This window comes from Clostridioides sp. ES-S-0006-03, assembly GCF_020662275.1.
Lineage (GTDB): Bacteria > Bacillota > Clostridia > Peptostreptococcales > Peptostreptococcaceae > Clostridioides.
The window spans coordinates 1-115,343 of record NZ_JADGMM010000010.1 but is presented as its reverse complement, the minus strand read 5'-3'; the positions used below and the strand labels follow the sequence as shown (position 1 = coordinate 115,343).

107 protein-coding genes, 2 pseudogenes and 2 riboswitches (1 of these 111 running past the window's edge) are annotated in these 115,343 nt (G+C 28.7%); of the genes and pseudogenes, 74 read left to right on the top strand and 35 right to left on the bottom strand.

Features of this window, described 5'->3' with window-relative positions; translation table 11 throughout:
• Positions 1 to 650, bottom strand: the 5' portion of a protein-coding gene (locus tag IR151_RS14205) for an ABC transporter ATP-binding protein (RefSeq protein ID WP_227435499.1). Its footprint begins 13 nt before the window's first position; the window shows 650 of its 663 coding nt (coding positions 1–650); its start codon is at positions 648 to 650; its stop codon lies beyond the left edge, outside the window.
• Between the two features lie 11 nt (positions 651 to 661).
• The gene (locus IR151_RS14200; protein ID WP_227435496.1) at positions 662 to 3,238 is read right to left on the bottom strand and encodes an ABC transporter permease; all 2,577 of its coding nucleotides are present in this window, start codon (positions 3,236 to 3,238) and stop codon (positions 662 to 664) included.
• A gap of 207 nt (positions 3,239 to 3,445) precedes the next feature.
• Here IR151_RS14200 and IR151_RS14195 point away from each other — a divergent pair, with 207 nt between their 5' ends.
• Entirely contained in the window at positions 3,446 to 4,381 is a 936-nt protein-coding gene (locus IR151_RS14195; RefSeq protein ID WP_227435495.1) for a sensor histidine kinase, read from the top strand.
• Positions 4,382 to 4,399: 18 nt separating this feature from the next.
• A complete protein-coding gene (locus IR151_RS14190) occupies positions 4,400 to 5,137 on the top strand; it encodes a LytR/AlgR family response regulator transcription factor (RefSeq protein ID WP_169468229.1) in 738 nt (245 codons plus the stop codon).
• 160 nt (positions 5,138 to 5,297) lie between these two features.
• Here the strand turns inward: IR151_RS14190 and IR151_RS14185 are convergent, their stop codons facing one another.
• The 3 genes from IR151_RS14185 to IR151_RS14175 form a co-directional block, all read right to left on the bottom strand.
• Complete coding sequence (locus tag IR151_RS14185) at positions 5,298 to 10,364, bottom strand: DUF4132 domain-containing protein (RefSeq protein WP_227435493.1); 5,067 nt, start codon at positions 10,362 to 10,364, stop codon at positions 5,298 to 5,300.
• 24 nt (positions 10,365 to 10,388) lie between these two features.
• Positions 10,389 to 10,808, bottom strand: a complete 420-nt coding sequence (locus IR151_RS14180) for a hypothetical protein (protein ID WP_227435491.1) — start codon at positions 10,806 to 10,808, stop codon at positions 10,389 to 10,391.
• A 230-nt stretch (positions 10,809 to 11,038) separates the two neighbouring features.
• On the bottom strand, positions 11,039 to 11,290 hold the full coding sequence (locus tag IR151_RS14175; protein ID WP_227435489.1) for a hypothetical protein: 252 nt from the start codon (positions 11,288 to 11,290) through the stop codon (positions 11,039 to 11,041).
• A gap of 88 nt (positions 11,291 to 11,378) precedes the next feature.
• Between IR151_RS14175 and IR151_RS14170 the strand changes: the two genes are divergently transcribed.
• The 11 genes from IR151_RS14170 to IR151_RS14120 all read left to right on the top strand — a co-directional run bounded on the left by IR151_RS14170 (position 11,379) and on the right by IR151_RS14120 (position 20,930).
• A complete protein-coding gene (locus tag IR151_RS14170) occupies positions 11,379 to 12,125 on the top strand; it encodes a YkgJ family cysteine cluster protein (RefSeq protein ID WP_227435487.1) in 747 nt (248 codons plus the stop codon).
• Positions 12,126 to 12,169: 44 nt separating this feature from the next.
• On the top strand, positions 12,170 to 13,081 hold the full coding sequence (locus tag IR151_RS14165) for an MBL fold metallo-hydrolase (protein ID WP_413926648.1): 912 nt from the start codon (positions 12,170 to 12,172) through the stop codon (positions 13,079 to 13,081).
• Positions 13,082 to 13,131: 50 nt separating this feature from the next.
• A complete protein-coding gene (locus IR151_RS14160) occupies positions 13,132 to 13,944 on the top strand; it encodes a GTP pyrophosphokinase family protein (RefSeq protein WP_227435483.1) in 813 nt (270 codons plus the stop codon).
• A 109-nt stretch (positions 13,945 to 14,053) separates the two neighbouring features.
• Positions 14,054 to 14,746: a metallophosphoesterase gene (locus IR151_RS14155; protein WP_227435481.1), complete on the top strand. Its 693-nt coding sequence runs from the start codon at positions 14,054 to 14,056 to the stop codon at positions 14,744 to 14,746.
• 86 nt (positions 14,747 to 14,832) lie between these two features.
• The gene (locus IR151_RS14150) at positions 14,833 to 15,768 is read left to right on the top strand and encodes an MSCRAMM family adhesin SdrC (protein ID WP_227435479.1); all 936 of its coding nucleotides are present in this window, start codon (positions 14,833 to 14,835) and stop codon (positions 15,766 to 15,768) included.
• A 33-nt stretch (positions 15,769 to 15,801) separates the two neighbouring features.
• A complete protein-coding gene (locus IR151_RS14145) occupies positions 15,802 to 16,959 on the top strand; it encodes a class I SAM-dependent methyltransferase (protein WP_227435477.1) in 1,158 nt (385 codons plus the stop codon).
• A gap of 151 nt (positions 16,960 to 17,110) precedes the next feature.
• Positions 17,111 to 17,671, top strand: a complete 561-nt coding sequence (locus tag IR151_RS14140) for a 5' nucleotidase, NT5C type (protein ID WP_227435474.1) — start codon at positions 17,111 to 17,113, stop codon at positions 17,669 to 17,671.
• A 28-nt stretch (positions 17,672 to 17,699) separates the two neighbouring features.
• Positions 17,700 to 18,191 (top strand): hypothetical protein, encoded by a 492-nt coding sequence (locus tag IR151_RS14135; protein WP_054272357.1) that lies wholly within the window; start codon positions 17,700 to 17,702, stop codon positions 18,189 to 18,191.
• 234 nt (positions 18,192 to 18,425) lie between these two features.
• On the top strand, positions 18,426 to 18,977 hold the full coding sequence (locus IR151_RS14130; RefSeq protein ID WP_227435472.1) for a helix-turn-helix domain-containing protein: 552 nt from the start codon (positions 18,426 to 18,428) through the stop codon (positions 18,975 to 18,977).
• Positions 18,978 to 19,062: 85 nt separating this feature from the next.
• On the top strand, positions 19,063 to 19,995 hold the full coding sequence (locus tag IR151_RS14125) for a D-aminoacyl-tRNA deacylase (RefSeq protein ID WP_227435470.1): 933 nt from the start codon (positions 19,063 to 19,065) through the stop codon (positions 19,993 to 19,995).
• Between the two features lie 71 nt (positions 19,996 to 20,066).
• Positions 20,067 to 20,930, top strand: a complete 864-nt coding sequence (locus tag IR151_RS14120) for an EamA family transporter (protein ID WP_227435468.1) — start codon at positions 20,067 to 20,069, stop codon at positions 20,928 to 20,930.
• 484 nt (positions 20,931 to 21,414) lie between these two features.
• Here IR151_RS14120 and IR151_RS14115 read toward each other — a convergent pair whose 3' ends face one another.
• The 3 genes from IR151_RS14115 to IR151_RS14105 all read right to left on the bottom strand — a co-directional run bounded on the left by IR151_RS14115 (position 21,415) and on the right by IR151_RS14105 (position 23,935).
• A complete protein-coding gene (locus IR151_RS14115; RefSeq protein WP_227435467.1) occupies positions 21,415 to 22,011 on the bottom strand; it encodes a TIGR04100 family radical SAM protein in 597 nt (198 codons plus the stop codon).
• Positions 22,012 to 22,037: 26 nt separating this feature from the next.
• The gene (locus IR151_RS14110; protein WP_227435465.1) at positions 22,038 to 22,565 is read right to left on the bottom strand and encodes a TIGR04002 family protein; all 528 of its coding nucleotides are present in this window, start codon (positions 22,563 to 22,565) and stop codon (positions 22,038 to 22,040) included.
• A 371-nt stretch (positions 22,566 to 22,936) separates the two neighbouring features.
• A complete protein-coding gene (locus tag IR151_RS14105) occupies positions 22,937 to 23,935 on the bottom strand; it encodes a D-2-hydroxyacid dehydrogenase (protein WP_227435461.1) in 999 nt (332 codons plus the stop codon).
• A 688-nt stretch (positions 23,936 to 24,623) separates the two neighbouring features.
• Between IR151_RS14105 and hadA the strand changes: the two genes are divergently transcribed.
• From hadA to IR151_RS14065, 8 genes are all read left to right on the top strand, one after another.
• Positions 24,624 to 25,823, top strand: coding sequence for an isocaprenoyl-CoA:2-hydroxyisocaproate CoA-transferase HadA (gene hadA, locus IR151_RS14100; protein WP_227435459.1), 1,200 nt, complete (start codon positions 24,624 to 24,626; stop codon positions 25,821 to 25,823).
• Between the two features lie 38 nt (positions 25,824 to 25,861).
• Positions 25,862 to 26,662 carry a 2-hydroxyisocaproyl-CoA dehydratase activator HadI gene (gene hadI / locus IR151_RS14095; RefSeq protein ID WP_227435457.1) on the top strand — a complete coding sequence of 267 codons (801 nt, stop codon included), beginning with the start codon at positions 25,862 to 25,864 and terminating at the stop codon, positions 26,660 to 26,662.
• A gap of 14 nt (positions 26,663 to 26,676) precedes the next feature.
• The gene (gene hadB, locus IR151_RS14090; RefSeq protein ID WP_169468259.1) at positions 26,677 to 27,903 is read left to right on the top strand and encodes a (R)-2-hydroxyisocaproyl-CoA dehydratase subunit HadB; all 1,227 of its coding nucleotides are present in this window, start codon (positions 26,677 to 26,679) and stop codon (positions 27,901 to 27,903) included.
• The gene (hadC, locus tag IR151_RS14085) at positions 27,903 to 29,030 is read left to right on the top strand and encodes a (R)-2-hydroxyisocaproyl-CoA dehydratase subunit beta (protein WP_227435455.1); all 1,128 of its coding nucleotides are present in this window, start codon (positions 27,903 to 27,905) and stop codon (positions 29,028 to 29,030) included. Before hadB ends, hadC begins: the two co-directional genes overlap by 1 nt.
• Before the next feature lie 47 nt (positions 29,031 to 29,077).
• Positions 29,078 to 30,211, top strand: coding sequence for a putative isocaproyl-CoA dehydrogenase AcdB (gene acdB, locus IR151_RS14080; protein WP_227435447.1), 1,134 nt, complete (start codon positions 29,078 to 29,080; stop codon positions 30,209 to 30,211).
• Positions 30,212 to 30,243: 32 nt separating this feature from the next.
• The gene (etfB, locus tag IR151_RS14075; RefSeq protein ID WP_227435445.1) at positions 30,244 to 31,029 is read left to right on the top strand and encodes an electron transfer flavoprotein subunit beta; all 786 of its coding nucleotides are present in this window, start codon (positions 30,244 to 30,246) and stop codon (positions 31,027 to 31,029) included.
• 18 nt (positions 31,030 to 31,047) lie between these two features.
• Positions 31,048 to 32,085, top strand: coding sequence for an electron transfer flavoprotein subunit alpha/FixB family protein (locus tag IR151_RS14070; RefSeq protein ID WP_227435443.1), 1,038 nt, complete (start codon positions 31,048 to 31,050; stop codon positions 32,083 to 32,085).
• 477 nt (positions 32,086 to 32,562) lie between these two features.
• Complete coding sequence (locus IR151_RS14065; RefSeq protein WP_227435441.1) at positions 32,563 to 34,194, top strand: sigma-54 interaction domain-containing protein; 1,632 nt, start codon at positions 32,563 to 32,565, stop codon at positions 34,192 to 34,194.
• A 147-nt stretch (positions 34,195 to 34,341) separates the two neighbouring features.
• On the opposite strand, the gene fba is transcribed toward IR151_RS14065, so the two are convergent.
• A complete protein-coding gene (gene fba, locus IR151_RS14060; RefSeq protein ID WP_227435439.1) occupies positions 34,342 to 35,268 on the bottom strand; it encodes a class II fructose-1,6-bisphosphate aldolase in 927 nt (308 codons plus the stop codon).
• A 203-nt stretch (positions 35,269 to 35,471) separates the two neighbouring features.
• On the opposite strand from fba, the gene IR151_RS14055 reads away from it, so the two are divergent.
• The 3 genes from IR151_RS14055 to rlmD are packed head-to-tail and all read left to right on the top strand — an operon-like array spanning position 35,472 to position 37,911.
• Positions 35,472 to 35,801 (top strand): DUF1904 domain-containing protein, encoded by a 330-nt coding sequence (locus IR151_RS14055; protein WP_227435437.1) that lies wholly within the window; start codon positions 35,472 to 35,474, stop codon positions 35,799 to 35,801.
• Complete coding sequence (locus IR151_RS14050) at positions 35,801 to 36,523, top strand: pseudouridine synthase (RefSeq protein ID WP_227435435.1); 723 nt, start codon at positions 35,801 to 35,803, stop codon at positions 36,521 to 36,523. The genes IR151_RS14055 and IR151_RS14050 overlap by 1 nt, the downstream gene beginning before the upstream one ends.
• A 32-nt stretch (positions 36,524 to 36,555) precedes the next feature.
• On the top strand, positions 36,556 to 37,911 hold the full coding sequence (gene rlmD / locus IR151_RS14045; protein WP_227435434.1) for a 23S rRNA (uracil(1939)-C(5))-methyltransferase RlmD: 1,356 nt from the start codon (positions 36,556 to 36,558) through the stop codon (positions 37,909 to 37,911).
• 81 nt (positions 37,912 to 37,992) lie between these two features.
• Here the strand turns inward: rlmD and IR151_RS14040 are convergent, their stop codons facing one another.
• Positions 37,993 to 38,694 (bottom strand): tyrosine-type recombinase/integrase, encoded by a 702-nt coding sequence (locus IR151_RS14040; RefSeq protein ID WP_413927308.1) that lies wholly within the window; start codon positions 38,692 to 38,694, stop codon positions 37,993 to 37,995.
• Complete coding sequence (locus IR151_RS20510) at positions 38,691 to 38,876, bottom strand: Arm DNA-binding domain-containing protein (protein WP_413926646.1); 186 nt, start codon at positions 38,874 to 38,876, stop codon at positions 38,691 to 38,693. Before IR151_RS20510 ends, IR151_RS14040 begins: the two co-directional genes overlap by 4 nt.
• Before the next feature lie 307 nt (positions 38,877 to 39,183).
• Between IR151_RS20510 and IR151_RS14035 the strand changes: the two genes are divergently transcribed.
• The 6 genes and pseudogenes from IR151_RS14035 (at position 39,184) to IR151_RS14005 (ending at position 43,049) form a co-directional block, all read left to right on the top strand.
• Positions 39,184 to 39,426 (top strand): hemolysin XhlA family protein, encoded by a 243-nt coding sequence (locus tag IR151_RS14035; protein ID WP_227435432.1) that lies wholly within the window; start codon positions 39,184 to 39,186, stop codon positions 39,424 to 39,426.
• Positions 39,427 to 39,429: 3 nt separating this feature from the next.
• Positions 39,430 to 40,244 (top strand): annotated as a pseudogene (locus IR151_RS14025) (N-acetylmuramoyl-L-alanine amidase).
• Positions 40,245 to 40,494: 250 nt separating this feature from the next.
• Positions 40,495 to 41,595 (top strand): annotated as a pseudogene (locus IR151_RS20505) (DUF6765 family protein); the annotation flags it as partial.
• 45 nt (positions 41,596 to 41,640) lie between these two features.
• Positions 41,641 to 42,123 (top strand): jacalin-like lectin, encoded by a 483-nt coding sequence (locus tag IR151_RS20500; protein WP_413926650.1) that lies wholly within the window; start codon positions 41,641 to 41,643, stop codon positions 42,121 to 42,123.
• 294 nt (positions 42,124 to 42,417) lie between these two features.
• Positions 42,418 to 42,717: a hypothetical protein gene (locus tag IR151_RS14010; protein WP_219674377.1), complete on the top strand. Its 300-nt coding sequence runs from the start codon at positions 42,418 to 42,420 to the stop codon at positions 42,715 to 42,717.
• Between the two features lie 32 nt (positions 42,718 to 42,749).
• Positions 42,750 to 43,049: a hypothetical protein gene (locus IR151_RS14005; RefSeq protein WP_227435422.1), complete on the top strand. Its 300-nt coding sequence runs from the start codon at positions 42,750 to 42,752 to the stop codon at positions 43,047 to 43,049.
• 245 nt (positions 43,050 to 43,294) lie between these two features.
• Here IR151_RS14005 and IR151_RS14000 read toward each other — a convergent pair whose 3' ends face one another.
• Both IR151_RS14000 and IR151_RS13995 read right to left on the bottom strand, forming a co-directional pair.
• Complete coding sequence (locus IR151_RS14000) at positions 43,295 to 43,495, bottom strand: cold-shock protein (RefSeq protein WP_021384215.1); 201 nt, start codon at positions 43,493 to 43,495, stop codon at positions 43,295 to 43,297.
• A 226-nt stretch (positions 43,496 to 43,721) separates the two neighbouring features.
• Entirely contained in the window at positions 43,722 to 43,898 is a 177-nt protein-coding gene (locus IR151_RS13995) for a hypothetical protein (RefSeq protein WP_227435413.1), read from the bottom strand.
• A 52-nt stretch (positions 43,899 to 43,950) separates the two neighbouring features.
• A riboswitch (cyclic di-GMP riboswitch) is annotated at positions 43,951 to 44,047 on the bottom strand.
• Between the two features lie 208 nt (positions 44,048 to 44,255).
• Here IR151_RS13995 and IR151_RS13990 point away from each other — a divergent pair.
• The 11 genes from IR151_RS13990 to IR151_RS13940 all read left to right on the top strand — a co-directional run bounded on the left by IR151_RS13990 (position 44,256) and on the right by IR151_RS13940 (position 52,316).
• Positions 44,256 to 44,633 (top strand): BlaI/MecI/CopY family transcriptional regulator, encoded by a 378-nt coding sequence (locus IR151_RS13990; RefSeq protein ID WP_227435410.1) that lies wholly within the window; start codon positions 44,256 to 44,258, stop codon positions 44,631 to 44,633.
• A 106-nt stretch (positions 44,634 to 44,739) separates the two neighbouring features.
• Positions 44,740 to 44,907: a BlaI/MecI/CopY family transcriptional regulator gene (locus IR151_RS13985; protein WP_227435400.1), complete on the top strand. Its 168-nt coding sequence runs from the start codon at positions 44,740 to 44,742 to the stop codon at positions 44,905 to 44,907.
• Between the two features lie 661 nt (positions 44,908 to 45,568).
• A complete protein-coding gene (gene vanR / locus IR151_RS13980) occupies positions 45,569 to 46,264 on the top strand; it encodes a VanR-ABDEGLN family response regulator transcription factor (protein WP_227435395.1) in 696 nt (231 codons plus the stop codon).
• Between the two features lie 35 nt (positions 46,265 to 46,299).
• Positions 46,300 to 46,815 (top strand): VanZ family protein, encoded by a 516-nt coding sequence (locus IR151_RS13975; RefSeq protein ID WP_227435392.1) that lies wholly within the window; start codon positions 46,300 to 46,302, stop codon positions 46,813 to 46,815.
• A gap of 28 nt (positions 46,816 to 46,843) precedes the next feature.
• Entirely contained in the window at positions 46,844 to 47,902 is a 1,059-nt protein-coding gene (locus tag IR151_RS13970) for a sensor histidine kinase (RefSeq protein ID WP_227435390.1), read from the top strand.
• A gap of 133 nt (positions 47,903 to 48,035) precedes the next feature.
• Positions 48,036 to 48,923, top strand: a complete 888-nt coding sequence (locus IR151_RS13965) for an ABC transporter ATP-binding protein (protein WP_227435388.1) — start codon at positions 48,036 to 48,038, stop codon at positions 48,921 to 48,923.
• Positions 48,924 to 50,171 carry an ABC transporter permease gene (locus IR151_RS13960; RefSeq protein ID WP_255619087.1) on the top strand — a complete coding sequence of 416 codons (1,248 nt, stop codon included), beginning with the start codon at positions 48,924 to 48,926 and terminating at the stop codon, positions 50,169 to 50,171.
• A gap of 339 nt (positions 50,172 to 50,510) precedes the next feature.
• Positions 50,511 to 50,882, top strand: coding sequence for a DUF2089 domain-containing protein (locus tag IR151_RS13955; protein ID WP_227435386.1), 372 nt, complete (start codon positions 50,511 to 50,513; stop codon positions 50,880 to 50,882).
• A gap of 61 nt (positions 50,883 to 50,943) precedes the next feature.
• Positions 50,944 to 51,405, top strand: coding sequence for an SHOCT-like domain-containing protein (locus IR151_RS13950; protein ID WP_227435384.1), 462 nt, complete (start codon positions 50,944 to 50,946; stop codon positions 51,403 to 51,405).
• Between the two features lie 19 nt (positions 51,406 to 51,424).
• A complete protein-coding gene (locus IR151_RS13945) occupies positions 51,425 to 51,688 on the top strand; it encodes a hypothetical protein (protein WP_227435382.1) in 264 nt (87 codons plus the stop codon).
• Between the two features lie 163 nt (positions 51,689 to 51,851).
• Entirely contained in the window at positions 51,852 to 52,316 is a 465-nt protein-coding gene (locus tag IR151_RS13940; RefSeq protein WP_227435380.1) for a VOC family protein, read from the top strand.
• 416 nt (positions 52,317 to 52,732) lie between these two features.
• On the opposite strand, the gene IR151_RS13935 is transcribed toward IR151_RS13940, so the two are convergent.
• A complete protein-coding gene (locus tag IR151_RS13935; RefSeq protein ID WP_227435378.1) occupies positions 52,733 to 53,425 on the bottom strand; it encodes a FadR/GntR family transcriptional regulator in 693 nt (230 codons plus the stop codon).
• 24 nt (positions 53,426 to 53,449) lie between these two features.
• Positions 53,450 to 54,637, bottom strand: coding sequence for an MFS transporter (locus tag IR151_RS13930; protein WP_227435376.1), 1,188 nt, complete (start codon positions 54,635 to 54,637; stop codon positions 53,450 to 53,452).
• Between the two features lie 341 nt (positions 54,638 to 54,978).
• Here IR151_RS13930 and IR151_RS13925 point away from each other — a divergent pair, with 341 nt between their 5' ends.
• The 5 genes from IR151_RS13925 (at position 54,979) to IR151_RS13905 (ending at position 60,790) form a co-directional block, all read left to right on the top strand.
• Positions 54,979 to 56,850 (top strand): beta-glucoside-specific PTS transporter subunit IIABC, encoded by a 1,872-nt coding sequence (locus IR151_RS13925; protein ID WP_227435373.1) that lies wholly within the window; start codon positions 54,979 to 54,981, stop codon positions 56,848 to 56,850.
• 85 nt (positions 56,851 to 56,935) lie between these two features.
• Entirely contained in the window at positions 56,936 to 58,342 is a 1,407-nt protein-coding gene (locus IR151_RS13920; RefSeq protein ID WP_227435369.1) for a glycoside hydrolase family 1 protein, read from the top strand.
• A 24-nt stretch (positions 58,343 to 58,366) separates the two neighbouring features.
• Positions 58,367 to 59,215: a PRD domain-containing protein gene (locus IR151_RS13915; RefSeq protein WP_227435366.1), complete on the top strand. Its 849-nt coding sequence runs from the start codon at positions 58,367 to 58,369 to the stop codon at positions 59,213 to 59,215.
• A 426-nt stretch (positions 59,216 to 59,641) separates the two neighbouring features.
• On the top strand, positions 59,642 to 60,121 hold the full coding sequence (locus IR151_RS13910; RefSeq protein ID WP_227435363.1) for a GyrI-like domain-containing protein: 480 nt from the start codon (positions 59,642 to 59,644) through the stop codon (positions 60,119 to 60,121).
• A 312-nt stretch (positions 60,122 to 60,433) separates the two neighbouring features.
• Positions 60,434 to 60,790 (top strand): VOC family protein, encoded by a 357-nt coding sequence (locus IR151_RS13905; protein ID WP_227435351.1) that lies wholly within the window; start codon positions 60,434 to 60,436, stop codon positions 60,788 to 60,790.
• A gap of 196 nt (positions 60,791 to 60,986) precedes the next feature.
• Here IR151_RS13905 and IR151_RS13900 read toward each other — a convergent pair whose 3' ends face one another.
• Positions 60,987 to 62,318, bottom strand: coding sequence for an MATE family efflux transporter (locus IR151_RS13900; RefSeq protein WP_227435349.1), 1,332 nt, complete (start codon positions 62,316 to 62,318; stop codon positions 60,987 to 60,989).
• 120 nt (positions 62,319 to 62,438) lie between these two features.
• Between IR151_RS13900 and IR151_RS13895 the strand changes: the two genes are divergently transcribed.
• The 4 genes from IR151_RS13895 (at position 62,439) to IR151_RS20495 (ending at position 67,285) form a co-directional block, all read left to right on the top strand.
• Positions 62,439 to 63,332 carry a LysR family transcriptional regulator gene (locus IR151_RS13895; protein ID WP_227435347.1) on the top strand — a complete coding sequence of 298 codons (894 nt, stop codon included), beginning with the start codon at positions 62,439 to 62,441 and terminating at the stop codon, positions 63,330 to 63,332.
• Positions 63,333 to 63,668: 336 nt separating this feature from the next.
• Positions 63,669 to 64,523, top strand: a complete 855-nt coding sequence (locus IR151_RS13890; RefSeq protein WP_227435346.1) for a helix-turn-helix transcriptional regulator — start codon at positions 63,669 to 63,671, stop codon at positions 64,521 to 64,523.
• Between the two features lie 251 nt (positions 64,524 to 64,774).
• Complete coding sequence (locus IR151_RS13885) at positions 64,775 to 66,892, top strand: UvrD-helicase domain-containing protein (RefSeq protein ID WP_227435344.1); 2,118 nt, start codon at positions 64,775 to 64,777, stop codon at positions 66,890 to 66,892.
• A gap of 114 nt (positions 66,893 to 67,006) precedes the next feature.
• Positions 67,007 to 67,285, top strand: a complete 279-nt coding sequence (locus IR151_RS20495; protein WP_413927197.1) for a DUF4368 domain-containing protein — start codon at positions 67,007 to 67,009, stop codon at positions 67,283 to 67,285.
• Here the strand turns inward: IR151_RS20495 and IR151_RS13875 are convergent.
• The 4 genes from IR151_RS13875 to IR151_RS13860 form a co-directional block, all read right to left on the bottom strand.
• The gene (locus tag IR151_RS13875; protein WP_227435342.1) at positions 67,269 to 67,622 is read right to left on the bottom strand and encodes a hypothetical protein; all 354 of its coding nucleotides are present in this window, start codon (positions 67,620 to 67,622) and stop codon (positions 67,269 to 67,271) included. The genes IR151_RS20495 and IR151_RS13875 overlap by 17 nt on opposite strands.
• 59 nt (positions 67,623 to 67,681) lie before the next feature.
• The gene (locus tag IR151_RS13870; protein WP_227435340.1) at positions 67,682 to 68,467 is read right to left on the bottom strand and encodes a type II CAAX endopeptidase family protein; all 786 of its coding nucleotides are present in this window, start codon (positions 68,465 to 68,467) and stop codon (positions 67,682 to 67,684) included.
• A gap of 56 nt (positions 68,468 to 68,523) precedes the next feature.
• A complete protein-coding gene (locus tag IR151_RS13865; RefSeq protein WP_227435338.1) occupies positions 68,524 to 69,189 on the bottom strand; it encodes a TetR/AcrR family transcriptional regulator in 666 nt (221 codons plus the stop codon).
• Positions 69,190 to 69,808: 619 nt separating this feature from the next.
• Positions 69,809 to 71,992: an excinuclease ABC subunit UvrA gene (locus IR151_RS13860; protein WP_227435336.1), complete on the bottom strand. Its 2,184-nt coding sequence runs from the start codon at positions 71,990 to 71,992 to the stop codon at positions 69,809 to 69,811.
• Positions 71,993 to 72,327: 335 nt separating this feature from the next.
• Between IR151_RS13860 and IR151_RS13855 the strand changes: the two genes are divergently transcribed.
• The 4 genes from IR151_RS13855 to IR151_RS13840 all read left to right on the top strand — a co-directional run bounded on the left by IR151_RS13855 (position 72,328) and on the right by IR151_RS13840 (position 77,643).
• On the top strand, positions 72,328 to 73,044 hold the full coding sequence (locus IR151_RS13855) for a hypothetical protein (RefSeq protein WP_227435334.1): 717 nt from the start codon (positions 72,328 to 72,330) through the stop codon (positions 73,042 to 73,044).
• Between the two features lie 28 nt (positions 73,045 to 73,072).
• A complete protein-coding gene (locus IR151_RS13850; protein ID WP_227435332.1) occupies positions 73,073 to 74,008 on the top strand; it encodes a penicillin-binding transpeptidase domain-containing protein in 936 nt (311 codons plus the stop codon).
• 294 nt (positions 74,009 to 74,302) lie between these two features.
• Entirely contained in the window at positions 74,303 to 74,986 is a 684-nt protein-coding gene (locus IR151_RS13845) for an ABC transporter ATP-binding protein (protein ID WP_227435330.1), read from the top strand.
• Positions 74,983 to 77,643 (top strand): ABC transporter permease, encoded by a 2,661-nt coding sequence (locus tag IR151_RS13840; protein WP_227435328.1) that lies wholly within the window; start codon positions 74,983 to 74,985, stop codon positions 77,641 to 77,643. The genes IR151_RS13845 and IR151_RS13840 overlap by 4 nt, the downstream gene beginning before the upstream one ends.
• A gap of 129 nt (positions 77,644 to 77,772) precedes the next feature.
• On the opposite strand, the gene IR151_RS13835 is transcribed toward IR151_RS13840, so the two are convergent.
• The 4 genes from IR151_RS13835 to IR151_RS13820 all read right to left on the bottom strand — a co-directional run bounded on the left by IR151_RS13835 (position 77,773) and on the right by IR151_RS13820 (position 80,728).
• Positions 77,773 to 78,954: a sensor histidine kinase gene (locus IR151_RS13835; RefSeq protein WP_227435326.1), complete on the bottom strand. Its 1,182-nt coding sequence runs from the start codon at positions 78,952 to 78,954 to the stop codon at positions 77,773 to 77,775.
• On the bottom strand, positions 78,954 to 79,616 hold the full coding sequence (locus IR151_RS13830; RefSeq protein WP_227435324.1) for a response regulator transcription factor: 663 nt from the start codon (positions 79,614 to 79,616) through the stop codon (positions 78,954 to 78,956). Before IR151_RS13830 ends, IR151_RS13835 begins: the two co-directional genes overlap by 1 nt.
• A 114-nt stretch (positions 79,617 to 79,730) precedes the next feature.
• Complete coding sequence (locus IR151_RS13825; RefSeq protein ID WP_227435321.1) at positions 79,731 to 79,928, bottom strand: hypothetical protein; 198 nt, start codon at positions 79,926 to 79,928, stop codon at positions 79,731 to 79,733.
• A gap of 161 nt (positions 79,929 to 80,089) precedes the next feature.
• Positions 80,090 to 80,728 (bottom strand): TetR/AcrR family transcriptional regulator, encoded by a 639-nt coding sequence (locus tag IR151_RS13820; RefSeq protein WP_227435320.1) that lies wholly within the window; start codon positions 80,726 to 80,728, stop codon positions 80,090 to 80,092.
• Positions 80,729 to 80,894: 166 nt separating this feature from the next.
• Here IR151_RS13820 and IR151_RS13815 point away from each other — a divergent pair, with 166 nt between their 5' ends.
• The 5 genes from IR151_RS13815 (at position 80,895) to IR151_RS13795 (ending at position 84,988) form a co-directional block, all read left to right on the top strand.
• Positions 80,895 to 81,503, top strand: coding sequence for an MBL fold metallo-hydrolase (locus IR151_RS13815; RefSeq protein ID WP_227435317.1), 609 nt, complete (start codon positions 80,895 to 80,897; stop codon positions 81,501 to 81,503).
• Between the two features lie 97 nt (positions 81,504 to 81,600).
• Positions 81,601 to 82,332 (top strand): helix-turn-helix transcriptional regulator, encoded by a 732-nt coding sequence (locus IR151_RS13810; protein WP_413927366.1) that lies wholly within the window; start codon positions 81,601 to 81,603, stop codon positions 82,330 to 82,332.
• Positions 82,333 to 82,433: 101 nt separating this feature from the next.
• Complete coding sequence (locus IR151_RS13805; RefSeq protein ID WP_227435315.1) at positions 82,434 to 83,192, top strand: ABC transporter ATP-binding protein; 759 nt, start codon at positions 82,434 to 82,436, stop codon at positions 83,190 to 83,192.
• A gap of 3 nt (positions 83,193 to 83,195) precedes the next feature.
• On the top strand, positions 83,196 to 83,936 hold the full coding sequence (locus IR151_RS13800; RefSeq protein ID WP_227435306.1) for an ABC transporter permease: 741 nt from the start codon (positions 83,196 to 83,198) through the stop codon (positions 83,934 to 83,936).
• Positions 83,936 to 84,988 (top strand): ABC transporter permease, encoded by a 1,053-nt coding sequence (locus IR151_RS13795; RefSeq protein WP_227435304.1) that lies wholly within the window; start codon positions 83,936 to 83,938, stop codon positions 84,986 to 84,988. The genes IR151_RS13800 and IR151_RS13795 overlap by 1 nt, the downstream gene beginning before the upstream one ends.
• Before the next feature lie 129 nt (positions 84,989 to 85,117).
• Here the strand turns inward: IR151_RS13795 and IR151_RS13790 are convergent, their stop codons facing one another.
• Complete coding sequence (locus IR151_RS13790) at positions 85,118 to 85,777, bottom strand: CatA-like O-acetyltransferase (protein WP_227435303.1); 660 nt, start codon at positions 85,775 to 85,777, stop codon at positions 85,118 to 85,120.
• Complete coding sequence (locus IR151_RS13785; RefSeq protein WP_227435300.1) at positions 85,770 to 86,348, bottom strand: TetR/AcrR family transcriptional regulator; 579 nt, start codon at positions 86,346 to 86,348, stop codon at positions 85,770 to 85,772. Before IR151_RS13785 ends, IR151_RS13790 begins: the two co-directional genes overlap by 8 nt.
• Before the next feature lie 344 nt (positions 86,349 to 86,692).
• On the opposite strand from IR151_RS13785, the gene IR151_RS13780 reads away from it, so the two are divergent.
• On the top strand, positions 86,693 to 88,771 hold the full coding sequence (locus tag IR151_RS13780; RefSeq protein ID WP_227435298.1) for a penicillin-binding transpeptidase domain-containing protein: 2,079 nt from the start codon (positions 86,693 to 86,695) through the stop codon (positions 88,769 to 88,771).
• Positions 88,772 to 89,199: 428 nt separating this feature from the next.
• Here the strand turns inward: IR151_RS13780 and IR151_RS13775 are convergent, their stop codons facing one another.
• Positions 89,200 to 91,002, bottom strand: a complete 1,803-nt coding sequence (locus IR151_RS13775) for a BlaR1 family beta-lactam sensor/signal transducer (RefSeq protein WP_227435296.1) — start codon at positions 91,000 to 91,002, stop codon at positions 89,200 to 89,202.
• 2 nt (positions 91,003 to 91,004) lie between these two features.
• Complete coding sequence (locus IR151_RS13770; RefSeq protein WP_227435294.1) at positions 91,005 to 91,391, bottom strand: BlaI/MecI/CopY family transcriptional regulator; 387 nt, start codon at positions 91,389 to 91,391, stop codon at positions 91,005 to 91,007.
• A 261-nt stretch (positions 91,392 to 91,652) separates the two neighbouring features.
• Between IR151_RS13770 and IR151_RS13765 the strand changes: the two genes are divergently transcribed.
• The 3 genes from IR151_RS13765 to IR151_RS13755 all read left to right on the top strand — a co-directional run bounded on the left by IR151_RS13765 (position 91,653) and on the right by IR151_RS13755 (position 93,616).
• Positions 91,653 to 92,330 carry a flavodoxin family protein gene (locus IR151_RS13765; protein WP_227435291.1) on the top strand — a complete coding sequence of 226 codons (678 nt, stop codon included), beginning with the start codon at positions 91,653 to 91,655 and terminating at the stop codon, positions 92,328 to 92,330.
• Positions 92,331 to 92,341: 11 nt separating this feature from the next.
• Complete coding sequence (locus tag IR151_RS13760; protein WP_227435289.1) at positions 92,342 to 92,767, top strand: MarR family transcriptional regulator; 426 nt, start codon at positions 92,342 to 92,344, stop codon at positions 92,765 to 92,767.
• A 69-nt stretch (positions 92,768 to 92,836) separates the two neighbouring features.
• Positions 92,837 to 93,616, top strand: coding sequence for an EFR1 family ferrodoxin (locus tag IR151_RS13755; protein ID WP_227435288.1), 780 nt, complete (start codon positions 92,837 to 92,839; stop codon positions 93,614 to 93,616).
• A gap of 155 nt (positions 93,617 to 93,771) precedes the next feature.
• Here IR151_RS13755 and IR151_RS13750 read toward each other — a convergent pair whose 3' ends face one another.
• The 3 genes from IR151_RS13750 to IR151_RS13740 form a co-directional block, all read right to left on the bottom strand.
• Positions 93,772 to 94,395, bottom strand: a complete 624-nt coding sequence (locus tag IR151_RS13750) for a uracil-DNA glycosylase family protein (protein ID WP_227435286.1) — start codon at positions 94,393 to 94,395, stop codon at positions 93,772 to 93,774.
• Positions 94,396 to 94,697: 302 nt separating this feature from the next.
• Positions 94,698 to 97,172, bottom strand: a complete 2,475-nt coding sequence (locus tag IR151_RS13745; protein WP_227435283.1) for an FtsX-like permease family protein — start codon at positions 97,170 to 97,172, stop codon at positions 94,698 to 94,700.
• A 2-nt stretch (positions 97,173 to 97,174) separates the two neighbouring features.
• Positions 97,175 to 97,843 (bottom strand): ABC transporter ATP-binding protein, encoded by a 669-nt coding sequence (locus IR151_RS13740; RefSeq protein WP_227435280.1) that lies wholly within the window; start codon positions 97,841 to 97,843, stop codon positions 97,175 to 97,177.
• A 590-nt stretch (positions 97,844 to 98,433) separates the two neighbouring features.
• On the opposite strand from IR151_RS13740, the gene IR151_RS13735 reads away from it, so the two are divergent.
• The gene (locus IR151_RS13735) at positions 98,434 to 100,422 is read left to right on the top strand and encodes a sensor domain-containing diguanylate cyclase (protein WP_227435278.1); all 1,989 of its coding nucleotides are present in this window, start codon (positions 98,434 to 98,436) and stop codon (positions 100,420 to 100,422) included.
• A gap of 342 nt (positions 100,423 to 100,764) precedes the next feature.
• Here IR151_RS13735 and IR151_RS13730 read toward each other — a convergent pair whose 3' ends face one another.
• Both IR151_RS13730 and IR151_RS13725 read right to left on the bottom strand, forming a co-directional pair.
• On the bottom strand, positions 100,765 to 101,925 hold the full coding sequence (locus IR151_RS13730) for a sensor histidine kinase (RefSeq protein WP_227435276.1): 1,161 nt from the start codon (positions 101,923 to 101,925) through the stop codon (positions 100,765 to 100,767).
• Positions 101,913 to 102,587: a response regulator transcription factor gene (locus IR151_RS13725; protein WP_227435274.1), complete on the bottom strand. Its 675-nt coding sequence runs from the start codon at positions 102,585 to 102,587 to the stop codon at positions 101,913 to 101,915. The genes IR151_RS13730 and IR151_RS13725 overlap by 13 nt, the downstream gene beginning before the upstream one ends.
• 263 nt (positions 102,588 to 102,850) lie before the next feature.
• Between IR151_RS13725 and IR151_RS13720 the strand changes: the two genes are divergently transcribed.
• Positions 102,851 to 103,633 carry an EFR1 family ferrodoxin gene (locus tag IR151_RS13720; protein ID WP_227435272.1) on the top strand — a complete coding sequence of 261 codons (783 nt, stop codon included), beginning with the start codon at positions 102,851 to 102,853 and terminating at the stop codon, positions 103,631 to 103,633.
• Between the two features lie 111 nt (positions 103,634 to 103,744).
• On the opposite strand, the gene IR151_RS13715 is transcribed toward IR151_RS13720, so the two are convergent.
• Positions 103,745 to 104,572: a carbon-nitrogen hydrolase family protein gene (locus tag IR151_RS13715; protein ID WP_227435271.1), complete on the bottom strand. Its 828-nt coding sequence runs from the start codon at positions 104,570 to 104,572 to the stop codon at positions 103,745 to 103,747.
• A 217-nt stretch (positions 104,573 to 104,789) separates the two neighbouring features.
• Positions 104,790 to 104,895: riboswitch (guanidine-I (ykkC/yxkD leader) on the top strand.
• Positions 104,896 to 104,967: 72 nt separating this feature from the next.
• Between IR151_RS13715 and sugE the strand changes: the two genes are divergently transcribed.
• The gene (gene sugE, locus IR151_RS13710; RefSeq protein ID WP_227435269.1) at positions 104,968 to 105,288 is read left to right on the top strand and encodes a quaternary ammonium compound efflux SMR transporter SugE; all 321 of its coding nucleotides are present in this window, start codon (positions 104,968 to 104,970) and stop codon (positions 105,286 to 105,288) included.
• A 270-nt stretch (positions 105,289 to 105,558) separates the two neighbouring features.
• Here sugE and IR151_RS13705 read toward each other — a convergent pair whose 3' ends face one another.
• Positions 105,559 to 106,239, bottom strand: coding sequence for a phosphoribosylaminoimidazolesuccinocarboxamide synthase (locus IR151_RS13705; RefSeq protein ID WP_227435267.1), 681 nt, complete (start codon positions 106,237 to 106,239; stop codon positions 105,559 to 105,561).
• A gap of 397 nt (positions 106,240 to 106,636) precedes the next feature.
• On the opposite strand from IR151_RS13705, the gene IR151_RS13700 reads away from it, so the two are divergent.
• The 8 genes from IR151_RS13700 to IR151_RS13665 all read left to right on the top strand — a co-directional run.
• Positions 106,637 to 107,689 carry a galactitol-1-phosphate 5-dehydrogenase gene (locus IR151_RS13700; RefSeq protein WP_227435264.1) on the top strand — a complete coding sequence of 351 codons (1,053 nt, stop codon included), beginning with the start codon at positions 106,637 to 106,639 and terminating at the stop codon, positions 107,687 to 107,689.
• Positions 107,690 to 107,743: 54 nt separating this feature from the next.
• The gene (locus IR151_RS13695) at positions 107,744 to 108,160 is read left to right on the top strand and encodes a PTS sugar transporter subunit IIA (RefSeq protein ID WP_413927365.1); all 417 of its coding nucleotides are present in this window, start codon (positions 107,744 to 107,746) and stop codon (positions 108,158 to 108,160) included.
• Between the two features lie 28 nt (positions 108,161 to 108,188).
• Positions 108,189 to 108,662 carry a PTS sugar transporter subunit IIB gene (locus IR151_RS13690; RefSeq protein WP_227435260.1) on the top strand — a complete coding sequence of 158 codons (474 nt, stop codon included), beginning with the start codon at positions 108,189 to 108,191 and terminating at the stop codon, positions 108,660 to 108,662.
• A gap of 43 nt (positions 108,663 to 108,705) precedes the next feature.
• A complete protein-coding gene (locus IR151_RS13685; RefSeq protein ID WP_227435258.1) occupies positions 108,706 to 109,464 on the top strand; it encodes a PTS mannose/fructose/sorbose/N-acetylgalactosamine transporter subunit IIC in 759 nt (252 codons plus the stop codon).
• 24 nt (positions 109,465 to 109,488) lie between these two features.
• Positions 109,489 to 110,328 carry a PTS system mannose/fructose/sorbose family transporter subunit IID gene (locus IR151_RS13680; protein ID WP_227435256.1) on the top strand — a complete coding sequence of 280 codons (840 nt, stop codon included), beginning with the start codon at positions 109,489 to 109,491 and terminating at the stop codon, positions 110,326 to 110,328.
• Between the two features lie 481 nt (positions 110,329 to 110,809).
• Positions 110,810 to 111,457 (top strand): response regulator transcription factor, encoded by a 648-nt coding sequence (locus IR151_RS13675; RefSeq protein WP_227435254.1) that lies wholly within the window; start codon positions 110,810 to 110,812, stop codon positions 111,455 to 111,457.
• A complete protein-coding gene (locus tag IR151_RS13670) occupies positions 111,450 to 112,835 on the top strand; it encodes a sensor histidine kinase (protein ID WP_227435252.1) in 1,386 nt (461 codons plus the stop codon). Before IR151_RS13675 ends, IR151_RS13670 begins: the two co-directional genes overlap by 8 nt.
• A gap of 472 nt (positions 112,836 to 113,307) precedes the next feature.
• Positions 113,308 to 115,343 (top strand): cell wall-binding repeat-containing protein (locus tag IR151_RS13665; protein ID WP_227435249.1); only part of this gene is annotated, 2,036 nt, incomplete at its 3' end.

Below are 115,343 nucleotides of genomic sequence, written 5' to 3'. Positions count from 1 at the left end.
CCATCTATTATAGATATAATTCTATCTGCTTTTCTAGCAATATTTTCATTATGTGTTATTATTATAAGAGTTTGGTTATATTTTTTTATAGAACTTTTTAGTAAATCCATGACTTCTTCCGTAGTTTTACTATCCAAATTTCCTGTTGGTTCATCTGCTAGGATTATACTTGGTTTTGCAGATAAAGCGCGTGCAATAGCAACCCTTTGTTGTTGACCACCAGATAATTGATTTGGAAGATGATTTTTCCTCTCACTAAGACCCAATAAATTTATAATGTCTTCGATATATTCTTCATCGACTTTTTTATTGTCTAACTTTAGTGGTAATTCTATATTTTCTTTTACATTTAATACTGGAATTAGGTTATACTGTTGAAAGACAAATCCTACTTTTTGTCTTCTATATTTTGCTAATCTTTTATCTGAAAGGCAACATATATCTTTACCATCGACTTTTATAGTTCCACTACTTGGTCTCTCAAGACCGCCTACTAAATGTAGAAATGTGCTTTTTCCACTTCCACTTGGACCAATTATCGCAACAAATTCACCCTTATTTATTTTTAAATTTGCATCCTTTAGTGCATGTACAGCTGTTTCCTTTTTTCCATAAATCTTACCTAAGTTAAGAATCTCTAATATAGGCATAATTACTCCTCCTATTCTGTAATGTTTATAGCTTCAACTATACTAATTTTATTTATCTTCCTTGATGGAATATATGTAGCTAGGATACCTACAATTATGTTTGCTAAAACAACTAGGGTATATATTTTGTAATCTATTGAAAATCCCAATCCATATGATACAAATCCCTGCAGGTAATACATTTTAAATTGTATTATAAGACCAGCCACAATGGTAATTATACTTGAGAGTGCTCCATATAATATTCCCTCATAGAGTATCATATTTTTAAATCCTTTCTCAGAGATACCAATAGCTCTTAACATTCCAAATTCGTTAGTTCTTGAGGTTAAGTTATAACTTATGTTATTTATTATATTAAATACACTAATTATGAACATCACTGCTACTATACCATAATTATAAATCATGGACCTAGATGTCATCTTATCAGAGTTTTCTTTTTCTACCATCATATCTACCGTTGTAGTTCCAGGAACTTCACTTCCAATTTTACCCAAAAGTTTATTTATTTTTTTCTTGTTTGCATTTTTATTAAGGTCTAGATAAACTAAGTTATACTTATCTACATCAGTTAATTTTTTTAGATATTCGCTACTCGTTATTACATCTACACCCTCATCTCCAGAGTACATACCATTATCTGCAAAAGGATAACTTACAATAGCTCCAACTTTAAAGTCATATTCTAGATATTCATAATTATCTTTTTGACTTTCATAAAGTCCTGTATCTATTCCAACTTTTGGATATTTGACCTTTATAGTATCGCCTACTTTTATATCTACAGCTGGTGTGCCTGTGCCAGGAGTAAAAGTCTTTGAATATTTCTGTGTTTTAGAAATTTCTGGTACATATACTATAGACAAGTTTTCTTTTTTCATTTTTTTCAAATTTATACTTCCACTTACCAAGTATTTTTCTAATGATTTTATCATCTCATCATCATAACCTCTTAACTTTTGTTTTAGTGTATATTTTCCGGTAGTCTTATTTTTTGTGAATAGAGGAAATTTCTTATAATAAGGAGCTGAATTTATAGCTTCGTAGTAATCTAATCTATTTATTGTATCTACCTCTATTCTCGTGTTCAATATGCTAGCAGTTTTGATTTTGTCAATTCCATCTATATTTTTTATTTTGTCTATCTGATTATCATTAAAACCCTTTATATCCTTGAAAGAAGTGCTGTTGCCAGTTTCATTTAGAAAAACATTTGATAGAATAAAATCTGCATTCATATATGTTTGCTCTTGACTACTTTTGTTTTGGACATCTAAAAAAGAAGATTTATAATTGTCTTTTATGATGATTATACCTCCTATGCTCATAGATAATATAATTACAATGAAGCCCTTTTTATTTCTAAAGATGTTTTTCGCAGATATAGATTTTGTTACTGATATATTTAAAGTTAATTTGGATATTAAAGAATTAACTTTGGTTACATTTTTATCAGTTCCAAAAGTTTTTCTGATAGCATCAATAGGGGAAATTCTTCTTATTTTTAAGTATGTAAAGAAACTTATAATCAGTATTGTTAGTATTGTACATGCAATTGATAAGAGGATTATTTTATCTGGAATAACAAAAGGTGTAACATTTATATTTCCTTCAAATTTAATATTTCCTGCAGACCTATTAAATATTTGTGCTCCCCCCATACCTGTACATATACCTATAGGCATTGCTATCAAAGCAAGTATGAAAAGTTCATAAAACATAAGTTTGAAAATCCTAAAATTAGTGGCTCCAATTGCTCTTAAGACACCATATTCCTGTACTCTTTGGTATATTGATATAACATAGATACTATATATTACAATACCAGCAAATAGACTCATAGCAATTGCAACGAATTTACTTGAATCATCTAAAATACCATTTTTCATAGTAGAGTCTATAAGCATTGAGTTTTTTCCTATACTATTCTCATCCAACATAGCATTTTTTGCTATATTGTCTATGTTTGTATTTATATCACTGCCCTCATTAAATTCAACATAAGCTGTAAACTTATCCAATTTTGATTGATTGAGATTCAAAAAAATTTCACATTTTCCCTTGCTTTTTTCTATATATCTATCTTCAAGTATTCCTACGACTTTAAAAGTCTCTGGATTTTCTTTTTGATATAATTTAAAAGTAAGGTCTTGATTTATCTCTGGTTTTAAACCCATACTATTTAAGACCCATTTCTCTACTACCACCTCATTGCTAGCTTTTGGAAAGCTACCTTTTATAAGTTTAGAATGGCTAGTCAAGTAATTTTTATTTGCATATTCTATGTTTATAGGTAATTTTTCATTAACATCTGTGGATGCATAGTAAGATGTTATACCCAAATTTTTAATATCTTTACTAGATTTTATGGATTCTAATTGATTTATCTTTATATCTTTAAAGTATGCATGGTCAGTTCCAAGTTCTCTTTTCAATCTATCTACATCTGCTTGCTGAGCACTTCTTGAGAGAGTACCAATACCAACAATGAGTGATGTAGCAAGAATTATACTCAGAGCAATTGCTAAAGACCTTGCTTTATAACTTTTTATGTATCTTAGTGCTATTTTCAAATTATCTTTCATATTTACCACTTCCTTTCTTAGCTAACTTAATTATATGTTTATTTAAAATATATATCAAAGTAAGTATCTTCAAGTTTTGAGTACTTAATTGTACAAATTTATGTATGTTTTTGCAAGTTTAATTAATGTACATGTAAATTTTGACTTTTTACATAATTTTTTTAAAATGATATAATTTTCATATAAATTGTAGATGGGAGGGAAATTATGGAGAATAACTTTATATTTCCTATAGTAATACTAACCTTATTTATATTTAGTAACCTTATAATGAATAAGTACAGGTTTTATAAAGAATTAGACATATTAAAAAGAGGACTACTAACATTTTTTTTATCATGTTTTGTATGGATTTTATTCATGGAGGGTATTCAATATATACAATTAAGTTTAGGATATAATTTTTTACTTGAAGGAGTATTAAATATTATACTTTTTTTAAGTTTAATTATTTTAAGTCTTTATATAGGATTTAAATTTATAAGATTGCTAGACAATAACAATAAACAAGAGTACAAGTTACAAAAACTAGATAGTAAAATAAATCATAAGGACAATATAATCGTGAAATTAAGAAGTCAAAAACATGACTATTTAAAACATTTACAAGTAGTATATTCTTTATTAAATACTGGCTTAGCTGAAGATGCTAAAGGATATATAATGAATATATCAAATAACTTTAAATCAAAAAACTCAAGGTATGGAAAAGTATCTTATTTAGATGCTATAGCTTCATTAAAATATGAGGAATGCCTTGAAAAGAATATATCTTTTGATGTCTATATTCAAGATTTTATGGATAATTTAGAGATTGAACCTAACGACATGAGTTCAGTACTATTAAATATAATAGACAATGCAATAGAGTCTTTGTCTGCTATAAAAAAGGAAAAGAAGTATATAAGATTGCATGCATATGAAGATGAATTTCAGTATATTGTAGCCATAAAAAATAATGGTCCTAAAATACATAATGTTGAAAGTATATTTTTGGATGGGTTTAGCACTAAAGAAGGACAAGATAGAGGTTTTGGGTTATATCTAGTTAAAAATATATTAGATAAGTATGATTATAGTATACTTGTAAATAGTGACGATTTTTTAACTGAATTTGTAATTTTAATACCAAAATATTATTAGTTAGGAGGAGAGAAGTCTGTGATAAAAGTTTTGATTTGTGATGATGATAAAATTGTAAGAGATGATATAGCAAATATAGTTAAAGAGTCTGGATATGTAGATTATGTTAAGAAAGTCAAGGATGGTATAGAAGCAATTGAATTTATAAAAAGTGAGAAAATAGACTTATTGATTATTGACATTGATATGCCATATAAAAATGGGATTGATTCTGCCAAAGAAATTCTTTCTATAGATAAAGATATACATATAGTTTTTGTAACAGGTTTTGCTGACTATAGTCTTGAGAGCTTTAAAGTACATCCTATAGATTTTATAGTTAAGCCGTTTAAAAAAGAAAAAATAATTGATTCAATTAATATAGCAATAGACCACATTAACTCTCATAAAATTGCAAAAAATAATTTTATAGAAGATACTCTTTTTGTATATAAAATAAGGAAACAGATACATATGATTAATTTTGATGATATAGTCATGTTTGAGAAAAATTCAAGAGCTATTAATTTATATACTAGAGATGAAGATACGATAAAATTTTATGAGAACTTTGATGATTTAAAAAAACGCCTACCTCCTAATTTCTTTATGACTCATAGACAATACATAGTAAATTTAAGACTTATACATAAGGTTATACCTATAAATAAGTCTTCTTTAGAGATAAAATTTATAAATTTTCAAGAAAGTGCTACTTTAAATAAATCTTTAGAAAAAGATTTTCTATACAGATTTTATAGGGTTAAAAGGTTCTAATGAAGAAAAAAATTTTCAGTGATATACAATATGTACGATGAAGATATCATATAAATTTGCTATAGTTATAAATTAATTCATATAAAATATAATATAAAAACATATTGGACTTTCATGGAAAATTAGAAAGCCCAATATGTTTTAGAGATAAATCTTATATTTATAAGTTGCTTAAAATACTAGGGTCTTTAATCTTATTATCTTCAGCAAGTAATAAGATTTTAGACATAATCTCAGCAGTCTTAGGGTCTTCATCAGCAAAAGGAAGGAATATCTTTCCTCTACTTTGAGAATGTACAGGAAGTATATTTAAAGCACTCATTCCTTTTTTATGTACAATACCAGAACCCATATGTACAGAATACTCACCTAAATTGCCTGCTATAAGAGCATGAGACCCTTCAAAATTGACATTTTTAATCTTTAACAATAATAGCAATTCTTTAGCAATTGCTATACGCATCTCTACAGTAGAATGGCTTGTTTCAGGGTCAACACCACCAGCATGAGCGACACTTACAACGAGGTCTATATCACGCATAACTTCTGAAAATAAAATTGGAGGTATTGAAGCCAATTCTAAGCTTTTATAAGTTTTTCTATCAAAGAATTCTACTGTTTCAATAGTAGGTGGCTCAATGTCTGCTGGCGAAAACCAATCAGCAAGTGCAAACATTTTTGCTACTATATTTTCTTTATAAAACACTTTTTGTAAACCTTCTTCATAATCAACAGTCCAAAGCTGATTTCTAAGAAGTGCTACAGTTTTCTTTGGCTGGATTTGGTGTCCAGCATATCTACGAGATATAGTTTTTTCAGATAATTCATCACTATTTATTCTATAATACTCGCGAAATACTTGCTTAAATGGCTGAACAATTTGCTTATTAAATAAGTCATGTTGGAATTCACTCCATTTACCAGATTCAAAAAGATGAACCGGATGTGCAAGTTTTAATTTATTTTTTGCTGTTAATTTAGAAGTCTCGCCCTCTATATTGCAAATAAAGAACTTAGACTTATCATTATAAACATATCCAATATTATCATCGCACACCCACACTAGATTCTTAATCAAAGGACAAATAACTGGGTTTTTATAAATATTGGAGATTTCCTTAACTGTAAATACTGTTTCATTTTTCATAGCTTGCTCTAAACTTTGTTTTGCACGAGAATACTGACTTTTTAAATCTCTTTGTACTGATTTAAGTTCAAGTACATATGGATGTTTTGCAAGAGCTTTTGGTACACTTTTTAAAGTCTTATCACCTTTTTGGACTTTTATAGATGTTTTTCCTTTTTCATCAACATCTATCCAAAGTGAAGTTCCATCAATATTCTTTGGTTTAAATATATGAGCAACCTCATTTAGTTTTTCCGTTTCAAGAGCCCACATCATACGATTGATATCTTCAAAACCAGCACTTCTAGCTAAGTTTTCCATTGCTATTGCACAAGCCTTTGATTCACTTTCACGACGTTGTGCACCAAATTGTTTACTTTCTTTAGCAAACTTTTGAATAAATTCATAACGGAAAGTTGCTTCTTTAAGGTCTCCTTTTTTCATAGGAAGTAAAGAGAAACTTCTCAATTTATCTTGATTTCTATTTGTTTCAATTTCTTTCATCAGCATATCTTTATCAAGTTTTCCAAGTGTAGCATCAGCATAAAGTTGTGCACGTCTGTGAGAGTTTCCACCACTAGTTATGTATTTAGCTGATTTGTAAAGGAGATTGAATCTTTCTTCTCCAATAGTTTTATATGAATCTAAAAACCAATCCACATCAAATGCTCCATCCATGAAACTCTGTGGTGATATAGGAGAGAATAGAGCAACTTCTGATTCTTTTTGAGCAGAGAAGCCTTCATTTATATGTGCATGGAAATACCAAATTGTACTCTTTAAACCTTTCCAGTTTAAATATTTTTCAATTATATTTACCCATTGAGGAGCATACATAGCAGCTTCTATTAATCTTAATTCAGTAATATCAGTAGTTTTAAGTAATTTTTTTAATTCTTTAGAATTATCTTCTTTAGTAGGATAACAATTTTTAAGTAGAGAACTCAAAACATCTTTTTTTGAATAATTACTACCATATGAATATCCTCTTTGGAAAGTTTCTTTACCAAGAGCAACTAAGATATTTACGAAATAATTCATACCCTCAAAATGTTGTATATTATCAGCTAGATGAGAAACTTCTGTTGGCATATCACCCCTACGTGATTCGATTTCTATAATTCTATTTGTAACTGTTTTTATATTGTTTTCAAGCCATGGATGTTTTTCTAATGTATCACCACCCCATCTAGGGTTTGTCAAAATTCGTATTATATTTGTTGCATTGTATCCAGTTACAATTTCTCGATTGATTTGTTCCTCAGTCATTAATCCCAATTCATATGCACGAGCAAATATATCTATATTAGTATAAAATGGGAATTTATATTCTAAAAGTTGATAATTTGCAAATGTAGTATAGAAGAACTTAGTAAAAGAAATATCATCATAAATAAATGAATGTGCCTTTCCAAGCCAATAGTTTAAAATTGGTGCATCTAAAGCAGGGCAGTATTCATTTTGTCTATAGTAGTTTTTAGTAAACTCAACTCTTTGCTTTTTACATTGTTCAGTAGTTAATAGGTTTCTAAGTTTGTAGTATGTATCTAAACAGTATTCAAACATTTCTTTCTGGTCAAATTCATTTAGTAATACTGCAAGTATTTTTCTTGTAAGAACATCAAATTTTAATTTATCTAATTTTGTATATAATTTTTTTTGTTTTTTTTCATCAAGGACATTTGAGTATATAGATGAAAACCAACTTTTTTCTATTTCATGATAAGAGCATGAGCGTATGCTATAAAATAAAATATCAAGGATTATTTTATAATCTAAATTAAGTTTCTTACTAGTTTCTCTCCAAAGTTCAGCTAATGGATAATTATCAATAGTATCCTTATTATTTCCAGTTATATGTTTAATAGGAGTTAGATTATATGTAGAGTAACCTAAAAGTATTTTATCCATATTACCTGACCATCTCTCAACCTCATACTCATAATCTGCATTTTCAATAATAAGTTCATCAAATTTTTCATATACTTTTAATATTTTATTTATATCTACATCGAGAATCTTCTTAGCTTCTTTTTTAGTTGATATAGAAACAGAATCCTCATTAGAAGATAAGCTTAAATTGGAAATAATCTTATTAAGTTTTGATGGAGTAGAGGAATCGTATTTAAAATCAAATTGTTCAGGAATTTGAACCTTATTTTCAGGATTGTATATCCCAAATCCATTTTCTTTACAATAATCATTTTTTGCTTTACCTAATAAATTATCAATTAATATCTGAACTTGAGATGTATTCTTTTTAGACTTATCAACACTTTCCACTAATGAAATAAGTTTATTGTATAGTTCTTGTCTATCAGTATTGTCTTTTAATAAGTTTACAATTTCAAGTCCTCCAAGACATTTTTGCGAATTTGAAGATTTTATTAGAGAAGAAGCAATATTTTCTAGTTTTGAATCATCTTGTTCAAGTAAAATCTTTATTACTGTTTGTCTGATAGAGCTTGTTTTTAAAGTAAGTAAGTTGTTTATTCTGTCTAACTCTACATCTGATAAGTCAAGTTCTTTAAGTAGACTTAATACAATTTCTCTATTAGAAACACTCTTATCGCTCAAACATTCTAATAAGAAACTACGTTGTTTATCTGTTTTTGGCTCATTTATAAAATTAGCTATAAATGAAGCTCTTAAATCAGAACTCATAAGAAGATAGTTGTCCATTAGAACATCCATAAATTGAGTATTCATATCATATGCTGTTAATGTCATCATGCATCTAAGGATACTGTAAGAAGAAATTTCGACCCAAGACCATGGAAATACACTGCCAGAAAATTCCTTAGTTTTTGAATTTAAAAGTTCTAAAGTATGTTTTAGATTTTCAAATTGTTCCTTTCTAGCATCAAAGTCTTTATTAATAGGAGAATTTGATAAGTCAAAATCAACTTTTTGGTTTTGCCAATTATAGTAGTAACCAACAGAACTTTCTACATAGAAATTTCTAACTACCCATGCAAGTATCTCTAAATCGTCGCCTTTAATATTTTTAGATGCAACAGAGTGTTTAAAATATGTACTTTCTGTATTTGATAAGAAGTAAAGAGCTACAAGTTTTTTGTACTTTTCATCATATGAAAGCAATTTTTCAATAAGAGTGTATGAATCATAGATATTGTAAGTTGCAGCTGCCCATAAACTAAAATAAATTTCAAGGTTATCCTTACTGTTAATTGACTCTATACAAAACTCTTTATCAGTCAATGATTTATATGAAAGTTCTAAGCACTTACGAATTATTCCAGGTTTTTGGTCTGAAAAACCAAGCCCTGTCCATGTATCTAAAGCTCTTATAACAGAACTAAATCTTTCTAAATTGTTATCTAGGATAGTTTTTAACATATAGACAGATGCAGGAATTGTACCTTCGTCTAGGCTTTCTACAATTTGTTGTCTAAGACCTTCTTGTTGCTTAGCAGCCAAAAGAAGTTTAGAAAGCATTTCATAGCATTTTTCACTATGACTTTTCATAATACCAATTATCATTTGTCTAGTAAGTAGGGCAGTTTGATTTTCTCCAAAAATTACTTCTTCTAAAGCATTGATTACATCATCATTTCCATTATCTATTTCTAATGCGATTTTATCACTCATTATATAATCATATTGAAGAACTTTATCTGGAAGTGTAAGATAATCTAATACAGAAAAATCGTAATATATCAAACTCACATAATGTGAAATAAGCCTAATTATACTTCTAAAATAATCTTTAAGTTTATTTGAGCGATACCCTTTACGATAGTATCCTCCTGAATATGTATAATTCATTTTTCTTTTAATTAATTGACAAAGTTCTTCTACTTGCTCAGAAGTAAACATTAATTCTAAAGCATTTTTTAAAGGGCCAGAAAGTAATGTGTCTACACTTTCAATTTCATAGTAATAACAATTATAGTATTTTTTTATCATATCTAAGAATTTATTTTCATCTTTTACATCATAATAGTATGATTCGTCTTTTACACAATCCCAAAGAGCTTCAGTTAAATCGTAATATGGTTTTGAAGAAGATTTAGTAAGATTGTTTTTAAAATCTTCAATTATTTTAGGATTTTTTTCTAATCTAGTACGTTCTGACATTTATGTACCTCCAATTTATTTATTTTAAAACATCCTTCCAGCAAGTAGAGTGAGTCTTATAAAAGTGAATATATCACTATCTTTTAAATTTATAGGAGAATTGAGTTCTTCAATAACATCTTCGTTTATAAGAACTTTATAGATTCCATCTTCAAATGCTTGTAGTGCAACTTCTATAGCTTTTTCTATAGATTGTTTGTTTTCATTGTAGATAGAGCCGAATCCAACTTTTCCAATGGTAGCTTGAGACTCAATATCTTCACTAGTTAAAAAGCTTATTATTGATTTTTCTGGGGTCTTTTCATTATATTCAAGAACATTTTTAGATACAATTTCAGAGATAGCCTCTTTTAGGCAATTGATGTTGTCAGATAAATCAAAGGGGGTAAGTTCTAGCATAGGTCTACGTTTGCCAACAGCTTTAACTCTAAAATAAATTTGCATAAAATCACCTCGCAAAATATTAAGTATTAAGAAACTTAAAAAATTTATCTATTTGTTATATTATATCATTTTGTGAAATATTAGTGTGTATTATGGAATTATTTTACAAAAAATAGAAAAAAAGCTATCTTAAAGTCTAAAAAAGAGATAAAAGATAACTTTTAATTATGAAAGTATATAATAATAACTTGTAGTTATTAAAATTTAATTTAGATGTTTAGTTTTAATAACTATCTTTTTTTATTTATAAATTTTACTCCTAAGTATTTTTTGATATCTTCTTCAGGAGAAAAATCGTCAATAAGGATTTCTTTTCCAGTATCTTCAAATACTACTAGAACTTCACAGTCACCTTGTAAGAAAAATTTTCTGACAGTATCCTCTTTAACTTCTCTAACTTTTATTACATTCTTTTTTTCTTTTTCAAAGTCTTTTGTATAGTAACTTCCCATCATATTAATGATTTTTGTATATCTATTCATAAAATGCCTCCTCATGCGATTAAATTTAAAAAATATGTTATAATAATTGTTTGTATTAACTTAATAATTATAACAAGGAGTAATAATAATGACTAGTATAAAAAATAAAGATATTTTAAATTGTATAGATTATTCCACTAAAAATAAGCTCTTTAATAAATTAAATGATGTATATGAATCTTTACCAACTGGAAATTGTTCTGGTTGTGGTAATTGTTGTATGGAATCGGTAGGTATAAATTTAATTGAGTTTTTGAATATATTTTGTTATCTTGAAGATAGAGCGGATTTAAGAAGAAGATGTATAATTAAAATAGTAGACTATTATTTTGAAGAGTATTCTAAAAAAAATTCATGTCCATTCAAAGATGATAATAATAGGTGTTTAATATATGAAGTCAGACCACTAAATTGTAGATTATTTGGACATTGGAAAAAAGAGGACTATAACAAAAATCTAGATAATGTGACTAAGAAAAATAATGCTTATAAAGACTTGATGAAGAGACAACATGGATTTGAAATAAATGATGAAGTGGTAAATTATAGAATAGATTATTGTGAAAGCTTTATTCCAAGTAAAGATTATTTGAGTAAATCTGAGAGATTAAGCTTTTTTGATGAACTTATGATACTAGATTCAAAACTATATTCTAATAGCATTATAGATATAGATTTTAAGGATAGAGGCATAGTTGAATATCTTATAGAATCGCTATTTTACAGAGATTTAGCATATAATGTAAAAATAAGGATATCTAAAGAACCTAAAATAAAAAAAAGAACTATTAATAGAATAAAAAGACTTATTCTACTAGAGTCTTATATTAAATAAATAATAACTTGTAGTATAAATATTGTCAAAATGAGGTGAAGATGGTGAATCTAACAAAAGTAAAAGGAAATACTTTTTTTATAAAAGGTGGTACAAATACAGGAATATATGTGTTTGAGGATAATACAGCACTTATGATAGACCCAGGATTATGTGGTTCGAGGCCCAGAAGAGTAACCAAAGTATTAGATGAAAATAAAATACAAGTTAGATATATTATAAACACTCATGGTCATGATGACCACTATGGGGCATGTAATCAATTTAAAGAACACTATAAAGATGTGTGTGTAATGTCATCAAAATACGATAAGTTATATATAGAAAACCCAGAATTATTTTCAAAGTATATTGTTGGGGGGAAAAGCAATATATTTATGGATAGTATTTTAAAAAGTAAAATGTTAGATGATATAGAAATAGATAAAACTATAGATGCAGGTAGGCTGGAACTAAATAATGAAATGTTTGATATAATTGAATTTCAGGGACATACACCTGGAAGTATAGCTGTTTTAACTAAAGATAAGGTGATTTTTGTGGGAGACCTTTTGATAGGAGATGAAATTCTATCAAAATTCGATTTCTTATTTTTATATGATATACAAGAGCAAATGAACTCGTTAGAAAAGTTAAAAGGTATAGATTTTGAGTATTTGGTTTTGGGACATGGAAAACAAGTGATATCAAAAGAAGATGCTTATAAATTAATAGAAAAGCATTTGAATGCTTTAGAGAAATATTTATACCAAATAAGACAATTACTTGAAAAACCAAAATCTTTAGAAATTTTACTAAAAAATATTATAAATAACAATAATTTAAGCAATAATTATAAAGAGTATCATTTTTTTAAATCTTCATTGATATCTGTTATAAGTTACCTAATTGATTTAGACGAAATAGGGTATATCTTAGAAGATGGAGAATTGCTTTACTATACAAAAACAAAATAAATTATGATAAAATAAAGAAGGTCATAAAAAACAAATAAAGGGTGAGCAATATGGAATACGAAAAATGGAATGAAATACTAGCACCTTATGAACATGCAGTAGAAGAATTGAAAATAAAATTTAAAAATATAAGAAAAGAATATTTAGCAAAAGGCGAGTATTCTCCCATAGAATTTGTCACAGGAAGGACAAAAAAAATATCTTCCATAATATCTAAGTTAAAAAGGCTAAATGCGAAAGATATAGAAACTGAAATTGATGATATTGCTGGTATAAGAATAATGTGCCAGTTTGTTGAAGATATATATTATATAGTTGATTTGATAAAAGTAAGAAATGATATGACTATAATAGGAGAAAAAGATTATATTACAAACTACAAAGATAGTGGTTATAGAAGCTATCATGTTATAATAAAATATCCTATAAACTCAATTGCGGGCTCAAAAGAAATTATATGTGAAATACAAATAAGAACTCTTGCAATGAATTTCTGGGCTACAATAGAACATTCATTAAAATATAAATATGACCATTACATACCTGAGACTCTAGCAGAAAGACTTAGAAGAGCATCTGATGCTGCGTTTCTCTTAGACCAAGAAATGAGTGAAATAAGAGAGGATATAATGAAAGCTCAGGCTATGTATCAAATGAAGTCTATAGCAATTAGAGACACTCTAAATAGAATACAAGAGTTATATGACTTAGGTGATACACATAAAGCTATGCAGTATCAAAGAAAGTTGGATAGAACTGAAACAGACAAAAACATAACCGAAATTTTAGAATTAAAACAAGAAATAGATATGTTATTAGAGCAATATAAGGATAACAAGGTAGATGATAGAGTGGTTCAATAAAGCTACTTATAGAGAAAATTTACTAAATATTAATGGGGCTGCCTCTTAATGGAAAATAATTTCTAAGAAGAGACAGCCTATTTAGTTTAATCAAGGAAGGAATGATGTTATGAGTTTATATGCAATAGGTGATTTACATTTTTCAACATCAGTAAATAAACCAATGAATATCTTTGGTAGTAATTGGGATGGTCATGAAAAAAAGATTATAGATAATTGGAAAGAGGTTGTTACAGAAGAAGATGTAGTATTAGTATTAGGAGATACATCTTGGGGAATTAATTTATCAGAAGCTAAAAAAGACTTAGATATAATAAATGAACTTCCAGGTAAAAAAATACTTATAAAGGGAAATCATGACTATTGGTGGACAACAGTTACAAGTTTGAATAAGCTATATGAAAATATGCGTTTTATTCAAACAAATTTCTATGAATATAGAGAGTATGCAATTTGTGGAGGTAGAGGTTGGATATGTCCCAATGATGTTAAATTTGATGAGACTGATGAAAAAGTTTATAGAAGAGAAGAAAATAGATTAAGGCTGTCATTAGAGTCTGCCCGTAAAAAAGGTTATTCCAAAATAATAGTAATCACTCATTATCCTCCTACAAATGATAGATTAGAGGAGTCTTTATTTACAAAATTATTTGAAGAATATAATGTTGAAAAGGTGATTTATGGTCACTTGCATGGTAAAGAGTCTTTTAAAATGGGTCTAAAAGGAATTCGAAATGGAGTTGAATATATATTAGCATCTTGTGATTATACAGAATTTAATTTAATAAAAGTTCACGATTAAAAAACATAAATTGGTAAATACTATAAGATACATGATTAAAAATAAATATTTGAGGGATTTCGGTTTTGAGAAAGGAGACACGATTTATGAGGTGGATATTAGTTTTTATATTTTTATATCTTATTCCTTTGATAGTGATATTCAGAAATTACAAGAATTTTAAGAGGTCTTGTATCTACAGTAGTATTTATGTAGTATTAGCTACAACAATAATGATAAGTAACATCTATATGAGTGGACTTAATAAGATAAAAGAATCTATGTATTATCATAATTATATTTCTGATGAGACATATGATGAGAAATATGTATCAAATTTTAATGAAAAAGAAGAAGAAGATTTAAAACAAGATAAAAAAAATAGCAAAGAATCAAACAACAAAAAAGTAGATAATAAGCAAGAGAAAAATACACAAAGTACAGAAAATAATAAAGAAGAAAATCAAAAAGATGTAACAAAGAATAATGATTTAGAAAGAAATACTTCAACAAATAGTGAATCAGAAAAACAAGTAAATACTGGAGAAAACAAAGATACTTATACAAGTAAAGAAAATGATAGTGAAGATATAAAAAAAATAGACCTAGAAAGTATAGGAATTTTCAAGAAAGAAATTTATAATATAGAAAGAGTAGCTTTAGTACCAATGAGAGAATGTATACCTTATACTAAGGATATTGCAAAAAATATAACTAAATTATCTAGTATAAAAAAAGATGTTACAAATGCTAGAAATAAGTGTAAAGAAGTTATAGAAGAATATGAGAATATGCAAATCCCAGAACTTTCTAAGGATGAATATACAAAGGTATTAAGTAGTGCTAGAGATGATGTAAAAAAGGCGTATGAACTTAGACAAAAGTCCATGGATAGTGCCTTAAAATTAATAGATACTAAAAGTCCTAAATATATAGGCAAGATAACTGAGTATCTTGATTTATCAGATAAGCAGATAGAAAGTTTTAAAAATAGATTGAATGATTTAAATGAAGAAATAGATGGGTCAAATACTATTGATTAAGAGTTAAAGAGATAAGTTAAAAGGGAGATTAGTATGAATAAGCAGAGTATAGGAAAACTAAATATGTTTTTTATGGGGATTACTCAGAGAAACCTTGAAAATGAAGATTTTTTTATTGAATTAGAAGTAGTTTTTAAATCAGGAAGAAAAGAATTTAAAGGAATTGCAATAGAAGAAGAAGGTAAGTACAAATTTAATTTTAAAGGCAAGTCAGAGTTACATACATTTAGTGAATTGTTAAAAAATATATCTAAAGAAGCGGAAAATTATGATGGGCTAGTATTTAGATATATTGAAAGAGGTACTATTGTCGTAATAGAAGGAGACAATAAAAAAGTAAATGTAAAGTATCTAGATAATAAAGAAGAAGTACCGAAAATAGATGAATTTACAGCATCTCAAATAAAAAACAGAGAGTACTATGTAAAAGTAGGACAAGCAAATGCACTTTTAAAAGAAATTGGAGTACTTACAAAAGATGGTAAAATAAAAAATGATAAAATAAGAAAGTATAATCAAATAGACCACTTTGTGGAGCTTATAGACAATATTTTAAAAGAAATAAAAGACAAAGACTGTATAACAATATTAGATTGTGCTTGTGGTAAATCATATCTAAGTTTTGTACTAAATTTCTATATAAAAGAAGTATTAAAGAAAAACTGTTATTTTATAGGAATAGATTATTCAGATGTAGTTATAGAAGCGTCAAAGAAGATGGCTAAAAACTTAGGCTATAAAAATATGTCATTTATAAAAGAGGATTTAACTAATTATACACCTAATAGAGATGTTGACCTTGTAATAAGCTTACATGCTTGTGATACAGCAACAGATATGGCTATAGGATTAGGAATTAGAGCAAAATCAGAAGCTATAGTAGTAGTACCATGCTGTCATAAGGAGTTATTAGGACAGTATAAATATGAAGCTATGGAACCAATATTAAAACATGGAGTATTTAAAGCTAGATTTGCAGACTTAATAACTGATGGTTTAAGAACGTTATTGCTAGAAGGAAATGGATACGATACTTCTGTGGTAGAATACATATCCCCATTAGATACACCAAAAAATTTAATGATAAGAGCAATAAAAACTAAAACAAATAATGAAAAAGCATTAAATGAATATAGAGAACTAAAAACACAATTTGGAGTAGAACCAACTTTAGAAAAACTTATATATTAGTTGAAAATGTAAAATTTACAAAAAGCTTGCTTAAATATGCAAGCTTTTTGGTATTATATAGGTATAGTCATATATATGATTTTGATTTATAATTAAAGCTGTGCTATAATATTTGATTAATAAAATCAATAAATGTTACATGGAGGTAAAAATGAACAAATTAAATATATGTATTGATATAGATGGAACAATAACTAGCCCTTATCATTTTCTTCCATACCTAAATGATATATTCAATAAAAACATTACAGAGTCAGAGTGTATAACTCACAATTGGGAAGAATTATATGGTTCAGGAATAAGGGATGTATATGCAGAATTTAATGATAAGTATGTACATTCATATGATGAAGCAGAAATTGTAGAAGGAGCTATTGAAGTAATAGAGGAATTATCTAAGGGGCATAATTTATCTTTTGTAACAGCTAGACATGAGTGTTTAACTGATGTAACTAAAAACTGGTTAATTAGACAAGGAATTTTAGATATAGATGTTTACTTATTAGGAAGTGATTATAAAGTTGAAAAGGCAAGAGAACTGAGTTGTGATATATTTATAGAAGATAACCCTTTAAACTCAGTCCAATTGGCTGATGCAGGTGTTAAAGTAATACTTTTAGATACTAACTATAATAAAGATATTGAACATCAAAACATAATTAGAGTTAATAACTGGATAGATATTAAAAAGATTATAGAAGAAAGTAATTAAAAGACTTATAATTTGAAAGGGGGAGCATATGATAGATTTAAAACTAGAAAACAGAAAAGGAAAAATTCATGTAAAGAGTAGTGAGATAAAAGACATTTTAGAATTACGTCCAGACTTTGAATATGTACAAGATATATCAAATACTATAAATCAGGAGAATATATTGGTGTTTGATTGTCAATTGACAGGAAATTCTTTTGATATGGATGATTTAGATATAGAAGAAATATTAGAAGAATTGGGTGAGGAAATAGATGAGTCTTATTTCAATGTCTTATTTGAAGATGTAAGAGCATATTTAAAAGATGCTACTGATGAAATAGAAGCAGATTTGCAAGAAAATTACCTATTTGATAATTTGAGATGCTATTTTGATATATATAATATAAATCAAGAATTCACTGATTTTAAGTTTGTATTTTTAGTTTCTTTTAAGGATATAAAAATATCTTCATTAGCTAATCTAGCTAAGATTGTTTCCAAAAGACAACTGATAGGAGCATCTAAGTTTTATAGTTAAAATACAATTTTATGATAGCAAAAGCTAGTAGTCTTGTAAAAACATAGACTTCTAGCTTTTTTATTTGCTTATTTTTAAAGAAAACTTTAGAATAGTATTTACATTCTTAAAAAAGTATTATATATTAAACATAATGTACAGTATATTGTCTAGAATGTTTTAAAATAAGTTACTGTCTTTAGATAAAATAATTAAATATGCTTATGATTGTATAAGTATAGTCGAGGTGAATTTATGCAGAATTTAAATGAAATAATTGCTGAAAACTTAAAAAAAATAAGGAAAGAAAAACATCTTAGCTTAGATAAAATTTCTCAACTTAGTGGAGTAAGTAAGAGTATGTTGTCTCAAATTGAAAAATGTGAAGTGAATCCAACTATATCTACTATCAAGAAAATAACGAATGGATTAAAAATATCATTTACATCATTGATGGAAAGACAAGAAAGTGAGATAGAATTGGTTGATAAAAAGGATGTAGACCATTTTATTGAAGATGATGGAAAATATGTAAGTTATCCTATATTTCCATTTGATTCCAAGAGAAGATTTGAAATATTTATGATTGAGATAGAAGAGGGTGGAACGTTGGATTCAAATGCGGAACTTCCAGGAACTCAAGAGTTTATTACAGTTTTTAGTGGTGAAATAACTATTAAAATAAATGGAGAGGATTATATTGTATCTAGTGGGAATTCTATAAGATTTAAAGCTGATGTATCACATGTATATAGAAACTCAGGGAGAGGTGTAGCTAAAATAAGTATGGTAGTATATTATGTATAATAATTGAATGGAGTATATAGTAATATTTAGATGATTTTAAGTAGGAGAGTATATAATATTTAAATAATAGGAGTGTGATTTATAGATGAATAACAAAAAAGCAGTTTTCTTCTTTTGTAATAATTTAGATAAAGACCCAGTGGCTAAAAATGTAATTAACTGTTGTGAGGAAGTAATGGATTTAAAGCAGACTGATATTATTGTTGATGATAACTTTGTATTAGAATTTATAGATGAAAACAATAACTTATTCCAGTTTGTAAAAACGGAAAATGTAATAAGTCATGATTATAAATATTATCTGCCAATTTTAAATAAGTATTTCAAAGATTTTGATTTTGCAGGAGTTGTGAATTGGCATGAAGGAGAGAATGCTCCAGAAAATATTCTAACAGCTCATACTATTGGAGATGTACCAACAGGCGAGTTTGGAAATTCAAATCCAAAATATTTTAGAAACTTAATTAATGCAATTGAAGATATAAAAAATGAAAACTCCCTTGATGAATTCACTACATTAACAGAAGCAACTCACTGGTCTGGAACTACATATGGTGAAGTAGCTAAATTAATTACAGAATATTCTGTACCTATGTTAGATATTGAGATAGGAAGTAATAGTAATAGTTTTAATAATAAGACAGCAATACAAGTATTATCGAAGTCTCTAATTAGAGTATTTGATAGTGATGAGCCTATAAAAACTTTACTGTGTGTAGGAGGAGTTCACTTTGAAAATTCTTTTTCAGACATTATAAAAAATGGAGAATACAATATATCAATTGGGCATGTATTACCAAATCAATGGATTGTAAGTGGAATGTATGATAATGAAGATGGATTTGAAAAATTAGAAAAGTGTGTAGACAGTATTGATGGTGGAATTGATGGTATAGTTTTTCATGATAAATTAAAGGGGACTTATAAAGAACAATGTCGTAAGTTAGGGGAAAAGCTTAAGGTACCTGTATTTAAACATAAGATATTGAAAAACCCAAAAGATTTGCCTATATGGTAGATTTGATTTATAATAATGAGATTTAGTAAGTATATTCAGTAATTCAGATTAATTTTTAAGTGAGGTCAAAAATGATAATATCTTATTTTGCACTATTAATTAGAGTAGTGCTGTTAGCCTTTGAAAGAGTAGTTGTAAGATTATTAGGTGATGAGGAAGGCGATATTTATAAAAATATAGCTTCATCATTTTTATTTTTCTTTATAGGTGGAGTATGTTTACTACCATTTAGTATAATGAGTAAGGTTGGAGATTGGTCTTTTTTAATACCATGCTATATAAGTAGCTTAGTTTATTCGATTGGGTCAGTAGCATATGTAACATCTCTAGCAACTGGTGAAGTTTCACTTGTAACTCCAATAAACAGTTTAAACTCACTATTTCTATTGCTTTTATCAGTTGTATTTTTAGGCGAAAGTTTTAGTTTAGCAAAAGTTGCAGGAATTATAATTATGATAGGTGGAGTATTTATATTAAAAAATGTAAGTTCTTTATTAAAAAATGCATCTGCCATTCTAAATAATCTACCATGTAGATTGATGTTTTTGTACATATTTTTTCAATCAGTAGGAAGGGTATTAGATAAGGCATTTTATGTTCAAGTATCTCCTATACTATATTCAACGATACTTTACTTTTTTGTTGGATTAAATCTATTTGTCTTTTTAGCATTTAAAAAGAAACAAAGAGTAATCTATGAAATATTTAGTAATAAGAAGGGACTTTCAATTTTAAGTGGTGCTATTAATGGATATTCTTATCTAGCATTATTAATTGCTTTAAATAATTTAGAACTCAGTATAGCAGAACCATTTTCTCAAGTTTCTATGATAATAACCTTAATACTTGCTCACTTTATATTTAAAGAAAATATCAAGGAGAAAATACCAGGTTCAATTCTTATATTAATTGGTGGATGGTTGTTATTGCTTTAATTGATAAATCAGAGAGATGATGGAAGTCTATAAAGGGCTAGATAAACAAAAATGTGATGGGGTAAAACATGTTGTAGCTGGTGCAGAGAATTTGCACCAGCTCAGACTTTAGACAAACTATATATTAATATTTTCTGACTTTTCATTGTGCTTATTATTCAATGCTTCAGACTATAATTTCCATACCATCATAGGGAAAGGAAATATTATCAAGTTTTTTCTCTAATTCACTACTTTATATTTTTTCTATTTTTTATGTATTTTCTTAAAAAGTTTTCTGGCCTTGTTAGACATAGTCATATTTCTTCTGACTTACATGTGGGTTATAGCAAAGAATGATTCTGTTATCAAGAAAGGTATTAAAAGTAATAAAACATTAACTAAATAGATAATATTTTATTATGTTATTTTAAAGACCCACCTATAGTTAACTATTTTCATATGTCAACTTTGTATTAAGGTTTTAAATACTAATTTATAATTGTTAGTTTTTATGTCTAACTCTAAGTGGTATATCAAGTTCTTTTGCTAATTGTTTAGATTCTTCTATTTCCTCTGGAGATATTTCATCTACTACTGAAAAGGCAACTTCTTTTATATATTCTTTGCAATCTTTTGCAAAATCTAACATGTAGTCAAATGATTTTTCTCCAAACTTTGGTTGAGTAACTCTATTATAAGCTTCTTTATTTGGAGCATTAAGACTTATTGATACTGCATCTATCACATCTTTTAACATAATAGCAGTTTTTTTATTGTGTATTAAATCACTTAGACCATTTGTATTTATTCTTGTTTTGATATTACTTTTCCCTTTTACAAATTTAGCAACTTCTATTAATTCATTTATTCTCATTAGTGGTTCACCATATCCACAAAATACAATTTCATCATATTCATCTAAATTATATTTGTCAAAGGCTTCTTTTACTTCATTAATACTTGGTTCGTGTTCTAACCATAAGCTACCACTATTTGCTACTTCATCTTTTTCATTTCTTATGCAAAACACACAGCTACATGGACATGTATTAGTTATATTTACATAGATACTGTTTTCAATTGTATATAAGATATTCATAATTTTCCCTCCATAAATTTAAGTTTTTAGTTAAAATAACGTCTTTTAAAATCAAGTTTATCAAGTGCTATCCCTAGAAGTACAAACACAATAAAGCTTCCTATTGGCTGTAACAAACCAAGTAAACTCATTACAAAAGCACTTGTAAAGCTTCCAATAATTATTCCCTCAGCAAACATATATAAAACTAGACCTACTATGCCTGCTACAAATGAAGCAATTATATTTCGTTTATTTATTATCTTGTCACTTTTAGAAGTGAAAAATAATACGAGTATTGGCTTTATAATTATAGTTGGTATTACCCATATTGCAGCTCCTGTAGATAAATCAGCTAGACCAGCGCCTATTGCAGAGGCTGCTATAGCATAGTTTGTTGGTAAAATAGTTGCAGCTAGATAAATAAAGGCATCTCCTATATGAACATATCCATTGTTTCCACCAACTGGAATATGTAATATATAAGCTATTGTCAAACATATTATAGACGCAAATAGCGCTGAAGTGACGATACAGGTCGTCTTTTTAGAAGTAGCTTTATTCATTTTTTCCAATATAATCCCTCCTCAAAAATCCCAAACTAGTATTCTTGTAATGTTTTCTTATAAATATATTAATATTAATCATACAATTTTCATAGTTTGTTTGGTATTTTTCTGGTAAAAAGTGAATTGTACCCATTCAAAGTCTTTTGATGGAAAAGTAGATTGTAATTAGGATAATTTAATAGGATAATTAGAAAGGTTGTTGTAAATTTGATATAAAATATAACAAATAGTAGGTGTATACAAATAATATAAAATAAGAAAAATAATATAAGAGAGTCATACTCAATGTATATTGAATAGACTCTCTTATATTTGGGAAATTAAAGGCTATTTTGTTAGATAATAGCTAATTAATGAAAAAATATATTTATAAAATACTAATTTACTCTATTAGCAGCAGTTCCTGTGCTTATAACATCTACAGCACTACTTAAACTAGAATAAACTATATTTTCTATCGCTGTACTAGTGAAGAATCCAAGGTGATGAGTAAATATAACTTGCTCCATAGAAAGAAGTTTGTTGATTTCTGGGTCAGTTAATTCACCTGGGTTCATTTTTTTATTTAAGAATAATCCTTCAGTTTCAAATGTATCAAGGGCAGCAGCTCTTATTTTTCCAGCTTCTAGTGCTTCTATTAAGTCCCCTGTCTTAATTAAACCACCACGACCAGTATTTACTATGTAAGCGCCATCCTTCATTATAGCTAAAGTATCTTTATTTATCATATGTTTTGTTCCTTCAAGTAAAGGAGTATGTAATGTTATAAGGTCAGCTTCTTTAAGAAGGTCTTCTAAAGAATCTTTATAAGTTAATATATCATTTAAATCTTTATTTGGATATTGGTCAAATGCAATTACATTAGCTCCTAAGCCTTTGAATAATTTGGCAGAAGTAGCACCTATTTTTCCTGTACCTATAACACCAACTGTGATAGATCTAACTTCTGTTCCAAGAAGTTCAGCTATCCAACGATAGTCACCTTCACAGACTTTTTTCTTTACTAAAGGAGTCTTTCTTAAAAGGTTCATAGCTTGAGTAACAGCTAATTCAGCTATTGCATTAGGTGAATAAGAAGGAACATTTGTAACAATAAGTCCATTTTCATTAACTAAACCAAAATGTATCATGTCCATCCCTGCAGTTCTTGAAGCTATAACCTTAACCCCAGCATCTTTTAAAGTTTCATAAATATAAGGGTTATCTATATAGTTAGTTTGTTGTATAGATATACCATCATATCCTTTAGCTTTTACTACATTTTCTTCAGTCATGTTTTCAGGATAAATATCCACTTGAACATCCTTATGTTCTTCAGACCATTGTTTTATTACTGGTTCTTCATAATCGCGTGCTCCAAATACTAGTATTTTCATATCAATACCCTCCTGTAATTATTAAATTATATGGTAATTTTTCATTTAGAAATAATATGTAGCAATATAAGGTTATATTTTTATACAAAATTTTTAAGGTTAAAAATTTAGTTTTGAAATTGTTTTCCCTGTGTTATTTTGATATTTAGTTATTTTTTATTTAAGATAATAATTGCTCTAAACATTTATCAAAGAAATTGTTATTTTTTAGATTAAATATTATTAAAAAATTATCTAAGTTTTAAATTAGTTAACTAATCAATTGATTAATTACAATGATAGCATGTGTTTTTGAGTTTAGCAATGAAAATTTTTTTTGAAAAGTCAAGCTTTTTCATAAAAAAATATATAAAAAAAACTTTTAAAGGCATAAAAAAAATGGCAAAATGCTATGGAGAGTTGCATGATGCCACGATATGAAATTAATAATGCAATTGTATATTGTTAAAAAACATTCAAATCAAGCGATATTTTGCTTAAATATAAAGTTGGCACGATAAATGCTTAACAATATAGGTGTAAGACAATAAAAAATATAAAAAATAATCATTTATAACTTTTAATAATTTTATAAGTTATCTCAATAAGATTAGGAACTTTGACATCAAATAGTTAATATCAGAAAAAAGTACTTTATATGTGATTTAATTGAATTTTTATAATTGATACTATTAAGGAGGAAAACGTTATGCTTTTAGAAGGAGTTAAGGTAGTAGAACTTTCAAGTTTCATCGCAGCACCATGTTGTGCAAAAATGTTAGGTGACTGGGGTGCAGATGTTATTAAAGTTGAGCCTATAGAAGGTGATGGAATAAGAGTTATGGGTGGAACATTTAAATCTCCAGCATCAGATGATGAAAACCCTATGTTTGAATTAGAAAATGGAAATAAGAAGGGTGTAAGTATTAATATAAAATCAAAAGAAGGAATAGAAATATTACATAAATTAATATCAGAAGCAGACATATTTGTAACTAATGTTAGAGTTCAAGCATTAGAAAAAATGGGTATAGCTTATGACCAAATAAAAGATAAGTATCCAGGACTAATATTTGCTCAAATATTAGGATATGGTGAAAAAGGACCTTTAAAAGATAAACCAGGATTTGACTATACTGCATACTTTGCAAGAGGAGGAGTTAGCCAATCTGTAATGGAAAAAGGAACATCTCCAGCAAATACAGCAGCAGGATTTGGTGACCACTATGCAGGTTTAGCATTAGCAGCAGGAAGTTTAGCAGCATTACATAAAAAAGGAAAAACTGGTGTAGGTGAAAGAGTAACAGTAAGTCTTTTCCATACAGCTATATATGGAATGGGAACAATGATAACAACAGCACAATATGGAAATGAAATGCCTTTATCAAGAGAAAATCCAAACAGCCCATTAATGACTACATATAAATGTAAAGATGGAAGATGGATTCAATTAGCTTTAATACAATACAATAAGTGGTTAGGCAAATTCTGTAAGGTTATAAATAGAGAATATATATTAGAAGATGATAGATACAACAACATAGATTCAATGGTTAATCACATTGAAGATTTAGTTAAGATAGTTGGAGAAGCTATGTTAGAAAAAACATTAGATGAGTGGTCAGTTTTATTAGAAGAAGCAGACTTACCATTTGAAAAAATCCAAAGCTGTGAAGATTTACTAGATGATGAACAAGCTTGGGCAAATGACTTCTTATTTAAGAAGACATATGATAGTGGAAATACAGGTGTTTTAGTTAATACTCCAGTTATGTTTAGAAATGAAGGAATAAAAGATTATACACCAGCACCAAAAGTAGGGGAACATACTATAGAAGTATTAAAAACTTTAGGATATGACGAATCAAAAATAAATAACTTAAAAGAAGATAAAGTTGTAAGATACTAATTAGTATTTCTAGATTTTGGGAAAGGAGAATACTAAAGATGTATACAATGGGATTAGATATAGGTTCAACTGCATCAAAGGGAGTAATTTTAAAAGATGGAGAGGATATTGTGGCTTCAGCTACGATATCTTCTGGTACTGGGACTACTGGACCATCAAGAGTTTTGGAAAAATTATACAGTGAGTCAGGCCTTGGAAGAGAAGACATTGAAAAAATAGTAGTTACAGGATATGGGAGAATGAAATATTCTGATGCTGACAAACAGATAAGTGAGTTAAGTTGTCATGCTAGAGGAGTAAACTTCATAATTCCAGAAACAAGAACCATTATTGATATAGGTGGTCAAGATGCTAAAGTACTAAAGCTAGATAAGAATGGAAGATTACTAAACTTTCTTATGAATGACAAATGTGCTGCAGGTACAGGAAGATTTTTAGATGTAATGGCAAAAATAATAGAGGTTGATGTATCTGAACTCGGAAGTATATCTATGAATTCTCAAAATGAAGTATCAATAAGTAGTACATGCACAGTGTTTGCAGAATCTGAAGTTATATCACACTTATCAGAAAATGCAAAAATTGAAGATATAGTAGCAGGTATTCACACTTCAGTAGCAAAGAGAGTTTCTAGCCTAGCAAAAAGAATAGGAGTACAAAGAAACGTAGTAATGGTTGGTGGAGTTGCCAGAAATAGTGGAATTGTAAGAGCTATGGCAAGAGAAATCAATACAGAAATTATTGTACCTGATATACCTCAATTAACTGGTGCTTTAGGAGCAGCATTATATGCTTTTGATGAAGCAAAAGAATCACAAAAAGAAGTGAAAAATATATAAAAAGAGGGATGACAATGTCTGAAAAAAAAGAAGCTAGAGTAGTAATAAACGATTTATTAGCTGAACAATATGCAAATGCATTTAAAGCTAAAGAAGAAGGAAGACCTGTAGGTTGGTCAACATCAGTATTTCCTCAAGAGTTAGCAGAAGTATTTGACTTAAATGTATTATATCCAGAAAATCAAGCAGCTGGGGTAGCGGCTAAAAAAGGTTCTTTAGAATTATGTGAAATGGCTGAATCTAAAGGATATTCTATCGACCTATGTGCATATGCAAGAACAAACTTTGGTCTTTTAGAAAATGGTGGATGTGAAGCTTTAGATATGCCAGCTCCAGATTTCCTACTTTGCTGTAATAATATATGTAATCAAGTTATAAAATGGTATGAAAATATTTCAAGAGAATTAGATATACCTTTAATAATGATTGATACAACTTTCAATAATGAAGATGAAGTAACTCAATCTAGAATAGACTATATAAAAGCTCAATTTGAAGAGGCTATAAAACAGTTAGAAATTATATCAGGAAAGAAATTTGACCCTAAGAAATTTGAAGAAGTAATGAAAGTATCAGCTGAGAACGGAAGACTATGGAAATATTCTATGAGTTTACCAGCAGATTCTTCTCCTTCACCAATGAATGGATTTGATTTATTTACTTATATGGCTGTAATAGTTTGTGCTAGAGGTAAAAAAGAAACTACAGAAGCATTTAAATTACTTATAGAAGAGTTAGAAGATAATATGAAAACTGGAAAATCTTCTTTCAGAGGAGAAGAAAAGTATAGAATAATGATGGAAGGTATACCTTGCTGGCCATATATTGGATATAAAATGAAAACATTAGCTAAATTTGGAGTTAATATGACAGGTAGTGTTTATCCACATGCTTGGGCATTACAATATGAAGTTAATGATTTAGATGGAATGGCAGTAGCATACAGTACTATGTTTAACAATGTAAACTTAGACCGTATGACAAAATATAGAGTTGATTCTTTAGTAGAGGGTAAATGTGATGGAGCATTCTATCATATGAACAGAAGCTGTAAACTTATGAGTTTAATACAATATGAAATGCAAAGAAGAGCAGCTGAAGAAACTGGATTACCATATGCTGGATTTGATGGTGACCAAGCTGACCCTAGAGCCTTTACTAATGCTCAATTTGAAACAAGAATTCAAGGTTTAGTTGAAGTAATGGAAGAAAGAAAAAAACTTAATAGAGGTGAGATATAATGGAAGCTATTTTATCTAAAATGAAAGAAGTAGTTGAAAATCCAAATAAGGCTGTAAAAGAATATAAAAATGCAACTGGTAAAAAAGCTATAGGTTGTTTCCCAGTTTATTGCCCAGAAGAAATTATACATGCAGCTGGAATGCTTCCAGTTGGTATATGGGGAGGACAAACAGAATTAGATTTAGCTAAACAATATTTCCCTGCATTTGCATGTTCAATAATGCAATCATGTCTAGAGTATGGATTAAAAGGTGCATATGATGAATTATCTGGAGTTATCATACCAGGTATGTGTGACACATTAATTTGTTTAGGACAAAACTGGAAATCAGCAGTACCTCACATAAAATATATATCATTAGTACACCCACAAAACAGAAAACTTGAAGCTGGTGTAAAATACCTAATCAGTGAATACAAAGGTGTAAAAAGAGAACTTGAAGAAATATGTGGTTATGAAATAGAAGAAGCAAAAATTCATGAAAGTATAGAAATTTACAATGAACATAGAAAAACTATGAGAGACTTTGTTGAAGTAGCTTATAAACATTCTAATACTATAAAACCATCAATAAGAAGCTTAGTAATTAAAAGTGGATTCTTTATGAGAAAAGAAGAACACACTAAATTAGTAAAAGATTTAATAGCAAAATTAAACACAATGCCAGAAGAAGTCTGTTCTGGAAAGAAAGTTTTATTGACAGGTATATTAGCAGATTCTAAAGATATATTAGATATTTTAGAAGACAATAATATAGCAGTAGTAGCTGATGATTTAGCTCAAGAAACAAGACAATTCAGAACAGATGTGCCTGCAGGTGATGATGCATTAGAAAGATTAGCAAGACAATGGTCAAACATAGAAGGTTGTTCATTAGCTTATGACCCTAAGAAAAAACGTGGGTCACTTATAGTAGATGAAGTTAAAAAGAAAGATGTAGATGGTGTTATCTTTTGTATGATGAAATTCTGTGACCCAGAAGAATACGATTATCCTTTAGTTAAGAAAGATATAGAAGATAGTGGAATACCTACTTTATATGTTGAAATCGACCAACAAACTCAGAATAATGAACAAGCAAGAACTCGTATTCAAACATTTGCTGAGATGATGAGTTTAGCTTAAGTTCATTAAAATAAATTTACTATAAAATATGAAAATTGGAGGAAGCTATGTTATATAACAAAGAGCAAGAACTTTTAAGAAAAGCAGTAAGAGATTTTGTTAGTAAAGAATTAGATACTTTACCAGCAGAAATGGATAAAACAGGTGTAATGCCTAAGGAATTAATCAAAAAATTAGCTGAAACAAAATTTATAAGCAGTAATATCCCAGAAGAATATGGTGGTGGGGGAGCAGGATATGTTTCTTACGCTATCATAATGGAAGAAATAGCTAGAAGATGTGCTTCAACAGCTACTTTCGTTACAGCTGGTTCTTCTCTTGCTACATTACCAATACTTTACAATGGTACTGAAGAGCAAAAACAAAAATACTTAAGAGGTTTAGCAACAGGTGAGTTAATAGGAGCATTTGGTTTAACTGAGCCAGGAGCTGGTTCTGATGCTGGTGGACAACAAACTACAGCAGAATTAGTAGGAGACCACTACATATTAAATGGTAGAAAAACTTTCATAACTAATGGACCATTCTGCGATATAGCTATAGTAATAGCAGTTACAGATAGATCTAAAGGTCTTAGAGGAACATCAGCATTTATAGTAGAAAGCAAATGGGATGGTTTCTCAACAGGAGCTCATGAAGATAAGATGGGTATAAGAGGAACTGAAACTTCTGACTTAATATTTGAAAATGTTAAAGTTCCAAAAGAAAACCTTATAGGAAAAGAAGGTAATGGATTTAAAATAGCAATGGGTACTTTAGAAGTAGGTAGAATAGGTGTTGCTGCCTTAGCTCTAGGAATTGCTCAAGGTGCTTTAGATGAAGCTGTCAAATATACAAAACAAAGAGTTCAATTTGGTAAGCCTATAGCTAAATTCCAAAATACTCAATTTACTATAGCTGATATGGAAACAAAAGTTTGTGCAGCTAGAGGATTAGTTTATGATGCAGCACAAAAGAGAGATGCAGGAATGAGAGTTGCTCAAGAATCTGCAATGGCTAAATATTATGCAGCAGAAGTTGCAAATGAAGTTGCTTATAAAGCATTACAACTTCACGGTGGATATGGATTCATAAAAGATTATGAAATCGAAAGAATGTACAGAGATGCTAGAATCGTATCAATATACGAAGGAACATCAGAAGTTCAAAAAATGGTAATTTCATCAAACGTATTAAAATAATAAATAATCTAATGAAATTGGAGGTATAGACTTTGAAAATATTAGTTTGCGTAAAACAAGTTCCAGATACTAACGAAGTAAGAATAAATAAAGAAACAGGTACTCTTATAAGAGATGGAGTTCCAAGTATATTAAACCCAGATGATGCAAATGCATTAGAAGAAGCATTAAAAATTAAAGATGAGCATGATGATGTAACTATAACAGTTATAACAATGGGACCTCCTCAAGCAGATTTTATGCTAAGAGAGTGTTTAGCTATGGGGGCTGATGATGCAATATTATTAAGTGATAGAGCATTTGGAGGAGCTGATACTTGGGCTACATCAAATACTATCGCAGCAGGAATATCTAAAATAGGTGACTATGATATAATATTTGCAGGAAGACAAGCAATAGATGGAGATACTGCACAAGTTGGACCACAAATTGCAGAAAAATTAAACATTCCTCAAGTTACATATGTACAAGACTTCAAAATAGAAGGAAAAGACATAATAGTTCAAAGACAATTAGAAGATGGATATGAATTAATTAAAGTAAGTACACCTGTACTTTTAACAGCAGTAAAAGAATTAAATGCACCTAGATATATGTCTGTTGATAAAATAGTTAAAGCATATAAACATGATGTAAAAGTTTGGACAATTGATGATTTAGACGTAAATAAAGAAGAAGTTGGCTTAAAAGCATCACCAACTAAAGTATTTAGATCATTTACTCCTGAGCCAAGAGGAAAAGGAGAAATCTTAGAAGGTAAAGCTGACGAAATAGCTAACAAAATAATAATAGGTCTAAAACAAAAGCACATTATATAAGTTGGAGGAGTACAAACTATGAATGATATAAAAGATTTAAGTTCTTATAAAAACGTATGGATATTTGCAGAGCAAAGAGATGGAAAAATAACTCCAGTAGTTATCGAATTATTAGGAGAAGGAAGAAAATTAGCTAAAGAAGTAGATGCAGAACTTTGTGCAGTATTATTAGGAAAAGATGTTGATGGATTAGCTAAAGAATTAATTTCTTATGGAGCTGATAAAGTTTATGTTGCAGATGATGCTCTTTTAGAAAAATATACAACTGATGCATATACAAAAGTAATAAAAGATGCAATAGATGAAATAAAACCAGAAATAATGCTTTTTGGAGCAACTCATATAGGTAGAGACTTAGCGCCTAGAATAGCTTCAAGAGTAGGAACTGGATTAACAGCAGACTGTACTAAACTAGAAATAGACCCAGAAGATAAGAAAATAAAACAAACTCGTCCAGCATTTGGTGGAAACATAATGGCTACAATCATTTGTCCAAACCATAGACCTCAAATGTCTACAGTTAGACCTGGAGTTATGGATAAAGCTGAAAAAGACGAAACAAGAACTGGTGAAGTTATAGCATTAGATTACAAAATAACTCAAGATGATATAAGAACTACTGTTTTAGAAACAGTTAAGAGTAAAAAAGATTTAGTATCTCTTACAGATGCAAATGTTATAGTATCAGGTGGTCTAGGATTAGGTGGACCTGAAGGATTTGAAATGCTTAAACAATTAGCTGACAAATTAGGTGGAGTAGTTGGTTCTTCTCGTGCAGCTGTAGATGCTGGATGGATAGACCATTCTCACCAAGTAGGTCAAACAGGAACTACTGTTAAACCAAACCTATACATAGCTTGTGGTATATCAGGAGCAATACAACATTTAGCAGGTATGCAATCATCAGATTTCATAATTGCTATAAACAAAAACCCAGCAGCTCCAATATTAGAAATTGCTGATTATGGAGTAGTTGGTGACTTACATGAAATAGTTCCAATGCTTATAGATAAATTAGATAGCGTTGATGATTTATTAGAAGCTATAAAAGCTTAATAGGTAACAAGTACCTAAATATTACTGATGAAATAAGCCTTATTAGTTAGTAACATAAATATTATTACATAATATGGTTATTACTAAATTGTATTTGTCAGTTATTAAAAAGTCTGTTTGAATAAAATTTTATAATACAAGATATCTAGATAATCCTTATATGTATATTACTTACAAAATGTGAGTCATATTCTATAAGGATTATCTTTATTTTCAAAAATAAGCACTAATTTTAATTAAATTGTGTTAAACAGACAAATAATTACCGAATATGTGATAAAATACAATTAAAAGCAAAATGAAATTTTTAACAAACTATGACCATTAAAATTATCTGTAAGTTGTATTTTAATGAAGCAAGATATTAAAAAAAGACAAATAAGGAGTTGGTTGTATGTGCTAATAGTATTTATTGTAAGCAAACAATAAATTTTGTATGTAGTTCAATAAATTACTTAATGAAAGGTGCGAATATTGATGGATAATAATTTGATAGGGCTTATAGAACATGTAGAAAATCCAGTTATTTTATGCAAAGAGTCAGGCGAAATAATATACTGTAATCATCTAATAGATAATATTTTTAGCTTTCTCGATATAAAAAGACCTAAAAATATAAATGAATTAGATTCAAATTTTGACAAAAAAGATATACTGGTGAATAATAAAAAGAAAATAGCTTTTAGAGAATTAAGAATGACTGCACATATTTATAATATGAAAGATAATGATAATGAAAATAACATAGTTTATTTATTTGAGAAGTCTGTAATATCTGACAAAATAGTTGAGGATATAATAGAACATATAGATGAAGTTGTCGTTGTATTTAACAAAGATGGAGTAATTGAAAAGATGAATACTGTCAGTGATGAGATTTTACCTTTTAAAAGAACTGAAGTACTTGGTAGAAATATAACAGATCTTGTCAGACAGGGGTTAGTTGAAGAACCAATAATATTAAATATGCTTAAGGTAAAGAAAAAGATTTATAGAAATATTGTTTATCCTGATGGAAAGCTTATCGCTTATACAGCCGTTCCAATATGGGACTCAAAAGGAAAACTTACAGGAGGAGTACTTACAGGAAGAGATATATCAAGGGTTATTAAACTTGAATCTCAGATAAGATATAGTGATGTATCAGAAGATACAGAGTATATAAGCCAAAGTAAGACTATGGACAATATAAAAAAAGTTGTCAAAAGAGCTGCAGCATCAGATTCTTCTATATTTATAAATGGAGAATCAGGCGTAGGAAAAGAAATTATAGCTAGGACAATATATAAGTATAGTTCAAGAAGGGAAAAGCCTTTTATAGCTATAAACTGTGGGGCTATACCAAATGAATTATTAGAATCAGAGTTTTTTGGATATGAAGAAGGTTCTTTTACTGGAGCTAAGAAAAAGGGTAAAAAAGGACTTTTTGAAGAAGCAAATGGTGGAACTATATTCTTGGATGAAATAGGTGAATTGCCAATGCAAATGCAAAAAAAATTACTTAGAGTTATACAAGAAAACACAATTACTAGAATTGGTGGGAGTAAACCTATAAAGATAGATGTTAGATATATAAGTGCCACTAATATTTCTCATGAGGACCTTAGAAACAACCTTAAATTTAGACAAGATTTATACTATAGATTGAGTGTTATTCCAGTAAAGATACCACCACTTAGAGAGAGAAAAGAAGATATAGTTCCATTAGTGGACTACTTCCTAAAACTTTATAATGATAAGTACAATAGAGAAGTAGAAGTTTCACCTAAGGTTATTGAATTATTGGAAGAATACTCTTGGCCAGGAAATATAAGAGAGTTAAAAAATATTATTGAAAGATTTGTAGTATTATCAGCCAAAAACGTAATTGGAGAAGATGAATTTAATATGCTTATAAATCTGGATATGATTGATAACGAATCAAATGATTTATCACCAATAGTGGTAAATGGAATTATGAATCTGAATGATGCATATAAAATGGTAGACCAAATAATGATAAGTAAGGCTATAAATAAATATGGGTCAATAACAAAGGCAGCCGAAGTGATAGGCATATATCCTTCCACAATACATAGAAAGATAAAAAGCGGATATATTCGTGTTTAGTAGATAATTATATGCTATATTAATTAATTTTATAAAAAAATATATTTTTAAATACATAACCTATATACAACTTAAAAGAGATGGCTTAGAAATAAATTTAATTACTCTAAGTCATCTCTTTTCTTTTATAAATATTTAAAAGTTATATTAGTTTATAGAGTTAGCAGAACCTAAAACATCATCTATTTTACTTTCAACTACAGCTTGTATAGCATCTCTACCAGCGCCAATGTATTTTCTTGGGTCAAATTCTTTTGGATTTTCAGCTAAGAATTTTCTAACAGCAGCAGTCATAGCTAGTCTTAAGTCAGTATCCATGTTTATTTTACAAACAGCCATAGAAGATGCTTTTCTTAACATGTCTACAGGTACACCTTTAGCTCCAGCTATATTTCCACCAAATTCATTACATGTAGCAACAGCGTTTTGGTCAACAGCAGATGCACCATGAAGAACTATTGGGAAACCTGGTAATTTGTTTTGGATTTCTTCTAGTATATCGAATCTTAATTTAGCTTCTCCTTTGAATTTGAAAGCACCATGAGAAGTTCCTATAGCTATTGCTAATGAATCAACTCCTGTTCTTTCAACAAATTCAACTGCTTCAGCAGGTTGAGTATATTTATGAACATCAGAAGTAACATCATCTTCTGTTCCAGCTAAAACACCAAGTTCTGCTTCAACAACAACACCTTTAGAGTGTGCATATTCAACAGCTTCTTTAGTTATTTTAACATTTTCTTCAAAGTCAAAATGAGATCCATCTATCATAACTGAAGAGAAACCAGCATCAATACAAGTTTTAATAGCATCCATATTTGGACCATGATCTAAGTGAAGAGCTACATCTACACCTATTTCATCAGAAGCAGCTTTAACCATCTCAACTAAAGTATGAGGTCCAGCATATTTAACAGCTGACATAGAAGCTTGTATCATAACATAAGAATTTTTAGCTTTAGCAGCTTTTAAAACACCTTGTAATTGTTCTAAGTCACTTATGTTAAATGCACCTATAGCAAATCCACCTTCGTAAGCTTTTTTAAACATTTCTTTTGTATTAATTAATGCCATTTTAAACTCCTCCTATTAACTTTTAAAATTTACCCATCACTTATATTATAACGTTAAATCAAAAAAAGTACATAGTAAATTGTAATAACTATAAATTACAAGTATAATGTTAAATAGAAGATAATAGGATTAGGCAGAATAATAAAGAATAGCAACAATTTAGGAAGAATTAAAATAAAGAAGGGTTAAATAAAGGAGTCAATATGCCACAGATAAAGATAAGAGGAATTCATGAAAATGATATATGTAAAATAAGTGAAAAAATGATAGATGCTTTAGTTGAAGCTGTAAAATGTCCAAGAGATTACTTTGAGATAGAATGTATAAAATCAGTTGCAATAAGAGATGGTAAAATAGCAGAAGTGTATCCTTTTGTTGAGATAGCATGGTTTGATAGAGGACAAGAAGTACAAGATACAGTAGCAAGAATAATAACTGATAGTATAAGAAATAATTTAGATGTTGAAAGTATGGATTTAGCATTTACATTATTTGAAAAAGAAAAATATTATGAGAATGGAGAACATTTTTAATGGCTAAGAAGCAACGTATAGATAAAATTCTTTCAAACTTAGGTTATGGAAGTAGAAGTGAGATAAAGAAATATTGTAAGCAAGGTTCTGTAGTAGTAAATGGAAGTGAAGTTTCAAACCCAGGGACTCAAGTGGATACTGAAAACGATGAAATATTATTCAATGGAGAAGAAGTTTTCTATAGAGAATATATATATTTAATGATGAATAAACCAGATGGATATATATCAGCAACTACAGATAAATACGACCCAACAGTTTTAGATTTGATTGATGTATCATACTTAGCATTTGAGCCATTCCCTGTTGGAAGATTAGACAAAGACACAGAGGGATTGTTAGTTCTAACTAATGATGGGAAGCTTTCTCACAGAGTTTTATCGCCTAAGAAGCATGTGCCTAAGACTTATTATGCAAAAATTGATGGGATAGTGACTGAAAAAGATGTAGAAGCTTTTGCAGAAGGAGTAGTACTTGATGATGGGTACAAAACTATGGCATCTCAGTTAAAAATATTAAAGAGTGATGAGGAATCAGAGATAGAACTTACAATACATGAAGGTAAATTTCACCAAGTTAAAAGAATGTTTGAAAGCGTAGATAAAAAAGTAGTATACTTAAAAAGATTGTCTATGGGTAATTTAAAGTTGGATGAAAGTTTAGAGTTAGGCGAATATAGAGAGTTAACAGATGAAGAAGTAAAGTTGATTGAAGAAAGATAATAAAGATACTATAGTAAATTGGAGGAGAATTTGTGAAGAAAAAGGATATTATAGAATTTGAAGTAGATAAAATGGAGTTTGGAGGCACATCCTTAAGCCAAGTTGGAGATAGAGTTATCCATATGAAGGGCGGAATAAGTGGTCAAAAGGTAAAAGCTGCTGTTAAAAAAGTTAGAAGCAAAAAAGCAGAAGTTAAGATGATGGAGTTGCTTGAACATTCACCACTTGAAACTGAAATACCTTGTAAGCACTTTAGAGAGTGTGGAGGATGTACATTACTATCAGTGCCATATGAAAAGCAATTAGAAATAAAAGAAAAACAAGTTATGGATTTGTTTTTAAAGCAAGACTTATTTGGGTTTCAGTTTTTGGGAATAGAAGGAAGTCCTGAAAACAAGTACTATAGAAATAAAATGGAATATACTTTTGGAGATGAAGTAAAAAATGGACCTTTAACATTAGGACTTCATAAAAAAGGAAAGCATATAGATATACAAACTGTTGAAGAATGTATGTTAGTTGATGAAGACTTCTCAAAAGTATTAGTATCTAGTGTAGAATTTTTCAATGAAAAAAATCTTCCTTATTATAGAACAATGAATCACAAGGGATATTTAAGACATCTTGTAGTTAGAAAAGGGATTTATACTAATGAGATTATGGTTAATATAGTTACTTCTTCTCAGGAAGATTTTAATATGAATGAATTTAAGGACATGCTTTTAGAACTTAATTTAAAAGCTGAGTTGGTAGGTGTACTTCACACTATTAATGATGGTCTAGCAGATGCTGTTCAATGTGATGAGTTAAGAGTTTTATATGGAAGAGATTATATACAAGAGGAAATTTTAGGGCTTAAATTTAAGATTTCTCCATTTTCATTTTTCCAAACCAATACTAAAGGAGCAGAGGTTCTTTATAGTATTGCTAGAGATTTTATTGGAAATTACAATGATAAGGTTGTATTTGATTTATATAGTGGTACTGGGTCTATTGGACAGGTTATGGCTGGTGCAGCTAAGAAGGTGTATGGTATTGAAATAGTTGAGGAAGCTGTTGCTGCGGCTAATGAGAATGCCAAGTTAAATGGACTTACTAATTGTGAGTTTATTGCTGGAGATGTTGCTAAGGTTGTTAAAGATTTAAAGGATAAGCCTGATTTAATTATTGTTGACCCTCCTAGACCAGGGATTCATAAGGATGCTATTAGGGATATTTGTGGATTTGGTGCGGAGGAGATTGTTTATATTTCTTGTAATCCTAAGTCTTTGGTTGTTGATTTGGTTGATTTTAAGAGTTATGGTTATGAGATTAAATTGGTCAAGTGTATGGATATGTTCCCAAATACTCCACATTGCGAGACTGTAGTTAAACTTATTAGAGAATAACAGGGTTCTAGCTGTTTGAATGATGTTATAAAGGTGTATTTGCCACCGATTTGCCACCGTAATTATTTTTCGGTGGCAAATTTACTCTACAATGCTTTCAAAAATATTTACTGTTTGGTTTCTCATGTTGTTAGTTACATGTGAATATGTGTCCATAGTTGTTGATATTTTAGCATGCCCTAATCTATGCTGTATATCTTTTATATTAGCACCATTTTCTAATAACATAGTAGCATGTGTATGTCTTAAACTATGAAAATTAAAATCTATACCAAGTTCGTAATTCACGACTCTGCTCAAATATTTTAAACTGTTTGTTGTTACATGCTCACCCATTACTTCGCCACCACGCATTCCAGTATTAAATGCTATTTGTAAAGGAATGTAGAAACTAGAGCCTTGTGGGAATCTTTCTAAGATTTTATTAAAATCTTTTAAACTTATAATTTTTAAATCATTTTTTTTATTTTCTTGCATTTTAGGCATATGTACGTATTGCATAGGATTTTCTTTTATAAATTTAAATGGATATACGGCTGATTTTAGAGCTCCACTTAAAACAACATAAAAATTATTGATAGAATTTTTGCTAAGACCAAATTTTGACTTATCATTTAAAAATTTCTGCAATTTAGCAGGATTAAGATTTTTTAGTTTGTATTTTCCTAAATCCTGTTTTAAATGATTTTTTATAATTTTTCCATAGTTTTTTTGTGTACCATATTTACAATTTAATAAAACATATTCTTTGTACCAAAAATCTAAGAAGTCAGAGAAGCTCATTTCATTATCTGAAATAATTGACCTTCATTTTCAAACTCGCTTAGAGCATCTCTTAACGCTTTTTCGGCTTCTTTTTTAGTTTTGCCACCAACTCTTTCTATCTTTTTTCTTTTACCATTAATAGTCCCTAAGTCAAAGTAATAATACCATTTTTCACCACGTTTTCTTATTCCACCTTTCATAATTTTTTCTCCTCTCAAAATTAAATACTCTAACTATATTAGATCAATTAAATATATTCTAAAAAATATATATTTGAATTGTTCATTGTATTTTAACTAGCATAAATTTTTCTTATTTCTTTTCTCCATTTCTTTTTTACCATAAATATCACATAAGTAAGTAGTATATAGAGTCTATAAATCTAGCAACTAAAGAACTAGTAATAAAGATATGCCAGTCAATTTAAGCAATGAAGAACCAGTGATATTAAAAAAGGACTTAATTAAACCTAAGTCTTTTTTTTATATAAAAAATAAAGAGGCTTACATGAATGAAGAACTTTTCAACGCAGATTTAAAAAGACATGAAACAAGAATAAATAAACATGGTGAAGAAATAGACGAATTAAAGATAGCGAATATAGAATCTAAAGCAGAGTTAAAAGCATTGTGTGAGAACTTAAACTCACTTACAAGTATGTTAAAGTGGTTGATTGGGACAATGATTACAACACTTGTAGGGTTCTTTATATTTGCAATACAGAAAGGAATATCTTTAGGAGGAAAATAAATAATGAAAATATGTATTACAGTAGGACACAGTATTTTAAAAAGTGGCGCATGTACTTCTGCTGATGGAGTAGTTAACGAGTATCAATATAATAAATCTCTTGCACCAGTATTAGCAGATACATTCAGAAAAGAAGGACATAAGGTGGATGTAATAATCTGCCCCGAAAAGCAGTTTAAAACTAAAACAGAAGAAAAGTCGTATAAAATGTGGGATATGACTTACTCATAGAGTTACATCTAAATGCAAGTGATGGTCAAGGAAAAGGTTCAGAGGTGCTATATTATAGTAATAAAGGTCTAGAGTATGCAACTAGAATATGTAAGAAACTAGGCACAGTATTCAAAAATAGAGGTGCTAAATTAGACAAAGGATTATATATTTTAAATAGCTCCAAGCCTACAGCCATATTAATTGAAAGTTTCTTCTGTGACAATAAAGAGGATTATGAGAAGGCTAAGAAACTTGGGGATGAAGGAATGGCCAAATTAATTGTAGAAGGCGTATTGAATAAAACTATAAATAATGTAGAGGTGGGCAAAATGTATAAACACACAATAGTGTACAGTGGTGATGATAAGGTATCAGCAGACATCTTAGGACTATATTACAAGAGGTCAAAAGAAAGTTATTTAGTAGTAGACATAAAAGACTATAAGCCGCATCAAACACAAAATTTGCATGTAATTGGTGGAGTAACTTGCAATAAGATGAAAGAAATGAGTAAGACCACAGGAGAAAAGTTTACTCAGATATATGACAATGATGTGTGGTCTACAATGGATAAGGCTAGAGAGTTTGTAAAAGAAATATTGTAAGTTTTAAATATTTATTTAAACATGTGTGAGGATAAAAAGAATGTATATCAAAGTTCTTTTTATCTGCTTTTATTATAAATGTATTTATTAAAATTATAAGAATATGTTTTTGGCTATTTATACGCTTTTAATGACCAGTTATGCAAAAAAATATTTAATATTTATAATATTTTGTATATTGTTGAAGGTAAATCTATATAAATAAATTTACATAGATTTATTTTTAAAAATAAAATTAAGAGGTGATTTTATGAATTTAGATTTTCATTATTATGGGACATATCTTGCAGCCAAGATAACAGGTTATGATGATAATGAGTCAAATACAATCGCTTATGCTGCACAATATGTAGATGAATCGAGTAAAAGTATGATTCTTGATGATGTAAACTTTACATTTCCTACAATACAGACTAATTCAGAATTTGAAAAATATTATGCAGATTTTACTTCATGGGGTTATAAATGGAATATTGACAGTTTGAATTAAATAAAGATAGTGTGGATACCATTTCATTTTTTACCTGGGAATTTAAATGAACAATACAACTATAATGGTGTTAAGGAAAGCAAAGGTCTTACAACAAACTGGAAGTTTAAAGATGGAGATGAACAGAAATTTAGATTGATGTGTTTGCTAAATAGTGAAACTGTGTCAGCTATTATAAATGACCTAATCTATTTTCATAATACTGAAGAATATAAGTTACAATTTATTGGTATGAGAATGCATGTACTTGCTGATACATGGGCACATATGTATTTTATTGGTAAGCCAGAATGGTATATTAATGATGTTAAAGAATTTATTGCTGAAGAGAGCAAACACATAGAAGAAACTAAATGGACTAAAGCAGAAGAGTATCGTAATAATGGTTGGCATTCTATTAATTTCACAGGAACTCCTGATGTTGGTGGATATGAAGGAATTGCATATCTTGGGCATGGAAGAATGGGTCATATACCAGATTATGGATATCTTAATTACAGATATATTCCAAATTGGAGTTGTACTGATGATAAAGTGAAGATACAAAAAAATAATCAAGATAATTTCTTTAAAGCATTTTGTCAAATGGTATATGCACTAAAGTGTATTAAGAATGGTACTGATTTTAGTCTAAATCAATATGAGAGTTTAACAGAAAATCAGAAAACAGAAGTTACAAAAGTAATAATAACTAGAAAAGATGACCAGTCAGATGCATGGGAAAAAGCAATAAAAGCTTTAGGATATAGTTCTTTAGATAAATTTGATAAGAATAAATGGAAAAATGAATTTATAAAATCTTCTAATAAAGAAAAGACAGATTATTATTATTTTAATTTGGTTGCAAAAAAACATGTAGACTATGTAATTGACTTTCTAGAGGAAAAAGAAGTACCGTTAGAAGAAATGTGTAGTAAATATTGTGAATTTAAAACTTTTGATGATACCCAATTTGCTAAAAATAAAAATAGAGTAACAAAAATTATACTTAGAGGAGCTTATATAGCTGATTCTATACAATTTGTATATGATGGAAAATATAAGACGCCAGTACACGGAGAAGCATTAGGAGGAAATGAAACATCTATGGTTTTAGATGCTGATGACTATATAATTAAGATAAGTGGTTCAGTAGGATTATATGAAGGTGGAGAACCGTATCCTAATTCACCAACTAGAACAATCGGAAAAATAACTTTTTTAACCAAAAAAGGAAAAACGATAACAGCAGGGTGTGAAACTATGTTTAAATCATATGGGACTTTTACTCTAGAACCACTTGCAGGTAAACAAATTTTTGCGCTTCAAGGTTCATATTTAATACGTAAATTAGAATCAGAAACTAACAAGCGATATTTAGATTGTTTGGGAATTGCAAGTACAAAATAACTACAGATTAATTAACTGTTGTTATTTTATACTTAAGAAAATAACATAATATTTTACATTTATAATGAGAGTGTTTCCTATATGAGGGTAAATATAAAAATATTACATATATTAGAGTTCTTGTAAGTAATTCATCAAATAAAAAATATAAATATTTTTGTTGTTTTTTTATATAAATAGCATCTATTTGTCCACTTATGCCTTTTCAATGACTAGTTATACAAAAGTATTGAAAATTATGAATATTAATATTATTATGAATATAAGTCGAATATACATATTAGGAGGTTTTTTATGAATACTTTGTGTGGTGGATGGTCAGATTTTAAAGTAGTAGAAAAAGAAAATTTAGAAATATTTAACGAGGCTATAGGAATGTTAAAAGGTGTTGATTATGAACCGCTTATTGTTTCTACTCAAATTGTAGCTGGGATGAATTATAGCTTTATTTGTAATGCTACTTTAGTTACCAAAAATCCAAGAAGTTTTTTAGCAGAGATTGTTGTTTTTAAACCTCTATCTTGCGAAGAAAACAATAAAGCAATAATTACTCATATTAATGAGATACATAATTATACACATACACACAGATAATAAAAAATATTAATCTAGTGAGGAGTCACAAAATGAGACTAAATATAACTCAACAAAATACTATAGAGGTTGAAAATAGTAAAAAAGAAGATGTATATTTTGTAATAGTTGGCGAGGTTTTTTTTGAACGCCATGGTAATACATTCAATAATATCACAAACAACAATGTAGATAATTATGAAGTTGAAGTGTTGCCAACTGATAATATTAATTTAGAACTTAAAATAACATCCTCAAGAAATACAAATCGTGTTTATGTAATTGTTGAGGACAAGCAATACAATCATGGTGCAGTATTTTTAAATCCGACATTAAAAGAGGAAGATAAATAGATTAAATTAAAGTAACTGTGTCTGTAAAATGTAAATTTTATTAATACAGTTACTTTTATGTGATATAATAAAAAAAATAGAAGTGTACTACCAATACACTTCTATAGCTGCAATTAAGCACTCTCATGTTGGGGAGTGCTTTTTTCATTTCTCCAAATAACCTTGTTTTTTTCATCAATAATTATCTTATATATACTAGCAATAAAAAAAGACCCTAAAAGAGTCTTTCCCGAAAAATCTATATATTATAATATAGTTATATTTTCTGCTTGAGGACCTCTAGCACCTTTAACTATATCAAAGCTTACTTGTTGACCTTCTTCTAATGATTTAAATCCTGAAGTTTGTATAGCTGAGAAATGAGCAAATACATCATCTCCACCTTCTATTGATATAAAACCAAATCCTTTTTCATTATTAAACCATTTCACTATTCCATTATTCATTAAAAATACTCCTATTAACCTATATCAAGATATACTTGATTTAATTGTGTATTAACACAAATACTATTGTATCATAGATTAATAGAAATGTCTACTTAATTATATTTTTTAGTTAACATTTTTGGTTATTCTTAATATTAAAAATATATTTGAGCGTTTTATATTGGTATATATTAATAGAAATGTAGATAAAACTAAAAAGGGTTCTCTAGAAAACAAAATCTATTTAATTATACTTACTTACCAATACCATCACTTGATGTAAGCAATTTTCTACTACATTTTCTCCATACTCTAATATAAAATCATCTAACTGTGTATCTATAAAATCACAATAATCATATGAACTACCAATATATGCAGTCAACATGTGTGTACATCTATCCATTTTATCTCTAAACATATATTATTATCCCCCTAAAAAACTTTCATAAAAACAAAAAGAACAATATCTTTTTGGCAACTGGCTGACATAACTTATAAGATATTTTACAAGTCTTAGCCCCTATAGCTTTGCGTCACTAAATTTCTCTAGTTTTGCCTATTTAGTTTTATTCTACAATTTAATAATACAATGTAATTAGTTATTATTCAACATATGTGTTTGAAAATTGAATAAGTTTATAAATATGAATAGTATTTTTTATATATAAAAACAAACTAAAATAGTAGAATATATGTAAAATTTTACCTGTAGTTTTTGTATTAAAAAGCTTCTATTATTAGTTTAAGTTAGACTGAACGAGGGAGCGACATTAAGATGGAAGAAGAAATGTTAATAGAAAAATTATTAAGAGCCGAACTAATAGTAATGGAGTATTTATGGAAAAAAGATTCTGAAATGTCTAAAAAAGAAATTGTAAAAGATATAAAACAGATGTATGTATGGCATAAAAGTACAATAAAAACACTACTAAAAAGATTGGTTGACAAAGGTTATTTGGTTAGAGATATTATAAAGTTTCAATCTCATTATAAAATAATAATAGATAACAAAGAATATTACGCTTTTAAGAAAAAAGTACTAAAATCTAGTAAAAGTAGAAAAATAATGCGTTCACTTACTACTACACATAAAACCGTAAGTAAAGAAAAGTTAGATTCACTAGAAGAGTATTATAAAAACTTAAAAGAATAATATGGTAAATTTTGGATGAGAGTATTTGGATAAATTCTCTTGTTTTGAAAACTTTATTGAGATAGAATTTATTTATACATAAGTTGGTAATGGAGGGGTATATAATATGAAAATTAGTAAATTACCAGAAGCAGAGTTAAAAGTTATGAGATATATTTGGGAATCAGATAGAATATTAACATCAAGAGAAATTGTTGAAGCTATGGAAGAAAAATATAAATGGAAAGATACTACTACATTTACAGTATTAAAAAGATTACAAAGAAGAGTTTAGAAACTTAAAAGATGAGGAATAAAAAATGGTGGCAAATTATGTTTTGCCACCATTTTGCCACCGTTTCAAAATAACTTGTTTTTTATTAAAAAGTTTAATATAGTATTATACAGTGCAGTAGTTTCAATTACTGTAAAAATAAGATAGGTTAGATAGTTTCAAGAAATATGCAATAGTTTTAACGTTTCAAGAAACTCTATATTGCGAGACTGCAGTATTGATACAACGAGTTGATATGTAGAAATTCTATGTTTTAGGCAATTTTGCAAGTATATCGTCTTCACAGGTGATGCTGATAAAATCAGAAATAAGGTCATTAAAAACTATATCAATGTTTCTGTGGTGTTGATATAGAGTGTGAGGATACAACGAAATAAAGATGGAGAATCAAAGGAGTACTGTGAAAATGGTACTCCTTTTCTCGGAGGATTTCAGAGCGCAGGGTACAAAAACTTTGTAAAGAAAATGAATACCAAGTATTATACATTTTAGTCGTATCTGGTGGATATAAAAAGAAGCAGAAAAACCGAAAGATAATCGTAAAAAGTTGTAGAGTTAGGAAATTCTTAATAATTTCTTATGCAGGAAATCATAAATAGTAAAGATTCTTTTGATACAATAATAAAATATCTTGTATATGCGCGAAAGGAGGAAAACAGTTATGAATGATAAAATTCTTGTAGTAGATGATGAACATGATATAGCGGACTTAATAGAGGTCTATCTGCAAAATGAAAACTATATCGTATTTAAGTATTATTCAGCTAAGGAAGCTCTTGCTTGTATAGAAAATACAGAGCTTGACCTTGCTATTTTGGATATTATGATGCCTGATGTAAATGGATTTGATATTTGTCGAAAAATACGTGAGAAGTACAATTTTCCAGTTATTATGCTAACTGCAAAAGATGAGGAAACTGACAAAATCACAGGATTAACTTTAGGAGCTGACGATTATGTCACAAAACCTTTTCGTCCCCTTGAATTAATTGCTAGAGTAAAGGCACAGCTGCGTAGATATAAAAAATACAATCCTATACAAGAAGAATCTGATACAAGTTCTGTTTTATGTTATTTAGGTTTAGAAATTAATACTAAGACATATGATTGTCTAATTGACGGAAATCCTATTTCACTTACACCAACGGAGTATTCCATACTTTGTATTTTGCTACAGAACAAGGGAACTGTTGTTAGTTCAGAGGAATTATTTTATAAAATATGGCAAGATGAGTATTATAGCAAAAGTAACAATACAATCACTGTTCATATACGACATTTGCGTGAAAAAATGGGTGATACTATTGAAAAACCTAAATATATCAAAACTATATGGGGAGTCGGTTATAAAATTTAACTACAACTCACTATGAGGAGAGGAAAAATTACGCTATGAATAAAAAAAAGAAACATTTAAAAATAATTAGTTGTGTATTATTCATACTTTATTTAATTTTATTAGTATGGATTATATTGTTTAAACTACAATTCAGAATAAGCGATATAGGTTACACAAGGAGTATCAACTTGATTCCATTTCATTACTCTACTTCTGTTGGAGAACAGTTTCATTTTGAGGAAGTGAGAGATAATATTTTAATTTTTATTCCTTTCGGAGTTTTACTTTCCATGTTGTCATCAAGAATGAAACTACAAAATAAAGTTCTTATTATTTTTGGAAGCAGTTTTATCCTTGAAATGATTCAGTATATTCTTGCTATCGGAAGTACAGATATTACAGACTTAATCACCAATATGTTTGGTGGAATAATTGGTATTGGTCTATATGCATTACTGCTGAAAATACTAAAAGATAAGCAAAAAACAGATATAGTAATTTCAACTCTAGCTGGAATCTTTGCAGTTCTTTTTTTAGCACTGATGACAGTTCTTCTGTTATCCAATTAATAAATGTATAGATATGGAGGTGATAGCAATGACAAATATTGGTACAGAAAAGAAATTACGTATGAAACTATTTATAAGCTTAATTATATATACCTTAGCTGGGTATATTTTGGTAATATTATTCGATTATGGATTCAGTAGATTTTCAAACACATTTTTTCCGTGGCTACATCTTAGAATTGACTTAATTTATTTTCTATATTTGATTATAGGTTTTTTCTGTATTTTTTATCATTACTGGAAAAAACCATGGGGATATTTGCAGGAAGTCATGAATGCCACTAAAGTAATATATCAACTAAATGACAGCACCATTGAATTATCTGAACCACTCAAAGATATGGAAAAGCAGATGAACCAAATAAAAATGGCTGTTCTACTTAGCCAGCAAGCTGTAAAAGAAGCTGAAAACAAAAAGAATGAATTAGTCATGTATTTAGCTCATGATATTCGCACACCTCTTACCTCTGTAATAGGTTATTTAAGTCTGCTGGATGAAGCACCTGACATGCCTATAGAACAGAAAGCAAAATATGTTGGAATTGCTTTGAAGAAGTCTATGCGTCTGGAAAAGCTTATTGATGAATTTTTTGAAATCACAAGGTACAATACACAGCAAATTCAACTAACAAAAACAAATGTAGATTTATACTATATGCTTGTGCAACTCATTGATGAGTTTTATCCTGTATTATCTGCTAAAGGAAATTCTGTTATACTCAACGCAAATGAGAATTTGATGGTTTATGCTGATTCTGAGAAACTAGCTAGAGTGTTTAACAACATGCTCAAAAATGCTGTTGCATACAGTTATCCTAATACAGAAATTCTTATTTACGTTCAAAAGGAACAGGATAAGATTAAAATTAAATTTGAAAACCAAGGACATACTATTCCACCAGAACAATTATCTACAATTTTTGAAAAATTTAACCGTTTAGATGATGCTCGTAAATCGGACAGTGGTGGTGCAGGTCTTGGGCTTTCTATTGCCAATGAAATTATTCTTTTACATGGTGGAGAAATTTTGGCTCAAAGTGAAAATGATAGGATTATTTTTATTGTATTACTTCCAATTCAATCTTAGGAAAACATTAATTAGATATTAGGATTTTCTTAGGAATTTATCCTGTTAATATTAAAGTTTAAAACATCCTTGTTTAGTAAAATAAAACTGAACAAGGACGTTTGTCTTTGTATTACAAAAAAGGAAAAAAGACATGGAATTAACAATTACAAATCTTAAAAAAAATTTTAAGAATAAAACCGCAGTTGATGATGTTTGTTTAAATCTTACACCTGGTGTGTGGGGGCTTCTTGGAGCTAATGGTGCTGGTAAGACTACGCTTATGAAAATGATTGCGAATATTCTAAAACCAACTAGTGGAAAAATTGTTTTTGATGGTAAGGATATTCATTCAATGGGAGAAGAATACAGAAATCTATTCGGTTTCTTGCCACAGGATTTTGGTTTCTTTCAAGATTTTACAGTAAAGGACTATTTGGAGTATGTGTCTGCATTAAAGGACGTTCCTGCTAGAGAAACAAGAAAAAAGATTGACAGTCTGCTGCATACACTTACCTTGACTGATGTCAAAAATAAAAAAATTATCAAGTTATCTGGTGGAATGAAACGTCGAGTGGGAATTGCACAAGCAATGTTAAATGACCCGAAACTTCTAATAATGGATGAACCAACAGCTGGACTTGACCCTGGAGAGCGAGTTCGTTTCCGAAACTTTATTTCAGAGTTCTCTCATGACAGGATTGTCCTTATTTCAACTCATATCGTATCTGATATTGAGTATATTGCTACTCAAAATGCCATTATGAAATCAGGAAGAATTCTTGATGTAGGGACAACAGATGAATTGGTCAAACAAGTTACAGGTAAAGTTTGGAATTGTATCATACCTGCTGAAAAGATGCCTATGTATGAAATGCAGCTTCGTATTATTAATCAACGTAGTGAAGGTAATAATCAGGTATCAGTTCGTTATTTGGCAGATGAAGCCAAAACAAGTGACTCAATAATGGCTTCGCCCCGTTTGGAGGACTTATATTTATGGTTATTTCCGCAAGAGGAAATAAGTGAGGAGGGAAAGTAAATGATTCGTATTTATCGTCTTGAAATAAAACGTGTGTTGAAATCACGTCGTTCTATCATTTTATTACTTATTTCACTATTCATGTCTGTTGTGATGGCTTGGCTTCCGGTATTGTATGAGGACATCAATCAATATGATAAAAACGGCAACAAGGTAGCAGAATTAAATGGTCTGGAAGCAATTGCCTATAAAAAATCACTTCGCTCTGAAAATAATGGAGAAGTTACTATGGAAAAACTCAAAGAAGCTTTGAATATCTATCAAAGTGTAGTTTTGCCATATGGAGAAGACAGCCTTAGTAGTGGTGAATTCCCTACAGATATTTATATAAAAAAGGTATTTCCCATTCAATCTCTATTGGCAAGACTGCCAGAAGCCTATTCTAATCCAAAGACTGGTCAGGGAATAAGCTTAATGGATATTTCTCCTAATAAATTAGATGGTTTTTATGAGCAGACTACGCAACATCTTAAAGATATCATGCAGATGGAGCAAAAGAAATATCCAACCGCACAGAAACATGCGATACAAAAATATGTAGAAGTAAATACGCCTTTTCAGCTTTATACTGGATATTCAAGAGATGCATTTGATTATATTATTCTATTTATTTTTCTCCTAGTCATTCTTTGTACAGCGGCTGTGACCCCTACGTTTTCTAATGAATACCAAACGGGTTCAGATAGTATTTTGCGCTGTACAAAACATGGACATTCTCGATTGGCAATTGCAAAGATTATGGCTGCACTTACTATTTTTACTGTAGCATTTGTCATATGTATTTCAATTCATTTGACAATTTCAAATCTAGCATTTGGAACTGAGTGTATGAAAACATCTATGCAGATGCTATTTTCAGTTATCAGTCTGCCTGCACTTAATTTAGGGCAGCTTCAGATTACTTTGGCAATAGGAGGGCTTATTTCACTGCTGGCAACTGTCAGTTTCACACTGTTTTTATCAGCTAAATGCAAGGATTCACTCTCTGTTATCCTAATTGCTATTGTAACATGTTTACTTCCAATATTTACGTATTCGGCTGGAGCCAATTGGCTTACTTTTATCTTACCATCAGCAGGAATAGGTATGCAAAATAGTTTACTGTACCAATTGACTAGCTTTAATTATCTGCATATTGGACAGGCAAGCATCTGGTCACCCTATGTCATAATAGTGGCATCAATAATTGAAATTCCTGTATTTCTTCTTCTTGCTATACGGGCTTATAACAAACATCAGGTTATATAAATCAACATTCTGTGAACAACTGTTTAGTAGTTAAAAACCTTTGTTTAGGAATAGAAATGTTTCATCTTAAATATAGGTGTTAGTAAAATGGTGGCTCTGAAATAAAATCAAAGTAGCCATTTTCTAATGTGTATTTAAAACATATTATCAATGATACAAAAATTAATCGAAAATGAATAGTTCCTCAATTGGTACATCTACTATTCTTGATATATCTATTGCTGATTTTAGATATGTATTAATTATTTTAATATAAATATTAATTATTTTAATGTATATATTGACTTTATTAATTTTTTGATTTATATTATAAACATTAGATAGAAAGAAGGTGATGTGATGTATCAAGTTATCAGCCGCTGTCCTGTCTGCGGAAGAAAACTTAAAGTTGTCAAGCTACAATGTGAAAACTGTGATACAGTGATTGAAAATGATTTCTGCCTCAGTGCATTTGACTATCTATCTGCAGATGATTTATTCTTTGCAGAAACATTTTTAAAATGTCGTGGTAATATAAAAGAAGTGGAAAAAGAACTAAAGATTTCTTATCCAACTGTTCGTTCTAGGTTAGATGATATTATCCAAAAACTAGACGGAAAATCTAATGTGACATCTTCTTCTGATTCACATAAAAAGGAGATTTTAGATGCACTGGAAAAAGGAGAAATCACTCCAGCAGAGGCATTAGAACAAATAAAAGAAAATAAATGAAGCTCTATCTCTATTTCTGACAGTAGTCAGGAGTAGTGACCAAAATATGAGGCTATTTCTGTTGGAATGGATACAGAAGAGCAGAAATGAGGAAAATAATATGGATGAAAAAATGAGGATTTTAACAATGGTAGAGGAGGGAAAGCTTTCTGCCAAAGAGGCAATTGACTTGATTGATGCATTAGATAAAACTACATCTCAAGAGGAGTATACGAATTATTCAGAAGACTTTGATAGTCAAGCTTTTACTAAACAAAGCAGTACTTCATATGAAAATAAGATGTTGAAGATTATTGTGGACACTCCAGATGGTGATAAAGTAAATGTGCAACTTCCTGTAAAGATTATACGTCAAGTGTTGAAAATGACAGGTAAGTTGCCAATTAAGAGTGAAGATTTGCAAGGTATAGACCTAGATGCTCTTACTACCTCTATTCTTGAATGTCTGGATAATGAAACACTTGGCAATATCATAGAGGTTGACTCTGCTGATGGCACTACAGTTAAAGTTTTTATAAAATAAATACTAGGAGAATAGGTTTATGCGCATTATTGTCCGCTCAAAAGAAACAAATTTGTGGCTACCCATACCATTGTTTCTAGCAAATACTGCAGTTCTTTTGTTGCCAGAATCGGTTATTGAAGAGATTAAAAAATCACTTCCAGAGCCATATCAGGAAGTCATTACCAAAAAATTTCTACAGGAACTCGTTCGAGAATGTCAGTCTGTTCTTAAGCAGTACAAGGGACTTGAGATTGTTCATGTGGAAACTCAGGATGGCACTTTTGTATCCATTCGCTTATAAAGTAGTGTTTATTTTGTATATTACTATTATTTAGAGAACTTACATTTACTGAGAACACTTATATTTATTGACTTAAAAATGACGAAAACATGTCCGTTTTTTACAATATTTTTTTCTAGTACTAATGTTATAATCTATTTACTAATGTTGATGGAGGTAACTTATGAAATATGCAGGTTGTTTATTTGCAGTAAAAGATATTCAAATTGCTCGTAAATTCTATGAAGAATTATTTGATTTAAAAGTTATTGTTGACTATGGAAAAAACATTGTATTTGAGAGTGGATTGTCATTGCAACAAGATTTTGATTGGTTGACAGGAATCTCGAAAGAAGATATGAAAGACAAAGAGAATAATTGTGAAATATTCTTTGAAGCAGAGTCTTTTGAAGAGTTTATATCAAAACTAAATAAAAGAAGTGATGTTACTTTACTTCGTGATGTGGAAGAAGCACCATGGGGGCAAAAGGTAGTTCGAATTTATGACTTGGATAATCATTTAATTGAAATAGGTGAATCTATGAAATCAGTAATTAATAGATTCCAAGAACAAGGTATGAATCTTACAGAAGTGGCGACGAGAATGGATATAACTATTGATGATGTTAATCAAATTTTACAAGGCTAAATTATGGCTGATTAAGTAAATCTCAATATCAAACTAAGTAATTCTAAATATCAAAATATAAAACAGTAAATTCTCATGATTTGCTGTTTTTTATATGCATAATTAAAAAAATGATATGATAATCATTAAAAATACCTAAACTAGGAAAAAAGAAGGCTACCAAATAATGCTTTATAATTGTTTATATTACAGTCAATTTTATTTTTAAGTAACGATTATATACAATCTAATATTAATTATAATACTTAATAAAATAATCTATGAATAGTAAAACAGAGCTTATTTGGACACTATATTTAGTAGTATATTAAAATAAGCTCTTTATAGTACATATTATAAATATTTAGTTCTCATAAGTCTGAACTATTAGACCTATAATTCTCACGAGTTTAACTATAAGACCTACAAATAGAAGTTTAATCACGCTGAAATAACTGAATAACTCCCTCTAAATGGTTATACATTGATGTATAACCCAAATTAGCATCTTTACTATCAAAAGCCATCATTATCTCATTGTGATGACTAATCATATCTTGTAGTGAATTTCTATATTTAAAGCCAAAGTGTTGATTAGAAGACACAGTTTTAGGTATTAATTCATAATACTTTATAAAAATTGGATTATGAGAAGCTAAAATTATTTCTTTGTGAAATTGCAGGTCAGCGTCATAACATTCTTCTATTAAGCCTTGTGAAACTTTGTCTAGTTCTTCTACAGATTTCAAGTAAGCATATCTTATTCTCTGAAGTTCTTCAGAAGTAGCATTTAAAATGGCTAACTTAGTAGCTTCACTTTCTATAAGTTGTCTTGCTCTTAAAGATTCAACGTAAAATTCTTGTATATTATGATTTTTATAAACTTCATTATCAGAAAAAAGGTCAACTTTTTTAAATCCTTCAACTATGGGGCTTGAATAGGGAATAGACCTAAGTATTCCTTCTTTACAAAGTTTGTCTATAGCATTCCTTACAGGAATTCTACTTATATTAAATAGTTCAGCAATCTTTCTTTCACTTGGCAATTTACTATTAATTTTAAAATTTCCATTTAGAATATTTACTTTAATATAATCAATAATTTGTTCAGTGGCACTTAAATTTGTCATAAAAACTCCTAAACATATAATTTTTTATGAGTGTATTATATCACAATTAAGAGGTAAATTTAATTTTTTATAGTATGTATAAGATAATATGGAAGCAATTATAGCAATAAAAGCTAAAGTAAAATAACCATATTGTATTGAAATATAATCTGATATTTTACCCACTAGCATTGGAAATATAGACATTCCTATAGCATAAACTGCTTGAAAAAATCCCATTGCAGTAGATTTTTGATATTTTGGTATATTTTTCATAGACTCACTAGTAAGGTAAGAAAGAAGTATACCTGTAGATATTCCTGGTAACGATTGTAGCATAAATATTATATTAATACTTTTTACTGTTGGAACTAGAAAGCAATAAACTGAAATCAAAAAAAACACTGAGGGAATCCAAAATTTTGGTCCATGCTTTGTACAAAATTTAGTAGAAGCAAATCCAGAAGATACAACAGCACATACCATGTAAAATATAGAAGATAAGCCTATAATGGTAGAGCTAGAGCCTAGTTCTTTAAGAATTTGAGTAGTAAATGACATTGTTGTAGACATTTGGATTCCTTGTTGAATCAATGCCATAAAAGAAAAAAATACAAGTCTTTTGTCTTTGCATATAGATAAATAATTTTTAAATGGGATTTTTTCGGTTATTTTTCCTGAGTGATGATTTTTTACATTTAAGGCTAGAAGTGTACCAATGATTGAAGATATTACACTCATAATACACAAATTTACCATTCCTAATTTTTCATAAAATAAGGTACTCATGACAAATCCAATTAACATTCCTAGGTTGTTTACCAAAATTATTGTACTTGTAGCTTTTTGTTGATGTTCTATGGAAAAAAAATCAGTGTAGTGAACCATGTAAGAAATCCAAGTTGATGATGCTATTCCAGATAAGATATTAGCTATAAGAAATCCTTCTCCTCCAGGAGAAATAACTCTTATAAGAGATGCCAAACCAGCAAATAAAATTCCACATAGTATAAATATTTTATGTTTGTTTATAGAATCTGCAAAAACCCCAATAGGAAGTCTTAGTAAGCATTGTGAGATTCCATATGAGCCTATTATTATACCAATCATGTTTGTAGATACGTGACATATACTTAAATATGGATTTTGAAAAGGTATGTATACGTATTGTGAAAACCAGAAAAATACAACAATAGAGAGTAAAAGTAATTTTTGATTAAATATTTTTTTCATATTATCCTCCAAATGGTATGTTTATAATGGAAATAATATACCATTTTGTTTAGTAAATCAAGTATTTTAAAATTTTAAAAATAAATTTCGATATAACAATAAGAATTATTTGTTGAAAAATTATATTTTATAGTTGAATTAAGAAAACGCTTATGTTACTATAAAGTTAACAAATTTGAATATTACAGTAGACGTGTTACTGGTGATGCAGGCAAGATCGAATCAATTTTTATAGGTTACCTATATAGTACTATGGGTATAATCTATTTATTTGGTTCGATTTTTTTGTTTAATTGGCCATAAAAACAAAAAGCCTATAATTAAAGATGGAGGATTTATATATGGATTATAAAAAAGTAGCTCAAGAAATTCTACAAAATGTAGGTGGAAAAGAGAATATAAATGAAGTTACTCACTGTATGACGAGACTTAGATTCAAAGTTAAAATTACCTCTAAGGTTAATAAGGATAAGTTAGCCAGAACTGAAGGAGTAATAACTGTTGTAGAGAGTATGGGTCAGATACAAGTTGTAATTGGTAATAAAGTAAAAAAAGTGTATGATGAGATTGTAAAAATGGTACCTCAATCAAGTGAAATAGATAATAAAAATGGAAATGAAGAAAAACAAGGTATCATGAACTCTATATTATCTGCTGTAGCTGGAATATTTACACCTACAATACCTGCTATAGCAGGGGTTGGTATGATTAAAGGTATTTTATCAGTTCTTGCTATGTACTATATGAATAAAAATGGAGTAGATATAAAAGAGACTCAAAGTTATATTATTCTAAATGCTATGGCTGATTCTATATTCTATTTTATGCCTATCATACTAGGATATACTGCGGCTAAAGTGTTTAATGCAAATAAAATAATATCTATGGTATTAGGGGCAACACTTTGTTATCCAGCCTTTACAGCTTTGATGGCAGGGGAAGAAACAGTTAGATTTTTAGGATTAGCAGTAACAAAGGCCACATATACATCATCTGTTATTCCAATAATTATTGCTATATGGGCTCTTTCATATGTTGAAAAAATACTGGAAAAGTATATGCCTGAAGTAATTAAAATAATAATGGTTCCAACTTTATCATTAGTTATAATCTTACCTGCAACATTGTTTTTATTTGGACCAATTGGGATATATATAGGAAATGTTATAAACTTTGTTTACAAGTATATTTATGAACTAAGCCCTGCATTGTGTGGAGCATTCATAGGTGGATTATGGTGCGTATTAGTTATATTTGGTGCACATAGAGCACTACTACCAATAGGTATAAGTGATGTTGCTCAAACTGGAAGACAGAATTTATTGGCTTTTGCAGGAGCCGCAAACTTCTCGCAAGCAGGAGCGGCTCTAGGGGTATTCTTTAAAACTAAAAATCAAGGATTAAAGACAATCTCTATGTCTGCAACTATAACGGCACTATTTGGTATAACTGAGCCTGCAATATATGGAGCTAATCTTAGGTTAAAAAAACCAATGGTATGTGCTGTAATATGTGGTGCAATTGGAGGTGGCATAATGGGAATGGGTGGCTCTTATGGTAACGCATTCGCAAACCAAGGTGTTTTAACTATACCTGTATATGCTGAAGCAGGAACGTTAGGTTTTTTAAGTTATCTAGGAGGTTGTGCTATAGCATTTTTTGGTTCAGCTATTTTAACTTATCTAGTTGGGTTTGAAGATTTAGAAGAGTCTTTTAAAGGAAATAGCTCTACTATAAAAGTAGAAACAAAAGAGGGCATTGTTGATATAACTTCACCTGTGGAAGGAGATTGTATAGAATTATCAGAAGTAAAAGATGATGTATTTGCATCAAAAGCTATGGGAGAAGGTATAGCTGTATTACCTACAAAAGGCGTAATAATAGCTCCTACTGATTGTGAAGTAGCTTCTTTATTTCCAACACTACATGCAATAGGATTAAAGCTAGATAATGGAGCAGAAATGTTGATACATGTTGGAATTAATACAGTAGAGTTAAATGGAAAACACTTTGTAAAACATGTTAATCAAGGAGATTTAGTGAAAAAAGGTTCTAAACTGATAACTTTCGATATAGATGAAATAAAAAAAGCTGGATATGATGTAACTACACCAGTTATAGTAAATAATACATTTGATTTTGCACAGGTGATTTCTTGTAAATCCAGTCATGTATCTACAAATGATAAAATAATTTCATTAGTTAATAATTAAATTGATTAGAACTATAAAAATTAGCTTAGTGCAATAAAGCAACAAATAAAACGATTAAAACATTAATATAAAAGGAGTGACACTTATGAATACAGGATTTCCAAAAGATTTTTTATGGGGAGCATCATCTTCAGCATTTCAAGTGGAAGGAGCTTGGGATAAAGATAATAAAGGAAAAACAGTGGCTGATTACAATTCTTTTAAAAAGTCTCACTTGCAAGCAGACACTAAAGTAGCATCAGATTTTTATCATAATTATGAAGAAGATATTGAACTGATGAAAGAATTAGGAATGAAAACTTATCGTTTCTCAATTTCATGGGCAAGGCTAATTCCAGATGGGGAAGGAGAAATAAACCAAAAGGGAATAGATTTTTATAATAAAGTAATAGATAAATTAATAGAGTGTGACATTGAGCCATTTGTAACTTTATATCACTTTGACCTACCTTTTGCACTAGTGGAGAAGTATAATGGTTGGGAAGGTAGAGAGACTGTTTATGCCTTTGAAAGATTTGCCAAAGTATGCTTTGAGCATTTTGGAGATAGAGTGAAATATTGGCAACCTCATAATGAACAGAATTTAATAGTTAGAGTAGAAGAGAGAATTAATATATATAATGAAACAGACCCATGGAAGATAGATAAAATGCGTGCTCAAATGGATTATAATCTTTGTTTAGCCCATGCATTGGCAGTTAATGCATGCCATGAAATGATAGAAGGAAGCAAGATTGGAGCAGCAGTATCATCATCTGTAACATATCCTCTTACATCTAAACCAGAAGATGTATATGCAGCAAGAATGAATGACAACTTTAAAGTGTACTACATGCTTGATATGCATTATTATGGAGAGTATCCAGGGTATTATATGAATTATCTTGAGAAAAGAAATATAGTCCCTCATATGGAAAATGAAGATAAAGAAGTACTTAAAAAAGCTAAAATGGATTTCATAGCTGTAAATTATTATAGAACAAACTGTGCAGAGGCCTTACCTGAGGATTCACAACATCCATTTGGACTAAGAGAAGGAACCGTTGACTTTAGTATGTATGGATTATTTAAGATGTCAATGAATCCTAATCTAAAGGCTTCAGAGTATGGAGCATCAATAGATTCATCAGGACTTAGAGTTGTATTGAATGAATATTGGCAAAGGTATCACTTACCTGTTATAATAACGGAGAATGGTCTTGGAGCTAAAGATGTCCTTGAAGATGGTAAAATTCATGATGACTATCGTATAGATTATTTAAATACTCATATAAATGCATGTAAATTAGCTATTGAAGATGGTGTAGAAATGATGGGATATTGTCTATGGTCATTTACAGACCTTTTAAGTTCTTCACAAGGTTTCAACAAACGTTATGGGCTTGTTTACATAAACAGAACAGACCATGAAACCTTAGATTTAAAAAGAATAAAGAAAGATAGTTTTTATTGGTATAAAGAAGTCATAAAGAGTAATGGAATAACAAAATAAATATAATATATTGAGGTTTTTAGTATGTACATTACAAAGGTATTAAATAATTCGTTGCTACTTGCAAAGGATGATAATGACGAAGAGATAATATTGATGGGAAAAGGAATTGGTCATAATTATAAGATTGGGTCTGAGTTAAATAAAGAAGATATAGAAAAAACTTTCGTTCTTCATGATGAAAATATAAAAAAGAGCATTGTACAACTTGCATCAGAAATAGATGCAGAATACTTTGGTATAGCTCAAATGATAATCTCATATGGAATAGAAAAGTATAATTTAAAACTTATGAACCATATATACTTGGCTTTAACTGACCACATCGCCTTTGCAGTGAGACGCTTTAAAGAAGGTATAATGATTGAGAATTACTATTTGTTTGAAATTAAAGAATTTAATCCAAAAGAATATGATATAGGAAAATATGCGATTACTGTTTTTAAGGAGGTTCTTGGTCTAGACCTACCAGAAGAGGAAATTGGTAATATAGCAGGCCATTTTATAAATGCACAACAAGACAATCCTTATAGTGATAGAAATAAGAGAAGTGCTAAAATTGTGAATGCCATTTTACAAATAGTTCATTATCACTTTTCTATTGTATATAATAAAGAATCATTTTATTATATGAGATTTGTAATGCATCTAAAGGCTTTTTCTCAAAGATTTCTGGCTAATGAACCATCAAAAGAAAAGATAGATTTTATATATAATCAAGTGCGTAAAAATTGTAAGGAAGAATATGAATGTGTAAAGAAAATAGGAGCCTATATACACAAGGAATACTCTAGAAAATTGCCTCGTCAGGAGGAATTATATTTAATGATTCATATTCATAAGATTCTAGGGGAGCTAGATGAAAACTGTTAAAATGTTTTAGTATATTAGTAACTTGATAATAAAAATAAGATTTAGTTAAATTTAAATAGTAGAATTATTTTAAGAGATAGCTATTAAACTATCTCTTAATTTTATGTAAAAAATGACTCTAAAAGTAGTAACCTAGAAAATATGTTTAATTCTAATGTTATTTATATATTAGAAGAACTACAAGATTAATATTGATTTTCTTTATGCATTTCAAGGATGAATACTAGTGATTTATAATAAGCAGTACTATTTCTTATTTGAGTTATTCATTATTTTCAATCCATTTGTATTTACTCAAAATAAGAGCACTGTGTGACAAGCATCATAATATTGGTTTTGTTATACTGTTAATATAAAGATGCAACTAAGAATAAAAACTACGAAACAGAGGCTAAGAAATAAAAATAAAGTAATGGAGGATATGAAATGGCTAGAATATCTAATATAACGATGGCTGAACAGCCTTCGTATTGCATTTTAGCAATACGAAAAACTATTGACTTTATGGTAGAATTTTCAGAGTTTTCACAGCAAAGTTTTCGAAAAATTTCCAACTATCTGGAAGAAAAGGGAATATTGTCTGCAGGAGCACCAATTGTATGCTTTCATAACATGGACTTAGAAAAATTAGATGTTGAAGTAGGTTTTCCTGTAGCTAATCATTCTGTATTTAATAATATGGATACAGAAAATGAAATTTTGCAAAAGATTGTTCCAACACAGAAAATAATAACTGCAATTGATTTAGGACCATATGAACTGCAAGACCCTACACTTGAAGAATTATTTTTGTGGGCGAAGGATAGTGGATATGAACTTCATGGAGATATCTATTATCAGTACTTGAATGATTTAAATCGTCCTGAAAGTGAGTATCTCACTAAAATGATGTTACCTATTCTATAAATAACAAAACAGAATAGAAATTCTGTGGATACATAGGTTTAGCTGTAATAAAAAACAAGTTAACTACCATTTTACTATGAATGGTAGTTAACTTGTTTTTTATATGGATTGTTTATGATATGACAGATTGAATTGTTACTTAATGAGTGACTAATAGACGTTTTTATTGAAAGTTACTACCTGTTATGTGATAATAAGGACTTGTTAGGGTAATTATTATAGTTGTGGTTTAATGATTGAGATATTATCATAATATTTGCAAAATGATATAATCGAGAAGAAACAAGACAGATAAATAAAGGAGTAAATAATATGAAGATATATGATGTATTAACACGTTTTTATATTAAGGATATAGAAAATGCAATTCCTTTTTATGAAAATCTTTTAAAAGATAAATGTTCTTTACGTTTTTCTTATAAAGAAGTGGGGTTAGAGTTGGCTCAAGTAGGAAATGTTTTGCTGTTATCTGGTTCTGATACTGCTCTTAAGCCATTTATAGAAACGAAAGCTACTTTTATGGTTGATTCTGTGGATGAATGGAGAAGTCATCTGCTACAAAGTGGAGCAGTAGTAATAAGAGATAAGAAAAAAGTTCCTACAGGATATAATATGACAGTAAAACATCCAGATGGCACAATTATAGAGTATGTTCAGCATACAAAATAAAATTAGCTCAAAATATGGGATTAACTCAAACACAGGATTAACTTTAAAATAGAGTTATTAATAAATAGCTTAGGGTAATATATTATATACTCAAAAGTTTAATTTGTTAATCTTAACTCTGATATATTATAAATTAGATTAATATGTATCAAAATAAAAAAAGTTATTTACATAAAAGGTGAACTTTGGATAGAGTTCACCTTTCTATTTTTTTTGACCTACAAAAAATAATATACTGAAATGTCACAACAGAAACCCATCCTATGCCAGTAGCAAATGCAATTGTCTTTAAACCAAATTGTTGAATAAACAAATAAGAAATAATAACACGAATTGATATATGTAAGACGGTTCCAATTACAGGGATATTTACTTTTCCACTTCCTCTATACCATCCAACAAATGCACTTCCTATAAAACATAAAACATAGAAAATAGAGATAGTTTTCATGTACTCTATGCCATTTATCACAATTCTACTATTGGCATTATTTGTCATAAATTCAATAGTAGTCTTTGCGAAGAAATACATTATCAAAGATAATCCAATTCCTAGACACACTAGTGTAATCAATCCTGTATAAAATCCTTGCTTTGCTCTTTTTCTATTTTCATTTCCAAGATTTTGTGCGACAAATATAGAGATAGCCTCAGCACCACTATCACCAAAAGAATTAGCAAAGCCTTCAATTCTTGTTGTAGCAGTGTATGCTGTAATCATGTCTGCTCCCATTAGATTTACAGCTCCCTGTACTAGTAATTTTCCAATATATAAACTGGATTGATGAAGAGCTGAAATTAGACTATAGGATAGAGTTAATCTTAATAATTTCCATTCAAACTTCATATCTTCCTTTCTAAACAAAAGAAATGAAATGTTTTTTCTTATATAAATAAAACAAAGAATTGATGCAAGAGTCTGTGAAAGTACAGTTGCAGAAGCTGCTCCTTGGATTCCAAAATCACATACTGCAACAAAAACTATATCCAAAACAGTATTTATTATCATTGAAAGCATTAAGATAATTAGGGTAGCTTTAGTATTCCCAACAGCTCTCAAGGCTGCTGATAATAAATTATAAAAATATGTTGCGATAAGTCCACAAAAAATAATATTTAGGTATGGTATCGCGATATTTGAAACTTCTTGTGGTGTATGAATTAGATTTAGTAATGGAGAAAGCATAAATATTGAACATATACTTAATCCTAAAGCTAATGTAATGCCAAAGATAGTTGCTAGAAAAGATTCTTTTCTAAATGAAGATAAATCACTAGCTCCATAAAAATGTGCAAATATAATTGATATACCTGTACAACTTCCACTTAGTACAAATATAAAAAGGTTCATAGTAGTTCCAGCTACACCTACAGCAGCAAAAGCAGTTTGACTTACAAACCTACCAACTATAATAGCATCAATAGTATTGTAAAGTTGTTGGAGTATATTTCCTAAAAGTAATGGGAACATGAGTATGACCAACTCTTTCTTTATGTAACCTTCTGTTAAGTTAGTTGTATATTTCATAATGGCACCTCGTTAAATTTTAAGATACAATTAGTTTACAGTCATATTAAATAATTGTAAAATGCTGTTTTTATCCATATAATATAAATAAATGTTTATATTATGAATTGGGGTAAGATTATGACAGAACTTGAGATACAAGCTTTTTTGACTATTATAAAGCTGGGAAGCATTTCTGCTGCTGCTGAAAGTTTATATGTTACTCAGCCAGCTTTAAGTAGACGCATACATGCATTAGAAGCTGAATTGGGATACAAATTAATTAATCGAAAAAAGGGAGTACGAATATCAGAGTTGACAGAAGAAGGGAAGGCATTTGTTCCAATTGCAGAAAAATATAAAACTCTCTTACAAGAAGCTAAGTATATAACTAAGATTGATAGAAGTAAAATTATAAATATATCCTCTATAGGAAGTGTTAGCTCATACATACTTCCAGATGTATTTTCCTGTTTTATGAATACATATCCAGAGTATAATGTAAATTTTTATAACTATCATTCTTATGAAGCATATGATTATGTTTCCAAGGGGGAAGTTGATATAGCTCTTATTTCAGATGATATGTTTTTTAATGACATAGAAACAATACCAATATTTAAAGAAGCCATGTTACTGGTAACAAGTTATGGCTCAAAATACAATGGAGAATTGCATCCATCTGTTTTAGATGTTGCCGATGAAATAAGACTTCCATGGAATCCTGAATATGATTTGTGGCATAATTTTTGGTTTCGTTCAACTCTTCAACCTAAAGTATTTTTAGACCAAATGTCTCTTTTAGAGTATTTTATGAGACAAGAAAATGTATGGTCCATTGTGCCAGTATCAGTAGCATATCACCTTAAAGAAATATCTAATATTGAGATACATTACATAAAAGATGCTCCACCAGATAGGTTTATTTATTATTTAGTTAAAGAATCTAATAAACAGGAAATAATAGATAAATTTTTAGATTTATTAAACGAAAAACTATTGAAAATTAAAGGGTTGGAGTCTTTAATTAAATAATAGAAGATAGTAAATCTTAAAGTTAAAAGTTTATTTAGAGTTAAATAAATTAAGTGTATATTTAAAAATAAAGAAATATTTATATAAAGAAGAGTATTTCAAGAGAATATTAAGAATCTCAAATGAAATACTCTATTTTTCTTTTTTAATGATTATATTATATGAAAAAATGGATATTATTAAGTTAGAAATATGTAAGAAAATTGAAAAATAGGTTACAGGATGAGATAAACATATAAAAAATAATTTTCACATTATAAAAAATAGCAAGATTTATTAAATATGACTAAGAAGTAATTGATATAATGTCTCATGGATAAAAGGAGGAGAGCTGCAATGTTTTATAAAGTAAATAATGTTATAACTGCTATTGATTATATAGAGGAGCATTTATCAGAAAAGCTGGATTTAGATATAGTTGCTAATGCTGTTCATTATTCAAAATATCATCTACATAGAACTTTTACAACTTCTGTTGGGTTGACAATGCATGATTATATAAAACGAAGAAAACTCACAGAGGCAGCAAAACTATTAGTATTTTCTAAAAAAACAATTATTGAAATTGCATTGATAGCTGGCTATGAAAGTCAACAAGCATTTACTTCTGTATTTAAAGATATGTATAAAAAATCTCCAAATAAATATCGAAAAGAACAAGAATTTTATCCTTTGCAGCTAAGATTTGTTTTGAAAAAAGAAAATCTATTTTCAAAAGATATATCGGAATTAGAAAAAGATATTACACTTGCTAAAATATCTGATATACCATCATGGATGAGTTTAGTGAGATTAGTCATAGATGGATTCCCAAATTTACAGGAGGAAGAATATATCTCTCAATTAAAACAATATATTTTGGAAGAAAGAGCCTTGATATTAAAATTTAATAACATTGCTATTGCAAATATGGTATTTAATAAAGAAACTGGGAGCATTGACTTTTTTGGAATACACCCTCAATATCGTAATTCAGATATTGCACAGGTGTTTCTAAAAAAGGTTATTGAGAATTTTTTGATAGATAAATCTATCTCAATCACAACTTTTAGAGAAGGAGATAAAGCTGATACAGGACATCGGAATATGATAAAGAAGTTAGGTTTTGCAGAAGCTGAATTATTGACTGAATTTGGGTATCCTACTCAAAAATTTATTCTGTCTTCTGAAAATGAAAAAGACACTGAATAGTACTAATAATCTATTGTATTAAAAAATAATTTTACATTTTTAGGTGTATTTATTTTGCTGTCCATGTTTCTCATAATTTTGATTATAAATATAAGAAAATGTATTTTTTATTTAAAAAGAAATACAAATTTTGAGGCTGAAATTTAAAGCAAAAACTAAATTTGAATCAAAGAGCAAGAATGATTAAAAAATATAAAATTCAATTCAGTATAATGATTTAAGATAATACTTAATTGGCAAGGAGGATTCAAATGTCTAAAAATCAGCAATTAGAAAGTTGTAATTCTATTACATCCAATCCTAAACATAATATATCTGGACAAGAGATGGAGTTAGCAACATCTTTTCCAGATGAGATTGCATACCTTATAGATATAAATAATAAGCTGGATAATGCTTTGGAGAATGCAGAAAATTCAGTTGATAAACTAGATAAAGATTACATGGATGCTAAATTATATATGGTAAAAAATCGTGGAGAGATAGACCCACATGAAATGTTCCAAAATGAACTGGCACTAAAGCAAATAGATAGTTATGGGGCTTTTATGGTAAAAGTTCGAGACAAGATTGCTAAAATGAAAGATTCGCCATATTTTGCTAAGATAGATTTTCAACTAAAAGATGAAGGTTATGATTCAAAGTATTATATTGGTCGATTTGCATTTGATTATGAAAATGAACTTCTAATACTAGATTGGCGTTCTCCAATGGCCAGTATGTTTTATGATTGTGAGATAGGACCAGCAGGGTATAATGCACCACTTGGATGGATAGATGGAGAAATAACACGTAAACGACAGTTTAAAATTAAAAATGGAACACTGGAGTATGTACTTGAAAGTTCTATGAATATACAAGATGATATTCTTCAGAAGGAACTTAGTAATACTTCAGATGAAAAGATGAAATCCATTATTTCAACAATACAAAAAGAGCAGAATCAAATTATTAGAAATGACAAGGCTGACACCCTCATTATTCAAGGAGTAGCTGGTTCTGGAAAAACATCTATAGCCTTACATCGAATTGCTTTTCTTCTTTATCGATTTAAAGATAAGATATCAGCAAATAATGTAATTATTCTATCACCTAATAAAGTCTTTGGTGACTATATTTCTAATGTACTTCCTGAACTAGGAGAAGAGCCTCTATGTGAATTAAGTTTTGAAGATATAGCAGAAGTTCAATTAGAGAGGATTATTGATTTTGAGGGAGAAAAAGATTCTCTGGAAGTAAATGATGTACAATGGGAAAAAAGAGTACGTTTTAAGTCTACACTTGATTTTTTAAAGCTTATGGATAAATATATAAAGCAAATGCCAAATATGGTCTTTATTCCTAAAGATTACACTTTTGGAGGTTTTATAGCTAAAAGTGACTGGATACTAAAAAGATTTGATGCATATAATAAATATCCAGTTAAGCGAAGACTGGAGATGGTAGCAGAAGATATTCATTATAGATTTGAATCAGATAATATTATGGAAGATGACTTACCAAAAGTAAAAAATATACTGAAAAGTTTAAATAGAATGCTAACAATAAAAAATACTCTAACAGTGTATAAGGACTTCTTCAAACAGATGAATATTCAAGATATGTTTGTAATGCCATCAAAGAATACTCTTGAGTGGGCAGATGTGTATCCATTTATATATCTTCATGCTGCATATGAGGGATTACAAGAAGACAAAGTGATAAGACACATTGTTATTGATGAGATGCAGGATTACACTCCTATTCAATATGCTGTAATAAACTTGCTTTTCAAATGTAAAAAAACTATTCTTGGAGATTTTGGACAACTAATCAACCCTAATCATTTACATACATTAGATGATATGGTACAGATTTATGATGGTGGAGAGTTAGTAATGTTAAACAAGAGTTATCGTTCTACTTTTGAGATTATTAATTTTGCCAAGAAAATTCAAAATATAACTCCGCTGGAGGCTATTGAAAGACATGGTGAGGAGACTGTTGTGATTAAATGCAGTAACGAACCAGATGAGATAGAGAAGATAAAAATGGAGATTGAGCAGTTTGAGGAAAGCAACAATGCTACCCTTGGTATTATACTAAAAACCAACAGCGAGGCTAAAGCAATATATGATGTTATTAAGCAAGAATATGATGTTAATTTAATATCTCCTGAAAGTTCTAGTTTTATAAAAGGTGTATCAATTACTTCTATTAAAATGTCAAAGGGGCTAGAGTTTGATGAAGTTGTTATTCCTTCAGTAAATAATAAAACATATTACAATGATTACGACCGTAGTTTATTATATATTGCCTGTACACGGGCTATGCATAAACTTAAGCTTACATACACTGGAAATTTAACACAGTTTATAGAACTTAATTGAGATATATAGTTTACATTGTAAAGATTGATTTTTCTAACTTATTATGAGGTATCACACCTTGCCACTCAATTACTTGAAAATCTGATTTCATGTGCTTTTCCGCTTGTGCTCTTAATGGGGGAGCTTATTGACCTCATTGACAAATACAAAAACTTTGACACCATGACAGCAACTATGCTTAATGAGTTTGTTGAAAAAATTCTTGTTGTGCATGAGCGTTACCGCAAGGGTAGCCAAGAAGGTAGTCCTCCAATCCGAGGATATGGCTGGCTAAGGGCGTATATGCCCTTACCAGAAGTTTATCAAGGCAGGAACCCGTGTCGCCATTATTTGAAAGAAACTGGGGTAGCATTTACGCTTCTCCAGTTTCATCAATTTATTTTATCGTGTTAATAAGTTTTTTCGTTGATATTATATCTGTTTGAATAATTTGTGCACTGTGCTTGACGTTGCAAATAATATATGTAGGCAAGTCTTGGGATTTCAAAATTTCTATTTGATTTGAAGTACCTATATTGCTTTTTTCAAGATATTCTAATCGTTTTGTAAGAATATCAACTGCTCCTTTTCTATCTAAGAATTTAATAAAAAAAATAGCAATCATAAAAGGAACAAGGTTATAATTAAAAATTTGAATAAATGATACAAGTGTACCTTTCAACTCAATATAACCTGTCTTAGAAAGCAAATAAACGGTTTTGTCAGGTATATTTGCATTTTCTTTAGCCATATGAACTCCTTACAGCTCAGCAAACTTGCGTTTCGATATGAAGCATTGTATCTTCTGAGTTACTTCCAAGACAAATTCATCTGTATGTAAGCAATCATAGCTAAAATAACTTGGAGACCCAGCAGCACAATTGATTTTGCTTGTATTGGCTGGATAAGAAGGTCCATTGTGAATAGACCACCAATCGCATTGCACCACGCATGAAAACACACACAGATCATGACACTTCCAGTCAGCCTGTATAAGACTGCCAACATAAAAGACATCGCGATACACCAACACAAAAACGAGATGAAGTTCATGGAGGATTGGTTTGCGTTCTGTAGCAACCAGAGCGGAAGATGCCAAATGGCCCATATCACGCCTGTGAGAAGACATGCAGCAAAAAAAGGGAGTTTTTGCTCTAATGCTGGCTGCAAAAAACCGCGCCAGCCAAGCTCTTCCAATCCGCCGCCTATAATCATGAATGGAAACATAAGGAGTATCGTATACCAAGGCTTTCCTAGATATCGATTGCAAAGGATATTGATCACAATCTGGCTGGCAAAGAAAATAGCAACAATCAGGGCGCGAGAGCTGGATATATGATTGGTTCTGACGATACGTTCACAAAGTTCTTTAATCCCGTGAATCTGTCCGCTTTTTTTAAGAAGAATCGTAACAGCATAAGCTGGAGCAAATCCAATTGAGAAACCAACTAGTAAGTAGTATACGACAGTTCCAATCGGTTCTGCAAACCATTCAAGCCGTTCGCCTATTATGACGATTGTTGTAGCACTCCATGCAATTAAAAATACAAGCAATAAGTATTGTAGTATTGGTTTTTTCTCATAATAATTCCACATCAGCATAACCTCCTCATTGTAAATAAACTATGGACTCATTCTTGTTGTCCTTATTTTCAGACTGACTGGTTACTGCTTCCCAACATGAAAAGGACAGATGTACACAGGCTGAACAGTAATCCATCCGTATTCAACTGAATATATTGCATAGCAGGGTAGCACCTTGTTAGAATCAAGTCTCTTTCGATTCCGCTGAGACATACTGTAATGAAAGAATATATTTCATCTAACGTCTGTTTAGGAGAGAAATAGCCTTTTTGTATTTGCTCTTCAATATATTGATATGCTTGCGTTTGTAAATAATCGCTATGGGATGCAACCTTTACATTTGCCCGAAACCTCTGATAATATTGCTGGTCGCTGGCAAGCGTAGAAAGCATTTCATTTAAAATCTTACCGTACCCAGTGATGCCAATCATAATCGCATCAAAATATAGCGAAAACAGCTGCTTTACAACATCTTCTGGAGAATGTTCTGAGTGCAGTATTTCATCAACTTTAGCAGACACGTCAACAATTGATGTGTCTCTGTTAATGAGGGCAAATAGGATATCCTCCAAATTAGTAAAATAACGATATACAAGCCCGTGACTAAAGCCTGTTTTCTCAATAATATCTTTCATTTTAACTGTATATACTGGCTTGGACATGCAAACATCAAATGCAGCATCCAGTATCTGATCCCGTTTTTCCTCCAAATACTGTTCATTTACTTTTGGCATTACATCAACCTCCCTTAAAATGACTTTATCGTCATTATTATATGATATACTATACTCTCTTTTCTATGTCATGTCAATGTTAAAATGACGAATGTGTCATTTTAATGTTGTGGATGTGCTCCAGTCAATCACAGGCAACATAGCTGTTAATAAAACTGCGGCTGGTATCAGGTAGAACGAAGTGGGAATAGGAACCGAAAACGATGTGAAGGCAGATGATTGTGTGGTAAAGTAAGTCGGAACATGAAGCTTAGCACTAATTAAAGCAATGTATCCGCTACTATATCAAGGAGGAGGCACTTTAAACTACAACAGCACTGGATAAAACGATTTTTCCCTTGTTGATTTCTGATAGGGGAAATACTGATATTTTGTTAATTCTATAGATTAAAGTGTCTTCTATAGAATTAACAAAATATCAGAAGTACTATTTGAGGTAATTAGAACTGTACAAGCCATAAATAAAATATATAATTATGTGTATTCTTATTCCATACTTTAATAGATATTTTTTAAAATAAAAAGCATTTTTTCTGTAGTTTTATTTACACCATTGTTCTTATTTTTTTATTGATTTTCTAAGAAAGTCTGATGTTATAGTATTACCTTTTTTTAACATTTATGATGGAGTACCTTCAAATACCACCTGACCACCATTTTTACCACCATCAGGTCCAATATCTATCACCCAATCTGCTTGCTTTAAAACATCTAAATTATGTTCAATGATAATAATTGTATTACCTCTGTCTACTATTCTTTCAAAAATCAACATAAGCTTGTCAATGTCAGACATATGAAGACCAGTAGTTGGTTCATCTAGAATATATATAGTACCTTTTTTATTAAGATTTTTTGCTAGTTTAATCCTTTGACATTCTCCGCCAGATAGTGTACTAAGTGGCTGACCTAAAGTCATATAAGATAATCCAACATCTTTCATAGTTTGTAATATTTTACAAAGTTTCTTTTCCGTAAAGAATTCAAGTGATTCATCTACTGTCATGGAAAGAACTTCAACTATATTTTTACCCTTATACAATTTTGACAGGACTTCTTCATTATATCGAGTACCTCTACAAGCTTCACATATATTAATAACAGGGTCCATAAATACCAGTTCTGTAACAAGTACTCCTTTTCCATTACAAATAGGACAAGCCCCTTTAGAATTAAAGCTGAATAAACTTTCACCAACATTATTTTCTTTAGCAAAAAGTTTTCTTATTTCATCAAAAAAACCAAGAAATGTAGCTGGCATAGAGCGATTTGTAGTCGTGATAGGGTTTTGATCAATTTTAATAACATCTTTTTCATATTTTTTTGCAAAAATACTAGAAATCAAAGTACTTTTTCCAGAACCAGCAACTCCAGTAACAACTGTCATGATTCCAACCGGTATATCTATATCAATATTTTTTAGATTATACAAACAAGCTCCTCTAATGGGAAGAAAGTTTTTTGGTTTACGAGTATTAGATTTTAGAGATAATGACAAATTCATAGCTTTTGAAGTAAGTGTATTTGCTAGAAGTAATTCATTATAGGTACCTTGAAATATAATATTTCCCCCATGTTTACCAGCATTTGGACCAATATCTATAATCTCATCTGCTATAGATATGACATCTTTATCATGCTCTACCACCAGAACTGTATTTCCTCTGTCTCTAAGTCTTTTTAATAATTGATTCATACGATGTACATCTCTTGGGTGCATTCCAGTGCTGGGTTCATCAAAAATATAGGTTAGACCTGTGAGGCTACTTCCCATATAGCGTACAAGTTTTAATCTCTGAGCTTCTCCTCCAGATAGAGAAGTCGATTCTCTATTTAGATGTAAATAAGGAAGTCCAATATCAATCATTCTTTTCAAGCCATCAGTAAGAGTATCTACAACAGTTTCAACTCTATCATCATTTATTTGAGAGAGTAAATTGTAAAGTTCAGTAAATTCCATATTACTAATATCTGCTATAGAATACCCTAAAATAGTGCAGTTAAGAGCATCTTTATTTAATCTTTTTCCATGACATTCAGGACATTCCTCATCAGTTATAAGTCTTTCTGACTTTTCTTTGGTGTGTTTGCTCATATTGCTAATATCTCGATTTAGATATGTTTGATTGTATTTATTAAAAATACCTTCAACTTTTGAATTTTCAGGCTTGCTTTTTCCATCTTTTGAGCCATATAGCAATAAATTATATTCCTCCATAGAATAATCCTTCAGAGGTTTATCTAAATCAAATAGTCCAGATTCAGTATACTGTTTCCAATACCATGAATTAGGTTTAAATAGAGAGTCATTTACACAACCTGAATTCCATGAATTTTCAGGATTTAGAATAGACTCAATATTAATCGATTTGACTCTACCAATTCCAGAACAGTTTTTACACATACCATTTGGGCCATTAAACGAAAAATATGATGTTGTTCCTATATATGGTTTGCCAATTCTAGAAAATAATAATCTTAGTGAAGAATACAAATCGCTTATAGTTCCTACTGTAGAACGTGCATTGCCACCAAGAGGAGACTGGTCTACGATTACAGAAGCAGTTAAATTATCAATCAGTTCTACATGAGGTTTTTTGTATTTTGGAAGTCGACCTCTAATAAATGCTGAATATGTTTCATTCATTTGTCTTTGTGATTCTGCCGCAATTGTGTCAAATACAATACTTGATTTTCCAGAGCCAGAAACTCCAGTAAAGACAATGATTTTGTTTTTTGGAAGTTTAAGTGAGATGTTTTTTAAATTATTATGTGTAAGTCCCTTTATTATGATATCTGACATAAATACTAAGCCCTTTCTTTATATATTTTAGTAGCATAATTATATTATGTAGTTATATTATAATAAGGTTAAAATTTATTTTCATGATATATTCTGCTATATTACAGATATTATTTTTAAATTTACTTACAGTGTAAACAGTATTAATTAGTATGCTACATATAAAAACAAAACTCCTATTATAAAACTTATTTAGAATTTAGTAAAAATGAGCTAGTTTAAAAGATTTAAATAACTTGACTTTTAAAACTTACTATTGTAATATTTTAAATATTACAATAGTAAGTTTTAAGTGTATACTCAGACATAATTTTACTACTTGAAAGGAGAGAACAATGTTACTGATAGTTATAATAGCTGTTTTTATAATAGCTTTAATCGACATAATTATATTAGGTAAAGAAAATATAAAAGGAATAATTATTCCTGTAGCTTTATTTCTTGTAAGTGACTTCTTATTTCTTTGTGGAAATATTATATTGAGAGGAGGAGTGATTTTACTATTCATAGGATTATTTGCAATACCATTAATGTTGATTGCTTTCATATGGATTTGTGTACATATTATTAAACTACATCTTAGAAAAGATTTAAATAAAAGAAAAGTAATCGGATGTATAGTTTGTACTTTTATAAGTATATCTACTATATTTCTTCCTGGACTAAGTGAAAGTTTTAGATTTCAACTTTACAAAAAGTATTATATAGAGGTTGTACAAGCAGTTTTAAAAGCATGTGATGAGAAAAAGTTAAATTCTGAATATAATCTAAATATTAAACTTGGCAAAAAGGAGTTAGAAAATATTTTTTCAGAAGAAGTAGTAAATAAAATAAATAAGTTAAATAGAAATGTAGATGTAACTAAGATAGTTGGTAATAAAAAATCAGTTTGTTTTTTCTTTGGAGCTGAATTACAATCTGTTGATGGGATTGTATTCTTTAAAGATTTAAAAGGAAATAAGCCAGAGTTAGATTTTATAAATAAACACATTCAAGCTCCACGTTTAGAGTATATGACAGATGATGTCTATTATTTTAAAGGAGGATTATAAATATACATATATAGGGGAGGAGTAAGATATGAAAAGAAAGACAAGTTTTATTTTAATAATTATTCTATTAATCATTGCATTTATAGCAAAACATTCAATGGAAAGTAATCAAAAGAGTAAAGAACAAAATATTAAGAGTAACAATACAAATTTTAAATCAAATGAATTGGATAGTAAAGATAGTACACAACAGAAAAAAGATAAAGTTAATGTAGTTGATTATAGTAATTGTTTTAAAGATGTTAGTGGAGGGGCTGTTTTTTATAGTAGTAAAAATAAAGAATATAATATATACAATAAAGAGTTAATTGAAACAAGGGCTTCACCTTGTTCTACTTTTAAAATAATTTCAACATTAATTGGTTTAGAAAAAGGAATAGTAAATTCAAAAGAATCAGTTATGGGGTATAATGGCACAATTTATGAGATTGAAGATTGGAATAGAAATCTTAATTTAGAAGAAGCATTTAAAGTATCTTGTGTTTGGTATCATAGAAAACTGATGAATCAAGTTGATGCTAAATTTGTTCAAAATAAACTAGATAATCTAAAATATGGGAATTGTGACATTAGTGAGTGGGAAGGAAATTTAAAAAATGGAAGTAAAGATTTAAATGGGTTCTGGTTAGAATCTTCATTAAAAATCTCTCCCAAAGAGCAAACACAAGTATTAACTAAAATTTTTGAGGGTGATACAAGTTTTAAAAAAGAGAATATTAATCTCTTGAAGGAGATTATGAAAATAGATACAAATGATAAGAAAATAAATGTATATGGTAAAACTGGAACAGGATTTGATGAAAAGAAGCAATGTGTTGATGCATGGTTTGTTGGGATGGTAGAAAATGAAGATGATACATATTACTTTGCTATTAAATCAGATGATTCTAATAAAAAAATCGGAGGAGCAAAAGTAAAAGAGATTGCAATTGATATAATTAAGAAATATTACAATACTATATAATAGACATAACTTTATACTAAAATATTAGGTAGATTTAAGTAACTATGCAATGAATTGATAAATATATTGCATAGTTTTTATTTTATTTATATTATTTTAAGTATATGTAAAAGGATATGAGCAAAATTTTAATAAAAAATAATCTTATATTGGTTAAAATTTATAAGGTGTTTATGTAAAGTATCATATTTAATTGAAAAAAGTATTTTAAGAGAGAGTCAACATTTAGTTTGAAGTGTCACTATAATGTCATTTTGGATTGCTAAACTTTAACTATAAAGGAGATGATTATATATGGAAATACTAAAATGTGAAAATTTAACAAAGACATATGGCTCAAATCAAACTATGGTGACGGCTCTTAATAATTTGAATTTATCAGTTCAAAAAGGTGATTTTGTATCCATAGTAGGAGCCTCTGGTTCTGGAAAATCTACATTACTCCATATGCTTGGAGGAGTAGATAGACCTACATCTGGAAAAATTTATATTGAAGATACTGAGATAGCAAGCTTAAAAGAAGAAGCATTGGCAATTTTTCGACGCAGAAAAGTAGGGCTTATATATCAATTTTATAATCTTATACCTACTCTTGATGTTAGAAAAAATATATTATTACCAATGTTACTTGATAAGAGGAAAGTGGATGAAGATAGGTTTTCGGAAATTGTATCTACCTTGGGATTAACTGATAGGCTAAAACATCTTCCAGGTCAACTTTCAGGTGGGCAACAGCAAAGAGTAGCTATAGCTAGAAGTTTAATATATAGACCAGCTATTTTATTAGCAGATGAACCAACAGGTAATCTTGATAGAAAAAATTCTGAAGAAATTGTAGATTTACTAAACTTATCAAATAAACGATTTAATCAAACAATACTTCTTATTACTCATGATGAAAAAATAGCATTAGAAGCAAATCGCATTATAACTATGGAAGATGGTATGATAGTTTCTGAAAAGGTGGTGAAGAAATGAATATTCTTCAAGAATACACCTTAGATTTTGTACGTCGTAATAAGCGTAGTAGTATAGCTATAATATTGGCTATATTACTTACTACAACTATGATGTCTTCTTTATGTGGATTATTATATACAATGTGGAGTGATTTTATAAGACTTTCAGTTGAGAAAGAAGGTAATTGGCATGGAGAATTATTTGATGAAACTCATGGAAGTGACTTATCATTAATTGAAAATTTCTCTTCAGTTGATGATGTGATGATTAAAGGACCATGGTATGTAGGTAAAATTAATGATGATAAAAGGGATTACATAATTTATAGAAATGCCACATCAGAATATTGGAATTCTATGCCAGAAAAAGACACTATACTAGAGGGGCGTCGACCAAATAATGCTAATGAAATTGCACTCTCAAAACAATATTTTGAAAGTAATCCAAATGTAAAAGTTGGTGATAAGATTACTATCCCAATAGGAGATAGGGTTTTAAATGAAAATTATATTGTACCTACAGCACCAACAGCAAAAGGTGAAAGTTTTAGAAAGATTTCAGAAACTGTGTTGACAATAGTAGGGAAAATAGATGTTACTACTTCATCAGTTGTACCTGCATATACAGCTCTTGGTTATCTTGATAGAGCAAGTATAAAGCCTAGTGATAATATTACTGTATATTTGCGATTTAAAAATATTAGAGATACATATAAAGAGCTTCCAAAGCTTGCTAAATCATTAGGATGGAAAATGAATGAATATGGAAAATACAATCTTAAGTATAATAGTAATTATCTTTTAAAGATGTTAGTCTTTTCTCCAGAACAGAAAGCATCTATGAACAGTATAGAAAAATTTTCAACACCTCTTATGTATTTAACAATAGCAATCTTTACAGTGGCTGTATTTGTAATGGTGATTTATAATGCTTTTGCATTATCAGCAAATGCTAGACTTACTCAATTGGGCATACTAGCTAGCATTGGAGCATCTCCAAAGCAGATTAAAAAGTCTGTAGTTTTTGAAGGTTTTTTATTGACAATTATCCCTTTACCTATAGGCTTATTTTTAGGGTGGGCATTGTGTAATGGCCTTGTAAGTTATATTAATTCAGTAAATATTAATATTGATAATCAACAGGTAATCTTTACTTATGGTATTCCTGCTTTCTTACCAGCTGTTTTACTTACAATAATAACAGTATGGGTTTCCGCACTGATACCAGCACGTAGAGTATCAAAACTAGCACCTATAGAAGCAATCAGACAAGGTGATAGTGTTAAAATTAAAAGTTCTAATAAATACTCATTAACAAGGTTATTTGGTATAGAAGGAGAACTTGCAGTAAATGCGCTTCGTGCCCGTAAAAAATCTTATCGTACTGCAACAATATCTTTAACACTTTCTTTTTTATTATTGACAAGCTTTCTAAATATAATTGCATGTCAAAAAGGTGCAGAGAGTGTTTATGGTAGTGATATTTATGCGAGTCAAAGGGATATATCATTGTATTTGGAAAATAGTGAACCTACAGAAAAACAGTTTTTAGAGCAATTAAACAATACACAAGGTGTAGAGAGTTCATTATATTATCTAAAAATGTCTGCAGCAACTTGGTTAACTGAAAAAGATGCTTCAAAAGAGCTTGCAAAGAGTGGAGGATTTAAAAATATAGTTTCAGCTAAAAAATATTCTCCTATAGAACGTGATGGTAAGTTTCGTATCACTTCAACTATGATTGGACTTGATGATGAGAGTTTTGCAAAATATTGCAAACAACTTTCTATAGACCCTAAACCATATTATGATACAAAAAATCCAATTTCAATTGTATATAATCGTGAGGAAGATGTTGAGCGTAGTACACGTAGGGATAAAGTATATATAGATTATTTAAATCTTTCTGTAGGAGATAACATTACATTGAATGAAAAAGTATATGATGAAGATGAGGGAAATTATACTTTTAACATGAAAGTAGGAGCTATTACAGATACACTTCCACAAATAGCAGAAAGGCTTGGTAGATACACACTAATTCAAGTAGTACCAATGTCTACAGTACAAGATATGTCTAAAAATTACCATGAAAATCGTAGATTAAAATCAAATAGGATAACAGGGCTATTTAAAATAGATAATCATGATAATATTTCTAAAGTAAGAAAAGAGTTTGAATCTATTTGCAACCAATATTATGGGTCAGGTGATTATAGGATTAATGATGTTGTAGAAAATGAAGAGTTAAGTGATAGTGGACAAATAACTATGAATTTAATAGTAGGATTTATTACAGCATTGTTAGCTGCAATTGGTTTATCAAATGTATGGGCGACTGTTTCAGGGAATCTTAGAAGTAGGCGACAAGAATTTGCTATGTTACGTTCTGCAGGATTGTCTCCAAATGGCATGAAAAAGATGATTATCTTAGAAGGATTATTTTTTGGTCTTACACCATTATTACTCAGTATTCCTGTGCAAATAGCTATATTGTATGCTTTCATCCATATAAATGAAATAAGTTTTATGGAGTACTTATTATTTGCACCAATATCCATAGTGACGAGTTTTACCATATTGATACTTATTGTAGTAATAGCATCGTATATTATGGGATGTAAACAATTAAATAATGAAAACATAGTAGAATCTATAAAAAATGAGACAATATAAACAAGATTTATTTGAATATTTTTTAAAAGCAACTTTAAATAATATTGTGTGTAAGTTATAAATAATGTATAAATGATAAATAAGATATAATGTAACTGGATTATAGGTGTTTTCCTATAATCCAGTTTTTTATGTATAAAACTTAATTATGAATCTTGCACCGCCATGATGACAATTTTCTGCATGTATAGTACCATTTTGATTTTCGATAATAGACTTTGATAGAGCAAGACCTATACCAATGCTGTATTTGCTAGCATTTTTACCACGATAAAATCGATTAAAAATATATGGCAGGTCTTCTTGAGCAAAACCTTTACCATTATCTTCTATAATAATTTCAATGTATAGAGGGTTTTTACTATAATAAGCAACAATCTGTCCACCATCTCCTACATGTTCACTACAGTTTTTAAGAATATTTAAAAGAGCTTCCAAAGTCCAGTTAATATCAATGTTAAATTCTACAAACGAAGAGTCTTCAATAAGAAATGTCTGGTTTTTTTCTTTTAAAATTTCTTCTATAGGTTCAACTGCATGAGTAAGAAGAGAATGGACATCTATAAGCTTACTTTCAAATATTAAAGTACTTGCATCTAACTTTGACAAAGTAAGTAAGGATGACACCAATCTTTCTAATCTTAATATTTGATTTGTAAGTCTGTTGAGGTAATCTATTTCTTCATCTGGACAACTTTCTGTAAGTAACTGTGCCATGAGCGACATAGAAGTAATTGGAGTTTTAAGTTGATGTGCGATATCTGCAAGATTATCTGAAAGAGTTTGTCTTTCTTTTAAAGCAAATTCTTTTGAGCAACGAAGTTCTCCCACAGTTTTGTATATCTCGTCTTCAAGATGTGAAAACTCATCTTCACAACGTAAAAGTACAGATTCTTTTCCTAAATTTACTTCTTCTAAATAGCTAGTAAGCATATTTATTCTATTCATATTTTTTCTTTTTTCTCTATGCTGAATTACAAACATAACTATAGCCATTGTTGACACTATAATAAAGGACACTATCATGAAATAAAAAAAGTTTTTATACCAAAATGTATTTTTAGTATAACCATGTTTTAATAAAATCTCATTTCCCACATTAAAGTCATGAGAATCTGAATTTTTTAGTGATTCTAAAATATGTTCTGTAGATTTAGGATTAAGTTGATAGGATGTACCAATGGTTTTAGCTATCATATTGTATTCTTCAGAAGAAGTTACAGTTGTTAGAATTATACTTAACAAAATAGTAATAACTAAACAGAATACTATAAAAACAACAGTATTATTGATATATTTTTTTATTTTCACTAGCTGTCCTCCATTCTGTATCCTATACCTCTCAAGGTTTTTATACAGGATGGATTTTTTAGTTTTTCTCTAAGTCGCTTTATTGTAACAGTAAGAGTATTATCATTTACAAAGTTGCCATCTATATCCCAGAGCATTTCTAATAGTTTTGCACGAGTAAGTGCTTTATTTTTATTCTCCATTAGACTTAGGAGTAGTTTGTATTCTCCTGCTGTCAAAGAGATTTCAATATTGTCCAAATATACTTTGACTTCATCTTTATTCAATCTTATATTTTCACATGTAAGAGTGCTAGTAGTGTTAGAATGAGTACGTCTAAGTACGGCATTAATTCTAGATTGAAGTACTGAAAGTAAGAATGGCTTAACCACATAGTCGTCTGCACCCATATCCAAACCTTGTACAATATCTTTTTCATCATCGCGCACTGTCAAAAATATCACTGGAATATCTCTTATATTTTTAACATATTTACAAAATTCATATCCAATCCCATCAGGTAAATTTAAATCAAGTAGAATTAAATTGATATCTTTGTCAAATTTTTTCTTAGCTTCAGTGATTGTACTATAACAACAAACTACATGGTTTTTCTTTTCTAGGGAAGCTTTTATCCCAAATGCAATTGTATCATCATCTTCTAAAAGAAGTATTTTTGCCATTTATTTTCAGTCCTTTCATTTAAAAGAAATTATAGTGTAAAAATATGGTTATCAGCATAAATAACTAACTGCTTGTGTGATATTGAATATTCAGTTACCAAACTGGAATTTGTTTTAATCTTTACTATTGCTCTTTTCTATAATAGTTCCAAGACCAGCTCCTACTATCATTCCAAATACTAATCCATAACACATAGATATTCCAGTTTTTCCTTGAGAGATACCAATCGCAAAACCGATAGCAATACCAATACCTGCACCTATAAACATAAATAAAGTAACATAACTATTTCTTTTATCTTTTTCTTCCATACACAGCCCTCCAACGTAAATTTCTATTTATACAGATATTATACAGATACACAAAATCATACACAATGGAAATCCTTGTTCTACAACAAAGTTATCATTTTATCCTCTAGATTATCCTGCACAGAAAATAAAATTCCTGTCAAAAAACTTATAAATTAAAACTACGCTTTAAGTGAATCTATCAAAAGACCAAGAGTGGTTTCAATAAATTTTTTTTCTTCTATATTAAAATTGTTGAGATACGATTTTCCTGTTATAGATAATAAATTAAAAAATCCTGTAAGTGTAAATATTGATGAATACATAAGAGTGGGTATCTCAATATCTGACCTAATACTTCCATCAACTTTTCCTATTTCAAATAGTTCTTGTATTTCTTCAAACATAAATTTATTGAAAGAAAAAAACTTTTCTTTAAAAGGTATCTCTAAGTCTGAGTTTTTAGATTGTACAAGTCCAATCATTCCCATTAAAGCTAATAAAGAAGGCTCTTTACAGTAGAATTTATGAAATGCAGAATATGAAAATTTTAATCTTTCAAATCCAGTTTTACCTCTTGAACTTTCTATTTTAACACTATCCCAAAGTCTTTTATACCCTCTTAGTACAACAGCAAAAAACAAATCTTCCTTGCATGAGAAATATTTATATATAGTACGTTTTGTATATTCTGTTTCCTTTGCTAGTTCATTCATAGAGGTGTTATCAAATCCATTAAGACAAAATAATTTTTCTGCTTTGACAACAATTTCATTTTCTCTTTGGATTTTTTCTTTATCTCTTTTTGATAATTCTGGCATATAAAACACTCCTTTTTACTGATTCCATTGATAAAATAGTATACTAGTGGTATACTTATATAACAACGGTATACTATTGCGAATAAAATTAATGTAAAGCACTATAATTTATTATAACTTTACTAATTAATTATATAGGTAAAATATAAAAAAGGGGGATTTATTTATGCAAATAAAAGAAAATATCTTGTTGTTAGATAGTACTCGTGGTGCAAATTGTTTTATTGTGTTTGATGAAGAGATTACATTGATAGATACAGGACTTCCTTTTATGGGGAATGGTATAATTAAAGAATTAAAAACATTTGGGATTCAACTAACTGATATTAAGCATATTTTACTGACTCATCATGATGTTGACCATATGTCTAATATTAAGTTATTGAAAGAATATACAGGAGCAAAAGTGTGGGCTCATATGGAAGATATCCCATTTATTATAGGAGAGAAGGATAGACCTGGATTCAAAAAATTTATTGGAAAGACAATTGCAAAAAGAATTATTAAAGATATAGAGCCTTATAGAGACAATATGCAAGTTGGAAATATAAAAATTATTCATACACCAGGACATACACCAGGACATGTTTGTATGCTTTTTGAAGATGTTTTGTTTGCAGGAGACTTAGTTAAGAATAAGAACGGAAATATAATTCCATATCCTAATCTGTGGAACTGGGACTCTGAAAAAATGATGAAATCTGTAAATGAGTTAGAAAATTTAAAATACAACTGGATATGTATGTCTCATGGAAGCCCTTGTACTAAAGAATAAAAATAATAACTTATGATACATTATTTAAAATAATAACTATTGACTATATACAACGTTGGTGATAGTATAATATCCAAGATAGAGTATAAGGTGGTGAATTTTTCTGATACGTACTTTAATTTTATATTATTTAAATATTAAGCCAACACATGGATATGAAATTCAAAAATTTTTACAAGTTTCTGGTGCAGATAGATGGACCAAAATACAATCTGGTTCAATCTACTATGCTTTGACAAAGTTAGAAAAAGATGGATTAGTTAGAGTTTTGAGAGAAGAAAAAAATGGTGCTAGAATTCGTAAGATTTATGAGATTACACAAAGTGGTAAAGTGGAGCTAAGAGAAGAATTACAAAAAGAACTGCAAATGCCTATAGTTCCAATAGGTTCAAATAAGTTTTTGTTGTATAATATTTTAGATGTATTACCAAGAGATACTATACAAACCAATCTTGAAAAGCATATAAAGCATCTGATAGAGCAGAAAAAGTATTGGGAAAACTGGAAAGAAATTAAAAAGATTGATAAAAAAAGCCTTCCAACAGAAAAAATTGCCTTTGATATGACAATTGATAATTTGAATTATCAAATACTATGGCATGAGGAAATACTAAATAATATTGATAAGTACATATCTGTTGGTTATGAAACACAGAACGTCATTAAATCTATAGATTTTTCAAATATAGAAGAAGACTTTTTATTTGCAAATGAGGCAACAAGTGAACTATTAGAGGTTCAAAAACTCAGAGATGAAATAATTAATAATCCAGACAAAGCTATAGAAAATATAGATAAAATAATACTAAAATTACAAAATAAAAAATAAGTTTATTCATAATAACACGGGTCAAAGACTCGTGTTTTAAAAAAACAATATATACAACATTGGATATATAATATTGGTTAAAATATTAGGAGGTTTTATAAATGGAAAATGTACTATTAGAGATTGAAAAGTTATCTAAAAGATATAAAAATAAGGAAGTTGTATCAAGGGAGAGTTTTAAAATACTAGAAGGGGACATTTTAGGTTTTATTGGGCCAAATGGAGCAGGAAAAAGCACCTCTATTAATATGTTTACTACGATTGTATCTCCAGATAGTGGAGATATATATTATAAAGGTAAAAGTATCAAAAATCAGCAAAATGTTTTTAAAAGTGCTATTGGTGTTGTGCCACAAGAGCTGGCAATATATGAAGATTTAAGTGCATATGATAATGTTAAATTCTTTTGTTCATTGTATGGTTTTAGAGGAAACGAACTCAAATCTCGAACTAAAGAAGCCTTAGAGTTTGTTGGACTTTGGGGTAGACACAAAGAACTTCCATCAAAATTTTCTGGAGGAATGAAACGCAGATTAAATATAGCTTGTGCAATCGCACATAGTCCTAAAATTCTCATTATGGATGAGCCAACAGTTGGAATTGACCCTCAATCGAGAAATAAAATTATGGAAGCAATTAAAACGATTAATAAGAATGGTACAACAATTATTTACACTAGTCACTATATGGAGGAAATAGAAGCTTTATGTAATAGGATTGTTTTAATTGACAAAGGAGTAATTTTAGAAGACTTAGATAAGAGCGTATATAAAGATAAGTATTTAAAACTTGGTTTCAAGACCTTGGAGGATATTTTTTTATATCTTACAGGTACAAATTTGAGAGATTTGGAGGAATAATATATGAGATATTTTTTACCATTGTTTAGATTAGGAATAAAGAGAAGAAGTAAAGATTTTTTTATTTTATTTTATAATATTGTTTTTCCATTAATAACCATAATGTTATTAGGATATTTAACATCAAAATCTTATGGAACAGAATTTACATCATATAACTATTATACTATTGTCACAATACCATTTTGTGTACTTATGGGAATTATTAGTGTTTCATATGCGTCACAAGATGAGAAAATTTCTAGTACATCATATCGTTATATGATTTCTCCTATTTCTATAACAGCACTAGTACTTTCAAAACTTTTTTCTTGTACAATTATACTTTCACTGTGCAATGTAATAACTTTAATGATAATAAAAAGTGTTTTTCAGATAAGTTTTGGTGGAAATTTTTTAGTTATTATTTTTCTTTTAGTGTGTGAATCAACTGTAGTATCAGCTATAGGTTTATTTTTAGGTCTTGCATGCAAAACCTTAGATATACTACGTAATATCATTAATATACCAATAGTGATTTTTGGTTTCTTAGGAGGAGTATTTTTTCCAGTTAGTTCATTAAACCCAATTGTTTCATTAGCAATTAATATATCACCATTGACTTGGGTCAATAGGAGTATAGTTACTTGTATTTATGATAATAATTTTCAACCTATTTTTTATATATCATCTATATTTGTAATGATAAGTATTTTAATTACAGTACTTACAGTTAAATTTTTTAAAAAGGAGGCATTTATATAGTGAACTTAATAGGTATTTTTAATAATAATTTTAAAAGAAATATAAATAAAAAATCAGGATTTTTAGTAACACTCTTATTTCCAATAATTATAGTAATACTTGGAGTAATGGCAAACTACATAAGTAAACCATCTTTTAATATTGGTATTTTAAGTGAGTATAAAAATGAGCAAGTTTTAAATGAATCTGAAAAGAATATTTATACAGATATGGTTAAGGCATTAAAAAGTACTCAAGGAATTGATGTTGAAACTGCAGATTTTAAAACAGTTAAAACTGATATTATAACTGGAAAATATTCTGCTGTTATATATTTTAATAAGGGTAATTTCGAACTTTATTCTATAAAAGATAAAAGTACAAATAATATATTAGAGTATTTAATAGAATCATATAAAGAAGATTCAACACCTATAAATATAAGTAAACTACAAGAAAATACATTAGGGGTTTTGCAAAGAATAATTGCTTTTATTGTATTATTTTTAATGATAACATCTACTATTACAGCATCAATGATTATTAAAGATAAGAATTCAGGTACATTTACAAGAATATTATATTCACCACAAAATATAAGAGGATATGTGTTAGGGAATATGCTATATAACTTTGCAATCACATATTTTCAATATCTAGTTTCTATAACTATTATTAAATTATTTAATATTGATATTAGTATCAGTTATATAAATTTACTTTTAATGGGTGTATGGATATCGGCTTTGGCAACTTCTTTTGGAACATTTGTATCTTCCTTGTTTAATAAAGAGATGTATGCAAATTTATTTGCTACTGGTATATCTCTTATATTATCACTTGCTGGTGGTTCATTTATTCCAATTGATAAAATGCCTACTATGTTGCAAAATATGAGTATCATAAGTCCTATACGATGCTTTATAAGTATTTCCACTTACATGGAAGATGGGAAAGGATGGTTTTCTAATATGAACTATATTTATATTTTAACAGCAATAATAGTAGCTTTAATTTTGTTAACTGTGGGATGCACTAAAAGAGTAAAATATTTAAATAAAATTGAGAACTAAATAAAATTAAAGAAAAAATAAATAGTTATAATTAAAATAAGTAAACAATCACATTATCCTATCAGTGCAATGTGATTGTTTATCCTAGATTATAAATATTATAATACATGGTTATAATACAGATGTTTTTTAGAATAGCCATGTATCAGTATTAAAGCACATTTTTTGTATATCATCAATAAAACAACTTACATGGTATCCATCAGTAGCTGCATGATGTACTGTTATAGAAAGAGGGAGAAGTATTTTTTCATCTTTTTGATGATACTTACCTGATTCAACTGTAGGGAAATAATAATTTTCAAGACCATGATTATGTACAGTAAAGCTTTTAAAACTAATCCATGGAAGACATGAAACAGTATAGCAATTTTTTGGAGGATTAGGTTTTGCTAAAAAACCATAATTTTTTCCATATTGTTCAACATCATTTAAGTAACTCTTATAGAATATTGAAAAATCTTTATTGTATTCTGTCCATATTGATGAAAAAGTTTTATTATCATCATGAAAAATTGCATAGAATGGAGTTAAAGTATCCCAATATCCTAGTTCATTTTCATCATATGCAATCTTTAGTTCTTTATATCGATTTAAACAAGTTGTTACTATATATAGATATGCTGGATAAAATTTGATATTTTTCTTTTTCGTTTCATCAAGTAAATGAGTAATATCTATTTCTATAGTTAAATCAAATCCTACATTTGTCATCTTTGAAAAATAATAAAAATGTGTATATCGTTCCCAGTTTTGTAAGTCAATTTTATGGAATTGTTGTTTATTCATATAAAATCACCATATCCTTTATAAGATTTATTTGATTATCAATATCGTTATCTGTAAGTATTAAAACAGGTGCGGATGTCTTCATACTATCAAACAAGAACATTATGTGTGTTGCAAGTATTGTAGAATTACATTTTTTAAATTCATTTTTAGATTGTCCATAATCTATTAACTTCGAAAGTATTGTAATAGCTGAGTTATATCTTTTGTTCATATAATCATGCTGGTCTTTTTCTACAAAAGCAAATTCATGGATTGCAAAATCTAGTCCAGAATATTCACTTTGTATTTCTGACTTTTGTTGATTAAGAAAATACTCTAACATTTGCCTAGCTGATATATTTTCTTTGATACTTTCATCTAATAAATTTTTAGCATTGTCTTTATGAGAATTTAGCATATCAATAAAAATTTCTTTTGTTGAATTAAAATGTCTGTATAGACCACCACGACTTAAATTACATGCTTCACAAACATCTTTCATAGTTACATTACTGTAGCCTTTTTCAGAAAATAACCTTATTGAAGTATCAATAATAAATTGTTTAGTTTGTATTCCCTTTGTTGCCATAGATTTTCCTCCTTTGCGACATGCGTGTCGCTTTTGATTATAAGACACTTATGTCGCTTTGTCAATTTAAATTTATATAGTATAAAACAGTTAGGTGTAAGATAACTTAATTTATTTTAAATTAAGAAAGAAATTTATTAAAGATAGTAATAATAATATTGACTTTTAAAACTTACATATGTAATATATAAATTACTATCAATTATAATATTTAAGATACATATTTTTTATGAGTATATTTAAAAACAATAGACCAATAAAAAAGTATATAATTGATATATTTATGGGCTTATTTTAAATTTAAAGCTTACATATGTAATATATTGAAGAATAAGGGGGTTTGTATGAAAAAAAAGATAAAAACAAAGAAATTACTAATCCTTGGAGCTTTAATCTGTTTAGTTACAGTTATTATTGGTCTTACAATTAATTTTGTATTGAATGGATTTAATAAAATCAAACCAGATGAAGTATTAAAACAGTATATGTCTTTCGCAAATGAAAGACAATATGAAAAAATGTACAATCTATTAGATGAGAAAAGTAAACTAGAAAACAAAAAAGAAGATTTTATCTCTAGAAATAAAAAAATATACGAAGGAATTAGTGCACACAATATAAGTATTGATATTAAGGGCATTAAAAAAGATGAAGATGAAGGTACAAAAATAAATTATGATTCTAAAATAAACACTTTAGCAGGAGAAATCTCATTTTCAAATGAAGTATTGTTGACTAAAGACAAGCAAAAAAACTATAAAATAAGATGGCAGTCAAAAGTTATATTTCCAGAACTTGAAAATGATAATAAGGTTCTAGTATCAACACTTAAAGCTAAAAGAGGAAATATTTTAGATAGAAATGGTGAAGTACTTGCTGGTCAAGGTCTTGCATCTGTTATAGGATTAGTGCCTGGAAAGATGAGTAATAATGTAGAAGACCTAAAAAAACTATCTGATTTACTAGATATACCAGTTGAGAAAATCCAAAAAAAATTAGATGCATCTTGGGTAAAAGAAAACTCAATGGTACCTATAAAAACTATTGAAAAAATAGAAGAAAATCCAGATGGATCTGTAAAAGAAAAAGATAAATCATTACAAGAATCATTACTTAGCATTTCAGGAGTTAAAATATCTAATACAGAGGTAAGAGCATATCCACTAGGTGAAAAAGCTGGTCATTTAACTGGGTATGTTCAAAATGTGAATGCAGAAATATTAAAAGAAAAAAAGGGAAAGAACTACAATGTTAATAGCATAATAGGTAAAATTGGTTTAGAAAGTTTATTGGAAGACAGAATACGTGGTATTGATGGATGTGAGATTATCATAGCTGATAGATATGGAGATAAAAAAGAAACTTTAGCAATTGTTCCAAAGCAAGATGGGGAAGATGTCAAACTGACCATTGATTCGAAGATACAGAGTAAATTATATGACCAGTTGAAAAATGATAAAGGTTGCGCAGTAGTTATGAATCCTAAAACAGGAGAGATTTTATCTCTTGTAAGTAGTCCATCATACAATCCAAATGAATTTATACTAGGTATGTCAGGGGATAGATGGAAGGAACTCAATGAAAATGAAAATAAACCAATGTATAATAGATTTAAAGCCAGACTATGCCCTGGGTCTTCTTTCAAACCAGTTACTGCTGGTATTGGTATAACAACAGGAAAGATTAATCCTAATGAAAATTTTGGACATAGTGGTCTTAGTTGGCAAAAAGATTCTAGTTGGGGAAGTTATAAGGTAACTACATTAAAGGATTATGGAAATACTGTAAATATGAAAAATGCATTGATTTACTCTGATAATATTTACTTTGCCAAAGCAGCATTAAAAATAGGTGAAAATGTATTATCAAAAGAATTGTTAAAACTGGGATTTGAAGAAAGTATACCATTTGAATTTGGATTAGCTTCTTCAAAATTTGGTACTGACAATAAATTTGATACAGAAATACAATTAGCAGATAGTGGGTATGGTCAAGGTAAAGTACTTGTAAATCCAGTACATATGGCATCAATATATTCAACTTTTGTCAATGATGGAAGTATGATAAGGCCTTATCTTGAATTTAAAGAAAATCCACAGGCTGAATTCTGGAAAAAAGATGTGTTTTCTAAAGAGTCTGTGAAAATTATTCGTGATGATTTAATTCAAGTTATTGAAAATCCAAATGGAACAGGCCATAGTGCTAAAACTGAAGGAGTTACTATTGCTGGAAAAACTGGTACAGCAGAAATTAAAGCATCAAAAGATGATACTACTGGAACAGAGCTTGGATGGTTTAATGCTTTTACAGTTGATGAAAATAGTGACAAACAGTATTTAGCATTAGCTATGGTCGAAGATGTGAAACATCGTGGAGGAAGCCATTATGTTATACCTATTATAAAATCAGTATTTGAAGATTAATATGATGTATTAGAGATTATATTTTTGGCTTATTTTTAGATAAAAGTCAAACTAATAAGAGACTTCACTATATAGTGAAGTTTTTTATTAGTTCAAAAAATAAAATAGTGGCAACAATTGAGGATGTGAGGGAGAGTTGCCACTATTTGTATAGGGTATTATATTATGTTTTTAAGCTAGTTTTACTATCTTCTATGTTTATATAATAAACCTTGTATATGAATTTTATAGAGAATTAATTTGAATATTGTATGAAGTTTTTAAATCTTAAAGAAAAAGTATTAGGTTTTATGTAAATAAATAAAAACTTACATAAATATTTAAACTATTTATAAATAAAATCCCATATTTAGAGTATTTATATAGATATGTGTAAACAAATTACAACCATCAAATTTTTTTATTGTAATTTTAAAAGTATATTTGCATTAATTTGTCTTATATATTTTTTTATCATTTAAAATAGACAATGTTATTTTGGATGCTGTGATACCATTAGAATAATCTTTACTTTGAATGTTTGTTGCAAATAAATAAGTATTTCCATTTTTTTCTACATAGCCTATAAACCAACCATTTACATCTTTTCCATTTATATTAGCAGTACCAGTTTTTCCATAAAGCGATACTCCAGCTTCTTTAGATATCAATAATGAATCTTTTACAATTTTTATATTGTCATCTTTAAATTTAAATTTATTTGTATAAAAATCTTTAAGTAAATTTACCTGTTCAATAGGTGAGATTTTCAAAGAAGATTCTAACCAATAGTTTGATATCCCAGATGAAACATCACAATTTCCATAGTTAATTTTTTTTAGATAAGTTTGTACGTTTTTCATACCATTTTTTTTGTCTAAATCTTGAAAATACCAGTTAACAGAGTTTTCCATAGCAGAAAATAAGTCATGGTCTTTGTTCCAAGAATCATTAGTAGAATACTTCCCATCCCAATGAATGTATGAATTATCTCTTGTTATCACACCATTTTCTAATCCCAACAAAGCACTATAAATTTTATAAGTGGAGTCTGGTGAAATTCTCGTTTTACTTTTTTCTTCATTATAAATATGATACTGATTTGACTCTAAATCATACATTACAAAACTTCCATCAAAACCCTTGAAATACTGACTTAAATCTTCATATAAAGTTTGATTACTTGTAATATTATATTTTTCATTGACATCTGCCATAATGGATAGTGTAGGGCTACTTCCAAATACAATTAAAGCTATTATTGTAAAAATTAAAATACTTTTAAGTTTTAAAGCTTTTGACTCAATTTGGAAATCTGTTATCTTTAATATACGTCTTTTTATTTGCTTTTTTGAACCACCAATATCTGAAGTAAGTGTGAGATTAGATGGTTTTGATAGATTGTCTATAAAATTTATTATGGTATGTCCATATTCTATGTAGCTATTCTCATCAAGTCTTTTTAAAACTGAAATATCACATGCAATCTCACGGTCTAATCTCATTTCTTTAAGTGCATACCAGATAAGAGGATTAAACCAATATAATATTTGGAAAAAACACATTAGATAATTTACTAAAATATCTTTGTTTTTAGAGTGTTGTAATTCATGAAGTAAAATATATCTTATGTCTTTTAAAGATAATTTAGATATAGATTCGCTTGGTAATATAATATGTGGCCTAAAGTATCCAAATGTAATAGGTGTATTTATAATAGATGATTTACATAGTATAAAATTCTTATCTAAACCTATATTTTCTTTACAGTGCTTAAAAAGTGAAAGTATCTCTTCATCTTCTAAAATTTGTACTGATTTTTTTATATTTCCTATTTTAAAATTACAATGAACTGTAATAATTATCATGGTTGTAATTCCAATTATCCATAATGTTAGCAATAAAATATTTAAATTATCGAAATTAGATTGACTCAAAGATACTGAAAAATCTTTTAATGCATTTGAATTATTAATTATACTGTCTGAAGAGTTTTTTACAATAGAAGTATTTGCTGTATTATTTTCAATCTGAGTAAAACTAGATATATAGCTAAATATATTTAAATGATTAATATATTTAAGCGGAATAAATGGGATTATTAACATTATAAGTATCATAAACCCGATATTGTATTGATACATTGCAGAAATATGTTTTTTTAATATTTTTTTAGCAAGCAAAATTATAATAATTAAAAAAGATAAGGTTATTGTGCTAAGCAAGAATCGAATAAAAAATGGAGCATACATACTTACTTATCCTCCTTAGTTTTCCTTTTATCTAAAATATGTCTTAATTCTTCTATATCATCTTCTGATAATTTATCATTCTCTAAAAAATTTAGTACCATAGAATTAAGTGTTCCATTATAAAAGCGATTTAAAAAAGAACTACTTTCTGTAGATACATACTCTTCTTCTTTAACAATTGGAGTATAAACAAAGACTCTGCTATTTTTTTCATATGCCAAAGCTCCCTTTTTAACCAAACGCAACAACATTGTCTGAATAGTCTTAGGACTCCACTTACTTGTTTTTACTAGCTTTTCAATCACTTCATTCGTACTAATAGGAGCATATTTCCAGATGATTTTCATTACTTGATATTCTGCTTCTGAAATCTGTGGTAGTTTTTTCATAAGATACCTCCTTATACTTACATTTGTAATATATAAAGTATATTATCATTAGTTTGCTTTGTCAATTTTTTTAAATAGTTCATTTTTAGTCATCTAGAAAGTACATGTATTTAAATATAAATAGTATTAATTAAGCTGTATATCTATGACTAATTAATCTGTATGTATGGTAAAAAATTAAATATAAGGATTATATTGACAGTTGAAAAAATGGTTGATATACTTATTGTTGATATAACAACTAAAATGGAGGTATAAATTATGATAATTACAGTTATAAATGGAAGCCCTAGAAAAAATGGGGCAACATCAAAGGTTTTGACTCAGTTATGCAAAGATATAAAAAAAATTAAACCAAATGTCAAAATCAATTTTTTTAATCTAAGTGAAGTCAATCCATCATATTGCATTGGTTGTTTAAATTGTTATAAAATAGGTAAGTGTATTAATCAAAATGATAAAGTAGAGTATATTCATGATATAATTACTAAGAGTGATGGCGTTATATTTGGTAGTCCAACTTATGGAAGTAGTGTAACTGGTCTTTTTAAGGTGTTTACAGATAGAGCTCATATGATGTTAGAGCGATTATTGTATCATAAACCATGTATAGCAGTTACAACATATGAAAATGCTCGTGGTTCAAAAGCTATTTCTTTTATGAAATCAATGGTTTTAGATTCAGGAGGTTATGTTTGTGGTCATTTATCTGTAAAGGTTGGATTTAATCAAAATCCTATAGTTGAAAGAGTAGAATCAAAGATACAAAAGGTATCTAAAAAATTTGTTTATTGTATAGAGGAAAAGAAAAATCCACCTGTGTTTTCTCAAATCTACGACTTTATTGCTATGAATATTATTTTAAAGCCAATGGCATTTAAAAATATTGAGCAATATAAAGGAATAATTGATAGATGGGAGGCGCAAGGTATTATTTAGATGGAGGTATTATGAGAGATTTTGAGAAATTATATGAAGTTACAAGTAAGTTAATAAGTACTTCATTGAAAGTAAAAGAAGATTTAAAAAAGATGTTTAAGCAAAATGGGTATGATATAACAACTGATCATTATGCTTTATTAAGATTTCTATGGGAACAAGATGGAATTTCTCAAATAGATTTGTGCGAAAAATCATGTAAGGATAAATCTAATACAACAAGAATTTTAGATGTTATGAAAAATAAAGGCTTGATTGTTCGTAAAGTAGATGTTAAAGATAGACGAAAATTTCAAATATTTTTAACAGATGTAGGCAGAGAATTAGAAGAGCCATTAAATAAAATTGCAGATATATATGCAACAGAGACATTTAAAACTATTTCAGATGAGGAGCTGTCTTTATTTACTGAAGCTTTAGATAAACTCAGTAAATAAGTATAAACTATATTTTAAGAAGTCTTTTTAACTCATTGATGATACAAAACAATAGAAAGAGGGATAGGGATGAGTTCTAAGATTTATTATTTTTCTGGAACAGGAAACTCTTTAGTGGTTTCAAAGACTTTAAAAGAAATGTTAAATGAAAATGGGGAAGTAATACCTTTAGCTATACATAGAAAAGAAAGACATATAGACGTAAATGAAGATATATTGATAATTGTTTTTCCAGTTTATTTCGCTGATGTTCCTGATATAGTAAAGTTTTTTATAGATAAGTTAAATTTTAATAGTAATACTCATATATATGCTATTGCCACTTGCAATGGGGTGGCTGGACACAGTTTATTTACTATAGATAAATTACTTAAGAAAAAGGGTAAAAAATTATCTGCTGGTTTTTTAATTAATATGCCTGGAAATGCTTTGATAACACCTCCAGATGTTGAAGAGGAAAGATTGAGAAGTCAAACTAATAGAGTAGCTGAAGTTGCAAAATGTATCAATAACTTGGAATTTGGAAATATAGAGGGAAAAAACAATTTAAAGTCACATATAGATAGTGTTGTACTTCGTCTAGTAGGTAAAAACATGCAGATTGCCACCACTAAATTTTTTGCAGAAGATAATTGTAATGGGTGCGGAACATGCAAAAGAGTTTGTCCATTAGAAAACATAAGTATAGTTGACAGAAAACCAAAGTGGGGTAATGAGTGTGAAAGATGTTTAGCCTGTTTTCATTGGTGTCCAAAAGAGGCTATTAATATAAAAAAATCGTTTTTGACAGATAGAAAGAAGTATCACCATCCAGATGTTACAGTAAAGGATATATTTTTAGATAAATAGATATGTTTGATTTGTTCAATGATGGACAATATTAAAGGTTAGTGATAAATAATATTAAATAAAAATTTAAATTTACTATAAAAAAAGTACTATAATTATAACTTATGATTTGAAAAGTAGAGTGCCTCAAAGCGTTTTTATGAGGCACTTTTCTATTATTTTATAAGTTCTATCATTTTTTGAATATCTTCTGAGGCCATTTCGAATTTTGATTTTTCAATCAATAAGTTTCCACCAGTCATAATATATGATGGGAATATTCGTAAATTGTCATAATAAAGTTCATTATTACGAAGTTTGTATGTTGAAATAGAAGGAACTGCATTCTTTTTTGTATGTTTTTTAGTAATCATATTGAAAGATTTTTTTGCTACATCTCCCATTAACATTATTACCTTTAGATTACTGAATAATTTAATTTCTTCTTCTAAAATAGGCATGTGCGATTGAATAGTGTCGCGAGTTATTGTATATTCTGATTTAGGTAATTTTACTGCATTGGTTATATATATGCCTAGATTTAAGATATCGTTTATGCTAGATACTTTTATACCTGCATTTTGGAATAAAGGGATTGTATTTTTTAAGTAGTCAGCATGCTCATCTAAACTATAAAAATCATCATTAGGATTACTTGGTACAACTTCGTTAATCATTATAGTTTTTATAGAGTCTGTATCTATTGTTATATTGGGAAGATATGATAAGACTTCATTATCCTCAAAAAGATTATTATTTTTAATAAATTCATTTAAAGTTGATTTTATATTTATCTTCATATGTTTAAGCTCCTTAATTTTAAGCCTTAAATACTATAAAAAGTAATTGTAAAGCAAAAGAATTTTAAAAACATAATAGCACAATAAACATGACAACATAATGTCATGTTTATTAATTAATAACTTATATAAAGAATATCCTTTGAAAAGTTCAATTCTATTTAAAAACATAAAAAAAGACCATAAATAAAGGCGATAGCAATATTTGTGGTCATAAAGATATATAATCAAAAAATCTATAGGATTATAGTTTTAAAAAGATAACTTATTATGTTTTATTTATAGATATTAATTTATTATTATCATTCTATAATATCTATACAATCAATAATATCCATTTTTTTAATTCTCCTTAAAGGAATAAGAGTGGCTATAATACATGCAACTATAGAAACAAGTGTAGCTTGTGAAATCGAAACAATTGGGATATTAGTAAAATCAATTTTTTCTATAGTAGCCATGTTTATTATAATAGCACTGGCATATCCTGCAATTGAACCAAATATAGAAGCAGAGATTCCATAATAACAACCTTCCCATAAAAACATTTTGTATAAACTACTGTTACTCATACCAATAGCTCTCTTAACTCCAATTTCATTAATTCTAGTATTAATGTTTGTATGAGTTGTGTTAATAATGTTTAAAGTACCAATCAAACCTACAAATAGTATAATAGTCCATGCTAAAAATTGTATTTGTTTGAAACTTTCTTTAAGTTGGTTGTCTGATTCAATATACGATATCCAACGAGAACCTGGATTGTTTTTGCAAATTTGTTCAATAGATAATTTTATTTCTTCTAAATTTGATTTATCTTTAGCATAAACATTTATCTGACTGAATCTATTTTTATTTGTTAGGGTGTCATATACAGTATCATATACAATAACATCAATACCATTTAACCAACCATTACCCTGCAAATTAATCATTTTATCTACAGTATTGTATACTTTTAATTGTTTTTTATTAATTGTAATATTATCCTTTGGTTTTAGATTTGTAGCCTTAAATTTTGTATCTGATGTAGAAATAGCAATTGGATTTTTTATAAGACATAGAGAGCCATTTTTGAAATCCTCCAATAAAGAATCTTTTACAGAAGGTATTAATTCTTTAAGAGTTTGTTCATCAACTCCAATAACTTTTAACATTTCAGAACCATTTTTAAAGTTAATATCTGTATTTATTTCCCCTTGTTTATATTCAGAGTATTTGATAAAAGAGGTACGATTGATATTTTTCATGTTAACTATTTTATCTAGCGTAGATTTATCAAAGCCAGGCACTTCATTTATTAAAGAAAAATCTCCTTTTTTTAAGTCACTAACCGATTTGGATACATCTAATACATTAGAAAATTCACTCAGTGCAACAAATACTGTTATACTCATAAATAATGATAGTATAGTTATTATAGTTCTACCTTTATTTCTTTTTAGATTTAGCCATGCTAGATGTCTTTCGAAGTTTTTGATTGGTTTTTCTCGTTTAATCTTAATTTTTCTTTTGATTTTGATAGTGCTACCAGCCATAGCAATTTTAGGAGAAACATGTGAAGCATATATTGCTGATGGTAAAGCCGCAACAAATGAAAATACTAGTGAAATACTAACACTTAATAATAGTGGAATTAAGTATGCTGTTGAATTTCTCTGTATAATCTCAGGCATTTGTTTACTGTCATTTACTAAAAATATATCTGGATTTAAAATATTCGTAACCATCTCAGTTATGCTTTCAGAAGAAACAATTCCAATTATAGCTCCAATAGGTATAGCGATAGCGCATAAAAATAAAATTTGTAAGATAATAATTTTATATAGTTGCCTTGGTTCAGCTCCAATTGCTCTTAAACATCCATACTCTTTGATTTTCTTTGTAACAGAAATTTTTAAAATATTATAGATTACAAGTCCAGAGGCCAGTAGTACTAAGAGTGCAACAAATAAAGATATTATTATAATTATAGACATGCTATCACTATTGGAACTGTTTTTATCTCCTTCAAAGTTAATTCCTAATGTATTTAAATAAACCCAGTTGTATTGAATTGAACTACGAGAAATATTGACTTTTTTGGCTAATTGATTTACAATTTCCTGAAATTTATTTTGTTGCTTTATTTTAAAATCCAATGATGATAAAGCATATCTTTTAGGTAATAGATTTTCTGATGTACCTTTACCTACAACACTATTTACTATTCCACTTGCATAGCCTGTGTAGTCATTTTCTAAAATACCACTTAGTTTAAAATTGGTTTTATAACCATAGGGTTGTTCTGTATCATTTAAGAGTGAGATATTTAAATCCATAGGAATAGTTATACCAAGTTTTGGTTTTATTCCCATAAGTTGTAAGGTGTTTTCATCTAAAGCAATCTCATTTTTATTTTTAGGAAGATTTCCAAACTTTAGTTTCATTAGTTTTGGATAGTTGGAAAGTCCTATTTTATCGTATTCTTTTACAAGTATAGAGATACCTTTATTCTTTATTTTACTAGTACCAAGTGTTGTTGAAAGACCAGCTTGGTAGATTCTATTATCTTTTTTTAGTTTATCAACTTGAGTTTTATTGAGTTGGTGAAAGGATACATGTCTATCACCATTAAAAGAGCGAGCTTGCTCTTTTCTTAAGTTTTGAAGTATGCCAATTGATTGACCTACTACAGTTGTCATTATAGTTGACATTATTATTGCAATAACAATTAATGTAGTCATAAGTTTTTGGTTTTTTAACTCTTTTATTGAAAGTGAAAGGTAATTCTTCATTACTATTTCACCTCCATAAGTACACCATCAATTATTGAAAGCCGTCTGTCAGCAAGCTTTGCAATCCTATCATCATGAGTTATTACTACTAGAGTCTTTTTAAATTGTTTTGATGTTTTAATAAGAAGATTCATAACTTCACTACCACTTTTGCTGTCTAAGTTTCCTGTAGGTTCATCTGCAAATATTACATTTGGCTTTGCAATTAATGCTCTAGCAATAGCAACTCTTTGTTGCTGACCTCCTGAGAGTTCATGTGGAAGATGATGCAATCTATCTGAGATTCCAAGCAATGATGAAATTTCATTTAAGTATTCTTTATCAGGTTGTCTTTTATCTAATAATACAGGCATTGAAATATTTTCTGAAGCTGTCAAAACTGGTAGTAGATTAAACTGTTGAAATACAAATCCAAAACATTTTCTTCTAAGAGTGGAAAGTTCCTTTTCACTATATTTATACATATCTTTCCCATCAAGTAATACCTGCCCAGATGTAGGACTATCTAATCCACTCAAGATATGTAAAAGTGTACTTTTTCCACTTCCAGAAGGTCCAATGATAGAAACAAATTCACCTGAGTTTATTTCTAAATCAATGTTGTTTAATGCAATAACTTTGTTGTTATTAGAACCATATATTTTTGATAGTTGTTTTGCTTTTATAATCATAAAAAACACACTCCTTTTTTGTATAAGAAGAGTGTAAGTCATAAAACTCAATTTTCTCTCAACTTTTATACAATTATATAAATAAAAGTAAATTATAGACAAAAAGGATATAAATATATTTGAAATACTGTGTTAAAAAATAAGATAGATAGACTTATCTATATCTATTATTTTGAATCTCAATAGAAATTATAATTTAATAAAGAAATAAGAATAAAAAATTAAAATGAAATTTCCTTAGAGAAGTTTAATTAGTTTAAAGAAAATATTTAAAGAAAATTTATTAAAACTAGGCAGATTTAAGGGTATTTGTTGAGTACAATTCAATTCGTAGGGGTATAAGGGTTAAATGGATGTAATTTACTATTAAAGAAAAAGATTCCAAAATAAAGTAGGAGTTGCTATGAACATTTTTACTTAATATTTTTATTTGTTCATAGTGGTTGATATAGGAGGATAACTACTAATAAAATTAACTGTAGCTTTGAAATATAAAGCTGTTATGGATTATTATTGTGATATAATAATTGTAAACATAAAATTAAACCAGATATTGGGAGGACTATAGAATATTGGGAAGACTATACAATATGAAGATAGTATTCGCAAAACTGCGAATAGGTGCAGTTCCACTTATCTTGAGCATTGCCCTAATTTTGACAGGTATATTGTCAGTTCGTTCTATCAACAACCTTGAGGGAGATGCACGTGTTATCAATTATACAGGTATTATCCGTGGTGCTACACAGAGACTGATAAAAAAAGAACTTGCTCATGTACAGGATGATAGTTTGATTGCACATCTAGATGATATACTAACAGGGCTTTCTAATGGAAGTGCTGAACTTAATTTAATAAGACTTGAAAGTGAAGAGTATCAATCATTATTAGTAGAAATGAAAAAGGATTGGTCAGATATTAAGGTAGAAATCATGAGTTATAGAGATGGCGGTTCTGGGGACAAACTGTTTGAGATGAGTGAAGATTACTTTAACTTAGCGGACCAGTTGGTAATGGCTGCAGAGGTATATACTGATAAAATCGTTCAAGATGCTCGAAATTTATTGTTTTATATTAATATAGTGTTTATATTGATGGCAGGGCTATGTACTGTTTTTGCTTTCTGCCAAGATAAACGTCGCAGAAGATTGATTGAAGTTGAAAATGAGAATAAACTAAAGAACGAACAGTTATCAAAAAGGTTGCAAGAATTGCTTGTTCCTATAAATGAAATAACAGAACTAATGTATATATCAGACATTGATACCTATGATTTGCTATTTGTCAATGAAGCTGGAAAGAAAACTTTCAATATCAATGATGAAGAGCATTTGAAGTGTTATAAAGTATTGCAGGGATTTGATTCTCCATGTTCATTCTGTCAGAATTCTATTCTAAAAAAGGATGAAAATTATACTTGGGAACATACAAACCCAATCACTAAACGCCACTACTTATTAAAAGATAGATTAATGGAGTGGGAGGGCCGCACAGCAAGAATGGAAATTGCATTTGATATTACTGAAGCAACTAATGAAAAAATTGAACTAGAGAGCCGTTTGAAGAGAGATAATGTTCTTGTTGAGTGTATTCGAGAACTTTATCGCAATCATGAAACGTTAGATGCTACTAATTATGTATTGGAACAGGTAGGAAATTTGTTTTTAGCTGAACGTGCCTACATTTTCTTATTTCATGGTGATAATCTATCTAATATTGCAGAATGGTGTAAAGAAGGTATAATTCCACAAATTGATAACCTACAGGATTTACCACAGTCAGATTTTGCAATGTGGCTCAATGTGTTTCAAAAGCGAGGCAATGTAGTTATTCATGATATAGAAGACTTAAAATTGACTATGGAGTTTGAATATGAGATTCTTTTACAACAGAAAATTAAGCGTCTGGTCATGGTTCCATTAGAGCGTAATGGAAAATTAGATGGGTGTATTGGACTTGATAACCCCTCTATAAACTTAACGGAAAATGCAGCTACATTTCTTGAAACTCTTAGTTATTTTATTATGATTGCAATGCATAGAAATGAAAATGAGGAAGTTCTTTATCGTTTAAGTTATTTAGACACTCTTACTTCTTTTTATAATAGAAACCGTTATATTCACGATATTGATAACCTTGTGGGCGAAAAAAATTCTATTGGCGTAGTATATTTAGATGTAAACGGACTCAAGGAAATCAATGATAATTTGGGACATGATTCTGGTGATGAGTTGCTTAAAGCATGTGCAAAAATCATTCAAAATAGCTTTGAAATAGGTTCCTACTATCGAATTGGTGGTGATGAATTTGTAATTATTTGCATAGATATAAGTGAGAATGAATTCAATGAAAAAGTTCAAAAATTAAGGAATAATTTTATGAATGATGAATGTAAAGCTGCCATTGGTTCAAAATGGGAAGAAAATTGTGAAAATATTCAATTCATTATAAAAACTGCAGACGAACTCATGTATGCTGATAAAAAAGAATTTTATCATAACCATCGTGCAACAGGACGCTATCGACATAATACTGATGTATTAGAAGGTTCAGATAGATTGAAAGAAAAAAATATTTAATAAACAGTTTCAAGTTTATCTGTACATAAATTTATACATAAAGAGTAAAGAAGTTATTTAAGCAGAAGCATTAGTATGTTATTTGAATGATAATGGACTGAGTTAATTGACAGATAAATTTATTATTGTATTATAAAAATTAAATTTAATTAGCGAAATAGATTTTTATGTATTTGAAATGTGTTGTGTAAATCTATCTGATTTAAAAAAATCAGATAGATTATATTTATGTTTAAGGTTGCGTCTTTTTATTAGAATGTACGCTATAGGGTATATTTTAATAAAACTTAAAAGTTTATTATGTTTTATACAAGAAAATCTAGATTAAAAATTAAAGTACCTCTAGTCTTTTGTTGAGAACTTTGTTGTAATTTTAGCACCACCAATTGGATTGTTTTCAATAAAAATAGAGCCACCATGTTTCTCACATAATACTTTAGATATATAAAGACCCATACCAAAATTTAAGTTGTTATTATTTAAAGTCTTATCTTTATAAAAAGGTTTTAATGCTGATTTTATAGATTCTTCACTAAATCCCACACCATCATCTTCAATTACGAAAGTAAGGAATTCTTGCTCAAGGTATATAAGTATAGATATTTTATTTTTTGCATATCTAAATGCATTTGATATTATATTTTCAATAACTCTATGAATAATATTTTCATCAAATAATACGTTTATATTATCCACTTTATTTGTAATTTTAAAAGATTTTCCAGCTTGTTTTGATAGAATGGAGATATTGCTATCTAAGTTTTCTACAAAAGCATTTATACTTGATGTAGATTTTGTAATAACTAGGTCTTCTAATCGTTGAGCATTACTCATACTATTTACATAGTATTCAATTCTGTTGATATGTTCAGACATAAGTTGTGCAGTTGATAAAATTTTTTTATCACTAAGTTTTCCTGTTGGCATGTATTTTATTAAATAATCTGAGTATCCCTTTAGAACAGTAAGAGGATTTCTTAAATCATGAGAAAAAGCAGCATTAAGCTGTTTTCTATCGTCTATCATAGTCCACATTTTTATATTATTTTTATTTAGTTGCAACCTCATTTTCTCAAAAGCACTACACAGATTACCTAATTCGTCATTACTCTTATATTCTAAGTAAAAATCTAAGTTATTATTGGATATTTCGTTTGCTCCTTTATTAAGTATTTCAATAGGTATCTTTAATTTTACCTTATAAAAAATTATATCAGCCAATAATAGAAGTCCTATAAAAAATACGAGTGGGAGTATAAGCTGAAGTGTGCTAATTATATTAATCAATACTTTATCAAAATCACTATATTGATTTAAATTATTTTGCACTATGGTTATAGTTTCTGTGTATAAAGGAGTTTGTAAATATTTGTCTTGTATAGAGTGATATATGTAATTAAGTAAAATGTATGAGACTGTTGTAAGTACTGATGCTATAATTAATGAAGATAGAGTGAGAAAGAAAAAAGATTTTTTTAATGACATATTCTTTATTTTATCCATTTGTAACCAGCTCCCCATACTGTTTCTATGTAATTTTCAAGAGTATATCTTGATAATTTAATTCGTATTTTTCTGATATGTTCCATTATAACATCACTATTTCCATTTTTATCATAGCCCCATATTCTATCATAAATTCTCTCTCTATCAAATACTTGACCAGGGTTCGTAGAGAGAAGTTCTACGATATCAAATTCTTTTTTTGAAAGTGAAACTTGGTTATTATCAATGGAAATTGACCTTTTTTCATAGTCTATTACTAAATCTTTATAAAAATTGACTTTAGTATGATTTGATTTTCTTTGTTCGCGTCTTAAGTGAGCAGAGACTCTTGCCCCAAGTTCCTCTAAATCAAAAGGTTTTACAATATAATCATCAGCACCAACACGAAAACCATTAATTTTATCATAGTTTTCAATTTTGGCTGTTAAAAATAAGATAGGACATGATATATAGTTTCTAATTCTACTGCAAACTTCAATTCCATCTATTTCAGGCATGTTTATATCAAGTAGAATAATGTCTGGATTTTTAGATATTTTTTCTAGTGCTTCTTTTCCATTTTGAGCAGTGTAAACTTCATAATCATTTATTTCAAAATAATCTTTTAATAAAGTGGTGATTCCTTTCTCGTCATCTACAACAAGTATTTTACTGTTCATAAAAATTCTCCTTTCTAAATAAAACTTTTTAAACAACTTCTATTTTAGTATAAAAATCTCAAGAATTTCTCAAATTATTAAATTTACATAAAAATATAATAGTTTTAATGATTAAAATTAGTATATTTTTATATACTAAATAAATCAAGTGTCTAATTATTGGAAAATTTAAGCATGTAGTTAATAGTCTTTATTTGAGTATTCTAATTTTAATATATAAAGATGAATAATTTTCCAAAAGGGCATCTTGGGAGGAGTATTTTATGAAAGATAAAGTTATTTATTATTTTACATCAACTGGAAATAGCCTAAGTGTAGCAGAGAGTATATCGAATAAAATAAATGCAAATATAATTAGAATATGTGAAACAACTGATGTAGATTGTAATAGTGATATGATAGGATTTGTATTTCCATTATATTTTTGGGAGTTACCTAATCTTGTTTCTAAATTTATATCAAATCTAAATATTAAAAGTGATAAACCATATATTTTTGCTGTAGTAACTTGTGGAGGCATGATAGGTGGAAGTGCGCTTCATGATGTGAATGCTTTATTGAAAGAGAAGGGTCATGGACTAAATCTAGGTTCAAGGATACAGATGGTTTCTAATTACATTTGTGAGTTTAAAATAAAAGATGATAAAAAAATTGATAATTTACTTAGAAAAGCAGAAATCAAGGTTAATGAAGTGTCAGAAGATATTGTAAATAAGAAAAGTAATAAAATTGGCAAAACAAATTTTATATACAAGAAGTTTTATAAAAAATATATTTCATCTTGTGCAAATCAAGATAGCCATTTTTCAGTTGAAGATACCTGTATAGAATGTGGTATTTGTTCAAAAGTATGTTCTGTAAATAATATAGACGTTGAAAAGGGGAGACCGAAGTTTTTACACAATTGTGAACATTGTTTAGCATGTGTACATTGGTGTCCTAAGCAAGCGATTCAATGGAAAGATGTAACTAAAAATAAAAAGAGATACCATAATCCAAATATAAAGTTGGAAGATATGATAAGTGAGAAAAGTAAAGATATTTAATAAAAAATGACTACTATTAATCAATTAGTAACTAAGAGTAGTTGGGATAATTACCATAATAAAAACCCCATAAATATTTTAAATAATTAATTTAGGGGGTTTTATAATTTTTTATTTTAAAATATTAAGTTCATATAAGTCTGTTCTTCTATGTTTAAGTAATGGTAATTGTTGTCTTATGTCAGGAATTAAATCTCTATCAATATCAGCATAGATAATGCATTCCTTTTCATCAGCCTGAGCTATAATTTTTCCCCAAGGGTCTGAAATTCTTGAATTACCAAAAGCTATGTAAGAAGCATCTTTATTTCGAGCAGGTGCAGCACCAACATAAAATATCTGATTATCTAAAGCACGCATTCTGATAGATAATTCCCAATGTGCAGGTCCAGTTGTCATATTGAATGCTGCTGGCAAGATAACGATTTCTGCACCTTCAAGAGCCATTAAACGTGATAATTCAGGGAAACGAATATCATAGCAAATAGCAATACCCATCTTTCCATATTCAGTATCTATTATAGTAACATCATTTCCAGCAGTAAGAGTATCAGATTCTTTAAAGCTAACTTTTCCTGTAACTTCAATGTCAAATAAGTGCATTTTGCGATGTTTTCCAATTAAAGTTCCATTTTTATCAAATACATAACAAGTATTATAGATTTTGCTATCTTCTAACTCTGGAATACTACCAGAAATTAGATAAATACCATGTTTTTCGGCTAGTTTACTCAATGTATTTGTTGTTTCACCTGGATATTCTTCTGCAAATTTAGGAAAGTATTTATTTTCATATGGACAATTAAACATTTCCGGTAAAACCACAATTTTAGCCCCATTATTGGCAGCTTCTGTTACCATTTCTACAGCATGATTAATATTTTCAATCTTGTTTTCTGTAGTAATCATCTGACACACTGCAATTTTGTAGGAATTCATAAAAATTACTCCTTTCGATATTTTTATGTTATTATAACATATTAAATAAAAATTAGATATAAATACAAAATATGTAAGTTGAATATGTTATATAACCAAAGAGTACAAATTACTATAGATATATATTTTAATTTATACTCTTATAATTTATATCATATCAATATATTGACTTTTTTTACCTATGTTGATAGTATTATTTTAAAGACAATAAAATAATACTAGAGTTTTATAGGGTTCCGCAATTATTAATGATTGGTCTGGTCCAAGATAAAACCCACAACATAATTTTGTTGTGAACACGGAAGGATAAAAACCTGGGAGATATTTTATAATATTTCTCAGGTTATTTTATTGCTAAAAAAGAGATATATTATTTGAAAAGAGGGATGATTTATATGAAATGGTTATTTTTATTTATTGCAGGACTATTTGAAGTTTTTTGGGCATTTCAATTAAAAAATTCACATGGATTTTCTAAGTTGACTCCAAGTATACTTACTGTTGTTGGGATGATTGTTAGTTTTTATTTTTTATCATTGGCGCTTAAACATCTTCCGCTTGGAACGTCATATGCCATATGGACTGGAATTGGTACAGTTGGAACTGCTATTGTAGGAATTGCTCTTTTAAATGAACCAGTTAATATGGCTAGAATTTTATGTATAGGTCTTATTGTAGTGGGGATTGTAGGATTGAAATTATTATCTAGTAACTAATAAGTATGAATTAGGATAAATAGTAGGAGGTGATAGTTATAGAATATAGAAGCTAATTTATAGGAATTAAGTGCATCAGCAGAATAAAAGATGCTATAAAGTTAGAAATTATAAAATGTTGTAATAATACAATAAAAAAGCTATGAAATTAGAAATTATAAAATGTTTTAAAGTAATTGATATTTTATAGAATTTCTGATTCATAGCTTGTTTTTATTTATAAGTTTATTAGATTTGTATTTGAAAATTATATGTATATATTCTGTATAATTATTTTGCTAATAATAAAGCAGTTAAATCCATAGGGTCAACTATTACACCATCTTTATAAACACGCATATTTCCAGATGCTATCTCATCTATTAATATTACTTCATTATTGTAGAATCCAAATTCAAACTTAATATCATAAAGTTCAAGTCCTTTTTCAGCTATAGTATCACGAACTATGTTAGAAATTTTTTGAGTCATACTCTTCATTGAATCAAATTGAGCTTGAGTCATAATATTTAAAGCTTCTAAACCTTCAGATGTTATAAGTGGGTCACAACGGTCATCATCTTTTAAAGTTGCTTCTACATAACAGTCTAACTTAGCTCCTTCTTCAACACATGAACCATAACGACGTAAGAAACTACCAACAGCTCTATAACGACAAATAACTTCTAATCCATTACCAAAAACTTTTGCTGGTAACACTTCCATAGTTGCATCTTCTAAATTAGCACTTACATAATGAGTTTTAATTCCAGCATTGTTTAGAATTTCAAAGAACTTAACAGATGTTTCTAAATTAGCCTTACCAATTCCATCTATGCTTAGCCCTACAGTATTTTCACCTGGATCGAATACACCATCTTTGCCAGTTACATCATCCTTAAATTTAAGTAAGAAATTTCCATTATCTAATTCAAAAACATCTTTAGTCTTTCCTTGATACACTTTTTTCATAAACAACCTCCAAAATATTAAATTATTATATTGAATAAGGCATTAGTGTCAAAAAAGTTCTGGTATTCGTATAAAAATCTATATTGATGCCTTATATTTAATATTATATCACAAAAATAGAGAATTTTTCCGAACATTTTTATAAAAATAATAAAAAAAGTACATTTTATGAAAAATTTTAGAAAAGTACTCAGAAAGAAAGTGAGTGTCATTTGTATTAACACACATAAGTTTTTGTAGGAAATTTTTTTGACACACTTTGACACACATATAATAACAGTGTGATAAATGGCATGAAAACTATATTTACAAATGTTGGCATAAAAATTGCTCTATATATTTTACATAAAAAAGATGAGTATATATCTAAATAAAATAAACAATAGAGGTGGTTAATATGAAGTCAGTTAAGTTCTATGGTGTAAGAGATACAAGAGTAGAGAATGCAGATATACCTAAAATATTAGAAAAAGATGATGTAATAGTTAAAGTAAAAGTTGCTGGTATATGTGGCTCTGATATATCAAAATACTCAAAGACAGGCCCTCATATGGTTGGAGAAATCTTAGGACATGAATTTTCAGGAGAAGTAGCAGAAGTTGGTACAGAAGTAAAAGATTTTAAAATAGGAGATAGAGTTGCTGTTTGTCCAGCTATGCCATGTTTTGAATGTGATGAATGTAAAAAAGGGTTGTATTCAAGATGTAATAATGTAGCAATAATAGGCAATAAAGAGCTTGGAGGATGTTTTGCTGAATATACAAAGGTAAAGGAAAGAAATTTGATAAAAATACCAGAAGAAATAAGTTATGAAACGGCTGCTGCTTTAGAACCAGTGTGTATAGCAGGGCATGGACTTTTTAGGTCAGAAACTAAGGTAGGAGATACTGTTGTAGTACTTGGAACAGGACCAATAGGCTTATTTTCAATACAATGGGCAAAAATATTTGGTTCTACAAAAATAGTGGCTATAGATGTATTTGATGAGAAATTAGAATTAGCGAAGGAATTAGGAGCAGATATTTGTATAAATGCAAAAGAAAAAAATATTGTAGAAGAGATAAAAAAATTAACTAATGGAGCTGGAGCAGACATTGTTATTGAATCAGCAGGAACTCCAATGACATGTGGTCAGGTATTATTATTAGCCAAAAAAGGTGGGACAGTACTGTATGCAGGAGTACCATATGGAGATGTAGCTTTAAGCAGAGAACAATTTGAGAAGATAGTGAGAAGTGAGCTAACTGTGAAAGGAACTTGGTTTGGAAATTCATTTCCATTTCCAGGAAAAGAATGGAGTGCTGGCTTGTATCATATGCAAAAAGGTGACATGAATGTTGAGAAATTGGTGACACACAGAATAAATTTAGATGAAGTGCCAGATTATTTTGAAAAAATATACAAAAGAGACATTTTCTTTGGTAAGATAATGATTAATGTGGCTAATTAAGGTAGAGCAATAAAGATAGTAATTTATAATGTATATAAAAAAGTTAAGAGAGGTATGATTCATATGGCAGGAATAATTATAGCTGCACATGGGAATATGGCTAAAGCAATGTTAGAAAGTGCTGAATTAATAGTAGGGAAACAAGAAAAAGTAGAAACTTTAGGATTAAACCATGGTGACAGTATAGATGAGTTTAGTAGAAAATTAGAAAATGGAATTGAAAAATATAAAGATGAAGGTATTTTAGTATTACTTGATTTTTATGGAGGAACTCCTTTCAATACATCTGCTGTTATAATAAATAAATTTGCTAAGGAATGTGAATTAGAATGTTTAACAGGTGTAAATTTGCCTATGCTTTTAGAGCTGTTTTTAAACAGAGATACTATGAAGTTAAAAGATTTAAAAAATTTATGTGAAGAAGTTGGAGTTTTAGGAATTAAAGATGTAAAAGCAGCTTTAAATATATAAAATAAATTAAAATTTTGGAGGAATTATTATGAGAAATATAGCATTAACAAGAATTGATGATAGATTAATACATGGGCAAGTTATAACTGCTTGGTGTAAGATTACATCAGCAAAGAGGATAGTAATAGTAGATGATTTAGTTGTAAAAGACCCTTTTATAGTTCAAGTCTTACAAATGGCAGCACCCTCAACTGTTAAGGTTGAAGTGCATGATATAGAATCAGGTGCTGAAGTTTTAAAATCATATGATGGAGATGAAAATTTAATAGTATTAGTTAAATATCCTAAAACTGTTTTAGGTCTAGTAAATAATGGAGTAGATTTAAAAGAATTAAATGTTGGGGGTATGGGAGCTGGTCTTGGAAGAAAAAGTTTTTATAAGAATATATCAGTATCAGATGAAGAGAAAGAAATATTTAGGGAATTAATATCAAAGAATGTTAAGTGTTTTATACAAATAGTTCCAGATGCAAAGAAAATTGATGTAGGAACATTGTTGTAAGACCTATTTTGTAAATATTTAAAATTAAATAAGGAGGAAGAACATGCAAATTTCACTAATTCAAGCAGTTTTAATAGCAATTTTTTATTATCTTTCTTGGAGTCCATGGCTAACTTATGTTGGATTTTTTACATGGAATAGACCTTTATTAGCTGGATTTGTAACAGGAATTATACTAGGAGACCCAGTTCAAGGAGCAATTATAGGTGCAGGTATAAATATGATATATTTAGGATTCATATCAGCAGGAGGGGCTCAAATGGGAGACCCAGCTTTTGCAGGATATGTGGGGACTGCTTTAGCTATAGCATCTAATTTGGATGTAAGTACTGCAATGGCAATAGCTGTTCCATTAGGTACTGTTGCAACTGTACTTTGGATAGGTAAAATGACAGTCAATTCTTTTTTTGCACACTGGGCAGATAGAGAGGTTCAAAAAGGAAATATAGATAAAGTAGCATTTATAAATATAGTTCCACCTCAGATACTATTGTTTGTAATGAGTTTTATACCAGCATTATTAGTTGTTTATTTTGGGCCAAATGCAATAGATGGAATGTTAGAAGTAATGAATGATAATGTGTTACATGTATTCAATGTAATTGGAGCTATGTTACCAGCGTTAGGAATTGCTATGAACTTAAAATTAATTGGAAATAAGTTTACTATGCCATTTTTCATATTAGGTATATTAATGGCTGTTTATTTTAAAGTAGATATAATAGTAATATCTGTTATTGGAGTAATACTTGCTCTTACAATTACTTCAATTAAATATGGAAAAGATGGTGCGACATCTTAAATATATAAGAAAGGGGAAAAAATTATGTCAGATACAAAAAGTGAAGTAGCTAAGAAAACGTTAAGCAAAAAAGATGTGATAAAGTCATGGCTAAGATGGTTTTTCTTTGCACAATCTAACTACAATTATGAAAGATTACAATCAACAGCATTTTCACATTCAATGTTACCAGTACTTAAGAAGTTATATCCAGATAAAGAAGAGTTAAAGCAAGAAGTAGAAACTCACTTGGCATTTTTTAATACAGAGCCTATATGTGGATGTGTTATACATGGAATAACAATAGCTATGGAAGAAGAAAAAGCTAATGGTGCAGATGAAATAAGTGGTGATGGTATGAATGCCATAAAGACAGGTTTAATGGGACCATTGGCAGGTATTGGAGATACTTTAACTCAAGGAGTTATAACACCTATAGTATTAGCTGTTTGTATTGGTTTAACTGAGGGAGGAGCATCAATTGCAGGACCGATATTATTTGTATTGGCTCAATATATAATAATGACCTCAATTTCATTTGGAATGTGGACAAATGGATACAAGTATGGTAAAAAAGCTGTTGAAAGTATACTTCAGGGTGGAATAGTAAATAAAGTTATAGAAGGTGCTTCGATACTAGGGACTTTAGTTATGGGCGGACTAGTAGGTAGATTTATTAATTTATCTACACCAATAAGTTATACTAGTGGAGATTTTAAATTTAGTCTTCAGACAGATTTACTTGATAAGATATTTCCAGGGTTAATTCCTTTGGTACTTACTTTATTGGTACTCTTTGCTTTAAAGAAAGGTCTTTCTCCAATAAAAATAATGGGTATATTGATAGTGGTAGGTGCTATTACAGGTATATTAGGATTATTTTAAATAAATGCATATGATGTATTGATGAGGATTTTAGATAAATTGGCTATATCTATAAAATACAATAGCAATTAGGGTAAATTAGATTATTAATAGATTAAGATTTAAGCTTTAAGCTTAGATAAGTCGTGTAGAATATATAATTTTGTAAAAGGTATCTCAAAATGATTTTTAAATCATAGGTGAGGTACCTTTTTTATTTATGTATAAAATCTTATGGGATTGGATAAAAATATTAATTTTATATAGAAGAGTTATTTTGTAGGTTTCTGCTTTATATTAATATTTAGAGATTAACAATTATATTTAAAAATTTTGCAGAGTTAACTATGTGTTTAAATTTATAGATTTAGTATTAAAGCTTATCTGTACTCTATTTTATATTGGTATTTAGTAATAATTGTAAACTTCTTGTAACATATATTTTATATAATTGAAACAATGGATATAATATGAAATATAATAAATTTAGGGATGTGAATATATGAATGTATTAATTGCTGATGATGAAGTGAGTATGATTAAGATACTTTGTGCTTATTTTAAAAAAGAAGGCTTCAATGTATTTACTGCAAAAAATGGGGAAGAGGCTTTAGATGTTTTTTATGAAAATAAAATAGATTTAGCAATACTGGATTGGATGATGCCAGTAATTGATGGAATAGAGGTTTGTAAAGAGATAAAGGAAAATAGTAACACAAAGGTACTTATGTTGACAGCTAAAAGTCAAAGCGAAGATGAAATCGAGGCACTCAATATAGGTGCAGATGAATATGTTAAAAAGCCATTTGACCCTAGAGTCTTAATAATAAGGGCTAAGAAATTGGTAAATTATAAAGATACAATTAATATAAGAGATTTAAAAATAGATTTTGAGTCAAATAAAGTTTTTAAAGGTAATGATGAACTACTATTGACTAAAAAAGAATTGGAATTAATACATTGCTTAGTAAATAATAAAGGAATAGTTTTATCTAGGGAAAGACTTTTAGATTTAGTCTGGGGATTGGATTATGATGGAGATTTTAGAACAGTAGATACTCATATAAGAAGACTGAGAACAAAAGTAGGAGAAGATATAATAAAAACTTACAGAGGATTAGGGTATAGTCTGGAGGATTTTGATGACTAAACTAAATAAGAAGTTATCTATAAGTATATCAATAGTAGTTGTAGTTGTTTATATAATATCTATAGCTATAAATAGTATGTTTATTCATAGGTATTATTTACATGAAAAAAGAAATGTATTGAACAACATTGAAAATGAAATAAAACATAAGGATATTAATAAATTAAAGTCAAATATTGAATTAATTGAAGAAAAAAGTAATACAGCCATTGTATATGTAACATTAGATAAAAATTACAAAAATAAAAATAGTATGGATAAAATAAATCAAGATTTGCTAGACGCTTTTTGGAATAAAGGTTTGAGCTTAAATAAATTTTGGATTGAAGGAAGTGTTTTAAAAGATATTGACAATAAAAGTATTAATAAAATATATAATCAGGGAAAAACCAAATATAGTCTACTAGTAAAGTTTATGAAAAAGGATAATTATTTATTTGCTATATCTATACCAATAGAACATTCAGAAGAAACAATTGGTATAGTAAATAGATTTAATATAATAATGGGGATATTTTCAGTAATTATAATAACTATACTTACATTTATACTGTCAAACAGAATTATAAGACCTATGGAAAAGTTAAAGCTTTTATCGAAGGATATATCTGAGTTAAATTTTAGAACTGAGGCTATAAAAACGAATGATGAAATAGAGGAGTTAGCTTATAGCATAAATATAATGAGTGTGAAGCTTGAAAAGGCACACAATGAATTAAATAAAAGAAATGAAAATTTAAAATCTTTTATATCTGATGCATCTCATGAAATGAAAACTCCAATAGCACTTATAAAAGCATATGCTATAGGTATGAAAGATGGTTTGGATGATGGTACTTATACAGATACAATAATTGAACAGGCAGAAAATATGTCTAATACAATAAATACTCTTTTATATTGGGCTAAATATGAGAAAAAAGAAGTTAGTTTGTGTGAAGTAGATTTAAAGGAGAGACTGCTTAAGAATTTAAAAAATTATGAATTATTGATATCTAAGGATAATATAAGTGTTCAATGCGATATAGAAGATAAAAATCTTATAATAAATTCTGATAAAGATAGTATAGATATGGTACTTAATAATTTGATTAGTAATGCAATAAAGTATACTAGTGATAATGAGATAGAGATTAATCTTTTTAGAGATAAGGATAAGATTATTTTATCTATAAAAAATGGAATAGATTATGATAGAGAAGATGATATTGATGATATATGGAAGCCTTTTTATGTCTTAGAGAAGTCAAGAAGTAAAGAACTTTCAGGTACTGGTCTTGGTCTTACAATAGTTAAGACTATACTTGAAGAAAATAATTTTAGATATAAGGTTGAAATTTGTGATGGAAAGATAGAATTTTATATTATCTTTATATAAGCTTTATACTATTTTTATATTGTCTCGTAAAAATACAACAAAATAAAATATAAATATAAAAAATAATTTAAAAAATATCAAATTAATTTGTTTTTCATATGGATAAAATTGGTTATTTAATATATAATCATAATAAGCATAAATAATGAAATTTATTTATAAAACAAGTAGCACTTTTAATTCTAAGGGATACTTAAAGACTAATTTTAAAGAGGTTTTCTAACTATAATGATTTTATAATTAATATATAATTTATTTATTATTTTCTTATATTATAGTTATTATAAAGGAATGCGTAGATTTTCTAATTGATTGAAAAATTAGTAAATTTTAATTTTAAGGTGAGTTTGATTTTTATGTTAATGAATTGTTGTAAAATAGTAGGTTTTATGTAAAAAAAAGTAGCTCTTAGAATTAAAACGGGAACAAAACGAAACAATTAGGTACTACTAATGGACAAGGGGGAAATATAATGAAAATACCAAAGAAGATTGCTGCTATGCTTACAGTTACTATGATAGCTGGAAGTTCTACAGCAGGTATAGTTAGTGCACAAACAGTAGCAACAAATTTAACAGGACAAGAGAGATATGAAACTGCTGTAAAAATAAGCCAAGATGGATGGAAAAATGCTGATGAGGTAGTAATAGTAAATGATTCATCTATAGCAGATGCTCTATCCGCAACACCATTTGCAAAGGCAAAAAATGCTCCTATACTTTTAACAGGTAAAGATAAATTAAATGATAAGACAAAAGCAGAGTTACAAAGACTAAAAGCTAAGAAAGTATATCTAATAGGTGGTACTTCTGTACTAAGTGCAAATATAGAAAAACAAATAAAAGATTTAAAAATATCTTTTGAAAGAATATCTGGTGCAGAGAGATACCAAACATCTTTAGAGTTAGCAAAGAGATTAGATGCAGTAAGTGATGTTAAAAAAATAGCTGTAGTTAATGGTGAAAAAGGGCTTGCAGATGCAGTAAGTGTGGGTGCTCCAGCTGCGCAAAATAATATGCCAGTAATACTTGCTGACTCTAAAAATGGAACAGCAGTTGCAGATAAATTTATAAAAGATGCAGGAATAACTCAATCTTATGTAATAGGTGGGGAAAGTTCAGTTTCTGAAGCTGTAAAAAATAAACTACCAAATAGTACAAGATTAGGTGGAACAGATAGAAATGATACAAATGCAAAAGTAGTAAAAGAATTCTATAAAAAGACAGATTTAAAAAATGCATATGTAACTAAAGATGGTATGGCTAAACAAGACCAACTTATAGATGCATTAGCAGTAGGTGTATTAGGAGCTAAAAACCAATCACCAGTAGTTCTAGTTGGAAAGAATTTATCAGCTTCACAAAAATCTTTAGTAAACTCTAAGAGTTTTGACAAAATAACTAAAGTTGGTGGAAATGGCAATGAGACAGCATTTAATGAAATGAAATCATTACAAGAAGTAAGCACAGTTGAAGCTAAAACAATTTCTGAGTTAAAATCAGCTGTAGATAAAGCTACTGCTAATGATGTTATAAACTTTAAACCAACTAGTGAAGTTAAAGAAGCATTTACAATACAAACTGATAAAGCAGTAACAGTAAACTTAAATGGTACATATACAAAGGCTGTAACTATCAACATGCCTAATGGGGATGTAAACAACTATGCAAAAGTAGACGATGTAGTTATAGATGATGTTAAAGATGGAACTTTCATTAACTATGGAAAAATAACTAATTTAAAAGTTAATGATAAAAATGGAGCTAAGATAGAAAATAATTCAAAAGGTGAGATTGGTAGTTTAACAGTAGCATCTGGAGCAAGTCAAGTAAAAGTAACTAATGGTGGTAAGATAACTACAGTTACAAATAATTCTAAAGGTACTACTATAGATAATAAGGGTACAATAAGTACTGTTAAGGGAGACAATTCTCCATCTATAAGTGGAAATAATCCAAGTTCTAACTCATCAGGAGGAAGTTCTTCAAGTGGAGGAGGTTCACATGGAGGAAGTAGTAGTGGAGGAAGTTCTTCTAACCAAAACCAAACAGCAGTAAATAAAGAGGCAGCAAAAATAACAAGTGTAACTGCACCAGCAAAAGATGCAACTAAATTAACAATGCCATCAGTATCAAGTGGATATACTATAGCAATAAAATCATCAAGTAGCGAGAATGTTATAAAAAAAGATGGAACAATAGTACCACAAAATACAGCAACAACAGTGAAACTAGTATTTACAGTAACACATACATCAAGTGGAAAAACAGCAGATACTAAAGAAATAGAGGTAGTAGTACCAGCTAAATCAACAGATGAAGAATTACAAGCAGCAGTAAATAAAGAGGCAGCAAAAATAACAAGTGTAACTGCACCAGCAAAAGATGCAACAACACTAACAATGCCATCAGTATCAAGTGGATATACTATATCAATAAAATCATCAACTAACGAAAATGTTATAAAGAAAGATGGTACAATAGTGCCACCAGATGCAGAAACAAAAGT

Excerpts from the sequence above, each read along its gene's own strand:
- IR151_RS14150 (WP_227435479.1), top strand. The coding sequence starts at position 14,833 with ATGAGGTGGATATTAGTTTTTATATTTTTATATCTTATTCCTTTGATA.
- IR151_RS14175 (WP_227435489.1), bottom strand. The coding sequence starts at position 11,290 with ATGAATAGATATACAAAAATCATTAATATGATGGGAAGTTACTATACA.
- IR151_RS13985 (WP_227435400.1), top strand. The coding sequence starts at position 44,740 with ATGAAAATTAGTAAATTACCAGAAGCAGAGTTAAAAGTTATGAGATAT.
- IR151_RS13740 (WP_227435280.1), bottom strand. The coding sequence starts at position 97,843 with ATGATTATAAAAGCAAAACAACTATCAAAAATATATGGTTCTAATAAC.
- IR151_RS20510 (WP_413926646.1), bottom strand. The coding sequence starts at position 38,876 with ATGAAAGGTGGAATAAGAAAACGTGGTGAAAAATGGTATTATTACTTT.
- sugE (WP_227435269.1), top strand. The coding sequence starts at position 104,968 with ATGAAATGGTTATTTTTATTTATTGCAGGACTATTTGAAGTTTTTTGG.
- IR151_RS13705 (WP_227435267.1), bottom strand. The coding sequence starts at position 106,239 with ATGAAAAAAGTGTATCAAGGAAAGACTAAAGATGTTTTTGAATTAGAT.
- vanR (WP_227435395.1), top strand. The coding sequence starts at position 45,569 with ATGAATGATAAAATTCTTGTAGTAGATGATGAACATGATATAGCGGAC.
- IR151_RS13715 (WP_227435271.1), bottom strand. The coding sequence starts at position 104,572 with ATGAATTCCTACAAAATTGCAGTGTGTCAGATGATTACTACAGAAAAC.
- IR151_RS13850 (WP_227435332.1), top strand. The coding sequence starts at position 73,073 with ATGAAAAGAAAGACAAGTTTTATTTTAATAATTATTCTATTAATCATT.
- IR151_RS14005 (WP_227435422.1), top strand. The coding sequence starts at position 42,750 with ATGAGACTAAATATAACTCAACAAAATACTATAGAGGTTGAAAATAGT.
- hadI (WP_227435457.1), top strand. The coding sequence starts at position 25,862 with ATGTATACAATGGGATTAGATATAGGTTCAACTGCATCAAAGGGAGTA.
- IR151_RS13760 (WP_227435289.1), top strand. The coding sequence starts at position 92,342 with ATGAGAGATTTTGAGAAATTATATGAAGTTACAAGTAAGTTAATAAGT.
- IR151_RS14050 (WP_227435435.1), top strand. The coding sequence starts at position 35,801 with ATGGCTAAGAAGCAACGTATAGATAAAATTCTTTCAAACTTAGGTTAT.
- IR151_RS13990 (WP_227435410.1), top strand. The coding sequence starts at position 44,256 with ATGGAAGAAGAAATGTTAATAGAAAAATTATTAAGAGCCGAACTAATA.
- hadA (WP_227435459.1), top strand. The coding sequence starts at position 24,624 with ATGCTTTTAGAAGGAGTTAAGGTAGTAGAACTTTCAAGTTTCATCGCA.
- IR151_RS14065 (WP_227435441.1), top strand. The coding sequence starts at position 32,563 with ATGGATAATAATTTGATAGGGCTTATAGAACATGTAGAAAATCCAGTT.
- IR151_RS13785 (WP_227435300.1), bottom strand. The coding sequence starts at position 86,348 with ATGGCAACAAAGGGAATACAAACTAAACAATTTATTATTGATACTTCA.
- IR151_RS13725 (WP_227435274.1), bottom strand. The coding sequence starts at position 102,587 with ATGAACAGTAAAATACTTGTTGTAGATGACGAGAAAGGAATCACCACT.
- IR151_RS13870 (WP_227435340.1), bottom strand. The coding sequence starts at position 68,467 with ATGTGGAATTATTATGAGAAAAAACCAATACTACAATACTTATTGCTT.
- IR151_RS14145 (WP_227435477.1), top strand. The coding sequence starts at position 15,802 with ATGAATAAGCAGAGTATAGGAAAACTAAATATGTTTTTTATGGGGATT.
- IR151_RS14200 (WP_227435496.1), bottom strand. The coding sequence starts at position 3,238 with ATGAAAGATAATTTGAAAATAGCACTAAGATACATAAAAAGTTATAAA.
- acdB (WP_227435447.1), top strand. The coding sequence starts at position 29,078 with ATGTTATATAACAAAGAGCAAGAACTTTTAAGAAAAGCAGTAAGAGAT.
- IR151_RS14010 (WP_219674377.1), top strand. The coding sequence starts at position 42,418 with ATGAATACTTTGTGTGGTGGATGGTCAGATTTTAAAGTAGTAGAAAAA.
- IR151_RS13680 (WP_227435256.1), top strand. The coding sequence starts at position 109,489 with ATGTCAGATACAAAAAGTGAAGTAGCTAAGAAAACGTTAAGCAAAAAA.
- IR151_RS13675 (WP_227435254.1), top strand. The coding sequence starts at position 110,810 with ATGAATGTATTAATTGCTGATGATGAAGTGAGTATGATTAAGATACTT.
- IR151_RS14195 (WP_227435495.1), top strand. The coding sequence starts at position 3,446 with ATGGAGAATAACTTTATATTTCCTATAGTAATACTAACCTTATTTATA.
- IR151_RS13720 (WP_227435272.1), top strand. The coding sequence starts at position 102,851 with ATGAAAGATAAAGTTATTTATTATTTTACATCAACTGGAAATAGCCTA.
- IR151_RS14125 (WP_227435470.1), top strand. The coding sequence starts at position 19,063 with ATGAATAACAAAAAAGCAGTTTTCTTCTTTTGTAATAATTTAGATAAA.
- IR151_RS14140 (WP_227435474.1), top strand. The coding sequence starts at position 17,111 with ATGAACAAATTAAATATATGTATTGATATAGATGGAACAATAACTAGC.
- IR151_RS13730 (WP_227435276.1), bottom strand. The coding sequence starts at position 101,925 with ATGGATAAAATAAAGAATATGTCATTAAAAAAATCTTTTTTCTTTCTC.
- IR151_RS13910 (WP_227435363.1), top strand. The coding sequence starts at position 59,642 with ATGGCTAGAATATCTAATATAACGATGGCTGAACAGCCTTCGTATTGC.
- IR151_RS13840 (WP_227435328.1), top strand. The coding sequence starts at position 74,983 with ATGAATATTCTTCAAGAATACACCTTAGATTTTGTACGTCGTAATAAG.
- IR151_RS13825 (WP_227435321.1), bottom strand. The coding sequence starts at position 79,928 with ATGGAAGAAAAAGATAAAAGAAATAGTTATGTTACTTTATTTATGTTT.
- IR151_RS13900 (WP_227435349.1), bottom strand. The coding sequence starts at position 62,318 with ATGAAATATACAACTAACTTAACAGAAGGTTACATAAAGAAAGAGTTG.
- IR151_RS20495 (WP_413927197.1), top strand. The coding sequence starts at position 67,007 with ATGGGGGAGCTTATTGACCTCATTGACAAATACAAAAACTTTGACACC.
- IR151_RS13865 (WP_227435338.1), bottom strand. The coding sequence starts at position 69,189 with ATGCCAAAAGTAAATGAACAGTATTTGGAGGAAAAACGGGATCAGATA.
- IR151_RS13800 (WP_227435306.1), top strand. The coding sequence starts at position 83,196 with ATGAGATATTTTTTACCATTGTTTAGATTAGGAATAAAGAGAAGAAGT.
- IR151_RS13995 (WP_227435413.1), bottom strand. The coding sequence starts at position 43,898 with ATGTTTAGAGATAAAATGGATAGATGTACACACATGTTGACTGCATAT.
- IR151_RS14000 (WP_021384215.1), bottom strand. The coding sequence starts at position 43,495 with ATGAATAATGGAATAGTGAAATGGTTTAATAATGAAAAAGGATTTGGT.
- IR151_RS14035 (WP_227435432.1), top strand. The coding sequence starts at position 39,184 with ATGAATGAAGAACTTTTCAACGCAGATTTAAAAAGACATGAAACAAGA.
- IR151_RS13940 (WP_227435380.1), top strand. The coding sequence starts at position 51,852 with ATGAAATATGCAGGTTGTTTATTTGCAGTAAAAGATATTCAAATTGCT.
- IR151_RS13895 (WP_227435347.1), top strand. The coding sequence starts at position 62,439 with ATGACAGAACTTGAGATACAAGCTTTTTTGACTATTATAAAGCTGGGA.
- IR151_RS13770 (WP_227435294.1), bottom strand. The coding sequence starts at position 91,391 with ATGAAAAAACTACCACAGATTTCAGAAGCAGAATATCAAGTAATGAAA.
- IR151_RS13765 (WP_227435291.1), top strand. The coding sequence starts at position 91,653 with ATGATAATTACAGTTATAAATGGAAGCCCTAGAAAAAATGGGGCAACA.
- IR151_RS14070 (WP_227435443.1), top strand. The coding sequence starts at position 31,048 with ATGAATGATATAAAAGATTTAAGTTCTTATAAAAACGTATGGATATTT.
- IR151_RS14135 (WP_054272357.1), top strand. The coding sequence starts at position 17,700 with ATGATAGATTTAAAACTAGAAAACAGAAAAGGAAAAATTCATGTAAAG.
- IR151_RS14185 (WP_227435493.1), bottom strand. The coding sequence starts at position 10,364 with ATGTCAGAACGTACTAGATTAGAAAAAAATCCTAAAATAATTGAAGAT.
- IR151_RS14115 (WP_227435467.1), bottom strand. The coding sequence starts at position 22,011 with ATGAATATCTTATATACAATTGAAAACAGTATCTATGTAAATATAACT.
- IR151_RS14160 (WP_227435483.1), top strand. The coding sequence starts at position 13,132 with ATGGAATACGAAAAATGGAATGAAATACTAGCACCTTATGAACATGCA.
- IR151_RS13905 (WP_227435351.1), top strand. The coding sequence starts at position 60,434 with ATGAAGATATATGATGTATTAACACGTTTTTATATTAAGGATATAGAA.
- IR151_RS20500 (WP_413926650.1), top strand. The coding sequence starts at position 41,641 with ATGTGTAGTAAATATTGTGAATTTAAAACTTTTGATGATACCCAATTT.
- IR151_RS13695 (WP_413927365.1), top strand. The coding sequence starts at position 107,744 with ATGATTCATATGGCAGGAATAATTATAGCTGCACATGGGAATATGGCT.
- IR151_RS14180 (WP_227435491.1), bottom strand. The coding sequence starts at position 10,808 with ATGCAAATTTATTTTAGAGTTAAAGCTGTTGGCAAACGTAGACCTATG.
- IR151_RS13955 (WP_227435386.1), top strand. The coding sequence starts at position 50,511 with ATGTATCAAGTTATCAGCCGCTGTCCTGTCTGCGGAAGAAAACTTAAA.
- IR151_RS14130 (WP_227435472.1), top strand. The coding sequence starts at position 18,426 with ATGCAGAATTTAAATGAAATAATTGCTGAAAACTTAAAAAAAATAAGG.
- IR151_RS13775 (WP_227435296.1), bottom strand. The coding sequence starts at position 91,002 with ATGTATGCTCCATTTTTTATTCGATTCTTGCTTAGCACAATAACCTTA.
- IR151_RS13860 (WP_227435336.1), bottom strand. The coding sequence starts at position 71,992 with ATGTCAGATATCATAATAAAGGGACTTACACATAATAATTTAAAAAAC.
- IR151_RS13755 (WP_227435288.1), top strand. The coding sequence starts at position 92,837 with ATGAGTTCTAAGATTTATTATTTTTCTGGAACAGGAAACTCTTTAGTG.
- IR151_RS13745 (WP_227435283.1), bottom strand. The coding sequence starts at position 97,172 with ATGAAGAATTACCTTTCACTTTCAATAAAAGAGTTAAAAAACCAAAAA.
- IR151_RS13845 (WP_227435330.1), top strand. The coding sequence starts at position 74,303 with ATGGAAATACTAAAATGTGAAAATTTAACAAAGACATATGGCTCAAAT.
- IR151_RS13945 (WP_227435382.1), top strand. The coding sequence starts at position 51,425 with ATGCGCATTATTGTCCGCTCAAAAGAAACAAATTTGTGGCTACCCATA.
- IR151_RS13735 (WP_227435278.1), top strand. The coding sequence starts at position 98,434 with ATGAAGATAGTATTCGCAAAACTGCGAATAGGTGCAGTTCCACTTATC.
- IR151_RS13855 (WP_227435334.1), top strand. The coding sequence starts at position 72,328 with ATGTTACTGATAGTTATAATAGCTGTTTTTATAATAGCTTTAATCGAC.
- IR151_RS13875 (WP_227435342.1), bottom strand. The coding sequence starts at position 67,622 with ATGGCTAAAGAAAATGCAAATATACCTGACAAAACCGTTTATTTGCTT.
- IR151_RS14040 (WP_413927308.1), bottom strand. The coding sequence starts at position 38,694 with ATGAGCTTCTCTGACTTCTTAGATTTTTGGTACAAAGAATATGTTTTA.
- IR151_RS13700 (WP_227435264.1), top strand. The coding sequence starts at position 106,637 with ATGAAGTCAGTTAAGTTCTATGGTGTAAGAGATACAAGAGTAGAGAAT.
- hadB (WP_169468259.1), top strand. The coding sequence starts at position 26,677 with ATGTCTGAAAAAAAAGAAGCTAGAGTAGTAATAAACGATTTATTAGCT.
- IR151_RS13885 (WP_227435344.1), top strand. The coding sequence starts at position 64,775 with ATGTCTAAAAATCAGCAATTAGAAAGTTGTAATTCTATTACATCCAAT.
- IR151_RS13975 (WP_227435392.1), top strand. The coding sequence starts at position 46,300 with ATGAATAAAAAAAAGAAACATTTAAAAATAATTAGTTGTGTATTATTC.
- IR151_RS13690 (WP_227435260.1), top strand. The coding sequence starts at position 108,189 with ATGAGAAATATAGCATTAACAAGAATTGATGATAGATTAATACATGGG.
- IR151_RS14170 (WP_227435487.1), top strand. The coding sequence starts at position 11,379 with ATGACTAGTATAAAAAATAAAGATATTTTAAATTGTATAGATTATTCC.
- IR151_RS13670 (WP_227435252.1), top strand. The coding sequence starts at position 111,450 with ATGACTAAACTAAATAAGAAGTTATCTATAAGTATATCAATAGTAGTT.
- IR151_RS13820 (WP_227435320.1), bottom strand. The coding sequence starts at position 80,728 with ATGCCAGAATTATCAAAAAGAGATAAAGAAAAAATCCAAAGAGAAAAT.
- hadC (WP_227435455.1), top strand. The coding sequence starts at position 27,903 with ATGGAAGCTATTTTATCTAAAATGAAAGAAGTAGTTGAAAATCCAAAT.
- IR151_RS13815 (WP_227435317.1), top strand. The coding sequence starts at position 80,895 with ATGCAAATAAAAGAAAATATCTTGTTGTTAGATAGTACTCGTGGTGCA.
- IR151_RS13960 (WP_255619087.1), top strand. The coding sequence starts at position 48,924 with ATGATTCGTATTTATCGTCTTGAAATAAAACGTGTGTTGAAATCACGT.
- IR151_RS13935 (WP_227435378.1), bottom strand. The coding sequence starts at position 53,425 with ATGACAAATTTAAGTGCCACTGAACAAATTATTGATTATATTAAAGTA.
- IR151_RS14055 (WP_227435437.1), top strand. The coding sequence starts at position 35,472 with ATGCCACAGATAAAGATAAGAGGAATTCATGAAAATGATATATGTAAA.
- IR151_RS13685 (WP_227435258.1), top strand. The coding sequence starts at position 108,706 with ATGCAAATTTCACTAATTCAAGCAGTTTTAATAGCAATTTTTTATTAT.
- fba (WP_227435439.1), bottom strand. The coding sequence starts at position 35,268 with ATGGCATTAATTAATACAAAAGAAATGTTTAAAAAAGCTTACGAAGGT.
- IR151_RS13830 (WP_227435324.1), bottom strand. The coding sequence starts at position 79,616 with ATGGCAAAAATACTTCTTTTAGAAGATGATGATACAATTGCATTTGGG.
- IR151_RS13805 (WP_227435315.1), top strand. The coding sequence starts at position 82,434 with ATGGAAAATGTACTATTAGAGATTGAAAAGTTATCTAAAAGATATAAA.
- IR151_RS14105 (WP_227435461.1), bottom strand. The coding sequence starts at position 23,935 with ATGAAAATACTAGTATTTGGAGCACGCGATTATGAAGAACCAGTAATA.
- IR151_RS13750 (WP_227435286.1), bottom strand. The coding sequence starts at position 94,395 with ATGAAGATAAATATAAAATCAACTTTAAATGAATTTATTAAAAATAAT.
- IR151_RS13790 (WP_227435303.1), bottom strand. The coding sequence starts at position 85,777 with ATGAATAAACAACAATTCCATAAAATTGACTTACAAAACTGGGAACGA.
- IR151_RS13915 (WP_227435366.1), top strand. The coding sequence starts at position 58,367 with ATGTACATTACAAAGGTATTAAATAATTCGTTGCTACTTGCAAAGGAT.
- IR151_RS14120 (WP_227435468.1), top strand. The coding sequence starts at position 20,067 with ATGATAATATCTTATTTTGCACTATTAATTAGAGTAGTGCTGTTAGCC.
- IR151_RS13965 (WP_227435388.1), top strand. The coding sequence starts at position 48,036 with ATGGAATTAACAATTACAAATCTTAAAAAAAATTTTAAGAATAAAACC.
- IR151_RS13920 (WP_227435369.1), top strand. The coding sequence starts at position 56,936 with ATGAATACAGGATTTCCAAAAGATTTTTTATGGGGAGCATCATCTTCA.
- IR151_RS13925 (WP_227435373.1), top strand. The coding sequence starts at position 54,979 with ATGGATTATAAAAAAGTAGCTCAAGAAATTCTACAAAATGTAGGTGGA.
- IR151_RS13970 (WP_227435390.1), top strand. The coding sequence starts at position 46,844 with ATGACAAATATTGGTACAGAAAAGAAATTACGTATGAAACTATTTATA.
- IR151_RS14155 (WP_227435481.1), top strand. The coding sequence starts at position 14,054 with ATGAGTTTATATGCAATAGGTGATTTACATTTTTCAACATCAGTAAAT.
- IR151_RS13780 (WP_227435298.1), top strand. The coding sequence starts at position 86,693 with ATGAAAAAAAAGATAAAAACAAAGAAATTACTAATCCTTGGAGCTTTA.
- IR151_RS13890 (WP_227435346.1), top strand. The coding sequence starts at position 63,669 with ATGTTTTATAAAGTAAATAATGTTATAACTGCTATTGATTATATAGAG.
- IR151_RS13930 (WP_227435376.1), bottom strand. The coding sequence starts at position 54,637 with ATGAAAAAAATATTTAATCAAAAATTACTTTTACTCTCTATTGTTGTA.